Below are 115,343 nucleotides of genomic sequence, written 5' to 3'. Positions count from 1 at the left end.
AAAAGACACATAGAAGAACAGAACTTTGCTAGCTACGGAAAATCATATAAACATATTGACGAGTTTAATAAACTTACTGACGATGAGTATAACGATATAAATAACCATGTAACTAAAGGCTTTATAGATCATATACGCAACTATATGGATACTAAACATTTGGAAACTATCGGAAAGAGATATTTTAATAGTGAATTAGAGCATGTTGTTAAAATAAACTCTGATAAGATGAGGGCTAATCTAGATGAATTTATAACATCATTAAAAGATAACTCTAATGCAGAAGAAATGCTTTTAAATAACTTTAAAGGTTTTGATGATAGAGTAGATGGTTTTGATTCAAAAGATATTGAAAGTGCGGTAGGTTCATTTAGAGATTCGCAAAGATTGGATTTATTTAAGCATTTAAAACAAGAGTTAGGTTCATTATATGATAGTTCTTTTGATAGTTTAAAATATGAAGACATTTTAAATAAAAATATATTTAGAAGATTATTTTCTAGTAATGACAGCTTTGATTTTATGCTTCAAGCTAGAGATATAGCAATATCAAGAAGCTATGATAAGTTACTTAATGAGTTTAAAGATTCTGTTAAACGTGGCAGAAAACCAAAGTTATCTATACATAAAATTACATTTAAAGATAATGATAATTTCACTGATTTCATTAGCGACTGGTCCGTTAGTAAATCGCCAGTAGAAAATTATATTAAGTCAGCTAAGTCTTTTATTTCTCATAATGTTATACGTGATACTATGGGATATGTTCCTACTATGAGATTTTTGCCTAATGAGGTATTTCAAGATGGATTCACAAGAGAGCATGCTGATTCTTATATTGATTTATTTTTAGGTTCATATTTAACAAGTACAGAGAAACAAATGGCTGTTGTTAGGGGATTAAAAAGATATAAATCATTATTAATAGCTTCTAGGGCTGTAATATTGCCGATGTGGTCAATGGTTGATAGCTTTAGTTCAAAAGCTTTAGAGATAGCTAAAAATAATCAATTAGATTTTTTCAGAGACACTTCTAATACATTTGGTAGGGTGGTTAAAGGTTTTTTAGATTCGACAATAACGAGTGCTAAAATGTCAAAAGAAGCTACAACTTCAATGCTACTAGGTTCCGCAAAAAGACAGATGACTAAAATATCTGAACTTATGGGAGAAATTGCAGACTATGAAAGTTTACATGATACCGTGGAAATGCAAGACAAAGGTATTTGGAGAGGTATTGAAGTTATTAATAGACGTTTCATGTATGAACCTCAAATAAGAATGGATAATGCACACAGATACGCTACTTGGATGTCTAATGTTAAAACCTTGTCTAATTTAGATTTTAATAATCCATGTGGGTTTTTAGAAAGGATGGAGTCTTTAGGTTTATCTCATGATGAACTTAAAGAAATGAAGCAATCCGTTATCGATTCTCAAGGAGTTATTGAGGATGTCAAAGACAAAAAGGTTAGAGATAATTTATATTTATTAAAATATAATTCTGATATGTCAGCAGTACCATTAGATATTACGCCAACACCGCTACTTAAGATACAAGAGCCTATTACTAAAGCATTTCTTAATTTCTTTGTTAATTATCATATCAAGACTACCCAACAACTTTTAAGTGTATTAAAGAATGCTAACACTAAATCTCAAATGGTAAGCACTGCTTTAACTTATTCATTAATGGGATTACCTGCCAATATGAGCTTAAATTATTTAATGAATGTCATTTATACAGGGCAAATATATAATCCATTTGATAGTTTCAAGCATGGAATGGCTTTTATAGGAGAATCTGCTTTAGGACAAGTTAGTCGACCAGGGATGATATTAATGTCTCTTATGACTGGTGATAAATCAGGCTCTAACCCATTAATTAATCCTATGTTTAGCGAAATTAGTAATATATATCATGGACTACATTCTAAATATACTGACTCAATACTTTCTAACTCTTATTACTCAACTAAAGATCAAGATTCAGATATTAATAAAGTAGTTAAAGCTATTGCTGGGGTTACCCCTTTTGGTCAGTTGGGTCAATCATCTTATAAATTTTATCAAAATAATTCAAATTAAATTTGTCACAACACAATTTATTTTATATCTTAAAAGTAAAGGATACCTTTATTACATATTAAAGCCTTATTTTATAAGATACCTTTAATATCAAAAGCCCTCATTCAATATAAGAACGATACCTTGATAAAAGCCGTTTTTATTCTAAAAAAAATCAAATTCAAATAATAAAATAATTGTATCTGTATGTTTTAAATACAGGGTTATATTTAACAATAAAAAAAGAGGTAATAATTATGGCTGTAAATCCAAATATGGTAGACACCACAACAGCGTCACAAATGTTTTTAGATGTCGCAAGGCAAGAATATCAAAATAGACAATACTTAATGGGTATAGGTCAAGATTATGATATGGTCGGTACTTCTCTTGATATTCCTGTAATAGGAACTACTAAAATGATAGATAGAGGTTTTACATCAGGTGATCTTCCATCTACAAATATCGGTACTAGATCAGTTAAAATAACACCTTATGACAGGTCTTTAAAATCATCTGTTGGAGACAGTAACGCTACTTTATTTTCTTATGATAAAGTACAAGGTTTTTTCAGATCACATGTTCATGCAGCAGCTAGAGAAGTAGACTCAATAAAACTATTATCAGTAACAGGTGGCACATATAGTGCTGCTAAAAAGAATTTAATAGCTAAAAATTCAGCTACTGGAACTACTACAGGTTTATCTATAGGGCAGTTAATTGATGGACAAACACAGCTTGAAACTAACGGCTATGATATTCGTTCTAAAATATATTTGGTAGGAAATGCTAAAGCTATTAAAAATATATTTAATGATGATAGATTTACAAATTGGGATTACAGAAGAGCGCAACCATTAAGTTTAAACCCTGACGAGCAATTTGATAGTCTTTTAGGTATGAGTATTAGAAAACTTGGTGGTGAGGGTTCTAATGTTATCAGTATTACTGGTGCTGCAGGGTCTACAGCAGTATATATGATTTCTGAGGACGCAATAGTTAATGGTTATAACAAGCGTTTAAGATCAAATATAGTTAATGACCCAAATAATGATAGAACAAATATTGTAACTACTCTAACTATGGGTTCCGGCATTGTATATCCTACGGGTATTATCAAAATAGAATGCGATCAAATACCACAAACTAACTAATAGTGAGGAATAATGATTATGACTACATTAATAGCATTCCCTACGGTTGTAGGACAGCTAGGCAAAAAAACTAATAATTTATTTGTTTGCGATACTGATATTGCACAAGCAGACATTGTAAATTTAACACAAGAAATTTTAGAGGGTCAAGAAATTAAAGTAGGTGATATTTTAATGCTTACATTTAATGATGGTAGTGATCTATATAAAGTAGATACAGGGTTTACACTTAAACTATACTCTCATGCTACATAAATAAATTTTAAAGGAGTGTTATGTTATGTCTGAATTTATTTTTTCTCCTGCTGTTCAGGGTAATTTACCAATAGGTACAGGTAATTTTTATGTAGTAAAGTATACTGGTACATTTGCTGAACTTTTATCTTCTTCTTATTTATCAGATAATTTTAATGATAAAGATATGTTGCATATTAGTTCCTCTGATGTTGTAGGTGCATACTTATTTAATTCTACAAGTTCTCAATTAGATATAGTTATTTCAGGTAGTATTAATTGGGGTCAGATTTTAGGAACATTGTCAGATCAAACTGACTTAAATGACTCTTTAAATGACAAAATAAATGTATCTGATATAGCTACTGGAAGTGATATAGAAGCACAAACGGTAGGTAAAGTTATAGATGCTACAGCAATAGTAGATGATATAACATTAGCTAGTAATTCTAAGCAAAAGATACCTAGTGAGTTCTCAGTTAAAGGTTATGTTGATGAAAAAGTATCAGGTGTGTATAAGCCTGCCGGTACTTGGGATGCTTCAAGTGGTTCATTTCCTAGTGGAGCTAAAGAGGGTGATACATATTATGTTGATGTTGCAGGTACTGTTGATAGTATAGATTTTACTGTAGGCGATAAGTTATCGGCAAGAATTGATCACCCTAGTAAAAATACATATGCTAATAACTGGACTAAGTTTGATAATAATGATGATGTTACAACAGTTCATGGTCGTACTGGTGTAGTTACTGCTAATAATGGAGACTATAATGCCTCACAAGTTACTAATACTCCTAGCGGAGACATAACATCAACAACAGTACAAAATGCTATTGATGAACTTGATGCTAGATTACCTATTAGCTATGCAATATATAAATTAAGTTCTAACGTATCAACTAATATGAGTAATGGTGATCATTGTCCTTTTAATACAACTAGAATAAATATAGACCCTAATTCTCTACAGACTTTAGGAACATCTGCTTATGCAACGTCAACTGGGGTTAATTGTATAGGAAGAGTTAATTTAAAGGCAGGATATTATTATAAAGTCACTGGATTCATTACTTCCACAGGAACTGCATCTTATTTTGGTTTTTCTATTTGGGATGTTACATCTACGGCTACTCAAATAGGAACATACGGCAATAGCTTTGCTATGCCTAACTCTGATACTAATGTAGATAGTGTCCCAAGTTTTGCTATTGTACAAGCTACTGCAGATACGATTATTGAATTAAGAAAAACTGGCGGAACAATCGTGCAATGGTATGCAGGGAATAATAATTTATCTGAGTGTTTTATGATGGTAGAGGTACTAGGTAAGATATAGATGAGACACGCTAAATATCTAATAATTTGTCTATACTTACTACTATGTTCTTGTGGTACTGTAGGTAAGCTATTACCTAGTTTTGGTTATAGTAAAGGTAATCAAAGTAATTCAAGTCATTCTGCTAATAGTGGTAATGGTGCAGGTAGAGATATTAAAGCAAAGGTTAATTTAATTGCTGGAGCTAATAAAGCAAGGAATTATGACAATTCAAACATTAAATCTAAAGACTTAAATTATGATTCAAAGATAGATCAAGGAACTAGCTCAACTAATTTTGGTGGAACTCATACAGATAATAGTAATAAGTCTATAACATCCACAACTAATAAAGATAATAAAGAAAATAAGTATATAGCACAAGCTCAAAAAGTTTTTAATCGGATACCTATTTCAAACCAATTATTTTTAGTTTTACAAAGTTGGATAGGCATTTTTTTGGGAGTATTTATATCAGTTATATTCTATAAGTTAGGTAAATTACTCGGATATAGAAAACATAAGAAGGAAACTAAACATGAAAAATAAATATATACTTTTATGGTTTATATTCCTATGTTTTTTTTGGATTGGTACTTCGTTATGGGATATTGATAGCTATCCACTTCATATATTTATAATGAATCTAATAACTTCCCCTATAGGTATTGCAATTTGTACATATGCAATTAGAAATAAGCATAACTTCTATAAAGTCAAAAAACTTTTGTTTTGGTATTTTTTAGTTTATGGTTTGGTGTATTTAATCTATGATTTATATTTAATATTAAACTATTATAGTTCATATAAAGACTTTGGATTAATATCTGATGTATCAATAATCTATTGCTCTCTTATAATTAGGTTTAAGAGGCTATGAATAATAGATATATTAAATTTAAAAACAAAAAATATGTTTTTATTGATATTGGTTTATGGATATTAATATTAGCAAAAATATTTAAAATAGTAACTGTGGTAAAAACAATTAAAAATAATAATTTAAGAAATATTTTAATAACAATATGTTCGAGTTTAAGTTCAATGTGGTTTTTGTATTTTGTACAACACCCTAAAGCATATACAATATCTTCAGCACTTGAAGCAATAATAACAGTTATACTCATGGCTGGTGTAGGTATTTACGCCGTATATAGAAACAATATAAGAAAACTACCAAAATTAAATATTATTTATGCTTTTATATTATTATTAGTAGGTATCATTGATATGTCTATGGACATGAGCTTTATAGGAGCTTCTGACTTTAGTAATTTTATTTTAATTTCTTCAATATTTTGTGAAGCATTGTACATATTTTCAGGAGCTTATATACTATTATTTAGCTTATAATATTAAGAAACACCAAAACCTCTAGATTGTGCTACATCACTAAGATTAAATTGTGTAGGCTCTAAAGCTTGAGGCTGATCTGTTGGCGATGATTTTTGTTGTTGTGCCATTTGCTGCATAGTCGCATTCATTTGCTGTTTCTGTTGATCAGAACTATTTAATGACTTAGGTATTAATAGTTTATCTTTAACGTAGTTATCAATAGCATTAGGGTCATTAAACATGACTGCTGCCTGAGGGTCTACTACCTGATTCATGACTTGTCTATATGTAACTAAATTATTTAATTGTTCTTGATAGTCAGATAGTATTAAAGGATTTTTGAAAGAAATATCTTTACCTTTAGGGACAATACCCCATTCTTGTAACATTTGCATACATGTTTTAAATAGTCCGTCTAAATCATACACTAATCTAGATATATCTGTTGTAGATTGTCTTTGATAATTAGACTCTCTAGCGTTTATTTCAGTTGCCGTTTTAGCGGGTGGTTGATTTACATTACCGTAAGGACTAACATTAAAAGCCTCTTGTATTTTCTCCTCCATTGATTGTTCTTGCATTTTGATAGATTGTATATCCATATCCCATTGCATTGGTTGCATAAGTGGTATACCATCTTGAGCTAATGTGCTTGGTAAGATTGCACCACTCATATTGCTAAAATCTAAGCCACCAATTTTAGGATTAGATAGTATTGGAGGATTAGCTTTAAATTTAATTGCTCTTTTCAAATCTTTGCTTAATTGGTTGAGATAGATAATATCATTAAGCATTTTAAGAGCTATACCTCTACCCCTAGATTCACCAGCCCTTATAGTGTCATTAATAACATGTAACTGCTTAAATCTTCTAGATTCTAACTGTAAAGGTTCGTTCCAATTATCATTAACGATAGTTATATATAGCCATTTTTTATTTTCATGTCCTTTTACATTATATATAGGTTTGTTATTCTTATCTCTATTTAAAATAAAACCACAAGTAATATAATTTTTATCATCATCAGGATTTTTACAACCGTATTTTTCAGCTTGTAATTTAGATATAACTCTTCTAAACCAGACATTATCTTGCTTACTGTCATCAGTATATTCAGGCATTATGGCAACACCAGTTATATTTTTAAATACTAAAGGCTCATCTTTTGAGTAGCTATCAATCCATACGCCAGCACATCCAATAGTTAAATCAAGAAACATTGAATGGGCTACGGATGATATATTAGATTTTTGTAGTATTTCATATACTTTATTTGAAGTTTCATCATCATAATTGCCATCATTGTAAATTTCTATCCATTTTGTCCCTGCTGGAAGCAATAAAGAGTGAAATTGTGACGCTCTTTGATCTGCTGCAATTTGAGTACTATTGTTATGTATTTCATAATATTGATATTTACCGTTATCATCGTACTGATATAAGACATTTAAACCATCTGCACTTGGAACTGCATATCTTGTAGCCTCTACTAACTCATCTAAAAAATTAGTAGTATGTTCAAAAGCATTATCAAACCTGTCTTTTAAATCTTTTAGAATATCATCGTTTTTAAGCATACTATTAACCTCTAAGCTTATTTGATATTTCCTTATATCTATTTAAGTGAAATTCAAATCCTACCATGTCACCTATTTTGCGAGCATTTTCAGCATTCATGTAAGCTGTATGCGCATCTTCGTTGGATAATTTACCACTATACCCATTTGAACCAATATCTGTATTTGTAGATATTGATTTTTCCCTATACTGTAAAAGCTTATCAATACTCTCATTATCAAATTTATCTATAACTGATTCATCTAACCCCAACTCTTCATGAATAAATGAAGATAATAGCTCTATTTTTTCTCCATATTTTTCATTTCTTGATTTAGCAGATTCTTTTATTTTATTCTGTTTTTCTAAGTTTGAAGCTAAAAGATTCTCATATTGCGATTGAGTATATCCTCTTTTTTGAGCTTTATCTTTTGATGGCTCAATAATTTTACTATCAATCAAAGAAAAGTTATCAGGTGTTTTATATTCGCTAGGTACAGTAAAAGTATTCTTATTTTGAGAAATATTATCATAACTATTTTTAAGCTCTTTGAATGCATATATTAGATCATCTTGCGACTTATATTTACCCATAATAAGCTCTTGTGGTTGGTTAGTAGTATTATTTTCTGAATTGTTAGCGTTTTGATTTGTTTCATTACTCATGATTATTTTCCTCAATTTTTATGATTTTAATTAAGTCTCTAATTATTTGTCGTTTACCGTCAACAAAAATAAAGTCGTTAGTATTTGCAATATCTCTTGGCGTCTCATGGAATAAAGATTTTTGAAGTTCTTCTAGTAATTTAATTCCATCACTGTTTCCTAAAATTTTATAAACTAATTTATTAATTCTCATAATAAAGTTATATCCAAAGTTTATATTTTATACATGTTAAAAGAGCGATATTATATGGTCTTGTTTCATTACCTACTGAAGTAGTTACATCTGTATCACTATCTTGTGCTTTAATAACTGGCTGACTTCCAGAACCTGCTAAAAACCAATTCTCACCGTATTTAGCTCTATTATATTTATGGTTATGCCTTAGGATATCATCAGCTTGTAAACTACCTAATTGTCTTTTTTTATCTCTTCCAGTTTCACTAGTATTTAATGTCCTAATAAAATTACCTCTTAAATCAGGAAGCCAAAAATCATTAGCATCTTCTTGTACATTATCTAAACCTTTAACAGTATTATAAAGCTCTGCATAAGTAGTTTTGCTCCAATGAGACCCATCTAAAATTAAATAATTATTTGGAACAGATGAGGCATAGAAATAATTCACTTGTCCTATAGGCTCTAAAATTTTTGATAATATATATTTTAATTTTTTTGGGGTAATATAGTCTTGATCATCATTACCATTTTCTACAAATTTAGTAGTAGCTATTTTAGATACTCCTTTTGAAGATTCTGTAGCTAATGATGCATTGCTCATATTCTTATCACATAAAATAGAGTCATTAGTAATAATAGCATTTATACTATCCCTACTCATCATACCACCTTCTCCCTGACCCTCAGATCTAGTAACTATGATAATATCACTAGATATTAGAGAATAAGTTAGTGTTATATAACTAGGGTTTTCTAGTGTTGGTTCACCTATAATAGTTGTTGAATAATCTATATTTTCAGATAATCTTAAACCATTTTTATATACACTAAATCCATTTAAAAAAACATTTTGCCATGGTTCATTATATTCAATTAAGTCTACTTTTTTACCTGTAATATTTGTAACTCTAATTTCTTTAATAATTCCACCTTGAATAGCTGCATATTGTTCTGCTCTAACAGCCCAAAGATATGCACTATAACCTTTATTGCCATATGGATCTGTTATTTCTCCATCAGCAGTTGCCCATTTATTTGACCAATATGCCCCATTATATGAGCTATATCCTTTTCTTCCTGTATGATCTGTATATATTATATTAATATCAGCATTTGCCCAGTTATAAGAATCATTTGTATATCTTATTAAGTCTTTGGCTAACTCATTCTCTAATTCATCTTTTAATTCTTCATAACTAGATGAAATAATAGTATCCCCACTTCTACGCCAAAAACCGCCATCTGTCAAAGGAGTTAGTAGTGTATTATATGAGTTTATTTGATCTTGTTTAACATTAATAGCATATCTGACTGATCTGTCGTCATACAAACTAAAACTATAGTTAATTGGTGTAGTGTGTCTAGCTAATGCTAAGTTAAGGTTATCTGCTGATAGTTCATTTTGAGATGTGAAATCAATATCTGTGTTGCCATTAGATAAAGGCGTAATAGTAATATAATCACCAATAGCAGGGGCTACATTAAAAACTATTTTACCATCTGTAAAATCAGATTCTGTATCAGTATATATTAAATTATAGACTGTATTTGGCAATAAGTCATCAATCTCATTAGGTGTGTTTCCTGAAAGAGTTTTATATACGTTAACTAATGCACCTTTAGGAATCTGAAAAGAAAATGAAAATTCTAATGTAACTCCGTCGCCTATTTCTTGTTTGATAAACATTTTTCACCCCATTATGTAAGAATTAATATTAACCCCATAAGATAGAATTTCTATGTTATAGGGATATTCACTAGTTATCTTTATATGTTTTCTTTGATTGTTTTTGTTAGAAGATCGTATAATTTCTGATTGAGTTTTTAAACTAGCTTGCGTAGATGATAATTCATTTATATCTTTTCTAGCTACAATATTGCCATTAACTTTAAATCTTGAACTGTTATAATAGGCAATGTAATAACTAGATATTTTATTAAAAAAATACTCTCCTTGATTATTACCATACATAGGTACAGACTTAACATAGACATCATTTTTAAAACCAAACTTTGTATATCCAGTAGGTATAGTTGGTGATGTGTTTTTTTCTATAAATAAATAATCGTTAGTAGTTTCATTATATAAATACCCATCACAAGATAGAGGAAAGGTAACACTTTCAGAATAAATAATAGATGTTAAGCCTGATATATTGGATATTAATTCATAGATTCCGCTTTCATTGGCGTTGGTTTCTTGTATGTTAGCAATATAACCATTTTTATTAATAGCGATATTGCCAATAATATATGGTGATATTTTAACTTTAAATAATCCATGATATTGACCAGTACTAATAATAAGATTTAAGAAATAATCATTTTCATAGATGAATGTTAGAGCCTTCTGATTCATAAGACTACTATCTAACACATCTAATTGTTTAATATTATCCTTAATATACATTCCCTCTGTAACGTTAATTATTGTTCCATCAGGAGCAAAAGAAATAATTCTTTTACCTGTTTTATCTACAGTGTATACATTATTATTATATACTTTAGGTTTTACATTTGATGATCCAAAGTCAGATAACTTTGTTGATATAAAGTTTTGTGGTGTAATACCTTCATCTACTGCTTGTAATACTAAATGTTCATGACTATCTGAAAATATAAATAATCCTTTAAGACCTGTTATATGCATTATTTCAGAGCTACTACTTTCTTTGAGAACATAAACTATAGCCTCTGCTGGTAATCCTTTACCTACATTGAAATTATTAATAACATTTATTTTAGATCCACATATTAACATTGGTAAATCTCTAGTATTAGCAAAATATAGTCGTCCACCAAAAAAGCTTACTTTTTTAGGGTATTGAGTATCATTGTAAAAAATTACTTGTTGTAATGATACTCTATTACCATTAGTAGTAACTAAGTCGAAACTATGAATCACGGATAAAATTAAAGTTACGGTATCACCAATAACTGATATACTCTGAATTATTCCATATCCTAAATAATCGCTTGTATTTGTTCCTAATGAATATATAGCTCCGCCAATCCATAAGTTTTGTTTGTTAAATAAAGCACCCGAACCACCACCTGTAACTGTACATTTTACTGATGAATTTTCATCAGTATTATCTAATTTCTCAAAAAAGAAATTGAAATAAGAATAGTTAAATTTGCCAAAATCCATAGTAGGTTGGTGAGAAAATATAAAGTCTGATGCAGATGTTATTCCTGCGCTACTAAAAGAATAATAAGCTGGTTTTTGATTAATATGAGTGAAGATAATCTTATTTTCAAAGACTACATAATCCAATACCTTAGACTTGGTTGCATTAGAATAACCACTTAAAAGTACATAATCACCGTCATTATTCCTCGATAATACTTGTACACTAATACCCGTTTTATTAGTTTTATTATAATAGTCAACTACAAAGAAATAGTTACTTCCCAAATATTCCGCTGAAAATGTAAGATATGATGATAAATCTGTACTATCAGCTCTGCGTGTGCTTAACATCCTTTTAAGTGTTTGTGATTTGGTTAAATACATATTTTCTATAGCTAATGCAGAAGAATAATATAATCTATTATTTGATGCTGATATAAGATCAGGGTTTATCTCTCCACTTATCCAACTATTCTGCTTTATAATTCCCATTTATCTATACCTTTCTATATAGTTAAATTTTCTTAGTTTGCCATTATTAGTAGCATCAATACTAATAGCATTACTAATCTCTATACTAGCTCTTTGTGTATAGTGTTGTAATAAAGTAGGGTTATTCATCAATGAAGCGCTAACTTCTGAAAGAATTTTATAAGCTAAAGCTAATTTAAATGATTGTGGTGTAGTATCTATATTATAATTGCCTATTATATATTCGATAGTTATGTATTCTTTATTACTATATAGAGAATTGCCTTTTATTTGATAATCATTTTCATAAGTATCATAATTATGATATCCAGAGTTAGCATAATAAACTCTAACTATTCTTAGAAAGTTATTTGGTATTTCATAGGCATACTTGTACTTAGGGTTATTATTTGTAGATAATCTATTGAGTGTCCTATATTCGACTGCCCAAGACCAATTATGATCTTCTAATAGATAGCTATACATGCTTGGAACTATAGCATTAATAACTTTAGCCCAATCATCATCTTGGATAGAGTTTACTTTTTCAGCTCCCATTAAAGGCAAGCATAAATTAACTATATTAAGTGACATAACCATATAAGAAAATATATTAATATATATAATTATATAAAATATATTGTGTCGTGAAAAATTAACTAATGATATTAGGCAGAGAGGTTTAGGTATTTAGTTGTAAAATAAGTAAGTATATTACCTATTTGTTACCTATTAAAAATATAAGTTAAATATAAATATCTCTAAAAGTATTGTATTTAAAGGTTTGCAGAGATATTTATTTTATACACTATGGCACACCCAAAGGGATTCGAACCCCTAACCGCTCGGTTCGTAGCCGAGTACTCTATCCAGTTGAGCTATGGGTGCAAAAGATGAGAGGTATTATAAATACTTATTTTTAGTTAGTCAAGTTGGTTATGTCATTAATCACATCAATTAATGAATTTTCTAACTCTTCGTCACTTAGTGTTGTATTATCTATTACAAAATCAGCTATTTTTTCTCTTTCTTTATCGGATATTTGTAAGTTTATAAAAGCTACGGCTTGCTGTCTATCTTTACCATCGCGTTCCATAAGTCTTCTAATTTTAGTTTCTAGATCAGCCTTTAGAACAATTACTTTTTTTAAGTAATCATAATGACGGAAGTTATATGGGCCAAGTAGAGGGATGTCAACTATAGTCATTGCAGTGTCTGACTCTCTAACCTGTTTCTTTATCTCTCTGTTTATAACCGGATGAAGGTAATCTTCAAGCCATTTTTTAGCTTCTTTAGATTCAGTAATAATAGCTCTAAGCATCGCTCTATTTATTTGCTTGTTTATAACTATTTCACTACCAAATTTCTCAGCAATTTTTTTGATAACAGAGGGCTTTTTGGTAATCTCCCTACTAATTGTATCAGCACAAACTATATTAAGATCAAGTTTTTCTTTTAATATTTTTGTTGCTGTAGATTTACCGCTAGCAATGCCACCTGTAATACCTATTGGATATGTGTTTATAACGCTCATTTATTTATAACTAATAATAATCCTTTGAGATAAGATTCTAATGTTTTTTTTTAGTAATGTCATATAATTTTTGCTTAAAATCAGCACTCAGTCTAAAATATGTCTAATTTTTATCATATTAAAGCTCTATATGACTCTAAAAAATATCTTAATAGACAAAATCAAGTCTAATAAAAATGATTTCTCTTTCCGAGAGTTTATGCAAGCTGCATTATATTTTCCAGAGCTTGGTTATTATTCATCTAGTAAAGAAAAAATTTCTTCTAAAGGTGATTTTATAACTACAACATCGCAAACTTCTTTGTTTGCGTGCACTTTTGCAAGACAGTTTATGTTGGTACTTTCTAAGCTTGGATGTGATACAAGTGTTGTTGAATTTGGTGCAGGTAACGGTAAGTTTGCTAGTGATTGTATGGGCGAGCTTGATAGATTAGGAACATTACCAGAAAAGTATATAATCATTGAATTAAGTGCTGATTTAAAACTTAGACAGCAGGAGTATATTAAGAAGAATATCCCTCATTTATATGATAAATTTAACTGGTTGAATTGTCTGCCTAAAGAAAAAATCAAAGCCGTGGTTTTTGCTAATGAAGTGTTGGATGCTATGCCAGTAGATATTTTTAAAGTTAAAAATAATCAACTAATTCAGCAAGGTGTTGATATGGTCGATGGTATATTTAAACTCTCTGATTTATTAAAGAATGATCAACGCTTTAATGATGAGGTAAGCCGGATTATTCAAGATGATATAACTTTTGAGGAAGGTTATACTAGCGAGTTAAATACTTGGGTAGGGCCATGGATTGCAGCCTTAAAAGATTCTTTATCTCAAGGGATGGTTTTTTTGTGTGATTATGGGTATCACCGAGATTTATATTATTCTAAAGATAGAAAAATGGGAACATTAGCATGTTATTATAAGCACGAAGTGAATTTTGATCCATTTATTAATATTGGTGAGCAAGATATTACTGCGCATGTTGATTTTACTGCAGTTGCAGAAGCAATAGTTGCTAATGGCTTTCAGCTAGATGGTTATATAGCGCAAGCAAATTTTTTGAAAAGGGCTAATATATCAGAGGTTTTTTTAGACTTATCAAAGAAGTTAAGCCCTGTGGAGCAGTTAAGGTATAATAATGATATGAAAGATCTTGTCTTAAATGATAAGCTTGCGGAAGTTTTTAAGGTTTTTGGTTTTTCTATAAATCTTGATTTAGTTTTAGATGCTTTTGATAACGCGGATAATATCGATTATTTGTTATAATAAGTATTTATTTGAATGGCATTTTTTAAAAAATAGCTATTTTGCACATCAGAGAGTTTTGTTAGCTCTTTAAAAAAAGTGATTGATTAATATTGGGAGTTAACCAGTCTGTTACTGGTTGATGTTGTTTATATATTAACTTATAATCGCACTAATAAAATTTTGTTTTCATAGATATTCGATTACTTCGGAGGATAAAGGATGTCGGATTTTACTAAAGATATAGATGTTTTAGAGACTCAAGAATGGCTTGAGGCTTTTGAAGATGTCGTAAAAAGAGAGGGTGCTGATAGAGCAAAGTTTTTGTTTGAGCAGCTTTTGACTAAAGGTAGTGAGCTTGGCGTTGAGAGTTCTTATTCTACAGCTAAAGTTAAAAAATATATCAATTCAATTGATGTGAGTAATCAGCCTAGCTATCCAGGTGATATGGATATTGAGAAGAAGATTGAAGCTGTCAATAGATGGAACTCAACTGTGATAGTAGCTTACGCTAATAAAAAAGATGGTTCGATAGGCGGTCATATTGGTACAGGCGCTGGTGCGATGACTTTATATGAAGTAGGTTTTAATCATTTTTGGAAAGCTCCTAATGAAAACCATGCTGGTGATCTGATTTTTTATCAAGGTCATTTATCACCTATTGTATATGCTAGATCATTCCTTGAGGGTCGTATCTCATCACAGCAGTTAGATAATTTTAGGAAGCAAGCATTTAATGGTGAGAATGCTGTTTCATCGTATCCACATCCGTATTTGCAGCCTACTTATTGGCAGTTCCCTACAGTTTCTATGGGTCTTGGACCATTGCAGGCTATTTATCAAGCTAGGTTTATGAAATATCTAGAAGCTAGAGGTTTAGCAGAGACTTCTGATCGTAGAGTATGGGCGTTTTGTGGTGATGGTGAAATGGATGAGCCAGAGTCAATCGGTTCTATTACTAGAGCAGGACGAGAAGGCCTAGATAATCTTATATTTGTCGTTAACTGTAACTTACAGAGACTAGATGGTCTTGTAAATGGTAATGGTAATATTGTAGAAGAACTGGCAGATGTGTTTAAGGGTGCTGGCTGGAATGTTATAAAAGTATTATGGAGTAGCGATTGGGATAGGCTTCTTGCAGATCAGAAAGCTGGTAAGAAACTTGCTGATAGATTAAGTTCATTGAATGATGGCCAATTTCATACTATCAAAGCCCATGGTGCTGAAGAATGCCGTAAAGTTGTATTTAGTGGTGATGAAGATTTAGAAGCTTTAGCTAAAGATATGTCGGATGATGATATTGCGGCATTGCGTCGAGGTGGTCACGATCCTCTTAAAGTATATGCAGCATATAAAAAGGCTACAGAAGAAGCTAATGGTAAGCCAACTCTTATTTTACCAATGACTGTGAAAGGTTATGGTTTAGGTGAGTATGGCGAGTCTAAAAATATTGCTCATAATGTTAAAAAGTTAGATACAGATGCTCTTGAGTATATTAAAGAAAGATTTGATGTGCCTGCAACTAAAGAAGATGTTGATAATTATAAGCTTATAAAGCTTGATGAAGATTCTGAAGAGATGAAGTATCTTCACTCTAAAAGAAAAAGTCTTGGAGGATATATTCCAGCAAGACGTGAAAATAATAAAGCGTTAGATATTCCAAATTATCAAGATTTTGCTGGTAAGTTATTAGAAGATAGTGGTGAGAGAGAGTTTTCAACTACTACAGCATTTGTGAGAATGCTGACTCATTTAGCAAAAGATAAGAAACTTGGTAAGCACTTAGTCCCAATTACAGTTGATGAATCTCGTACTTTTGGTATGGAAGGTTTATTCAGACAGTTAGGTATTTATAATCCTAAGGGTCAGCAATATGTTCCAGAAGATAAAAAACAAGTGATGTTTTATAAAGAAGCTGTGGATGGTCAAATTTTACAAGAAGGTATCAACGAGCAGGGTGGTTTTTGTTCATGGATAGCTGCTGCTACTTCATACAGTGTGCATAATGTACCAATGATTCCATTTATGATTTACTATTCTATGTTTGGTTTCCAAAGATTTGGTGATCTAGCATGGGCTGCTGGTGATTCTATGGCAAAAGGTTTTGTGATTGGTGGTACAGCAGGACGTACGACACTAAATGGTGAAGGATTACAGCATGAAGATGGCCATAGCCATATTCAGGCAGGGCTTATTCCAAATTGTGTGTCTTATGATCCTACTTATGCTTATGAACTAGCTGTAATTTTAGATTCTGGTATGAAGAGAATGTATGTTAATGGTGATAAGGTTTATTATTATATTACAGTGATGAATGAGAATTATACTCATAGAGCTATGCCAAAAGGTAGCGAAGAGGGTATTATTAAGGGTTTATATAAGCTTGAAGATAATAAGCCGGCTGAGAAGCATGTACAACTTATGGGTTCTGGAACAATCCTGAAAGAGGTTGAAGCAGCTGCAGTAATGCTAAAAGATGAGTATGGTATAACTTCTAACATATGGAGCATGACTAGTTCAAATGAACTTTATCGTGAAGCTAAAAATATTGCTAGAGAAAATATGTTACACCCTATAGCTAAGCCTCAAGAAAGCTATGTAACTAAGTGCTTTAAAGGTGAGCAAGGCCCTGTAATAGCCTCTACAGACTATATTAAGCTTTATACTGATCAGCTTAGAGAGTTTATTCCAAATACATTTGTAAATTTAGGTACAGATGGTTTTGGAAGATCTGATACACGTGATGCCTTAAGGAGTTTCTTTGAGGTTGATAGATATCATGTGGTGGTGGCAGCATTATTTGGCCTGGCTAAAGAAGGTAAAATAAAAGAAACTGAAGTTAAAAAAGCTATCGAGAAGTATAATATAGATCCAGAGCGTGTAGCGCCACTATATAGCTAATTGAGGAGATATTGATGTCTATAGAAATAGTTAAAGTACCAGATATTGGTGATTATGATGCTGCTGAAATTATTGAAGTGAATGTTGCAGTTGGTGATATGATTTCAGAAGAAGATGCATTGATTACGTTAGAAACTGATAAGGCTAGTATGGAAGTACCATCACCTATTGCGGGTAAGGTAACAAAAATCATGGTGAAAGTTGGTGATAAAATTGGTGAGGGCGATGCGATAGTAGAAGTGGAGCTTGAGGGTGGTAATATGACCAAAGAAACTAAACCTGTTGAGCAAAAACAAAAAGATTTATCATCTGGATCGGCCAAAATTGTTGAAGTTGCTGTACCAGATATTGGTGATTATGATGCCGCTGAAATTATTGAAATGGCTGTGAAAGTTGGGGATGTGATTTCAGAGGAAGATTCATTAATTACTTTAGAAACTGATAAAGCAAGTATGGACGTTCCATCGCCTGTATCAGGTAAAGTTACAGAAATTCTTGTGAAAATAGGTGATAAGGTTGGCGAAGGTGACCAAATTCTTAAAGTAGAGTCAGGATCAAGTAGTTCAGAGGGTTCTAATGATTCTAATTCAAGTGATGATTTTAAAAATAACTCTACTGAGCAATCATCGGTTGGTAAAGTGGTCGATGTTGAAGTGCCAGATATTGGTGACTATGATGCTGCTGAAATTATTGAAATTGCTGTAAAGATTGGTGATAAAATTAAAGAAGAAGATGCTTTAATTACACTAGAGACTGACAAAGCTAGTATGGACGTGCCATCTCCAGTGACTGGTGAAGTTACTGAAGTTTTGGTGGGCGTTGGTGATAAGGTTGGCGAAGGTAAACTTATTTTAAAGGTGAAAACAGAAGATTCTATGGCTGAGCCAAGTAAATCTGCTAAGCCAGAAGCACCTAAAAAACAGGAGTTACAGTCTGCTCAATCATTAGCTAAAAATAGTGTCAATGAGTATGAGGTTAATAACTCTAATGCTCATGCATCACCGGCAGTTAGAAAGCTTGCTAGAATTTTAAATGTAGATCTAAGCAAAGTAAAAGCTACTGGTCGTAAAGGTAGAGTGTCAAAAGAAGATTGTTATAATTATATTAAAAATGCAGTAACTCAAGTTCAAACTGGTAAAGTTGCAGCAAGTGGTTCAGGTCTTGATTTATTGGCTGATCCCGTTGTTGATTTTTCTAAATTTGGTGAGATTGAAACTAAACCTTTAACTCGCATCAACAAAATTAGTGCAAAAAATCTACATAGAAACTGGGTTAAGATTCCACATGTAACCTTTTATGATGATGCTGATATTTCTGATCTTGAAGAGTTTAGGAAGTCTAAGAAAGCATTTGCAGAGAAGATGGGAGTGAAAATCACACCATTATCATTCTTAGTAAAAGCTGCTGCAGTAGCATTGCAAGAATTCCCTAGAATGAATAGTTCGCTTTCAAATGATGGTGAAAATTTGATTCTTAAAAAATACTATAACATAGGTTTTGCTGCAGATACTCCTGCGGGACTTATGGTCCCTGTTATTAAGGATGCTGATAAAAAAGGTATCATCGAAATATCAAAAGATATTATGGAATTAGCAGGTAAAGCTCGTGATGGTAAGCTTGGTAGCAAAGATATGTCAGGGGCTACATTTACTATTTCAAGTATAGGGGTGTTAGGAACTACAGCATTTACACCAATTATAAATATGCCAGAAGTTGCTATTATGGGTGTCTCAAAAGCTGCTGTTAAGCCAGTTTGGAATGGTAAAGAGTTTGTGCCAAAAACTATGCTTCCATTATCTATGTCAGCAGATCATAGAGTTATTGATGGAGCATTAGCTGCTAAATTCTTAACTAGATATAGTCAGATATTATCTGATTTACGTGAAATCATAATGTAACACGGAGTTTAATAAAAAATGAGTGATATTAAAACACAAGTAGTAGTGCTAGGTAGTGGTCCTGGTGGTTATAGTGCGGCTTTTAGAGCAGCAGATTTAGGGTTAAAAGTAACTTTAGTTGAGAAGTATGCAGAGATTGGTGGCGTATGTTTGAATGTGGGTTGTATCCCATCAAAAGCAATGTTGCATATTGCCAAAGTAATCAATGAAACTCGTCATCTTGAGTCTTTAGGTATCGTAGAAGTTGGCGATATGAAAATCAATAAAGATAAAGTTGTGAAATACAAAGAAGGCGTTGTAGGAAAACTTACAGCAGGTCTTAAAGGTATGGCGAAAGCTCGTAAAGTTGATATTGTGCAAGGTTTTGGTAAGTTTACATCAGATAAGGAAATTGCTGTAGAGACTGCCGATGGTGTTAAAACTATAGCTTTTGATAACTGTATTATTGCGGTTGGTTCGAGTGTGATTAATCTACCATTCGTACCAGAAGATGATCGCATTATCGATTCAACAGGTGCCTTAGAGATGAAAGAGATTCCTGAAACAATGCTTGTTGTTGGTGGTGGTATTATTGGTCTTGAGATGGCTCAGGTTTATAGTGAACTAGGTACTAAAATTACAGTTGTAGAGTTTAGTGATCAGCTTATGAATGGGGTTGATAAAGATATCGTTAAAGCTTATCAAAAAATGAATGCTCGTTACGAAATTCGCCTAAAAACAGGTGTAACTGCGATGGAAGCTAAAAAAGATGGTATTTATGTAACTATGGAGGGTGATCATGGTGCTAAAGATGAACGCTATGATCGCGTACTTATGGCTATTGGACGTAAACCAAACGGTAAGCTGATCGATGCTGAAAAAGCAGGTGTAAAGGTTGATGAAAGAGGTTTTATAGCAACAGATAAGCAAATGCGTACAAATATATCAAATATATTCGCAATTGGAGATGTTGTTGGTCAACCTATGCTTGCTCATAAAGCTGTGCCTGAAGGTAGAATAGCTGCTGAAGTTATCTCTGGCTTGAATCATAGTTTTGATCCACTGGTGATTCCATCTGTTGCATATACAGACCCTGAGGTTGCCTGGGTTGGTGAAACAGAAGCCTCTGCAAAAGCTAAGGGTATCAAGTATGAGAAAGGAGTGTTTCCGTGGGCTGCTAGTGGTAGATCATTAAGTATTGATAGGTCAGAAGGTATGACTAAAGTATTATTTGATGAAAATCATAAAATTATTGGTACGTCAATTGTTGGTACTAATGCAGGTGAACTTATCGCAGAATCTACGCTTGCAATAGAAATGGGTTGTGATGCTGAAGATATAGCTCTTACAGTTCATCCACATCCTACGCTTTCTGAAAGTTTGATGATGGCTACAGAAGTTTTCGAGGGTACTGCGACAGATCTTCCTCCTCAGAGAAAAAGGAAGTAATTTCTATTTAAATAAATGCTATACTTTGGCATCCTAATCTTTATTTTTGTTCTATGAATTGGCCAGATATTATTTTTATAGAAAAACAAAAGGAATATTTTAAGCAATTACTTATTTCTTTAGATGCTGAGCAAGCTAATGGTAAAACTATATTTCCTGCTAAAGCAGATATTTTTAATGCTTTTGATTATACTGATTTTGATGGATTAAAAGTTGTGATATTAGGTCAGGACCCATATCATAATTATAACCAAGCACATGGTTTAGCGTTTTCAGTGCAGAAAGAAGTTCAAATTCCACCATCATTACGAAATATATATAAAGAGCTTAATAATAGTATTGAAGATTTTGAGACCCCAAATCATGGTTGCCTTACTAAGTGGGCAAAACAAGGGGTGTTTCTTTTGAATACTACTCTAACTGTAGAGGCTCATAAGGCGAATTCTCATAAGAATATCGGTTGGGAAGTATTTACGGATACTGTCATTCGCAAGATATCTGATTATAAACAAAACGTTGTCTTTATGCTTTGGGGATCTCATGCACGCAAGAAAAAAACTTTGATTGATAGTTCAAAACATTTAATTTTAGAATCATCACACCCATCACCACTTTCTGCCTACCGTGGTTTTTTAGGGTGTAGACATTTTAAATTATGTAATGATCATTTAAGAATTAATCAACTTGATACTATAGATTGGGGTGGCTTGTAATTATTGATTTATAATTTTCCAAGGTTGTCCTTGATCGTGATTATTTATTGGGTTATCGCCTTTGCTCCACCATTGAGCCTGGTATGTTACGTTGTTTATTGTGACAGTATCACCTACATCATATGCTTTGTTTGGTTCCCATGTTCCTATTTGTTTGGGAGGGTTGAGGTTTTTCCAAGCAGAGTTAGAATATGCTCCTGTAGGACTATAGGTTGGCTGGTTACACCATGCCGCTACTAAACATTGATATTCACTACCTCCTGCTTTAACAACAGTTCCAGTTTGGTAGTGACCAATACCATTGGGGTATGTGAATTGTGGCTTTGGTGCTGGCCCTGGTTGTTTGTCAAATGTTTTACTGAAATCGATATTTTGCTGTTGAGAAAGGTTTGTTATGGCGTTTTCAAGGATGTCGTAAATAATCTGGCGCTGATGGTCTTGAGTGTTTGGATTGTTTGAAAAATCAAGATCATTAGGGATTTTACCATAAGTCTTTGTCGCCTGCTGAATTGCTTGTTCAAATGCTTGGTTTGCAGCACCAGTAGTAATAAATTGTAGCTTACTATTGCTATCTCGGTAAGATAATTTGTGCATAATTAAGGCGAAGGTGTTTTTTAAGTCAGCAATAGCAACAATTACTTGATTATCAACACTAACTCCCGTATTTGCTAATTTACTATCATTATTGTTGATAATTTGATTTATGTAAAATGATACTTGGCGTGGATAACGATAATAAGTTGCTGGCCCAGAGCTTGGGTTATCAACACCTATGGCTTCTTGATAAGCTGTAGTGTCAAGTGTCCAGCTATTGATTTTATCATAGGTTTGTTGATTGGGATTGGAGCAAATATCTAGATATGCTTTTAAAACAGGACTATAGCTGCCAGCATTGTAAACTACATTTATTGCAAATGGGAAGGCAAGGTTTTTGGTTGTGTTTTTAGGGTCTTGAGAGGCGTTTAAGCATTCTTGCCATTGTTGGTGGTAAACATACCAATTTTGCTTAGCATTAATATTCATGCGATTAATATCATTAAAGTGATAGAATGCTGTGATCATAGGCCCTGAATAAATGTTCTCAAGGGCCACAGGCCCTCTTAGCTTTGTTTGGCTACCGTCATCTTGAGCTGTGATGGAATACCCTAATATTTTAGCAATAGCATTGTAGTTTACTAACCCTAATGATCCTTCAGTACCGACATTTGGAAGCCTTTTTGAATAATCATTAATTTGATATGGTCCTCCCTGGCCGGCACTTAGTAGTGTGTTTGAATAGATGGAGTTGTCAATTAATTGCTCAGGATCATTTATCTTGAAGCTATCGTTTATTTGTGAACTCATGTCAGATTCTTGCATTAATTGCCCAATCAAGGAATTGTATAAATAATCTTTATTAAAACTCATTTTTGGATATTTTTGTTTTATTAGCTCTCCATACATTACGCCAGCTATTAGATTTGACATTATTACAGTATTAGCATATTCTGTATCGGTTTTAAAAATATCATGTGATGATGAGTCGGTTAGTGGAAAGGTGTTGTGATAAAGTACTTCACCACTTTTTAATTGAATATTTGTTTGTGCAGATCCAATGGTAGGAAGTGTTGCTATAGCTAGGCATGATAGTAAAAATTTGTGTTTCATTTTTGTGTTCCAATTTTTCTTAATAAGTTTAAAAGTTTAGTTTGTGAATGTTTCATAGTCTAGTCTTATTTACGGCAATTGCCTAAAATTATAGTTAATCTGATAATATTATGCTAAAGACGTGAGTAATAGCATCAGATAAATTATCAAAAGAATTATTTACTTTTCTTAAAATTCTTTTAAAATTGGCCCAAATTTTTTCTATAGGATTTAAATCAGGAGAATAAGCAGGAAGGTATAGTATCTGTATATCAAACTTCTCTGCTATTTTAGCCAATTTAGGAGACTTATGAAAACTAGCATTATCCATAACAACAGTAGTCTTTGGAATTAACTCAGGACATAAATGCTCTTCAAACCACTGATTAAAAATTTGAGTATCTGTATATCCAGTATACTCTAGCGGTGCTATAATCTTCTTTTCTAAATAGTTATAACCAGCAACTATACTTTTTCTCTGAGTTTGATAAGCAATAACTTCACCATAGCTAGGTTTACCAACAAGAGACCATCCTCTTAGTACAGACTGTTTATTATCCATACCCATTTCATCTAAATATACAAGTTTGTTAGGTTCAATAGTCTCAACAACCTCTATAAAACTTTGCCTATCTTGTTCTTTTCTTTGCTTATATTTAGGTGTCTTTTTTTAAAACTAAAACCAAGTCTGTTAAGACAATCATAAAATGTGCTTCTAGGTATTTCAGGAGCTAATGCTTCTCTAATATCTAAAGCCATTGCATCTGGATATGTTCTTAAGTAGCTTTCTATCGCTTCCTTATCTGTAAAGGTTGCTACTCTACCGCAACCCAAGCCTTGCTTAGATTTATAATCACCAGTTGTCTCGTATAAGTTTATCCAAGATCTAGTAGTACGGATATCTATATTAAAAAAATTACTTAGCTCTTTGTCTGTTAGGCCTTCTTTATATTTAGTTATTACGATATCTCTGAAATCTTGGCTATATGATGACATTTTTTCTAAATATTATAACATTATTGTCAAATAACTATCGGATTAACTATAATATGGGACTTGTAGGTTGCTAGATTAGGCTACAAATATTAATATAAGTGATTTGTTAATATATATTTTTTTACTACTCAGTGTGGTAGAATAACGACTATATGTTTTACCCTTATTAAAAGCAGTAAATAATGTCTATAGTCACTAAAGAATCGCCTTCTATTAATATAGAAAAAGAATTGAAACAATCCTATCTTGATTATGCAATGAGTGTGATCGTTGGTAGAGCGCTGCCAGATGTGAGAGATGGACTCAAGCCTGTGCATCGACGCGTACTTTTTGCAATGAATGAACTGTCAAATTATTACAATAGGCCATATAAAAAATCAGCTAGAGTAGTTGGTGATGTGATAGGTAAGTATCATCCGCATGGAGATACCGCTGTTTACGATACAATTGTAAGGTTGGCGCAGCCATTTTCTTTACGCTATACATTAGTTGATGGTCAAGGTAACTTTGGTTCTATTGACGGTGATTCACCTGCTGCGATGCGTTATACTGAGATTAGAATGCAAAAGCTTGCACATGAGCTTTTGATCGACATAGACAAAGAGACAATAGATTTTTCACCTAACTATGACAATACAGAGCTAGTTCCAGATGTGTTGCCAACTAGAGTTCCGAATCTTTTGGTTAATGGCTCATCAGGTATTGCTGTGGGTATGGCAACAAATATACCACCTCACAATATGACAGAGGTTGTTAATGGTACTATTGCGCTTATTAATAACTCAGAGCTTACTATCGAGGATCTTGTTGGATATATACCTGCTCCAGATTTTCCTACAGGATCATACATAAATGGCACAGAGGGTATTTTGGAAGCGTATAAGACTGGCCGTGGCCGTGTTATTATGCGCGCTAAGGCGGATATTCACGAAGATGATGCGTCTGGTAGATCACAAATAATTGTTACAGAAATTCCTTACCAGGTTAATAAAGCAAGACTTGTTGAAAAAATTGCGGAGCTTGTAAAAGATAAAAAAGTGACGGGAATTTCTGAGCTTAGAGATGAATCTGATAAAGATGGTATTCGAGTGGTGATTGATCTTAAGAGAGATGAGTTTCCAGAAGTCGTTTTAAATACATTGTATGCCCAGACTCAGCTTCAGTGTAGTTTTGGTATAAATATGGTTGCTCTTAGTGATAATAGACCTAAGCTTCTAAATTTGAAGGAAATTATAGAACAGTTTATAAAACATAGAAAAGAAGTAGTAACTAGAAGAACAATTTTTGAATTAAGAAAATCTAAAGAGCGAGCTCATATATTAGAAGGATTATTATTATCACTAGCCAATATTGATCAGATGATAGAACTTATTAAAGCATCACCATCTCCAATGGATGCTAAAGAGTCATTGCTTGGTAGGTCTTGGAATGGTTCTTTAGTAAAGAGCATGCTTGAAGGTGTTGATGTTAAAATGTATCGAATCGAGACGCTTGCAACTCATTATGGCATCCAGACTGATGCTTCGTATAACCTTACAGAAGCCCAAACAGATGCAATATTAGCATTAAGATTGCATAGACTAACAGGTCTAGAGCAAGATAAAATTACAAATGAATTCAAAGAGTTGGTTGACAGGATTAAATATTTAATAGGTATTTTGAGTGATGCAGCAGAATTGATTAGAGTTGTTAAAGAAGAGCTTGTTGAGATTAGAGATAATTATGGGGATGAGAGAAAATCAGAAATTATCACATCAAGATTAGATTTGACAAGAGAGGACTTAATAGCTGAAGAAGATATGGTTGTAACTCTTTCGTTTGATGGGTATGTTAAAACTCAGCCTTTGAGTATGTATAATGCTCAAAAACGTGGTGGTGTGGGTAAATCTGCTACAAAAACTAAAGAAGAAGATAGTGTTTTTAAATTGATGTTGGCATCCACGCACGATACTATGCTTTGTTTTTCAAGTCTAGGTAGGGTATATTGGTCAAAAGTTTATGATTTTCCAGTTGCAAGCAGGATTTCTAAAGGTAGGCCAATTAATAATATTTTACCATTAGAAAAGAATGAGAGAATAACAGCTATGATGCCTATTTCACAATTTGAAGAAGGTTGGTATGTATTTATGTCTACTAAGCTTGGTAGAGTTAAGAAAGTCGATTTGTCTGAATTTGCAAAACCGCGCTCAACAGGTAAAATAGCAATTGGTCTAAATGAAGGTGATGAGCTATCATATGTTGCTTTAACAGATGGATCAAAGCAGGTAATGATGTTTTCAGATGCTGGTAAAGCGATAAGGTTTGATGAATCAGATGTTAGAGCTATGGGACGTTCTGCTGCTGGTGTGACAGGGATGCGTTTACAAAATAAACAAAAAATAGTGTCGATGATTGTGACAGATCCGGATAAGGGAATAATCTTAGCAGCAACAGAAAATGGTTATGGTAAGAGGACTGCAGTATCTGAATACAGAAAAACTAAGAGAGCAAGTCAAGGAGTAATAGCTATATCTACATCAGAGCGTAATGGTAAGGTTGTAGTAGCTGTATTGGTTGATGAATCTGAAGATATAGTCTTGATTACTAACAATGGTACTTTAGTGAGAACACATTCGGATCAGGTTAGAGAATGTGGACGTTCTGCTCAGGGTGTTAGACTTATTAATTTAAGAAATAATGAGAAACTTATTAGCTTAAAAGTTGTTAAGCAAGAAGATGAAGAGCTTACTGATATTGATGTCGAAGCAGAGTTAAAAACAATCGATAATTCTACAGAAAATGAATAAATCTCCTGTCGATAAAAGTAAGCTCACTATACTAGGGGCTACTGGTTCTATTGGTGATAGTACCCTTGCTGTGGTTAGAGATAGTGATAAGTTTGAAGTTTTTGCACTAACAGCCTTTAGTAATATTAATAAATTGGCAGCCCTATGTCATGAATTTCAGCCTAAATATGTTGTAGTTGCTGATGAAACTAAGAGGCAACAGTTAGAGTCGATAGTTACGAATGTAAGAGTTCTAGTCGGTGAGGTAGGGCTAGAAAAAGTCTCTTCATTACCAGAGGTTGATATAGTAATGTCAGCAATAGTTGGCGTGGCTGGTTTAAGATCAACATTTGCAGCTGCTAAGGCTGGTAAGAAAATACTTCTTGCCAACAAAGAATCTTTGGTTGCAGCTGGACACTTACTTACTGAAGAGGTTAAAAAAAATAATGCTCAGCTAATTCCTGTAGATAGTGAGCATAATGCTATTTTTCAGTGCTTAGATGATCAGACTAAAAAAGATAGAGATGAAATCGCTGAGATTGTTCTTACAGCTTCAGGTGGACCTTTTAGAAATAAAGAATTAAATGAGTTAGAAGATATTACCCCAGAAGAAGCCTGCGCCCATCCTAATTGGAAAATGGGAAGAAAAATTTCTGTTGATTCATCAACTATGGTAAATAAAGCATTAGAAGTGGTGGAAGCATATTGGCTTTTTGATGTTGTTGTTGATAAAATAAGCGTCTTGATTCATCCTCAGAGTGTTATTCATTCTATGGTGAAGTATATTGATGGAAGTTATCTAGCTCAGTTAGGGGTGCAAGATATGAAAACCCCAATTGCAAATGCTTTATACTATCCTGCTAGAGGCTATACTAATATTGCTACATTGGATTTTACTAAACAAGAGCTTACTTTTAAAAAAGCTTGTTTTGATAGATTTGAAGCATTAAGAATAGTTTTTGATAATTTAAGGAATAAAAATTATGCTGCCAATATAGTATTTAATGCAGCAAATGAACAATTAGTGACAGCGTTTTTGGATAAGAAAATTAAATATTTAGAGATTGTTGAGTTAAATAAGCAAATAATAAAAAAAATGAATTTTGCGAATCCACAGAGTATAGAAGAAGTTTTTGAAATAGATAGAAAAACTCGTGAGTATGTGGATTCTGTTTTGGGGTAGGTTGAGTGTTTTTTTTTAGAAAGAAGTTTGTATTAGCCTCTCTTCTTATAGGTGTTGCATTAAACGGCTGGTCAGATAATAGCAGTTTCATATTAGATAATGTATCTATAGATGGGTTAGAAGGCTTGCAAAGTAATGTAGTTAAAAGCCGTATAGGTTATAAGAAAGGTAGTTATATTACACCAGAAGATACAAATCAAATTATAAATAACCTTTATGGTACAGGATTCTTCAATAGTGTTGATTTGTACCGTAAAGGCAGTAATCTTTTTATTAATGTTAAAGAGAGACCAATTATTTCAGGATTTAAGTTTAGTGGTAATAAAAAGCTTAGTAAAGATGATTTAGAGAAGGTTTTTACAGATGCTGGGATATATGTGGGTAATGTATATAATCCTAATACAATGTTTTTACTTAAACAATCGTTGCTTAATCAATATTCGATGATGGGATTGTATGGCGCAAAAGTTGAGGAAAATATTAGAAAGCTTCCAAATAATAGAATTGATATTAATATAACTTTTGAAGAAGGTAAGCCTGCAACGATTGATGCTATTAATTTTGTTGGCAATAAAACCTTTGATGCTAGTGACTTAGACAGTAGTGTAGCTTTTGAGGTACCATCAATATGGAATTTATGGGGTTTTTTGTCGCAATTTGATAGCTATTCTCCAAATGGAATGGGTCAATCTATCCAGGGGGTAACTAATTATTATTTAGATAGGGGTTATTTAGATTTCAAAGTAACTTCAAAACAAGCATCAATGTCAAAAGATCGTGAGCATTCTTACATTACCTTTGATGTTGCTGAAGGTAAGATTTATAAGGTTGGTAGTATTTCTTTAAGTGGTAAATTTATACTACCAAAATCAGAGCTACAATCTCTAATTCAACTAAAACAAGGTGAAGTATTTTCTAAAAGGAAGTTGGTAGATAGTGTTGAAGCAATAAAAACACTTTTAGGTAGCAAAGGTTATGCATTTGCTACAGTTAATCCAATTCCTAACGTAGATAAAGATAAGCGAATTGTTTCTTTTAAGTTTGTGGTAGATGCGGGCAAGAAAGTTTATGTGAATAGGGTTAATTTTTTTGGCAATAATGTAACAAATGATTATGTGTTTCGTAGGCAGTTGCAATATTATGAACAAAGTCAATATAACAAAGAAGAGATAGATAAATCACAAAGAAGACTGGATCAGCTACCATATGTTAGTTCAGCAGATATGGAGTTGGAACCTGTGGAGGGTTCAGATGATTTAGTTAATGTTAATTATAACATTAAAGAGAAAAATGCTAATTCAGTAAGTGGTAGTTTAGGTTTCTCAGATTTATATGGTTTTATGATAGGCGGCAGGCTAAATATGCCTAATGTTTTTGGCACAGGTAATACATTTAATCTTAATGCTCAGCTTTCAATACCATTTCAACAGTTAGATATAAGTTATATAGATCCTTTTTTTACAACTTCTGGTGTAAGTCAAAGTGTTTCAGCATATGTGAATCGTTCGAATTATGCTAAAACTAATGCTGTTGCTGCATATCAGCTAGATACTTTTGGTGCTAGATTGATGTATGGGTTGCCTATATCAACTTTTAGTAATGTCTCCGCTGGATTAACTTATGCAAATAATAAGGTCAAGCAGTCAAGTGGATATCAATCATCAATTGTACAGTGGTTTTTGCAAGAGCAAGGCCGTAGTGATTTTAATGAGCCAGCTTTTACAGCAGGCTGGAATTATGATAATTCAAATAAATATATGTTTGCGACTGATGGTGGATCGTTCAATTTAAATGGTTCAATTAACATTCCTGGCATTAGTAATATAAATGCTTATAAAATAGAAGTTGGTGGAAAATATAATATAGCAATACCAAATACGGATATGTCAGCTTTATCAATACGTGGAGGAGTTCAGTATGGTGGTGGATATGGTAAGACAAAAGAACTTCCTTTTTATGAAAATTTCTACGGTGGTGGTTGGGGCAGTGTCCGAGGCTTCTTACAGGGGTCATTAGGTCCGCGTGATATTAATTTGATTGATGGCTCGACAGGCAACTCAATTGGTGGTAATCTTAATATTTACAATAACTATGATTTATTATTTCCAGTGCCTTTTATTAAAGATAGTTCTAAAATGAGAATCGGTGCTTTTTTAGATATAGGCAATACCTATACTACCTATGATTTAAGTGGTGTAGTAGCAAACGCTCCTAAGCAGGAGACAACACCATCTTTTTCTAACCTGAAATATTCTGTGGGTATTCAATTTAGATGGGCATCCCCTATGGGGCCTTTGGATGTTTCATTTGCCCAGCCGTTTAATGTTCAAGTGGGTGATGTGACACAAGTGTTTCAGTTTTCACTTGGACAAAATTTTTAAAATTTATAATAAGGAGAATCAAAATGAAGAAAATAATCTTATCACTAATAGTGCTGACAGCTGCTTTTACTGGGGTTTATGCAGAGACTAAGGTTGCAATTGTTAATCCGATGGAAATATTTAATGATTCGGATTTAGGATCTGTAAGTGTTAAAAAACTTGAGAATGATATTAAACCTCAGGCGGCTAAATTGAAGCAGCAGCAAAATGAAATTATGCAGGAAATGAAAGCTTTGCAAGATAATTCTGCTACTATGACAAAAAATGAGCTAACTAAAAAACAACAGCAAATCCAGCAAGAACAGCAGATATTTACTGAAAAAGCAAAAGTATTGCAACAGCAAGAATATACTGCAAAGGATAAGCTATCAAAAAAATTCCAAGCTTCTTTTGATAAAGCAGTGCAGACAGTGGCTAAGCAGAAAGGATATAATGTAGTGCTTACAACACAGGCATTAGCTTATGTAAACGGGGTTAGCGACATCTCTAACGAGGTTGTTGAAATAATGAATAAAGATTCTGAATAATTTAAAGAGGGTCTATTAACTGTGATGTATACTTTAGGTTTTTTGGCATCAAATCTAGATGGTGTTGTTAAAGGTGATAGTAATGTTGAGATAAAGAAAATAGCTACATTATCTCAAGCTTGTGAGGAAGATATATCTTTTTGTACTAATCCTAAGTATCTAAAAGATTTGTCTCAAACGGCAGCAGCAGCTGTACTAATTACTGAAGAGGCTTTGGATTATTGCAATACAAATGCAATTGTATTGTCAAATCCTTATATAGCTTTAGCAAAGGTAATGGAATTGTTTGATAAGTCTCCACAACCAGATGGAAAAATTCATAGCAAAGCAGTTATAGCTTCAAGTGCTATTATTGGAGAAAATGTAACTATTGGAGCTAATACTGTGATTGGTGAAGATGTTATTGTTGGAGATAATGTAACTATTGGAGCGTGTGCTACTATTAGCAATGGTACTAAAATTGGTAGCGATACAGTGATTAAAAGTAATGTATCCATTGCTTATGATGTGCAGATTGGGGCTGGATGTATAGTTCATCAAAATGCAGTGATTGGTTGTGATGGTTTTGGTAATGCACGTGATGAAGATGGTAGCTGGGTAAAAATACCACAGTTGGGTAGAGTTATAATTGAGGACGATGTTGAAATTGGCTCAGGTACTACTGTTGATAGAGGTGCGATTGATGATACAATTATTAAAAAAGGGGCTCGTATTGATAATTTAGTGCAGATAGCTCATAATGTAACCATTGGCAGAAACACTGCATTAGCTGGAGTTACAGCTGTGGCTGGAAGTACTAAGATAGGTGATAATTGTCTTATTGGTGGTCAATCAGCTATAACTGGACATATAAGTATATGTGATAATACTGTAGTTGGTGGTGCATCGAATATTGGTAAATCAATTACTAAACCAGGAATGTATTATGCAGCTTTTGAGGCTAAACCTAGGATTCAGTGGGGTAGGTTTGTCGCAAAGCTTTCTAAGATAGATAAGCTAATAGCAAAAGTAAAAGAACTAGAAGAAAAAATAAAATAAGTAAGGATTGTTTAATGAGCCATTTTGATGAAGATAATAAGCAAATAGATGTTATGGGTATAAGGAAAATTTTGCCTCATAGATATCCTTTTGCTCTTTTGGATAAAATCGTTGATTGGAGTATTGAAGAAAAATCGATCATTGCACATAAGAATGTAACGATAAATGAAGATTTTTTTAATGGTCATTTTCCTGATTTTCCAGTAATGCCGGGTGTATTGATTGTTGAAGCAATGGCGCAAGCAACGGCAATTTTGGGTGAATTAATGGCAGAAACTTTATTCGCTCATGTGGTAAAAAAAGCAGGCGGTGGAAGAAGAACTTTCATGCTAGCAGGTATTGATAAAGTTAGGGTTAAAAAGCCTGTTGTGCCAGGAGATGTTTTAGTAATTGAATCAAGAATGGTTAAACAAAAAAATATAATCTGTACAGCAGAGTCTGTAGCAAAGGTGGATGGTCAGATAGTTTGTTCTGCTCAATTAATGGCAGCATATAAGGATTATTAATAGTGATACATAGTTTGGCGGTAGTACATGAAAGTGCCAAAATAGCAGATAGCGCTATAATAGGGCCATTCTGTGTAGTTGGAGAAAATGTTGTTATTGGTGAAGCTACAGAGCTTAAAAGCCATGTGACTATAGGTGATAATACTATTATTGGTAAAAATAATCGTATTTTTCAATATGCATCAATAGGAGATGATCCTATCGATTATACTTATAAGAGGGGTGATTTTTCACAGGTTATTATAGGTGATAATAATATTATAAGGGAGTGTGCAACTATACATAGTGGAACTTCAAAAGAAGTTGGTATAACTACTGTTGGTAGTAATAATATTATTATGTGTTATGTGCATATTGGCCATGATTGTAAAGTTGGTAGTAATATTAATTTGGTTAATGGTGTTGGGCTAGCTGGTCATGTCCATATAGATGATTATGCTATTCTTAGTTCTAATGTTGGAGTGCATCAATTTTGTAGGGTTGGTGAGCATGCATTTATAGCTCATGCCGCCTTGGTGGGTAAGGATGTACCTCCATATTTGATGGTAACGGCTGTAACAGCTGGAGCTACACCATGTGGTATTAATACTGAAGGACTTAAGCGTAGAGGATATTCTCCTGAAGATATAAAACAAATCAAGGAAGTATATAAGGTTCTTTATCGCAGAGGACTTATGATAAAAGAAGCTTTCGAAGTAATTAAAGATATGGCAAAAAAGTCAGAGGTACTTGAGCCTTTTGTTGATCTTATTAGTAACTCTAGAAGGGGATTGCTAAGATAATGAGAATTGGTATTGTAGCTGGTGAGTTATCTGGAGATCAGCTAGGTGGAACTTTGGTAAAGGCTCTTAAGCAAAAATACCCTAATGCTACAATAGAAGGTATCGGCGGTCCAAAAATGGAAACTGAGGGGTTTGTGAGTTTATACCCAATGGATGCTCTTTCATTAATTGGTTTTTTAGAAATCATTTCGAAAGGTTTAAGTATACTCAAGATACGTAAACAGATTATTAATTATTTTAAACAGAATAAGCCGGATATTTTTATAGGTATAGATGCCCCAGATTTTAATCTTTCTGTTGAGAAAAGTTTGAGATCTTCAGGTATTAAAACAATTCATTATGTAAGCCCTAAAATCTGGGTTTGGCGAGAGTATCGTATTAAAAAAATTAGAAAAGCTACTGAAAAAATATTAGCAATCTTACCATTTGAAGTAGAGTACTATAGAAATAGGCATAATTTTGAAGCTACGTATGTAGGTCATCCTTTAGCTAAAAATATTGCTATAGATATTGATAGATTTAAATATAGAGAAAAGCTAGGATTAAGCAGTGTAGAATTACCTATACTTTCAGTTTTGCCTGGCAGTAGAACAACTGAAGTCACTAGGCTTTTACCTTTGTTTTTAGAAGCTTTGCAAAAGTTGGTTGACGCAGGTTATGAATTTCAAGCAATTATGCCTTTGGCTAAGCCATCATTGAAACAGGTGTTTGACCAATATGAGCAACAAATAGAGAATTTAAATATTAAAGTATTTGAGGGCGATTCTCATAATGTGTTAAAAGCGTCAGATTTTAGTTTATTATCATCAGGAACTGCTACATTAGAGGCAATGCTATGTAAGTTGCCAATGGTGGTTGGGTATAAATTATCTCGGTTGTCAGCTTTCCTTGGGCGATTATTTGTTGGTAGTCATAGTTATTGGGCTTTTCCAAATATTTTACATAAAAGCGAAATAATACAAGAACTTATCCAAGAAAATTGTACATCAGATAACTTATTTATAGAGCTGAAAAGATTATTTGATGATAAGCAAAGAAATGAATATATAATTCAAGAGTTTAAAAAAATTCATAAAGATATGGTGATTGATACAGATCAAAAAATTCTTGAGGTATTAGACACTATGATAGAAAAGTCTTAATTTTTATAATCTTTATATATATAATACACGTGTAGAAAATTTAAATTTAGGTGTTCAGATAGATGATGTTGATATTAGCTTTAATAGTGGTTTTGGTTATTTTAGTAATAATTGATCTATACCGTAAAAGCCTTCGCATAAGGCAAAAAGAAGCATTAGAATATATTGAACAAAAAGACAGTGAAGAGCTTGTAAATAAGGTTAAAAATTTTTCTGATTACACACATGTTGAGGATGTTCAGCGTGAATATCCATTATTAAGAGATGGTTTTTTATTGTTTTATTTTGATGGTATTGGACCAATTAAAGTAAAAGAATTAGCAACTTTTTTGAAGTATTATGGCGTGAAGTTTACAGAAGAGAAGGCTTTTCAAAAGGTAAATTATAAAGATGTGATATTTAGTATCCTACCGGATAGTACAAAGAGAGAGTTTGAAAGCTCAAAAGAAGGTTCTGTTGAAGGTATAATAGTTGTGATGAATTATAGAAAGTTAGCTAATATGGAATATGATGTTAAGACTTGTTATGAGCTTATGATGGATGTGTTGGAAGCTTTAAATAAATCTTTTCATGGGACACTAATGAATGAGCATAAAATTAGGCTTACTAAAAAAGATAAGCAAAACTATCTTGAAGCAATTTTATAATTTTGCTTTAACAATAAAAATCTAAGAAAGCTTTTATTTTGGGTATTTGATAGTTTACTGTTTGGTAAAAGGTGAATATTTCATACTCTTTAAACTCTATTTTAGTAAGTATTTGTATTAAATCTCCATTTTTGAGATCTTCTTTAACTAGCTTGTCACCAGTTAAAAAGAGTCCAATTCCAGCTTTACAGGCTTGATTGAGAGCATCAAAATCATCTATAAATAATATAGGAGATGGGCATTCTATATAGTTTCCATCTTTTAGAGGTAATTTAGTAGCAGGTTTTCTCAAACTATGTGAAATAAATGGATATTTTTTTAAATCTTTGATTGTTTTAGGTATGCCATATTTTTTAATTAAACTAGGTGATGCACATAAAATATTTGTTATCGGTTGCATCCTTTTATATTTATAGCTATCGGTTATTGGAGGGATCTGAGGAAAGCCGACCATTATATCTATGTCAAGTCTTGATAAATCATGATCTTGTTCAGAAAATATTAACTCACATTCAATTAATGGATATTTTTCAATAAAGTTAGCTAGCTGGTCAAGGATAAATTTTTTAGCAAGGATTTTTGATACAAGAATTTTAAGTTGACCCTGTGGCACCTCTTGTCTAGATTCTATAAAAGCCTCAAGTTGGTTAGTCTCTCGTATTATTTTTTGGCATTTATCTAACATTATTGTTCCAAATGATGTTATTTGTACACTTCTAGTGTTACGGATAAATAGCTTTTCATTTAACTGATCCTCTAAGTTTTTGATTTGTTTACTTATAGCTGTTGTTGAGATGAAAAGCTCATCAGCAGCTTGTTTGTAACTCAGATATTCAGCAACTTTTATAAAATATTTTATTTGTAAATAGTTAATCATTTTAGATATTCCTTATGGTAGCTATTTAAATTATAAACCTACGGTTCATAATTAGTGAATATAATTCAATTATGACTATTCATTATTTGGTTTATAATATGGGTATTTAAATAAAAAGTATGGAAAAAGTTATGCAGTATCAATATCACCATGTAGGAATTCCTGTTTGTGAACCTCGAGAGGGGGAACGTTATAGTCCTACTATGGATATGTATACTTCAGGAGGAGAATTGCCAGGAAGGGTGCAATATCATCGCTTTGGGCCTAAAAGCCCTCTTAATGAGTTGATTAAAACAGTACCGCATGTTGCTTATAAAGTTACTGATTTGGATCTTGCTATTAACGGTAAGAATATTTTATTAGAACCTTACTTTCCTATGAGGGGTTTTAAAGTTGCTATAATAGAGGATAACGGCGCTATTATCGAATTTATCCAAACAGAGTTGACTGAAGAAGAAATATGGAATAATTCTAAACATAAAGAGTCTGTTCTTTATCCAGGCTGTTAAAGGTAAGATTATAGCAATGTTCTTAATTTAATTGGCTGTTTACTGGTAAATCTGAGTAGAGTTGTTTTGGAGTGGTGGGCCCAGTAGGACTCGAACCTACGACCTACGGATTATGAGTCCGGCGCTCTAACCAACTGAGCTATAGGCCCAAAACATAACGAGAATTATATTTAAAACGAGGCGGTTAGTCAATAGATATTTTAGCTTAAATAGCTTATTTATATATTTTCGAGGATGTACCAAGAATAAGAGGGTCAGGAGCGGTCGCCACTTCAGAATTCTTGTTATCATAATCTACACTATTTAGGATATATCTTATGGCATTTAGTCGAGCTCTTTTTTTATCATCAGACTTAACTATGACCCAAGGAGCGTAAGGTTTGTCTGTGTATATAAACATTCTTTCTTTAGCTTCTGTGTAATCATCCCATTTATTTAAAGAAGCCTTATCAATAGGACTAAGCTTCCATTGTTTGAGCGGGTGAGATTCTCTAGCAGTAAATCTATCTTTCTGTTCCTGTTGACTTACTGAGAACCAAAATTTAATTATCATAGTGCCACTATTAACTAACATTTTTTCAAGTTGTGGGGCTTGTTCAAGAAATGAGAAATACTCTCGTTCTGTACAAAAACCCATTACTCTTTCAACACCGGCGCGGTTGTACCAAGATCTATCAAACAGAACTATTTCCCCACCAGAAGGTAAGTGTTCAATATATCTTTGAAAGTACCACTGATTTCTTTCTCTCTCAGAAGGTTTCTCTAGAGCTATAACCTTAGCCCCACGAGGGTTTAGGTGCTCCATTACTCTTTTTATTGTTCCACCTTTTCCAGCAGCATCTCTACCTTCAAAAATAATCAAAACTTTTTTATTATTTTCTTTTATCCATCTTTGAAATTTTAATAATTCAATTTGTAAGTTATGTTTTTGGTTTTCATAAACTTTACGTGGAATTTTGTGTTTATAAGGAAATATATTTTCTAAAAAAAGCTTTTGTCGCTCCTCTTGGCTTAAGACTTTCATAAAAAAATAATAAAAAATTAGCGTAGATAATATATTAGCATATGAGGAGAATTAATGGGTAAACAGATTAGCGTTTTGCTGGTTTAAAATTAAGTTTAAGGCTAAATCCTACGTAAAATACTATGAATGCAAGAATTATACCAATAAAAGGAGTTGGGGTTTTTATCGGATAAATAATTACAGCTAAAAATGTTGAGATTGATGCTAGCATCGTGAATGCGAATGTGAAAGTTTTGACTGCTTTGCTTTTACTAATATGTTCTGTTCTAGAAAGGTAGATGTATTTTATTGGTATGAAAGAAAATATTGTCAGGACTATGATAATAATCTCATTAATCCATTGAGGAGATTGAAAACAAATCATAAACATGGCAATTACATTCCAATAGCTAGGAAATCCTACAAAAAAATGATCATCAGTCTTAGCATTCATTTGACAAAATTGGTATGAGGAAGATATTGTAATCATAATAATTATAGGAATTAGCCAGTCTTGGCTAACAATTCCTGAAACATATATCCAAATACATGGAACAATAGAGTATGTTGTAAAATCAATAATATTATCTAGGAGAGCACCATCTAGAGGGGCCAATTTTTTTATATCCACAAGCCTTGCCAGACTTCCATCAATAGAATCAATAAATACAGACATAATAATACTGTATAAAGATAATTTAATATTAAAGTGATAAGAATTTATATCACCAATAGTATTTGCTTTTGCAGCTTCGATTGAGAAAATAATAGCTAATATACCAAATACCGCTCCTAATGAAGTGAATAAATGCACAAGCCAAGCATAGATTTTTTGGATATTTTGCATGTTTTACTTTAATTTTTTGAATAAAATTTAATGAATTGTAGCAAAATTAGTTAATAGTTTCTATTAATAACTAAATCTATAAGTTTTTCAAAACAAGGTGGAAGGATATCGTGGTCTATCAATTTGTTAGTTATAAGGTCAATTTGGCCTTTTTTTGTCATAAGATATAGCTCTGCTTCTTCTAATCCCATTAACGATACATATGTGGATTTATTAGCATCAATATCTTTTGAACTTGTTTTCCCTAGTTCTTTGGTAGATTTTGTTACATCAAGGATGTCATCTTTAATTTGGAAACATAGTCCGATTAGATTTGATAACTCTATAAGTAGGCTCTCTACTTTTGAATTAGGATTTTCTGAAATAATATATGGTATGATTATGCTAGCAGTAAACATTTTTGCTGTTTTATTTACATGTATTTTTTCTAGTTCTGTTAAGTTAAGCTTTTTGTTCTCACCCTCAATGTCAAGCTGTTGCCCACCAATCATACCGCTCATACCGCAACATTGTGAAAGAATTTTATTTATTTTTTTTAGCCTAGAAGTGTCGGAAACATTAATGTCTTGAATTATTTCAAATGCTAAAGCTTGTAAGGCATCACCAGCTAAGATAGCTGTAGCCTCATTGAATTTTATGTGACAAGTAGGTTTGCCTCTGCGAATGGTATCATTATCCATAGCAGGTAGGTCATCATGTATTAATGAGTATGTATGTATAGCTTCTATAGCAAAGGCAATTCTGTTGCAGTCTAGTTTGCAGATGTTTAATGCTTTACCGATAGAGTATATGAACTGAGAACGAATCCTTTTTCCACCACTGAAAAAACTATATTCAATAGCATTGAGTAACGTTTTAGAAGGAGAATTGATATTATCAAATACGCTTGAAGCAAAGTTATTAAAACTTTCTATTTCTTTTTCAAAATTCATAAAAATTTTACTATATTGTTATATTGCTTTTCTAGAACGTCACTGTGGGCTTTGAAAGTTTCTAAAGAGCCAGCAGACATTTGTTCAAAAAGTTCTTTATTTTCAATTAGCTTAGTAATATTTTCAGCTAATTCTTGATGATTTTTGACACGTATTAAGGCTCTGTTTCGAATAAGCTCTTTAGATATTTTACTAAAGTTAAATAGGCTTGTACCACTTATTATTGGCTTAGATAATGCTGCAGGCTCGAGTAGGTTGTGGCCACCGTTTTCTATTAGGCTGCCACCTACAAAAGCTATGTCTGAAATATGATACAAATGGAGTAGTTCTCCCATTGTATCTCCTAAGTATATCTGAGTTTGTTTGAGAATGTCATCTTTGCATGAGCTTCTTTTTTGATAAGTAAATGATTCTCTAATAATGAGATTTTCAATTTTTGCAAATCTTTCTTTGTGCCTAGGTACAAGGATTAGTAAACATTCGGGATATGTTTTTAATATTTCTTTATGAGCCTTTAGGATTATTTCCTCTTCTCCTTGGTGAGTGCTTCCGGCGATCCATACATGCCTGTTTTTGATGCTGTTTTTTAGTTTATGCATATTTGTTTCTAAGTTGTCAGGAGTGATAAGATTATATTTTAAGTTTCCAGTCACCGAAATTCTATTTTTCTCAACACCAAGAGAACAAAATCGCTTTGCATCTTTCTCAGTTTGGGCATTTATAAGAGAGATGTTATTAAACAAGAATTTATTTCCAAATGGTATTTTTATGTAATTTCGCATTGACCTTTTTGAAAGTCTAGCATTTGTTACTATAACAGGGATATTTTCAGCAAAGCATTTATTTAGAATATTAGGCCAAATTTCCGTCTCTATTATTATTAGTATTTTTGGATTTATTTTAGCAAAGAAGCTATTGATAAATGGCATGATATCGTAGGGAATGTACATATGGTTAACATTCTTGTAATTGTTATATAGGCGCTCAACTACATCACTTCCAGTAGGAGTCGTTGTAGTTATTATAAAGTTTTTGTTAGGATATGTTTTTAAGAGTTCTTTAACTAATGGTTCAGCTGATAAAGTTTCACCTACAGATACAGAATGTATCCAAATGGAGTCTTTTAAACGAAGTTTAGTTTGGGCAAATCTTTCTGGCCATCTTCGTCTGTAGCTAACATTCTTAAAACTTTTCTTAAATTTTGTTAGATATATGATTGGTATATAAATAATAAAAAGGCTCGAATATATGTGAGCTAGAAAAATATAGAAGAATTTTTTTATATGTTCCACATTTTGACCCGAAATTAGTTATTGTATCTGATAATTATTAATATATTGTAACATATAAGCTAAAAATTAAATAATCTAGGGATAAAAAATCTAAATAGTATTTGGTATTAGTTTTAAAATTTCATTTAGAGCTTGTGCTCTATGACTAATTTGATTTTTATGTTCAGGTGTGACTTCCGCCAATGTTATTTTGGATTTAGGCAAAATAAATACAGGATCATAGCCAAAACCACCATTACCTTTGCAGCTAGTAGCTATCTCACCTTCTAAAAAACCTTGCGACAGAACTGGTGTTGGATCTAGATGGTGTTTCATATACGCTAGAGAGCATACAAACCGAGCCTTTCTACAGTTACTACTGCTCATATTAGTCAATAATTTTTCAATATTAGCTGTATCGTTGCCATGTTGATTAGAGTATCTTGCTGAATAGATGCCTGGTTGACCATTTAAAGAAAAAACCTCAAGCCCTGAGTCATCAGCAATGGCTGCTAGACCAGTATGTTTAGAACAGTGTCGAGCTTTTAATATAGCATTTTCAATAAAACTAAGTCCAGTTTCAATAGCATCTGGAATATTAAATTCAGTTTGAGGAATGATTTTTATACCTTTATTTTTAAATATTTCGGTAAATTCTTTAATTTTGCCTTTATTACTTGATGCTAAAACTATCTCTTTCATCTATTTAGAAAAGTGTATTTTATTGCTAATAATATATATTAGCAATATTTGTTGTAAATGTTATCATTTTGACATTAAAACTAAGGAGAATGTTTATGAAAATATGTTTTATTGGTGGTGGGAATATGGCAGAAGCTATGGTGGCTGGGATGACTAGTCATGGATATGAGCCAAAAGACATTCTAGTTTTTGATAGGAATGAGGGTAAGTGTAATAATTTAGTTAAAAAATATAACATTGAGATATCTAACAATTTGGATGAGATGGTAAAACAAGCCAATATCCTTATTTTAGCTATTAAGCCTCAAGGTATGGTTGATCTAATTAAAAATATCCGTGGAGTGGTTTCGAGTAATCAAATTATCATTACTGTCGCGGCAGGTATTGAGACTCAGGCATATGAAGAGTTATTTAATAAAAGAATTTCTTTTGTTAGAGCAATTCCTAATACGCCAAGCAGTCTTGGTTTTGGAGCTACTGGGATTTTTTTTAATAAAAATGTGACTGAAGCTAAAAAAAAGTTAATTATAGATATTATGGAGACGATGGGTGAAGTAGCTATTGTTACCAATGAAAAAGAAATTGATGTGATTGCTGCGATAGCTAGCTCTGGTCCAGCATATTACTTCCAATTCATGGAGCATATGATTGATGCTGCTGTTGAGAATGGCTTAGATAGATCTCAAGCAGAAAAAATGGTTGTCCAAACATGTCTTGGTGCTGCTCAAATGGCTTTACATAGTGATAATATTTCTTTTTTAAGAAAAAATATCACTTCTAAAAATGGAATAACACATGAAGCCCTTAGGAGTTTTCAAAAATCAGATCTTAAGAATGTTGTAAGTAAGGCAATTAAAGCTAATATATGTAGAGCTAAGGAGCTGGCTCAAGAATTTACGGATGCTATATAGATATTGACTTTGAAGGCTTTTTTATAATTTAAAATAAACGTTTGTTTTATCTACCTTATACTGTATACTGACCATGAAATATGTATTTTAAATGAAATTAAATTTTAAGAAATAGGTGTAGGTGAAGACATATGAGATTACTATTAGCAGAGGATGATCTTAATTTAGGTGAAGGTTTATTGGAAGTACTTCAGAAAGAAGGTTTTAATGTCAACTTGGTTTCTGATGGTGAGGCCGCACAGACTTTTATTGAATCAGGTCTGTATGATATAATAATATTAGATATTGGTTTGCCAATTAAAACTGGACTCGAAGTACTTAGAAATGTAAGAAATAGAGGAATTAAGATTCCAATACTTCTATTGACAGCTAGAGATGGCCTAGAAGATAGAATCAAAGGTCTTGATCTTGGTGCAGATGATTATTTGACTAAGCCTTTTGAACTTAAAGAGTTAGTTGCTAGAATTAAGGCGATTTCTCGTAGAATAGATACTAGATCTGGTAAGAGTGTTAATGAAGAAATTAGATTTGGTGATTATAGCTTTAATCCAAGCTCAGAAACAGTTACTAAAGAGGGTGTTATTATTCCAGTTTCTAAAAAAGAGCTAGCATTATTGGCAATATTAGTACAAAATGCAGGCAGAGTAGTTCCTAAATCGCAACTTTTGGAAGAAGTATATTCTACAGATAAAGAGATGGATACTAATACTTTAGAAGTGCACATGCATAACTTAAGAAAGAAGATTAACGTGACTAATTTTATTCAAACTATTAGAGGCGTTGGTTATTTTGTACAAAAGGACAAGGTGATTAAGTAATAATTCATGAATGTTGTAAGCTATCTTATGAGTTTAGGTTTTACCTTCTGGCTTTTATTTTTAACTATAGCTAGTGGTGTGATATACATTGTAGACTTTTTGTTTTTTCAAAAAACAAGATTAGAACCATATGCAGAAAGTTTGAAAGGGCTTAATAAGAAACAAAAGCGTCAATTTTATAAGGATAATGGTTTAAAGGCTCCATTGATTGCAGATCAAGCAAGGTCTTTATTTAGCGTTTTCCTTATTGTCTTTTTTTTAAGAACTTTTTTTGTTGGTAATTTTTTAATACCCACTGCATCAATGACTCCGACATTACCTGTTGGAGATTTTATTTTTGTCAATAAAACAGCATATGGAATAAGATCTCCATTTAGTAATCAGACAGTTATAAAAGTTGGTGAGCCTAAGCGTGGTGATATAGTAGTATTTCATTATCCTGTTAACCCTGATGTTGATTTTGTTAAAAGAATTGTTGGATTGCCAGGGGATGTAATAAGTTATAAAAACAAGATGCTATCTATAAATGGTAAACCACTTGAATATACAGATTGCAATAGAGATGCTATGAATTATTATAATCAGGCTTTAGCTAATGGCGGCGGCGATACTGTTTGTACAGAAAATCTAGATGGTGTCAAGCATCAAATAGACTGGATAGAAGCTATACATGGTAATGATTTTGAGAACCTCAAAGTTCCACCAGGGCATTATTTTGTAATGGGTGATAATCGTGATAATAGTGAAGATAGTCGTTATTGGGGTTTTGTTCCAGAAAAAAACTTAGTAGGTAAGGCAAAAATTGTTTGGCTAAGTTGGGATAAGATAGCTATGAGAGTTCGTTGGAGTGAAATAGGGAAGGTTTTTTAGTAAATGATTCCTGAATATTCTAAATTTTATAAAATTATTAATTATAGTTTTAAAGATCAAACATTTTTGCTTAGAGCTTTAACTCATCGTAGTAAAACTAAAAAGAACTACGAAAGATTAGAGTTTTTGGGTGATTCAATACTTGGTTTTGTTATCGCAGAATTGCTATATATTAAGTTTCCAGATCTAGCAGAGGGTAAGCTTTCACAAATTAGATCAAAACTTGTTAAAGGTGCAACTCTGGCTAAATTAGCTCTAAACCTAAAGCTTGATGAATATATAATTCTTGGGGCTAGTGAAAAAGGTGGGGGTCATAAGCGAGAGAAAGTGCTTGAGGATGTTTTTGAGGCTATTATTGGAGCTATTTATTTGGATAGTGATTTTGCAACAGTTAAGAAAGTTATTTTAAGTTGGTATGAGTCAGCAATAGCAAATATCAGTTTAGATAATATAAAAATTAAAGATAATAAATCAAAACTTCAAGAAATTTTATTACAAAATACTTTAAGCTTACCTGAGTATAGTATCGAGAAAGTGTTAGGCAAAGATCATGAGCAAATATTTACGATAGTTGTTGTATCAAGAGATCTTAATTTACAGGTTAGAGCTCAAGGAGCATCACGGAGAAAGGCAGAACAAAAAGCTGCTGGAGAAATGATAGAAATATTATCAACACAAGGGTTACATGAAAAAAAATAGACTGAATTTAAATGGTATAGTAGTCATTAATAAAGTAAAAGGTCTTAGTTCAAACAAAGTTTTACAACAATTAAAATATTTATTTAATGCTCAAAAAGCAGGACACACAGGTACTTTAGATCCTATGGCAACTGGTGTACTTCCTATCTGCTTTGGTAGGGCAACTAAGATAGCTCAATATTTGCTTGATTCTGATAAGGAATATATAGCTACAATTAAGCTAGGGATTGAAACTGATAGTGGTGATGCAGAAGGTAATGTTATATCAGAGAATAACAATATTCCTGTATTATCAAAAATATTAATTGAAAATGTTTTAGCGCAATTTCGTGGTGAGATATCTCAAATTCCACCAATGTATTCGGCACTTAAATATAAAGGTCAACCTTTATATAAACTTGCTCGAGAAGGTAAAACTGTTGAAATAAAATCGCGTAATATCAAAGTATATGAATTAGAGTATTTGGATAATTCAAAAGATACTTTACAAATTAAAGTTAAGTGTTCAAAAGGTACTTATATCCGTAGTTTAGCTATTGATATAGGTAAGGAATTAGAGTGTGGTGCGCACTTGATAGAATTGCAGAGAACACAAAGCGGTCCATTTAAGCTTGAACAAGCTTATAGCTTAGAAGAGTTAAAAGATTTAAGTTTTGAAGAAAAAGTTGCTAGTATAGCTAATATAGAGAGTGTATTTATTGATAAACCAATATACTCTCTTGAAGAAAATGAAAAAGACGATTTATACAAAAGAGGGCTCTTAGCAAATAAACCACATCTAGATAAGACAGTTAGACTTTATGATAATAATGAATTTGTTGCTATAGCAGAGTTTGATAAAGGTAAATTAATTAATAAAAAATTTTTTGATCAGGATATATTGATAAGTGAGTAAATACAACATACAAAACGATCCAAATAAGGATCTAGAAGCACAAAAATATGAAAACCCTATACCTAGCAGGGAAGTAATACTAAAATATATAAAAGATACAAAACTACCTGTAAGTATTGAGAATATTGCAACAGCTTTAGAAATTTTTAAAAAAAGTCTTTTTGAAGGGTTAATTAATCGTTTAGGAGCAATGGTAAGAGATGGGCAGCTAGATAAAGATAAATCATATTTTAGCTTACCTAATATGAATCCCATATATATAACCTCTAAAGTTACTTCAGATAGAGATTCTAGGTTAGAGTTATTTAGTCATACATTAAATATTAAAGTAGGAATTTTACCTTTTCAATCAAGAATGGTTATGATAGGTGATGAAGTTACTGCTAAAGTACTCGGCATAAATAAGAAAGGTCGAATCGAAGCCGAAGTTAAATCTATAGTTTCAAGGGCTCAGAAGATTGTAACAGGATATTATTATAAGAGCTTTGATTGTCATTTTATAAGGCCTATAAGCAAAAATCTGTCAAATGATATTGTATTATTGCCTCCAAAACAAAAGATAGAACATGACTCTTTAGTAGAAGTTGAGCTAGTTATACCTCCAAGTATAAGTAGCTCTGCTGTTGCTAGATTTAAGCAAGAGGTTGAAGCTGTTTCTCCAGTTAAAGAAGCTATGATGATGGCTTCTAAAAAATATGATTTAGTAGAACAGTGGAGTAAGAAAGCTCTTAAATATGTAGAAAATATTTCTGAAGATGTAACTGTTGGTAGTAGGGTTGATTTACGACATATGCCTTTTGTTACTATCGATGGTGAAGATGCAAAAGATTTTGATGATGCCGTATTTGGACAAAAGACTAAAAGCGGTGGTTGGAAACTATATGTTGCAATAGCAGATGTTTCAAATTATGTTGAGAAAGATTCAGCTTTAGATTTAGATGCGAAGCGTCGATCAACTTCAGTTTATTTTCCAGGTTATGTGATACCAATGTTACCAGAGAAGTTATCAAATGGTTTATGTTCACTTAGACCAGAAGAAGATAGATATTCACTTGTCTGTGAGATGAATATTAGTAAAACTGGAAAACTTTCAAGATATAAGTTTTATTCAGCGGTTATTAATTCGAAGGCTAGGCTTACATATACAGAGGTTGCTAAGCTTTTGGAGAAAAAGCAAAATATAATAACAGAAAAAACTCCAGTATTAATACCAAATATCTTTGATTTATATGATCTATATAAGGTATTACATCAAGCCAGATTAGAAAGGGGTGCTATAGATTTTGATACTATTGAAACTCAAATTATTTTGGATGAACATAATCATATCAACTCTATTGTGCCTAGACATCGAAATGATGCCCATAGACTTATAGAAGAATGTATGCTTGTAGCTAATGTCGCGGCAGCTAAGTTCATGATTAAGAATAAAAAAATCTCACCATTTAGAGTTCATAGTGAACCTAAAGAAGATCGAATAGAGACATTGAAAAAATATTTATCAAGACATGGTATACACATATCATATGGTAAAGATGGTAAGGTTACACCGAAAGCTTTAGCTGAAATGCTTCAAAGCATAAAAGATCGTACTGATTATGAAGATGTTCAGATGATGACTCTTCGTAGTATGAATCAAGCAATCTATAGTATAAATAATGATGGCCATTTTGGTTTAGCATATAAAGAATATACGCATTTTACTTCTCCTATTCGTAGGTATCCTGATTTAATAGTTCATAGACTTATAAAATCAATAATAGGGGAATATAAGCATGGAGGGGTAGACTATAAACCATCAGAATTAGCTAATATTTGTGATAATGCTTCAGAACTAGAACGTAATGCCGATGGCGCATCTAAACAGGTTGAGAGCTGGTTGAAATGTTACTTTATGCAAGATTATATTGGTCATGTTTTAGAGGCTCAAATCAAACATGTAAATGGAATAGGACTGTTTGCAGAGCTTAAAGATATGTATATAGAGGGCCTAATCCATGTATCAGCTATACCAGGAGATTATTATATATATGATGAAACTAAAGATATATTGATAGGTAAAAGAACTAATAAAGTATATAAAATAGGTCAAGATATCACAGTTAGGGTAGTTCGAGCTGATATGGATAATATCCATATAGATTTTGAATTATATGACCCAAATAAGCCTTTGAATGAAAATACTCTAGATAAAGAATCAAAAAAACCTAGAAAAAATAAAAAACCTAAAAATAAAAGATTTAGAAATAGAAAAAAAGCTAAAGATAGTTCTAAAGAAATTTAGATGAATAAGTTAGATTTAAATACGCCTAGGCAATTTTACATTTGCTAATGTATTAATTTAGTTTTTTATAATTTATTGAGATTAGTTTATGAAAATGTATCTAAAACCAGTTTATTCTATAATTTGCCCCTTAATGCTTGAAAAATTAACTTAGTAAGGCTTAACTTATACTATATTTTTTATACTTGTATACAAGCTTGAATATAAGGGGATAGTGTGAAGAGAGTTTTATTAATAATGTTAGGTGTAACAATAATTACAAATGTATATGCTGAGAATTTTACAATGTATGTTAAGCCTGATACTAAATCAAATAAACTAGGCCAAGTTGATAATCAAAATCCTCAGTATCAAACAATCTTCCTAAAAGATGATTGGGTAGAAATAGTAAATAGGGAGGATGGTAAGGTTGGTTGGGTTAAACAAAATTCTATAGAAAAAAATAGTTTAGTTATTCAAAAAGGTCCTATTGAACAAGGGATGATTTTTTTTCAAAAAAAACAAAAATTAATTAATACACATTTTGACCAAATGCTATTAAAAATAGATCAAAATGTTGACCAATTACAAACCAAATTAGACCCATCCATAGGTGAAAATCTTATATAGGTGTAGGTTTATCATAGGATTAGATGAGAATGCACAAGTAGAAAAACTGAAATTTATAATCAAGGTGTACATCATAAACTATTTCAAAATGCTTATATTTAGGTTAGTATTTAATTGAATAAACCGATAAACAAAGGGGTAAGTTATGTATGAAGAAGAATTTTTGTCAGAGAAGTTACAGCATTTTTCACTATTAGATATAGCTTTGGTTAAAGTAGTTTATTTTCTAGTAGGGTTATTGATAGCTACTAACTATTTTGTTTTAACCACAGTGAGTTGGATATTTTATTTAGTGATGCTTTTGATAGCAATATTTCCAATAGTTATACATTTGTTTTCATTTGAGGGAACATATACAGAGAAAGCTCGTAAGTATTTAGAAACGAATAAACCCTCTTACCAAGTACTCTTGTTTTTTAGTATGTTCTTTTTTGCATGTATGATTGTAGTATTAATACCGGTGTTTATTTTAGTACCTTGGTATGTTTACGCCATATTAATAGTTATTTTTGCTATTAAGCCAATGCGTTCTAATATGTTTTGGTAGATTTCTAAGTTATCTATTAGTTTCTAGATAAATTTTGCTATTTTTTTTATAAATTGCATTCTAGTATTGTTCTCATAAGACTGAAAAAATCTAATAACATTTTTTGGAGTCTTAACCTCTGTTGCAAAACTTTGCATTGATAATGTCGAGCAAAACAAGGCTGTAGATATTAGTATTTTATTAAATTTCGCATATTATATTACTTATAATAGTAACAAAAAATATACGTGTAGGATTATAAAACATAAAATTATTCATATTTGCTTCAAATATTTTATTTAACTGTAGAATGCTTATCTAATAAATCAAATGCAGAATAATAAGTTAAGCCTGAATGATAACTGAGACCTATCTCACAAGTTCTACTATTAGAAATACCACATATGCAATCTTTAACCTCTTCTTTTAGTCCTGATAATGCTGAAGCATTTAGTTCAGGAAGCGTAAAACCTTTATCTCCAGCAAATCCACAACATGTAACACTTTCTGGGAGTATTACATCATTAGATAATGCCTTAGCTATTGCTAACATATATTCTTGATTTCCAGCTTTTTTATATATAGTTAATCTGATAATATTGTGCTAAAGACGTGAGTAATAGCATCAGATAAATTATCAAAAGAATTATTTACTTTTCTTAAAATTCTTTTAAAATTGGCCCAAATTTTTTCTATAGGATTTAAATCAGGAGAATAAGCAGGAAGGTATAGTATCTGTATATCCAGTATACTCTAGCGGTGCTATAATCTTCTTTTCTAAATAGTTATAACCAGCAACTATACTTTTTCTCTGAGTTTGATAAGCAATAACTTCACCATAGCTAGGTTTACCAACAAGAGACCATCCTCTTAGTACAGACTGTTTATTATCCATACCCATTTCATCTAAATATACAAGTTTGTTAGGTTCAATAGTCTCAACAACCTCTATAAAACTTTGCCTATCTTGTTCTTTTCTTTGCTTATATTTAGGTGTCTTTTTTTAAAACTAAAACCAAGTCTGGTAAGACAATCATAAAATGTGCTTCTAGGTATTTCAGGAGCTAATGCTTCTCTAATATCTAAAGCCATTGCATCTGGATATGTTCTTAAGTAGCTTTCTATCGCTTCCTTATCTGTAAAGGTTGCTACTCTACCGCAACCCAAGCCTTGCTTAGATTTATAATCACCAGTTGTCTCGTATAAGTTTATCCAAGATCTAGTAGTACGGATATCTATATTAAAAAAATTACTTAGCTCTTTGTCTGTTAGGCCTTCTTTATATTTGGTTATTACGATATCTCTGAAATCTTGGCTATATGATGACATTTTTTCTAAATATTATAACATTATTGTCAAATAACTATCGGATTAACTATATATGCAAAACACAGAAATTCATCGATAATTATTTGTTTATTATCTAGTTTTATTCTTAGTTCATCAAGAAAAGTGTTAATATTATAATCCATATCTAAATAATCCCTTTTTATAAAAAAATGCATAAATAGATTAAGTTTTTAAGTTTATTTATTATAAATTTAAATACTTATCAAAAAAAATTTTTATTTCTTTACGTAATTCTCTTCCTTCAGGGATATCAGGGCTAGCTAAATACTGGCAATGAGACATTGCCTCAAAGACATGTAATTGTGCATCAACGCCATTTTGCCTAAGTTTTCTATGTGTTTTTATAGTTGCACTTAAAAGCATATCTCTAGTTCCAGTTGCTAAAATGGTTGGTGGGAAATCTTTTAAAGAACCATAATAAGGTGATATTCCTTTGTCTTTTATATCAATGCCATTTGCATACATTTTGGCAACCTTACCCATATATTCATCATAAGAAACTAAAACATTATCAACCCATTCATTAACATTAACTGAATCTGTATCTCTAGATAAATCAGCAGCAGGACTTCCTAAAAATAAAGCACTTGGCTTGGCTATTTTTTGAGCATTTATTTTTTCAATGAAGGCCATAATCATTCCTGCTCCCGAAGAGCTTCCTGCCATGGCTATATTTTTATGGTTTTTTTGTTTTATAACCTCGTGCCAAACTGTTATTAAATCATTAAGCCCATAAGGATATGGATATTTTGGAAGCTGTTTATAATCAATACATAAAATTTCATAATCAAAAATAGTTGCTAATAATACTGATTCTAGAGTAGATGCTATACCTGTGTAATTTATATAACCTCCACCGTGAACCCCTATAATTAGCTTATCGTTGCTTTTTAAATTTTTGGGTAAAATTTTATAACAATTAACTCCGCCAATGGTTATGTTTTTTATAGTTATATTATTATGTTTTGCAATATTTAAAGACAGTTCCGCCATAGCATCATCATGAGAGGTGATATAGTTAATCCGATAGTTATTTGACAATAATGTTATAATATTTAGAAAAAATGTCATCATATAGCCAAGATTTCAGAGATATCGTAATAACTAAATATAAAGAAGGCCTAACAGACAAAGAGCTAAGTAATTTTTTTAATATAGATATCCGTACTACTAGATCTTGGATAAACTTATACGAGACAACTGGTGATTATAAATCTAAGCAAGGCTTGGGTTGCGGTAGAGTAGCAACCTTTACAGATAAGGAAGCGATAGAAAGCTACTTAAGAACATATCCAGATGCAATGGCTTTAGATATTAGAGAAGCATTAGCTCCTGAAATACCTAGAAGCACATTTTATGATTGTCTTAACAGACTTGGTTTTAGTTTTAAAAAAAGACACCTAAATATAAGCAAAGAAAAGAACAAGATAGGCAAAGTTTTATAGAGGTTGTTGAGACTATTGAACCTAACAAACTTGTATATTTAGATGAAATGGGTATGGATAATAAACAGTCTGTACTAAGAGGATGGTCTCTTGTTGGTAAACCTAGCTATGGTGAAGTTATTGCTTATCAAACTCAGAGAAAAAGTATAGTTGCTGGTTATAACTATTTAGAAAAGAAGATTATAGCACCGCTAGAGTATACTGGATATACAGATACTCAAATTTTTAATCAGTGGTTTGAAGAGCATTTATGTCCTGAGTTAATTCCAAAGACTACTGTTGTTATGGATAATGCTAGTTTTCATAAGTCTCCTAAATTGGCTAAAATAGCAGAGAAGTTTGATATACAGATACTATACCTTCCTGCTTATTCTCCTGATTTAAATCCTATAGAAAAAATTTGGGCCAATTTTAAAAGAATTTTAAGAAAAGTAAATAATTCTTTTGATAATTTATCTGATGCTATTACTCACGTCTTTAGCACAATATTATCAGATTAACTATATTGTTTCTTGGAAGAGCTTCTATTGTTTTTTTAAGCTCTTGACTTATATCGGTTGGCGTTTTTAGAAATTTTTCAGGGATGTGCTTTAACTTAATTTCTTTATCTTTAACTATAGTATCTTCCATATATTTTCCCTTTTTTAAATATAGTTTCATACATAATCATCTTGCATAAAATAAATATATAAATCAATGCTATTTAAACTTTAAGATTGAGGCATTTCCTATCTAATTTTAGTAGTTGTATATACTTTATAATTTTTTATAAAAAATTATAATAAGTAAATTATGGGTGAGTCACCTAAGTAATTTACAACGTATTATCAATAACATTTTTAATTATTTTTGTTATAATCGCTATTATGACTAGTTTTTAAGTTTTTTCATGAAAAAAAGAATTTTATTTGCGACTATATCGGTAGGTGTGTTATTAACCCTTAATTCATGTAGCAAAACAACTGTTGCATATGAGGATGCTAATGGTGTTGATACAACATCTATAAACTTTAGTTCTACAGATTTGCAAGCTATTACTAATAAAATGGCTGATGACATGCTTAATTCACGTGCAGTTAAAAAAATTACAGCGATGGATACACCAACATTATTTTTTAGTAATATTCGTAATGAGACTAGTGAACATATTAATACAACTATGCTTTCAAATACTGTGCAAACTCAAATTATAAAATCTGGATTATTTCAAGTAACAGATATGTCACAGATTAAAAATATTCGTGAGCAACTTGGATATCAAGCAAATAGTGGAATGGTAGATCAAAGTACAGCAACTAAGATTGGTCAGCAGATTGGGGCTAGATATATGGTTTATGGTTCTATTCAAGATATTGATAATACAAATGTAGATAAAGATAAAAGGTCTAAGTTCTTCTTAGCAACATTAAAAATGATGGATTTGAAAACAGGCTTAGTAATATGGCAAGATGATAAGCAAATTCGAAAGTCTCAAACTAAGTCAACTTTTGGTTGGTAGTCTGGCAATTTATATTATAAATATAGGAGATATCTATATGAGAAAGAAAATTTTAACTTCATTAATTGCTTCATCATTTTTGATGAGTTCAGCATTCGCAGTAGTAGAAGATGCAGCAGATAATGTAACCACAAATAAAGAACAATCAAAAATTGACATGGGAACGGATGTTACTAGTTTAAATAATGCGATCTCATCTGAATCTAAAGTAGTTCAACAGACAGCAGCAGATAAAAGGTCAGCAGAAGAGATACTTAATGATGTTATCGAAGGCTATATTAATGAAAATGATCTTAGGGATAAGTATGACTATGTTGGCTCATCAATTGCAACAGCGTCATTTAATCAGACTAATTCAAATTATGTAGATAGTGCTCAGCTTGCTTTTGAGAAAACTTTGATAAAAGCTCAAGCTGAATATATATCGTTTATTTCAGCTAATACTAAAGTTGAAAAGAGCTTAAGTGTTGACAGTACACAAGGCACTAAAGCAAATGAGATTAATACTGATGCTGATAAACCTAAAGAGGGTTCACAAGCGGCTATTGATGCTAAGGAAAAAGCGTTAGAAGAGTCAAAACTTAATGAAAAATTAAAAGATCAAGGCTTAAATCCTAACGACTATGTAACTCCAGAAGAAAAGAAAAAAGCATTATTAAGTCAGCAAATGACTATAAAAAGTTTAACTACTGGTTTTGGTAATTTATCAGGGTTACTCCCTATTAAAACATTTGTGGTTGAAAAAAACGGTAATGCAGCAATTGGGGTTGTGGTAATTTATTCTGATAAGATTAAAGGCATGTTTGAAGATATTAAACATGGTAATGAACCAGTAATTATTGGTAAAGGTGGTAAGTCCACATCTGATTTATATAAAGATAAATCAGGAGAAGATATGATGGGAGATTATGGTATTCGTGTTGGATTTGGGGAGGATAATAAGCCATATATTTTATCTTACGGTCAAGGCTCATATAATGGACCAAATATCCAAGGAGTTTCATCTGGAGATTATGGTTATAAGCAAGCAGCTATTATGGCACGAGCAAACCTTGTTACATTGATTGCAGGTCAAATGTCTACAAAAGAAGCTTTGACAATGTCAGAAAATATTTCAAGTACATTAGCTAAGAATACTAAAACAGAGCAAACTCGAAGGATTGATTCAACAGACATTGAAAAAACATTATCTAATTATTATCAAACAAAGGCTAATCTGGATATAGTCGGGTTGAAGACAGTTAAGAGATGGCGTTATAAGTTACCTAGTACTGAAAATACTGTTTATGGGGTAGTCCTTAAATGGGATCCTAAGCAAGTTGCAACTGCAAACAAAATTAAGAATTTTAATTATGACGAGTACCGTAAGCAACATACTAAAAAACAAGTGGCTGGTGAAAGTTCATTAGATGGAAAAACCATTATCAGACAAAGTAATGATAATGAATATTTAAATCAATTCTAGGGTTTTGTATGCAAAGAACCATAATATTTTTAGTGTTGCTGCTTATGTCTTTAGATATAGTAGTAGCCCAAGAAAATAAATTAGTTAAGTACAATATAAGCTCAGGTAGTAGTACTAAATATAAAAGTGTTGATGAGCGTAATAAACTAGATATGTTTAAAGTAGTAATTTTACCTTTTAATGTGGCAGAAGCTACAGTTGATAAGAATATTGATTCTGTACAATTCCAGCGGGGGTTGAATCAAGGTATAATGGCACAGTTTACTCAATCACGAAAATTCAGAGTTTCTAATCGTGATATTAATGACCAAATAGCTTATGATAAAGAAGTTAAACGAATTATAAACTCAGATAGTGATAATGAAAAAAATAAATTAAATAAGAAAATAGGTGCGGATTTTATCTTAACTGGCGATATTTTGAGCTTAACAATAAATAAAAAGAAAACTTCATATTATGGTGAAAATTTTACTAGTTGGAATGTTTCAGCAAGTGTTGCATATCGGATACTTGAACTAGCAACTATGGAAGTTAAATGGTCTAATGTTGTTACATTTAAAGTACCAACAAATATAGCTAATGAGTATCTTGACTCAGATAACGCCAATTATTTACTAATTATGAATTATCTTGAGCAACAAATAGCTAAAACTGTTTCAAATCAGGTGATTGGGGCAATCTATCCATTACAGGTATTAAAAATTGATGATGGAGATATCTATTTTAATCAAGGGGGAAATAGAGTCTCCATAGGTAGTATTTATGAAGTCCGTAAAAAAGGAGGCATAACAGTTGATGAAACTACAGGTCAGCATCTGGTATTAGACTCTGAAGTTTTAGCAAAGGTTAGGATTACTGATGTTATGCCTAAATATTCTGTGGGAATCGTTATAGATGGTAGTTTGAGTAAGATTCAGAAAAATTCACGCGCCTATCTAACTAAATAAAATAAGTAATATGAAAAATTTTAGAACTATATATATATGTTTAATATGTACTATTATAACTAGCTGTGCAACTTTTAGTGGTAGCCATCCTAGCAAAGTTGATAATGCTAAACAAGCTATCGAAACATCAGATCCCAAACCTGTTGAAGCACAATTTTTGAAAACTTTTGACGAAGATGGTGTTAATTCATCGATAGGATATTTGGAAACGGGACGTTTTGAACAGTTAATAGGTAATACCAAACTATCTTTGCAAAAATATACTAAGGCTACTGACTATGTGTCTAAATCAAAAGCAGAAGCAAAAATTAGGGTCAGAAATATATTAAAAAATACGCAAGCAACTCTTTTAAGTGATAAAGAACGCTATTATTATATATCAGATTATGAAATAACTTTTTTATATGCCTATCAAGCTCTCAATTATTTAAAACTTTGTGATTTGGAAAATGCAGCCGTAAGTATACGTAATCTTTCATATGCACAATATGCGACTTTCCAAGCAAAAGATTTAGCTATTCAAGCCCGTAATAATGAATATGATCAATTAAACCATGTTAATCATAATCAAATAGAATCTACTATAAGTAATTCAAAGCATTATAGGCAGTTAACAACTATAGCGGATAGTGTAAAAAATTCTTATGAAAATGCTTTTGGTTACTATCTTGAAGCAATTATATATCAGTCTTATGATACTGATTTAAATAATGCTAATTTATCTATGAATAACGCTCTAAGAGTTGTACCAAATAATTCTTATGTCAAGCGAGATTATCGACAAATTAAAGATGCCTTTGATAGGGGGGGACATGTTTATGGCCCTGGTCAAGGAAAACTTGTCTTAATCTATGAAAATAGTTGGGTTGAGCCAATTAGTAAATTTGATATTCCAATAGTTATTTTTCTTCAGCAGGCGGGTGTGCAAAAAATTTCATTACCTTATTATAAGCCATATAAATTAGGAAGCAGAGCTGAGGTTAAGGTTTTAAAAGATAAGAAGTTAATTGATAAAGCTAGGACAGCTTTATTGGTAGATACAACCGCAATGGCTGCTAAATCCTTATCAGATCGATACTCAGCAATTGTAACTAGAGAAGTTTTACGTTTAGTCACAAAAACTGCCATTTCAGTGGCTGCAATCCGATCATCTGGAGATTATGCAGCATTAACTGCAATTGGAACTTCAGTTTATAGTTTAATAACTACGCAAGCAGATCAAAGAAGTTGGAATCTTTTACCGCAAAATATTGATTTGTATTCTAAAACTCTCGATCAAGGTCGTTACACATTAAAAATTAATAATCATTTAGAAACTATAAATATTGAGCCACAGCAAGTAACATTAGTTTGGATAACTAAAGAAAAAAGTAATGAAAAAACTTTATTAAACGAAGTATTGTGGTAAACCATGTAATTTAACTTTAAAAATCAGAACATATATTGGAAATATAGCACTCTGATGTATATAGTCTACTATTATTAAAATTTTAAAAATTATCTTTATGAAAAGTAATCATATCATTGCAAATACTGTGGTTATGGTAGAGCCTAAGTATTTTTGCTTCAACCAAGAAACCTCTGTTAATAATGCTTTTCAATATAAATTAGATATCGTAGATACTGAGCTCCAAACAAAAGTTATGAGTGAGTTTAACATAATGGTAAAAAAGCTAAAATCAAATGATATAGGAGTTATAGTTTTAAACTCAAATCCAGATACTCCAGATGCTGTTTTTCCAAACAATTGGTTTTCTACGCATATAATAAATAATCAGCATTATGTTTTTTTGTATCCGATGTACACAAAAAATCGTCGTAAAGAAGTTCAGCTCAATAATTTGATTGAGAATTTACAAAAAATCACTGGAAAGGATTATAAGGTTTTAGATTTTCGTAGAGACTACTCAGAAGCACTCGAAGGAACAGGGGTTTTTATATTTGATCATGAATATAAAATTGCTTATATGTCATTATCACCAAGAGCAAATATGGATTTAGCTAAAGAAGTATGTAATAAGCTAGGATATAAATTAGTAGCTTTTACAGGGTATGATAAAAAAGGACCTATTTATCATACGAATGTAATGTTAAGTATAGGTGAGCATTTAGCAATAATTTGCCTTGAGTCTATAAAATCAGCAGCAGAACGAGAGTTAGTGGTAAATAACTTACAGCAGTCAAATAAAGAAATAGTTGATATATCATTAGAGCAACTATATCAAATGTGTGGCAATGTTTTAGAAGTTAAAAATAAAAATAATAAAAGTTTTTTGATTTTATCAGAGTCAGCCTTTAGAGGTTTTTCTCAAGATCAGTTGCAATTAATTAATAAAAATGTAACGTGTTTACCTTGCGATATTAAGACTATAGAGACAGTTGGAGGTGGTAGCACTAGATGCATGTTAGCAGAAATTTTTTATTAACTAGTTAATAACTACATTAAATTTAGCTATTTAGCTAGAAAGTGTTTTATGGGATTATTTTTCTTATATTTGCAGTGTTTATGATTTATATTTTGTATAATTGCTTGGATAGTATTTACGTTATAAATATTTGGAAGATATTGCACATTTAAACTAAAATAATAAAAACTAATAAAAAAATTTATGGAGGTAAATATGAGAATTTTATCCGTTCAAGATATTGCAAAGATAGTTAAAGAACACAGTTTTGATAGTTTTATTAAAGATCTTGTTGAATATACAAAAGAAGACTTTATTAGATGGAATAAGTTTGATAAGTCACCACGTTATGCGGCACATGTTCCTGGTGGAGTGCTAGAGCTAATGCCAACTGCTGATGATAAGTTTTTTACATATAAGTGTGTAAATGGACATCCAGCTAATCCTTTTGATGGTAAACAAACAGTAGTTGCAACTGGACAGCTAAATGAAATCAAGCATGGTTATCCAATGCTGATTTCTGAGATGACTGTATTAACAGCATTAAGAACAGCTGCAGCAACTGTATTAGCAGGAGATTATTTAGCGCGAAAAAATAGTAAAACTATAGCATTAATTGGAACTGGTGCACAAAGTGAATTTCAAACTTTGGCACATAGATTGATACGACCTATTGAGACAGTTAAATATTTTGATATAGATTCTGCAGCGATGAAAAAGTATGCTAATAATATGAAGGATGTTGATCTTAACTTTATCGCTTGTGAAAGTGCTAAGGATGCATGTAAAGGAGCTGATATTATAATTGTATGTACAGCTTGTAAGCTTCATGCAACCGTTATCGAAAATGACTGGGTAAAAGAAGGTGTTCACATAAGTGGCTTAGGAGGAGATTGCCCTGGTAAGACTGAGCTAGATATGAATATCTTATTTAGAGGTAAGGTGGTTGTTGAGTATAAAGAACAATCTATGATTGAAGGTGAGATTCAAAATCTATCACCACAAGAGGTTGATCAAGTACTCCATGCGGAAGTTTGGGAGATTTTATCAGGTAAGAAAAAGGGTCGTGAGAATGACCAAGAAATTACTATCTATGATTCGGTAGGTTTTGCTATAGAAGATTTTTCTGTGTTACGTTTAACATTAGATCTAGCTGAAAAATATAATATTGGTAATCAAATAGATATGATTCCAGCAATTAAAGATCCTAAAAATTTATTTTCTGCTATTTAAGGTTTTTATATTCCTATTTATAAGTTAGGATATTGAGATTGAATTGTTTTAATAGTTAATTATGAATCTTATAATAAATTTTCTAGGAACTGGTGATGAAGCAATTTTTAATTTAAATGAAGAAAGAGAGTATTGGAGTACTTCTAGTGCAGAGAGGTGTGTGGGCTGTGATAAAGCTGTATGGGTAGGCTCACGGCATCATTGTAGAATTTGTGGAGAAGGACATTTTTGTGATAGTTGTGCTCCGAAAAATCCTGCTTTAGGTGCAAGGGTATGTATAAGTTGTGAAAAAGTAGAGGAAGACAGTTCAGAAGGCTACCTTGATGAAAATAATCTTGCAGCTAACACAATTTTATTAACAATTAACGGTTGCCATAAAAGTGATTCGGGAGGTTACATTGGAGAAATTTCTCCTGATTTAGATTTAGTTTGTAATAAATTGATTCGTTTATTTGGCGGTATTGTTAAAAGACAGTTTTGTACGAATATAAGTAAAATTAGAAAAATTCTTGGTAATGCATATGGTGGATGTATAATAGCTCGACAAGATATAGAAGAGAATGTAGTTGAATCTTATTCTTTTAAAGATATTGACAATATTGTTTTAACTGGATTTAGTCGTGGCGCAGTAAGCTGCTTTGCATTTGCAAAGCAATTATACCTTCATCAGTTTCAATTTCCAGTTTATATATTTGCAAACCAACCAGTTCCTGGTAATTCAATGAGTACATTTCGCTCTGTAGTTAGTCACTATAGTGATTTAGGTAGATTTAGAAATATTAAATATTGCTATATTGCTATAGGAGCTTATGATAAAAAGGCTAATAACTGGTTTCATAACACTTTTTTTAAACAAATGATTCCCAAGTTTCATCATGAAACTGAAGTGGTAATAGAAAAATTTCCTTTTAAAGATCATTTTATAAGTATAAATAATATTAATAGTAAAATTGAGAAATATTTTTATTATCTGCTAATAACAGAATTTAATATAGAGGTAATTAATTATGATATCTCTGAGTATAGAAATGCTCTGACAAGTATCTCTAATTATTTTGGTAAGAAATATTATTTCACGAATCATGAGCTAGATTTATTTATAGCTCCAGGCGCAAGAGATTACGAAATTATTCAGAGGGATGATTTATTGGAGATCGATGGAAGAGATCAGTTTGTAGATATTATGAGAAATCTTAAATATGACAAAAAAGATTGGTTTACTCAGGATGATAGAGAGATATGTGCATCTAATCATTGTTCATATAAGGTTAGTCGAGGACATAGGCATCATTGTAGAGTTTGTGGTGGTGGTTACTTTTGTGATTATTGTGCACCCCAAAGACGTTACTTTAATAATCAGCGAATTTGCCGTGATTGCTATAATTGAGCTTTATAAAAATACTACAGCTTTTAAACAAAAACTCGTTTATAATTTCTCTTATTTGATAAATAATTTTTGATATGCATTCTAATAATTTACTTCTAATGACTGATAGCTATAAGCATTCACATCCTTTTCAATACCCAAATGATACAAGCTATCTTCATTTTTATCTTGAGAGTCGAGGGAGTACAGATATAAACTTAGGAGCATATACTAAATTTTTTGGCTTACAATATTATGTCAAAAAATATCTTTCTCAGCCTATATCACAGCAGATGGTAGATGAAGCTGAAGCTGTACTTAAATCCCATGGATTAACATTTTATCGAAAAGGCTTTGAGAAAATTCTTAAAAAATATGATGGTTATTTGCCTGTTAGGGTAAGAGCAGTAAAAGAAGGTAGTTTAATACCGCTGCATAATGTTTTAATGACAATCGAAAGTACGGATGAGGAATTATTTTGGTTACCTGGATTATTAGAGACTTTACTTCTAAAGGTATGGTACCCAACAACAGTTGCAACTATCAGTTATAATATTAAAAAGGTTATAAAAGAATATCTTGTAGAGACAGCAGATACCCTTGATAAACTTGATTTTATGTTACATGATTTTGGTTATAGAGGGGTTTCTTCTGAGGAAACAGCAGGTATTGGTGGAGCTGCACACTTAACTAATTTTTTAGGGACAGATACGTTAGCTGCCCTTGAAGTTTGTAAGAAATTCTATAATGAAGAAATGGCGGGATTTTCAATACCAGCTAGTGAGCATTCTACTATTACTAGCTGGGGAATAGGGTCACAAAGTGAGCGTGAAGCCTTTGAAAATATGATTGAAACATTTGGGAATAGTAGTGATTTATATGCTTGTGTTTCTGATAGTTGGGATTTTAAAAAAGCTATACAAACGTGGATTGATTTAAAAGATAAGGTCACAGCTAAAAAAGCAAACTTAATAATTAGACCTGATTCTGGAGATGCAGTTGAGAATATAATTTATGCTCTTGAAAAACTTGATAAAGGTTATGGGAGTCGATTAAATTCAAAAGGGTATAAAGTTTTAGATAGGGTTGCTCTAATTCAAGGCGATGGTGTTAGTATAAATCTAGCTAAGAAAGTTTTAATAGCTATGAAAGATAAAGGTTTTTCTGCTGAGAATATTGCTTTTGGTATGGGAGGAGCATTACTACAAGGCAATCATGAATCATCTATTAATAGAGATAGTTTTAAATTTGCTATTAAGTGTTCAGCAATTAAACGTGATGGTGTAATCAAAGGGGTGAAAAAAGAGCCAATTACAGACCTTTCTAAAAAATCAAAGCAAGGCCGTCTTGATTTAGTAAGAGATAAGAATGGAAATTATCAAACAATAACTCTTGATGATAGTTATAATTTAGGAGAATATCATTCAGATAGCCAACTTGAGACATATTATGAAAATGGTAAGGTATTATTTGAACAAAGTTTATCGCAGTTAAGAAAGCATACTAAGTAAGATATCTGCTATTTAGTTAAACTTTGGTTTTAGAAACCAAAGTACCTATATCATAGCTAGCAATATTTTTTTTCTTAGCATGTGATTCTTCTAGAAGTGCAAAATCAGCATCAGCATAAGCACATAGCTCACCATTTTCATTATAGATATCGACTTTTATCCAGACGGTGGTGTGCCCTTTACGAATAATTGTGGTTTTGAAGATGTGAGATATGTTACTATAAGTTGGTTTGAGATATTTAATATTTAAATTTCGAGTCATACAAAATGATTTTGTAGCATTAAGAACATGCTTACCTAGTATATCATCGCATATAAGGGCTATTATTCCACCATGAATTACTTTTTCCCAACCAACATGATTTGGTAAACATTTGAATTTTGTATAGAAATGTTCTTTTATCTCATAAAGTGGTAGTTTAATACCAATTGGATTTTTACTAGCCTCACTGAAGCAAGTATAATCCCATGGAAATTCTATCGGTTTGTAGTTATCTAAATTTATCATTATAAAATTACTCTAAAGTTTAACAGGCTTCAATTATACCAGCAGCGCCCATACCTGAGCCAATGCACATTGTAATCATGGCATATTTTTTGCCAGTGCGGCGTAGCCCATGTAGAGCTTTAACTGTCAGAATAGTTCCAGTTGCACCTAGGGGGTGACCAAGAGCAATAGCTCCTCCACATGGGTTTACTTTGTCTTGATCTAATTTTAGATCATTAATAACTGCTAATGATTGTGCAGCAAAAGCTTCGTTGAGTTCAATCCAGTCAATCTCATTTATATCTAGGTGAGTTTGTTTGAGTACTTTAGGTATAGCTTCTATAGGTCCTATACCCATTATACGTGGATCAACGCCAGCAACCGCAAAACCTAAGAATTTACCTAGAGGCTTTAGATTGTGCTTTTTTAGATAAGATTCACTTACAAGTATTACAGCACCTGCACCATCAGATATTTGCGAGCTATTACCAGCAGTTACGGAACCTTTTGTAGCAAAAGTAGGTTTTAATCTAGATAATGCTTCTAATGAAGTATCTTCTCTTGCTCCTTCATCTTTTGAGATGGTTTCTTTATGATTTATAATTTTATTTAATTTTTCATTGGGAAGATGATGATCGACATCGATAGCTAGTATTTCATTGTTGAAATAACCATTTTTAATGGCAAATACTGCTTTTTGATGACTTTTAAGTGCGAAGGAATCTTGCTCTTCTCTAGAGATATTCCAATCATTTGCAACGTTCTCAGCTGTAATTCCCATGCCATATGCAATAGCAACATTCTCATCTTTAGTAAAAACTTCTTTAGAGAAGGAAATATTGTTGCCGCCCATAGGAATCATACTCATACTCTCAATACCAGCCCCGATAGCAACATTCATATTACCTTGAGAAATTTCATTTGCTGCAATAGCAATAGATTGTAGGCCAGAACTACAGTAACGATTAATAGTAAAAGCAGGAATTTTATTTGGTAAACCAGCAAGTAAAGTTGATATTCTTGCAATATTTAGACCTTGCTCAGCTTCAGGCATAGCACATCCAACGACGATATCATCTATATCCTCTGGTTTAATATTTGATTCGGCAACGGTCTGTTTGAGAACATCTGCAAGCAATTCATCTGGACGTTTTTTTGCAAAACCACCTTTTTTAGCTTTTGTAACAGCAGAGCGTTTTGCAGCTACAATATAAACATTTTCACTCATATTATGCTCCTTATTAATTTCTTAGTGGTTTGCCAGTTTCCAGCATATGTTTCATTCGAGCTTCTGTTTTTTTAGAAGATGCTAGTTCAATAAAATTAGCTAGTTCTTTCTCTAATAACCAGTCTTCAGATACTTTTGTATCTTTTTCAATTTCTCCACCACACATGACATCTGCTAGATTTGTCGCAATTTTATAGTCATGCTCAGATATTTGATTACCGTCACGCATATTTACAAGTAGTGCTTTGATTGTGGCTATACCCGTTTCACCAAACACTTTAATCTTTTGTTTAAGTGGTGGGCGATATTGACAAAATGCAAGCAGTTGAGCTTTCTTAAGAGCCACGGAGAGCACTTCTTTACTATTCATTACAACTATGTCTGTATCTCGTAGAAAGCCCATTTCTTTTGCCTCATAACCACTTTTAGCAACTTGTGCTAAAGCAAGGTTTTTGTAGCGTTTTTCAAGATCTTTCCAACGGTTTTGTGCATTATTTGCACGCTGAGCCATTTCTTTAGAACCTCCCCATCCTGGGATGATTCCAACTCCTGCTTCCACTAAGCCAATATAGCTTTCATGTGCTACAACAGCTCCATCGCAATGTAGTATGGTTTCACATCCACCACCAAAAGCAAAACCTTTAACAGCAGCAATTATAGGTATTCTGCTATAACGTAATTTTTTGGAAATTATGTGATGGCCTTTACGAATAACTTCTTCTATAGCAGTCTTACCATTCATGGTAAATTTGATACCAAACTCCTCAAGGTTTGCTCCTACTGAGAAAATATCCTGTTGTTGCCAAATTACAATTGCTTCAAGGTTTTCTTCAGCATAATCTATAGCATTAGATATACCGTCTAATACATCATCACCTATTGAGCACATCTTGCTCTTAAATGATAAAATACCCACATTTTCGTAGCTAGTGATTAACCATAATTTAACTCCATCATTTTCATAAAGTATTTTAGTCTCTATCCTTGGAGTATGTTCAATCACAGAATCTGGAAATAATTGGCGTTTGTAAACATCTAAATTATTGCGAGCAATAAGCTCATTGTCATTGTAATTAAACTCTTTATTATCTGAATATACGCCCATAGTTAAATTATCAATCCAGCTAGGTAAAGAGGTTCTAGATATGGTTTTACCTGTGGAAATATCTTTTTTTAACCAGTTGGATACTTTTTGCCAACCAGCTAACTGCCAGATTTCAAAAATACCTTGCTTCCAACCAAATCCCCAGCGAATGGCTAAGTCCATATCTTTAGGGTAGTTTGAAATATCTCCAACTAAATTAGCGGCATATATGAACATTTCTCTAAATATGCTCCATAGGAAGTATGCTTGTTGGTTATCACTATTACGTAAAGCCTCTAGTTTCTTTGCCCAGTCCTTCTCGTTTAGTATTTCTAAGACTTCATTATCAGCTTTTTTGTTTGATGGTCGATATTCTTTAGTATCTAAGTCTAAAACCTTAATTCCATCAATTTGTTTTATATAAATCCCTTTTTTGGTTTTTTGACCTAGTGAACCTTCATCGATTAAAAATTGAATCCAATTGGGTGTTTGGTAGAGCTTTTCCCAACCATCTGTAAGGTTATTTTTCATTGTTTCAACAACATGTGACAATATATCAAGGCCAACAAGGTCAGCAGTACGATATGTAGCGCTTTTAGCTCGTCCAAGTTTTTTGCCTGTGAGTTCATCAACAATTTCAAGCGGTATATTCATTTGCTGAGTATAGTAGCAAGTTACCAACATCGAAAATACACCTAAGCGATTAGCGATAAAATTTGGAGTATCCTTTGCTCTAATTATGCTTTTACCAAGTTTTTCAACTAAGAAAGTTTCTAATTTATCTAGATTTTCTTCTTTTGTATTAGAGTGTGGAATTAGTTCGACTAAAGGCATATAACGGGGTGGATTAAAAAAATGTATACCACAGAAATTAATTTTTAGGTCTTCCGGTAAAAAATCAGCTAGTTTAGTAATACTAAGCCCAGATGTGTTAGATGCTAATATAGCATTTGGTTCAATATACCTAGCTATTTTATTATATAAATCTTCCTTAATATCTAGCCGCTCAACCACAGCTTCAATTATCAAATCACAATCTTTTAAATAATCTAAATTATCTTCATAGTTTGCAGCAGTGATATATTCAATAGATTCTTGTGAGCTAAATGGAGCAGGATTCATTTTAGTAAGATTTTCTAATGATTTTTTGATGATACTATTTGGATTGTTTTCATTTGTTTTTAAATCAAATAAGATTACGGGAAATCGAGCGTTAGCAAAATGTGCAGCAATTTGTGCTCCCATTGTTCCTGCGCCTAGTACTGCTATTTTATCAATATTTTGGCGCTGAGATTGACGTTTTATAGGTTCTATGTTTTTGATGATACTTGTGTTGAAAGGTGTATCATCTTCAGGTAGATACTCATCACCAAATACTTTTAAATAACCGCGCATAGCATCTTCTTTTGATATACCTTTAATAGCATCCCATGCTATCCATTTTGCTCGTTCAACCATTTTTATTGCTGATGGCTTCTTAGAGATGTTGTCACCTTCTTTAGCTTGCTTATAAAAAGCATATAGCTTAAGTTTTTGGCTGTTATCTGGTTTAAAATTAATAGTAGCATCACGAACTGCTATAAGCATTTCTTCAAATTTTTGTTCTAGTTTAGACATTTTTCCTCCTAACTAAGATTTTGATTTATCTTGTTGCCATTCTGGATGTGCATTTTTAGGTCCAAGAGCATAGTCATCAAATTCATCTGTTTGTATCACAGCACTCACTTTTTCTGCCATTTCTTCAAGCTTTTTATTTTCAGTAGCTGTGATTATGTTTTTATCTAAAGCTTCTTTGGTTAAAGTTGACCAGTGTGCTTTCGGCAAATCACCATTTTTTATAGCTTGAGAGATTTTGGCTTTAATTGAGCTAGCATCAAGTACTGCTTGGAATGCATTTTCAACTCTACCAATTGGATCATTGTTATTATTTGGGATGTAGCATTTATCTTTCATCCACTGACGAGTTTTGTTATTAGCTATTAATTCTTCGCATAGTCTAGCATCTAGTTTATCTGATGGCTTTCTAAATTTTCTACCATATGGAAAAACAAATAATTTCATTTTTATACCAAATACTCTATTTGGAAAATTTCTAAATAAATTAAGCATAGTTTGTTGTGCTTGATATAAGCAATATTTTAAACTCCACTCAACGAATACTTCATCATCAGCTTTTTCACCAGTATCTTTATAATACTTTAATACTGCGCATGCCATATATAAGTAGCTCATAATATCACCAAGTCTTGCGGAAAGTCTTTCTTTGCGCTTTAATCCAGCACCAAGTAAAGTAAGAGATACATCATTTACATAAGCATATGCTGTACTCATGTGGGAAATATTTTTGTAGTATCTGTTAAATTTACCATTAAAACCTGGGGCTGTGAAGCCACCACTTAACCCATACCAAAGAGTACGTGTACCATTGCTACACATATAAAAAATATGTTTTTTAAGGTTTGTTGTAAATGTTTTTTCATCAGAGTTCATCAGCGCCTCTATTTCATTACGTATATATGGGTGACAACGCATAGCACCTTGACCAAAAATCATTAGGTTTCTTGTCATAATATTTGCACCTTCAACAGTTATTCCAATAGGAGTCGCCATATATGGTATAGCCAAGTAGTTATTTTTGCCCATGATAATCGCACGACCACCGTGTATATCTAAGGAGTTATTTAATGTAATACGTCCCATTTCCGTTAAGTGATATTTTGCGATAGCAGATGATACGGATGGTCTTAGACCAGCATCAACAGCAGCTGCAGTAAATTCACGTGTTGCATTTGAGAGGTATGCTAGTCCCGCTATCTCAGCAAGTTTTTCCTGTACTCCCTCAAATTGTGCTATTGGTACTTTAAATTGTTCACGGATACTACCATAAGCTGAGGTAATTACAGCTGACATAATGGTATTTGCTGTTCCACATGCTGGAAGTGAGACAGCTCTGCCAATAGACAAGCATTCAACTAACATTTTCCATCCCTCTCCAGCCATTTGTTGACCTCCAATGATCCATTCTATAGGAATAAAACAATTTTCAGCTTTTATGTAACCATTCATAAAAGCTTGATTTAATGGAAAGCCACGCTTACCAATTTTTAGGCCTTTATGATCATGAGGTAAAAGTGCGCAAGTTATACCTTGTTCCCCTCTTCCTTTAAGTAAACTATCAGGGTCTTCTAGTTGAAATGCTAATCCAACAAGAGTTGCTATAGGGGCTAAGGTGATATAACGCTTGTTAATATTTGTTAGTTTAATGCCTAAGGTCTTTTTACCATTAAATTCTTTATAACAGACAATACCTTTATCCGGTAAAGATGTTGCATCTGAGCCTGCTGTGGGCCCAGTAAGGGCAAAGCAAGGAATCTCATCACCAGCAGCTAGGCGTGGTAGATAGTGATTTTTTTGTTTATCCGTACCATAATGATGTAAAAGCTCTCCTGGTCCAAGAGAGTTTGGCACCATTACCGAAATTGCTGCTGTGACACTCTTTGTGGCTAATTTCATTACTACTTCAGAGTGAGCTGCAGCTGAGAAACCTTTGCCGCCATATTTTTTGTCAATTACTAAACCAAGAAAACCCTTGTTGCGAATGAAGTTCCAAGCTTCTACTGTTAAATCTTTATCAATATAATTAATTTTCCAATCATCAAGCATTGAACAAAGTTCAGTTGTTTCATTATTAAGAAAATCTCGTTCTTCATTTGAAAGTTCAAATTTTTGCAAGTTATGTAGTTTATTGAAGTTAGGCTTACCTTGAAAAATTTCTCGTTCAAACCAGTCATTACCAGCATTTAAAGCAGTTTGCTCAGTTTTCGAAATTGAAGGCATTGATTTTTTTGCCATCTTATAAATTTTGTTGAACATTTTGACTCCTTAAACAAAAATGCTTAATTATTTATATTTTTCTGCATATTCTTTTTGTAATGCTTTTATATCTATTTTCCCAACAGTATTTTTTGGTAGTTCAGTTACAAAAATAATTTTTCTAGGCAACTTGTAGTGAGCAAGTTTAGATTCACAGTAAGTTAAGAGTTTTTTCTTTGTAAGTTTTTTATCAGTTTTTATGATAACAAATGCTACCGGCATTTCCCCCGTCTCAGCGCAAGGAACACCAATTATAGCAGCATCCTCTACACTAGGATGGTCAATTAGTACAAGTTCTATTTCTTTTGGAAATACATTAAATCCAGATACTATAATCATATGTTTGATTCTGCCAGAAATCACTAAACGACCAAATTTATCTATATAGCCCATATCACCAGTTTTAAGCCAGCCATCATCAGTGAAATGTTCGGTGTTAATTTTAGGTAAATTCCAGAATCCGGCAGTTTTTTGTGGCCCTGTAACCCATATCTCACCAATTTTTCCTTGGTTTAAATTATTATCATGTTTATCGCGGATAGATATTTGAGTATTTGGTAGGGGGTAGCCGACACTCCCGTTGAATGGTTCATCTTCAAGAGAATTAACGGTTACTACTGGGGACATCTCTGATAAACCATATCCTTCTTTTATATTTACTCCTGTAATTTTTTTCCATTCATTAGCTACAGCTTTGGTGGTTGTCATACCGCCACTTATTGAAAGTTTAAAATTAGGGAATTTAGTTTTTCTAAATTTTTTATTATTAAGTAGAGCTATGTATAAAGTATTTACCCCAAAGATGGCTGAAAAACTATATTTATTCATTTCATTAACAAGAGAGTTTATATTTCTAGGGTTAGGTATTAAGATTTGTAGAGCGCCTGAAAAATAGAAAACAAACAGATTAGCAGTCAAACTAAATATATGATAGATAGGTAAAGCGTTTATAATGATTTGTTCATTTGTTTTTATACCAAAACCTTTAGTCCAAGCTTGTATCTGGTATATATTTGCAACTATATTCTGATGCAATAGAATAGTTCCTTTGGGAGTGCCAGTTGTACCGCTTGAATATTGTAAAGCTGCAATGTCATTATTATTTATTGTTATATTTGAATAGTTAGCTTTTATGTTTGTGTTTATGGCATCATAAAAATTATCGAATTTGTCTTTTGAATATTTTTCTTTCATGCCTTTTAGGTATTTAACAATTAATGAGATGATTTGTTTTTTGGGGCTAGAGTATAGGTCGGCTATGTGGGTGACCATTTTATGTTTTAAATCAGGGCATTCATCAGCTATTTGTTCAACATTATGGGCTATGAATGAGAGTACAATAATTCCTGTAGCTTTAGAATCTTGGAGGATAGCTTTAATTTCTTTGCTAGTATATAAGGGGTTTATATTTATAAATACACAACCTAGTTTTATAAGCGCAAAGATGGTTATTGGAAATTGTAATATATTTGGTAGCATAATAGCGATATGCTGACCTTTTATAACTCCCCACTTAGTTTGTAAGTATCCAGCTAGTAAGTCTGAATAGTTATCAACTTGACTATATGTAAGCTTTTGGCCTTGGCAGATTAGGGCTGTTTTGTCAGGAAAGTCTTTTAAGACTGAGTTAAGTAGATCTTTTAATGTGGTCTGGGGAATATCAATATTACGAGCAATTTGATTTGGATAGTTTTGAATATTCTTTAGTTGATCCATAAGTATATTCCTTAATAAGCAGTACTTTTTTAAAAAAAAACTATAGCTAATAATTTCATTATATTGAATCATAAATTCTTTATCCATTAATTTTAGTTAATAAGTAAATAGTTTTGAGGATAAGGTTAATTTTGCTAGTAATTTTTTTGCAATAAAATGCTATACAACTTGTAATATAATTTATAATTAGAGTATTAAATATCGACGTAAATTATATGAGATGAAAATTTATCACAACCCTAAATGCTCAAAATCACGCCAAGCTAAGCAAGCCTTAGAGTTAGCTAATATAGATTATGATATACATTTGTATCTTAGTAATCCATTGAGTGAGAAAAATTTAGAAGATTTGCTACAAAAGCTTAACCTTAATATAAAAAATATTATTAGAGTAAAAGAGGATATGTGGAAAAATGATTTCAAAGGTAATGAATATTCAGATGCTGAGCTTATTAGAATAGTTTCTGAAAACCCTAGGTTATTGGAACGTCCAATTATAGAACATAATGGGTTTGCTGTAATAGCAAGGTCAGAAGACAAAATTAGAGAAATATTAAATACTTACTAGAATTATGGTAGTATTTGAGAGTTGAATTTATCTATCGGGAGAAATGTTTGTATGAATAAAATTATTTACACGATTACAGATGAGGCGCCAGCATTAGCTACAGGCTCATTTTTGCCAATTATTGAGAAAATAACTGGTTCGGCTGATATCGCTATTGAAACAAAAGATATATCTTTAGCTGCGCGAGTCTTAGCAATTTTCAGTGAATATTTAACTGAAGAACAAAGTTGCTCTGATGATTTAGCTGTCCTTGGTGAGTTGGCAAAGACTCCAGAGGCTAATATTATTAAATTACCTAACATCAGTGCTTCAATTCCACAGTTAGTAGCTGCTATAGAAGAGTTGCAGGCTAAAGGTTATAAGATACCGAGTTACCCAGCAGAGCCAAGAAATGACGAAGAAAAGGAGCTCAAAGCGCGTTTTGGTAAGGTGTTAGGTAGTGCAGTAAATCCAGTTTTAAGAGAGGGTAACTCTGATCGTAGAGTTGCTAAAGCTGTAAAAGAATATGCTGAGAAACATCCGCACGCTATGGGTGAATGGTCAAAAGATTCAAATTCTCATGTAGCTAGTATGAGTGATAATGATTTTTATGCCAATGAAAAATCTTACATTACACCTAAAGCAACAACTGTAAAAATAGTTCATATTGATGTTAAAGGTAAAAAAACTATTTTAAAAGAGAATCTAAAGTTAGAAGAAAAAGAGATAATAGATGCTACTAAAATTTCTATAAAAGCACTAAGAGAATTTTATAAATCTGAAATTGCTAAGGCTAAAAAAGAGGGAACTTTACTTTCTCTTCACTTGAAAGCTACAATGATGAAAATTTCAGACCCTATACTGTTTGGTCATGCCGTAGAGATATTCTTTGCTGATGTATTTAAGAAATATGCTAAAGAATTTAAAGAACTTGGTGTAAATTCTCGTAATGGTTGGGGTGATGCTATAGAAAAAATCAAAAAACTTCCAGAAGATATTCAAAATAAGATTAATTCGGATGTTGAGAAAGTATTTGCAAAGCAGCCGGATATTGCAATGGTGAATTCTGATAAAGGAATTACAAACCTTAATGTTCCAAGTGATGTGATTATTGATGCTTCAATGCCGGCGGCAATCCGCTCATCAGGTCAGATGTGGAATAAAGAAGGTAATCTTCAAGATATGAAGGCGATGATTCCTGATAGATGTTATGCTGGCGTATATGCTGCAACTATTGATTTTTGTAAAAAAAATGGCGCGTTTGATGTTGCCACAATGGGTGATGTTTCTAATGTAGGGTTAATGGCAAAGAAAGCTGAAGAATATGGATCGCACGATAAAACTTTTGAGATTCAGGCAGATGGAAAAGTAGATATTATTGATGTGAATGATGAAGTTATTTTGACTCATAATGTCGAAAAAGGAGATGTTTGGAGAGCGTGTCAAACTAAAGATATTGCGATAAGAGACTGGGTTAAATTGGCTGTAAATAGAGCTAGGGTCACTCAGAATCCTGCTGTATTTTGGTTGGATACAAATCGTGCTCATGATAGAAATCTTATATCTAAGGTGCAAGAGTATTTAGCAAAGCATGATACTACCGGTTTGGATATCCAAATTTTGGCACCTATTGAGGCTACAAAATATTCTTTAAAGCGTGTTAAAGAAGGCAAAAACACTATCTCTGTAACAGGTAATGTTTTAAGAGATTACTTAACAGACCTTTTCCCAATTTTAGAACTTGGAACAAGTGCTAAAATGTTGTCAATAGTACCTTTGTTGGCTGGAGGAGGGTTGTTTGAGACAGGTGCTGGAGGTTCTGCCCCTAAACATGTTGAACAGCTTCTTCAAGAAAACCATTTAAGATGGGATTCTTTAGGAGAGTTTTTAGCATTAGGTGCATCTTTGGAGGACTTGGCTATTAAAACTCGTGATGCAAAAGTTAAAGTTTTGGCAGAGACTCTAGATCAAGCAAATAAAGCTTTCCTTGAAAAGGATAAATCTCCTCGCCGTAAGGTAGGCGATCTTGATACACGTGGAAGCCATTTTTACTTAGCATTTTATTGGATTGGGGCATTAGCTAATCAGACTAGTAATACTGAATTAAAAGCAAAATTTGAGCCAATTTATAATGAGTTGATAGTTAATGAAGATAAAATTGTTAAAGAATTGACTAATGTACAAGGTAAGAAAGTTGATATTGGTGGGTATTACTATCCTAACATGTCTAAACTTTATAACATTATGCGACCAAGTAAAACTTTAAATACTATTTTAGCTAAATTATAGCTAGTTTTTGAGTAAATTATTTAATCTCTAGTTATGTTATACTTCTCATTAAGTATAATAATCTATTTATTTAGCTATGAAAGCGAAAACCTTATTCTCACTTATGGAGCTTTTTTGGAATATTTTAAAGGATATTTTTGTTCTATTTATTCTATTATTATTTGTGTTATTTAGTAAGATTTTAATGTTAGTTATGAGGATGATTAATAAAATCTTGAAGATAACTGGTATTAAAAAACGTTTGATGCAATAACTATACGCTATGAATTACAGTAAAAATCTATGTACGCAATATTTAAATCAAATCCCTACTAAACTTCGTGGTAAATATATATCTCTTTTAAAGAATGGTAATGTATCTAATAAAGTTGTATTCAAAGAAATCGAAGCTCTTATAGACCAAGTCAAAGCAAATAATTTGCCTAAAATAGCTTACCCTGATTTACCGGTTGCTGACAAAGTTGCTGATATTAAAGGTCTTATTAGAGAAAATCAAGTGGTCGTTGTTGCCGGTGAAACTGGCTCTGGCAAATCTACACAGTTACCTAAAATATGCCTAGACCTTGGTTTAGGTAGGCGGGGGTTGATTGGTCATACTCAACCACGGCGACTTGCTGCTAGATCTATAGCAAGTAGAGTGGCAAGTGAAATAGGTGACCAGTCGAGAGTCTCTTATAAAATTCGTTTTTCAGATCAAACTAGTGAAAGCACTTTAGTTAAAGTTATGACGGATGGTGTACTACTGTCTGAGATAAAAAATGATAGGTTTTTATCTAAGTATGAAGCAATTATTATTGATGAAGCACATGAGAGAAGTTTAAATATAGATTTTCTTTTAGGTTGTATAAAGAAAATTTTACCATTTAGGCCGGATTTAAAGATTATTATCACATCGGCAACAATTGATCATCAGAAGTTTATTAAATATTTTGATACTGCGAAAGATATTACGGTAAGTGGTAGAACTTATCCTGTAAAGATTAGTTATCAAAATGATGAGGATTTTAGTGATTTTTCTTTGCAAGAAAGGATTTTATATGCGATCGATGATCTAGGTCGAGGAGATATATTAGTTTTTTTACCAACTGAGAGGGATATTCATGAAACTTTGGCTTATTTAAATAAGCAGGATCTTAGGTTCACAGAGGTTTTACCTTTGTTCTCACGTCTATCCAATAAAGATCAAAATAAAATCTTTAATCCAGAGGGTTCAGTACGTAGGATTATTTTAGCAACGAATGTTGCTGAGACATCTTTGACAGTTCCACGAATAAAGTATGTAATAGATTCTGGTTTGGCTAGAGTTAGTAGATATAGTTATCGCACTAAAGTGCAACGCTTACCGATAGAAAAGATTTCTCAAGCTAGTGCAAATCAAAGAGCAGGTAGATGTGGTAGATTATCTGCTGGAGTATGTGTGCGTTTGTATAGTGAAGAAGATTTTTCATCGCGTAAAAAGTTTACGGACCCTGAAATATTACGAACTAATTTGGCATCTGTTATTTTACAAATGCTATTTTTAAAATTAGGCAACATTCAAGATTTTCCTTTTATTGATCCTCCTGATGTGAGGTTTGTTAAAGATGGCTATAAGCTTCTTTTTGAACTACAAGCTATTTCAGAATTAAATTATTCCAAGCCAAATATTACTGCAGATGGTTTGAAAATGGCTATGATGCCATTAGACCCTAAACTCGCAAAGATAGTTATAGAGGGGTATAGGCAAGGATGTTTGAAAGAAGTGGTCTCAATAGTTAGTTTTTTAAGTGTACAAGATCCTCGTGAGCGGCCCTTAAGCTTTCAACAAAAAGCAGATGAAAAGCATTCAGTAGATAAAGATAAAGCTTCTGATTTCATTGCTATATTAAATTTAGCAACTAGGCTTAGTGTTGATTTGAAAAACTTATCAAATCGAGAGAAAAAAGAATATTTTAAGAAAAATTTTATATCAGCCATTAGGTTTAATGAGTGGAATGATGTTTATAGACAAGTTATAGAAGTTGTACATGGGCTTAAATGGAAGCTTTCATCAAGTATAGAACTTAATTACGAGGGCTTACATAAGGCTATAGCGAGTGGTTTTTTAAGCAATATTGGTCAGCTTAATGATAATGCTGAGTATATGGGTGCAAGAGCACTTAAATTTTTCATATTTCCCGGATCATCGCAGTTTAAGAAAAAACCAAAATGGTTATTAGCTTCTGAAATTGTTGAAACGACCAAAACATATGCCCGTAATGTTGCTAAGATAGAACCGGAATGGTTGGAGAATTTAGCTAAACATTTAATTAAAAAGAAGTATGATGAACCTATTTGGAGTAAGAAACGTAGCTCAGTGGTAGCTAATCAAAGAATTACGCTTTATGGTTTAGAGATTGTTGCAAAGAGATCTATACAGTACTCAAATGTTGATATTGAATGCGCACGGGAGATATTTATTCGAGAAGCTCTAGTCAATGGTGAATTTGAAACAGAAGCATATTTTTATAAGCAAAATCTGAAACTTATTGATAAGGTTGAGGAATTAGAGCATAAGTCACGTAGAAGAGATATTTTAGTTGATGAGCAGGTGATGTTTGAGCATTATGATAGTTTTATACCTAGAGATGTTTGTTGTGGAGTGAGTTTTGACAAATGGCTTAGGAAAATTTCAAAAGAAGAGCAGCAAAAGTTTGTTTATGATCCTGATAAGTTGATGCAACATGATGCTAAAAATATCACTCAACAAAAATATCCTGATATTTTATCTGTTGGTAATATGAACTTGCCATTAGAATATCATTTTGACCCTTTGGATGAGAAAGATGGTGCCACAGTTACGTTGCCATTAGCTTTTTTAAATGATATTACTCCAGCTATTATCGAGTGGGGGGTATATGGTTTTCTTCATGATAAAATAGTTGCTTTATTAAGAGCCTTGCCAAAAAATATACGTAAAAACTGTGTTCCAGTGCCAACATATGCTCAAGCAATATTTGAATCTTTGGAATTTGAAAAAGACCGTAATAATCCATTAAAAGTAGTTATTGCCAAGCATATAACCAGATTGATTGGTTTTATTGTTGATGAAACTGTATGGCAAAATATTGAGCTTGAAAATTATTTAATTCTTAATATAAAGGTTATAGATAAGAAAGGAAAAGTATTAGCCGTTAGTAAAGATATTGAAGAATTGAAGCAAAAATTAAATAATCTGATACAGAAGCCATCAAAAGTAGTAGAATCAAAAATTTTTTATGATTGGGATTTTGCTGATATTAAAAGAATAAGTCAAATAAAAGAATATGGAATAAGTGTAAAAGTATATAACTGTATTGAGCTATATAAGGAAGGTGTGAAAATATCATATAAAGCGACACAACAGGAAGCTCAATCGACAATGAAAAGAGCCTTGTTGAGGCTAGTTGAGCTAAGATTGCAAGGTAAGTTAAAGCAAAATTTTAACAAAAATGATTTAGCAAGTCTGTCTACCTCTCTAAAGATGAGCCAGTCAAAAGATATGCTAATAGCTAGAGCTATAGAGCTAAGTTTTTTTAGAGATGTGGAGTTGCCATATACTAAAGATGAGTTTGAAAAGTTTTATAATATAGGTATTACTTCTTTTGAAGCTACTAAGCAAGAGCTTGAATCATTGCTGGTTGATGTATATAAGTATAAAACTCAACTTGAGAATAAGCTTAATATAAAGAAAATACCACTTAATTATATTCAGCTGTTTAGTGATGTTAGGAAAGAGCTAAGCGAACTATTTCCCTCAGACTTTTTAAGTTTTCCTATTGTTTATTTACAAAGGTATAAATATTATATTCAAGCTTTAGAAAATCGGCTTGAAAAAGCAAAAGTAAATATTAATAGAGATAAAGGATATCAAATTGAGGCTGATGAATTGAAGTCGAAATTAGAGAAGAAAATAGCCGCAAATCATCTTGAAAAAAAATCTGAAAATTTTACGGATGTATATTTTTTGATAAAGGAGTTGTGGATATCATGGTATTTACAAAATGTTAAAACTATACAATCTGTTTCACAAAAGAAAATTATGGCTAATATTAATCAAATATAGTTAAGGACATTATATTTTGATATAATTTTGCTATTATTACGACTTTGATTATATCTGATGATATCTTTTTATGATAAGAGAGTGCTTAACTTCTTTATAATTATTTTTTTAACAATTGTTACTGTTAATTGGACTTTCTATATTTTTAAAGAGTCGGTGGATTTATACTTCTTATTTCTAGTTATCTTTTTAAGAAGCTTAAGCTCTTTTCTATTACTTAGAGATTATATGGCAAGTTGGAGGAAATCTACGCAAAAAACCTTTTTAAGAAAGGTATTTATCAATATCCCTATTTTTTTAATTGTCGCACCGTTGTTTTATGGTCGTATAAGATTTCCTCTGATTTTTTCGGAATTTTTATTTTATGTATTTTTGATTAATTTGAGTGTGTATCTCTATTGGTATATTACTAATAGAAGCTTAACAGATAAAACTAAGATGGCTATTATCTATGGGGCAGGAGTAGCTGGTGCTAAGATAGCTCAAGAGCTTCAGGGAACAGGGTATAGAATAAAATGTTTTGTTGATGATGACAGATCTCTTCAAAAAAGAAGTATTGATGGTAAAAAAGTTTTATCTAAACTTGAACTGAAAAAAATGCTTCTATCCTCTAAATTTGATCTTTTAGTAATTGCTTTGCCACGAGCAGCTAATCAGAAGATTAAAAAAATTTATAAAAACCTAGAGAAAGACTTTAAACAAATAAAAATAATGCCTCCTCTTGAAGATGTTTTACAAGATGAGAGTTTTATGTCTCAACTTAAACCAGTTTCTGTTTATGATTTGTTATCTCGTGATTCTAAAAGCCTAGATAAGCAAACTATTTCTGATTTCATTAAGGATAAGATTGTATTAGTAACTGGCGCAGGAGGAAGTATTGGGTCGGAGATTGTAAGGCAATGTATTAAATATGAGGCTAAGCAAATAATTTTGGTTGATCATAGTGAGTTTAATTTGTATAAAATATCAGAAGAGTGTTCTTACTATAATATAAATAGCATTTTATGTTCGGTTTGTGATAGATCCGCTTTTCGAAAAATTTTTGAAAAATATACGCCTAATGTAGTTTTTCATGCAGCAGCATATAAGCATGTACCATTGGTTGAAGAAAATATTTCACGAGCAATTAAAAATAATATTTCAGGGACTAAAAATTCTATTGATTTGGCGATAGCATCTAAAGTTGAGTCGTTTATTTTAGTTTCAACTGATAAAGCTGTACGTCCAACTAATGTAATGGGAGCTACTAAACGCATATGTGAATTATATTTGCAGAATGTTGATTCTAAAGGCACAAAGCTTGCCGCTGTAAGGTTTGGTAATGTCTTGGGTAGTAGTGGTAGTGTTATTCCTAAGTTTGAGGAGCAAGTTAGAAGTGGCGGTCCCTTAACTGTGACTCATCCAGAAATAACAAGGTATTTCATGCTTATCCCTGAGGCTTGTGAGCTTGTACTTCAGGCTGGAGCTATTGCAGAAAATTCTGAGGTTTTTGTTTTAGATATGGGTAAGCCTGTAAAAATTATTGATTTAGCCAAACAGTTTATAAAACTCTCTGGTAGAGAGGATGTTGGTATTGAAATAATTGGGTTAAGGCCTGGTGAAAAGCTTTATGAAGAACTTCAAGTTGATGAAAATGATGTTCGTACTGAATATAAAGATATTGTCATTGGTCGTAAAACTTTTTATGACATAGAATTGTTAAATAATGAATTAAAAGAACTATTTGCTGTAGATGCGGATATTCAGGTTAAAATTTTAAAAAAAATAGTCCCAGAGTTCAATCATAAATTAAATAGGTAAAATAAATGTTTTATAAATTATTTAAGAGGCTGCTAGATATATTTCTTTCACTACTTGGAGTTATTATTTTAAGCCCTATTTTTTTGTTGCTGTTTTTTTTGATAAAAAGAGATTCTAAAGGTCCTGTTTTATTTAAACAAAAAAGATTCGGTCAGAATAAGAAGTTTTTTTATATTTATAAATTTAGAACTATGTATGTTGATACTCCAAAAGATATGCCAACGCATATGTTGCAAGATCCCAGTAAGTGTATTACAAAGGTAGGTGTTTTTTTGCGTAAAACATCCTTGGATGAGTTACCACAGATATTTAATATTTTGAAAGGTGATATGAGTATGGTCGGTCCGCGACCTGCGCTATGGAATCAGGATGATTTGATCTCTAAAAGAGATGAATATGGAGCTAATGCTATACCTGTGGGTCTTACTGGTTGGGCACAGATTAACGGACGGGATGAACTCTCAATAGATGTTAAGGCTAAACTTGACGGTTATTATGCAGAGCATAAGAACCTTTGGTTGGATATTAAATGCATCTTTTTAACTGTGTTTTCTGTTTTTGCAAAGAAAGGTGTCATTGAAGGTGGAACTGGATCAATTGATAAGGGAAAAGAAGATCGGTGAAAAAAATTTTGATAACAGGTCTTAATAGCTATATAGGCAATTCTTTTGCGATAAAATATCAAGCGTGTTTTGATATAAAAACAATATCTTTGAAAGGTGGCCAAGCTTGGAAGAAGTTAGATTTTTCTATCTATGATTGTGTACTACATGTTGCAGGTATTGCACATACATCAAAAAATCCTTCACTTGAAGGTAGCTACTATAAAATAAATACTGATTTAACTTTTGAAGTTGCTCAAAAAGCAAAAAAAGAAGGTGTGGGACAGTTTATATTTATGAGTAGTATTATTATATATGGTGATAGTGCGCCTATTGGTATGAGTAAGGTTCTTGATAAGAATACTGTGCCTAAGCCAGATGATTTTTATGGCAATAGTAAATTGCAAGCAGAAAAAAAGCTTGCTATATTAAGCTCGAATAAGTTTAAAGTAGCTATAATTAGACCTCCAATGATATATGGGGAAAATTCAAAAGGGAATTATCCTAAATTAATTAAGTTAGCAAAATTTGCTATTGTATTCCCAAAGATAGAAAACCAAAGAAGTGTACTGCATATCAATAATTTAATTGATGAAATTAGTAATATAGTGATTAGTGGAACACAAGGTATTTTTATGCCGCAAGATGATGAATATTTCTGTACATCAAAATTTATAAAAGATTATAGAAAAACTCTCGGTAAAAAAACATATTTAATATCTATATTTAATCCATTTATAAAGGCTCTGTCTAAGAAAGTAGGGATTATAAATAAATTGTTTGGTAATTTAACTTACAAAAAATAGATTCAATCATCTGTTATCGTAACTGATAAATCAAGTAGAGAAATCTATAAAAAAGTATTATAATTCTAGGTATGTTTTTTAAAAAAATAGCTAATTCTAACGTGATAAATGTAATTCTATGCGGTGGCAGTGGCACCAGGCTCTGGCCGATTAGTAGAAAGCTCTTGCCTAAGCAGTTTGTAAAAATGTTTGATGGTCAATCTTTATTTCAGCACACAATAGAGCGAAATTCAAATTTATGTAGTTCAAGTCTTGTGGTGTCTAATTCGGAACAATTGTTTTTGGCTAAAGACCAACTTAGTGATCTAAGGATGTCAGAGACTAGTTCTTTTATTGTTGAACCAGTTGGTAGGAATACAGCTCCAGCTGTAGCGCTGGCTTGTATGAGTGTTAATGAGGAAGATATTGTTTTTATCACGCCAGCTGATCATATGATTAATAATGATGATAGCTATAAGCAAGTTTTATTACAGGCTAAAGGTATGGCGGAGAAAGGATTTCTCGTCACATTTGGTATAACTCCAGATCATGCAAATACTGGTTTTGGTTATATAGAAGCAACGCCTGAGGGAGATGTTGAGAATTTCCATGAAAAACCTAGTTTAGAAAAAGCAGAGAAATATCTTAAACAAGGTAATTATTACTGGAATTCAGGAATGTTTATGTTTAAGGCTGGGATTCTTTTAAAAGAGCTTAAAAAATATTCTCCAGAGATTTACGCAGCTTCAAAAACAGCATTGGAAAATGCCAAAAAGAATGGTGGTTGTGTCAATTTAGAAGATATGTCGAAAATTCCTGAAGATTCTATTGATTATGCGGTCATGGAAAGGTCAGATAAAATTAAAATGGTAGCTGCAGATATCTGTTGGAGTGATGTTGGTAGCTTTGATTCTTTGTTTGAGCATATGGAAAAAGATGAACAAGGTAATGCTGTTAATAGTGAGCATATATGTATAGATAGTAAAAATAATCTTATTTATGGGACTGAGAAGAAAATAGCTACGGTAGGAATCGATGATCTTATTATTGTAGATACTGGCGATGCACTTTTGATTTCTAAAAAAGGAAGTTCTCAACGAGTCAAAGAAGTTGTGGCAATGCTTGATGAAAACCTTAAGAATATTCATCTGACTGCACATAGGCCATGGGGTACTTATACTGTACTTGAAGATAGCCCAGGTTATAAAATAAAAAAAATACAAGTCTCTCCAGGTAAGAGATTATCTTTACAGAAACATTATCATAGAAGTGAGCATTGGATAGTTGTTTCTGGAACAGCAATTGTAACTATAGGTGAAAAAGAATCTATTGTTAGACCTAACGAATCTGTCTATATAAAAATGGGTGAAATTCATAGGTTAGAGAATAAAGGTAAATTACCGGTAGTCCTTATAGAGGCTCAAGTAGGAGAGTATACTGGTGAAGATGATATTGTTCGTTTAAAAGATGAATATAATAGAAATTAAATTAAATTAAATAAGAATAAGGGTTAATATGAAAAAAGTAGCGTTAATAACTGGTATTACAGGTCAAGATGGGTCTTACTTAGCAGAGTTTCTTTTAAAAAAAGGGTATGAAGTGCATGGTGTTAAAAGAAGAAGTTCGCTTTTTAATACTGATAGGATAGATCATTTATATCAAGATCCACATGTTGAAAATGCTAATTTTATTTTACACTTTGGTGATATGACAGATTCTATGAATTTGACAAAAATTATTGCAGATACTCAGCCAGATGAGATTTATAATTTAGCAGCTATGAGTCATGTACATGTTAGTTTTGATATTCCTGAGTATGTTTGTAATGCAGATGGTGCAGGTACTTTGAGAATATTGGAGGCAGTTAGACTCTTAGGTTTAGAGAAGAAAACTAGAATATATCAAGCAAGCACATCGGAACTTTATGGTAAAGTGCAAGAAGTTCCTCAAACTGAAACTACTCCATTTTATCCAAGATCACCATATGCTGTAGCTAAAATGTATGCATATTGGATAACTGTTAACTATAGAGAAGCATATGGTATGTATGCTTGTAATGGTATTTTATTTAATCATGAATCGCCTGTTAGAGGTGAGACTTTTGTGACTAGAAAAATTACACGTGCAGCATCTAAGATAGCTCTTAATCTTCAAGAGAAATTATATCTTGGTAATTTAGATGCAAAAAGAGACTGGGGGCATGCTAAAGACTATGTCAGAATGATGTGGATGATACTACAGGCTGAGCAACCAGAAGATTGGGTGATTGCTACTGGTCAAACTACAACTGTTAGAGATTTTGTGAAATTGGCGTTTAGTTATGCTGGGATTGAGCTGAAATTTGATGGAGAGGGTGTTGATGAGATGGGTATAGTTGCATCTGTAGATGTTCAAAGAGCCGCTGAGTTGAATCTAGATCTTTCACATTTACAGGTTGGTCAAACTGTAGTTTTGGTAGATCCTAGATACTTTAGGCCAACAGAAGTTGATCTTTTGATTGGCGATCCAGCAAAAGCTGAAACAAAGCTTGGTTGGAATAGAGAATATAATCTGAAAGATTTGGTTGATGATATGATGCAATCAGATCTAAAAATGATGACTAAAGATTTATATCTACAAAAAGGTGGCTACAAGACTATGAGCTATTTTGAATAGAGGCATTGTGATGAATAAAAATAGTAAAATTTATGTTGCTGGCCATAGAGGTTTGGTTGGCTCAGCTATTATAAAAAACTTACAAGCTAGAGGTTATGATAATCTGGTTTTTAGAACTCATGCTGAGCTTGATCTAGCAGACCAAGCTGCAGTTAGAGATTTTTTTGAGATTGAGAAGCCAGAATATGTTATTTTAGCAGCAGCAAAGGTCGGTGGGATCGTCGCAAATAACACTTATAGAGCTGAGTTTATATATGAAAATATTCAAATCCAGAATAATGTTATACATCAAAGCTATTTGAATGGTGTTAAGAAACTTCTATTTTTAGGTAGTACGTGTATATACCCTAAAGAAGCGCCCCAGCCAATGCCTGAAAATTGTTTATTAACAAGTCCATTAGAATATACAAATGAACCATACGCAATAGCTAAGATCGCAGGAATAAAAATGTGTGAAAGTTATAATCTACAGTATGGTACTAATTTTATTTCGGTCATGCCTACAAATTTATATGGACCAAACGATAATTTCGATCTTGAGAAATCACATGTTTTACCGGCCCTTATTAGGAAAATTCATCTGGCAAAACTTTTGAATGAAGGTCAAAATGATAAAGTTTTGGAAAACTTGTCAATCGACTCTCTTGATGAAGCTAAAAAGTATTTAGCAAATTTTGGAGTATCCAAAGATTCTGTAGAAATATGGGGCACTGGCAAACCTAGGCGAGAATTTCTGTATTCTGAAGATATGGCAGATGCGTGTGTTTTTTTACTTGAAAATAGGAATTTTAAAGATACTTATTCTAAAGGTGGTCAGGAAATTAGAAATACCCATATTAATATTGGTACTGGTATCGATATCTCTATTAAAGAGTTGGCGGAACTTATCAAAGAGGTGGTTGGGTTTGATGGTAAATTGGAGTTTAATTCTAGCAAGCCTGATGGCACTATGGTTAAACTTACTGACCCATCTAAGTTGCATGGTCTTGGTTGGAAGCATAAGATTGAGCTTGAAGATGGTGTGAGGAAAATTTATGAATGGTATTTGAGTTTAGCTAACGGTAGCTTAATTTAGATGAAAGCTTTAGCAAAATCCTTAAGATAATTGATGCTTTAGGGTTTAACATCATTTTTATAATATAAAAACTTAAACGGTAATATTTAGTCGATATTTGAGATCTTATAACAAATTTATTATAAGGTTATTGTTACCTTTAGTATAAATAGGTTTCATATGTGGAAAGAGAAAGAATTTAAAAGTTTGTATGTTTATTATTGTTTTCATCATATAATATATTAGGCTACATTTTCTCACTTGATACTTTTCACAATATTTATATTAATTTTTTTCAGTTGTTATTTTCTTTAACTATAGTTTGTGGACTTATATTATTATCTTTTCTTAGATATTTAAGATTCTTCAGTTTTATTTTTTATAAGGTTTCATTACATGCAAAGTATAGCTATAGTCTTTATTTAATACATTTTCCTTTTTTAGTTATTATCGCAGTTATAGTTAATCTGATAATATTGTGCTAAAGACGTGAGTAATAGCATCAGATAAATTATCAAAAGAATTATTTACTTTTCTTAAAATTCTTTTAAAATTGGCCCAAATTTTTTCTATAGGATTTAAATCAGGAGAATAAGCAGGAAGGTATAGTATCTGTATATCAAACTTCTCTGCTATTTTAGCCAATTTAGGAGACTTATGAAAACTAGCATTATCCATAACAACAGTAGTCTTTGGAATTAACTCAGGACATAAATGCTCTTCAAACCACTGATTAAAAATTTGAGTATCTGTATATCCAGTATACTCTAGCGGTGCTATAATCTTCTTTTCTAAATAGTTATAACCAGCAACTATACTTTTTCTCTGAGTTTGATAAGCAATAACTTCACCATAGCTAGGTTTACCAACAAGAGACCATCCTCTTAGTACAGACTGTTTATTATCCATACCCATTTCATCTAAATATACAAGTTTGTTAGGTTCAATAGTCTCAACAACCTCTATAAAACTTTGCCTATCTTGTTCTTTTCTTTGCTTATATTTAGGTGTCTTTTTTTAAAACTAAAACCAAGTCTGTTAAGACAATCATAAAATGTGCTTCTAGGTATTTCAGGAGCTAATGCTTCTCTAATATTTAAAGCCATTGCATCTGGATATGTTCTTAAGTAGCTTTCTATCGCTTCCTTATCTGTAAAGGTTGCTACTCTACCGCAACCCAAGCCTTGCTTAGATTTATAATCACCAGTTGTCTCGTATAAGTTTATCCAAGATCTAGTAGTACGGATATCTATATTAAAAAAATTACTTAGCTCTTTGTCTGTTAGGCCTTCTTTATATTTAGTTATTACGATACCTCTGAAATCTTGGCTATATGATGACATTTTTTCTAAATATTATAACATTATTGTCAAATAACTATCGGATTAACTATATTTTTGACAAATTTAGTTGGCTTGATAATACTAAGCGAGCTTAAGTGATGATCCCAATAATAATGCTTATTTGTGGGGTTGCTTATATTTTCTCTTTGTTTTTTGAGAAAAAACGATATTTTTATAGTTTATTTTTTAAGAATTCTTCCTAGCTTTGCTTTTTTGTTTATAAATCGTATTGTATTGAGAATGCACATGGATTGCCTACTATAGGAGAATGTGGTAGCATTTGTGATTTAAGTAATTTAAAGCAAGAGGCTTGTCTTTATGAAAGAAATATTGGAACTAATAGGAAGAGTAAAGCCTTTATTTTCTGAAGATATGAAAATAAATGAAATTCCATTATATGAAAAAGTTTCCGAATCTTCCTTTTTAGTGCTTGGAGGAGCTGGATCTATTGGTCAGGCTGTTGTAAAAGAAATTTTTAAAAGGAACCCTAGGAAATTACATGTTGTAGATATCTCGGAAAATAACATGGTTGAGTTGGTTAGGGATATTAGGAGCTCTTTTGGCTATATTGATGGGGATTTTAAAACTTTTGCTTTAGATATAGGCTCTATTGAATATGATGCCTTTATCAGGGCTGATGGAGAATATGATTATGTTTTAAACCTATCTGCACTTAAGCATGTGAGAAGTGAGAAAGACCCATTTACTTTGATGCGTATGATAGAAACTAATATTTTTAATACAAAGAAAACATTACAACAATCTATTGATGGTGGAGTTAAGAAATATTTTTGTGTTAGTACTGATAAAGCTGCTAACCCAGTGAATATGATGGGTGCTAGTAAAAGGATTATGGAAATGTTTGTGCATAGGAAGTCAGGTGAAATTGATATATCTATGGCAAGATTTGCTAACGTTGCATTTAGTGATGGTTCTTTACTTCATGGTTTTAATCAACGTGTTCAAAAGGAACAGCCTATAGTTGCCCCAAATGATATAAAAAGATATTTTGTAACTCCTCAGGAGAGTGGAGAGTTATGTTTGATGAGCTGTATGTTTGGTAACAACAGAGATATATTTTTTCCAAAATTGAGTGAAAATTTACATCTTATTTCTTTTTCAGAAATAGCAGTGAAATATTTGAAAGACATTGGTTATGAGACATATTTATGCGAAAGTGAGAACGAAGCCAGAAGTTTAATAGGAACTTTGCTAGAAGATGGTCAGTGGCCATGTTTATTCACTTCTAGTGATACGACTGGAGAAAAAGATTTTGAAGAATTCTTTACAGATAAAGAAGTTTTGGATATGAGCAGGTTTAAAAATCTTGGTGTTATTAAAAATGAAGTGTTATATGAAGATAGTAAACTTAATCAGTTTGAGAATGCAATTAAAGCTCTCAAATTAAAATTATCATGGACAAAAGATGATATTGTTAAAGAATTTCATCGTATTATAACTGATTTTGGCCATAAAGAAACTGGTAAATATTTAGATGGAAAAATGTAGCATGCAAGATGTAGTTAGGTTTATAAAACAAGTTTTTGATACTGAGGATTTTATACCTTTGCATGAACCAAGATTTGCAGGTAATGAAAAAAAATATTTAAATGATTGTGTAGATTCAACCTTTGTCTCTAGTGTTGGTAAATATGTTGATAGATTTGAGCATAATTTTGCAAAAAGCGTTGGTAGCAAATTTGCTATAGCTACGGTAAATGGTACTGCGGCATTACATGTGGCACTTATTTTAGCAGGAGTACAGAATGATGATGAAGTGATTACCCAAGCATTAACTTTCGTAGCTACATGCAATGCGATATCTTATATTAGAGCTAAGCCAATATTTGTAGATGTGGATTTAGATACGATGGGACTATCTCCACGCTCGTTAGAGAATTTTTTAGAGGTGAATTGTGAATTTGTAAGTAATAAGTGTATAAATAAAGTAACAGGGAAAACAATAAAAGCATGTGTACCTATGCATACATTTGGGCATCCATGTAGAATAGATGAGATAAGAGAAATATGTGATAAGTGGGGGATTGTGCTTGTTGAAGATGCAGCAGAGTCTTTAGGTAGTTACTATAAAGGTAAGCATACAGGCACTTTTGGTAGGCTTGGGGCTTTTAGTTTTAATGGTAATAAACTTATTACGTCTGGTGGGGGTGGAGTTGTTGTTACAGATGATAAGTATTTAGCTAAAAGAGCCAAACATATAACTACTACAGCTAAAATTTCTCATACATATGAGTATGTACATGACCAAGTTGCTTATAATTATCGTTTACCCAACATAAATGCAGCCTTATTGGTTGCTCAGTTAGAGCAATTAGATAAATTCTTAGAATCAAAAAGAATTTTGACTAGAAGATATAAAGAGTTTTTTACTAATAGTGATATAAAATTTATATCAGAGCCTATGAATTCTAAATCTAACTACTGGCTGCAAGCCATTTTACTTGATAGTATTAATGATAGAGATGATTTTCTAGATTATACAAATAGAAATGGTGTTATGACTAGACCAGTATGGAAATTAATGAGTGAATTATCAATGTTTAAAGATTGTCAAAAAACAAGTTTAGAAAACTCTGAATATTTAGAGAAGCATTTAGTTAATTTGCCAAGTAGTGTGATTTTACGATGAGAGAAAATATAATTCTTGTTGGTGGAGGTGGGCATTGCCATAGTGTTATAGATGTTGTTGAGCAAGAAAATAAATATACTATAGTTGGAATAATTGATAACGTTGAATTTGTTGGACTAGAGGTTTTAGGTTATCCAGTAATTGGTTGTGATGCTGATTTGCAAAGAATATTCTCTAAGTGTAAAAATGCTATAATTACAGTTGGGCATGTTCAATCAAATTCAATAAGATTGGGTCTTTATAATAAACTTAAAAAAATAGGTTATTTTCTGCCTATTATTGTTTCTCCTATTGCTTATATATCAAAACATTCTTTGGTAGGGGAAGGAACTGTAATTATGCATCATGCGATTATTAATGCTAATGCAAAAATTGGTAAGAATTGTATTATCAATACGAAATCATTGATTGAACATGACGCAGTAATTTATGATAATTGTCATATATCAACTGGAAGTATTGTAAATGGAAAAGTTTTAGTTCGAGAAAATACATTTTATGGAAGCAATGCTACTTCTAAACAAGGAATAGAATGTCAAGGATTCATTAAAGCAGGGAGTGTTGTTAAATGAGTAAAGTGTTTATAATAGCAGAAGCTGGAGTTAATCATAATGGCTCTGTTGAACTTGCAAAAAAATTAATTGATGTAGCAGCAAAATCAGGAGCTGATGCTGTAAAGTTCCAAACTTTTAAGGCAGAAAAATTAGTAGCTAAAAATACTCTTAAGGCTGAATATCAAAAACTAAATATGGTTGGGAAAGATAATTCTCAGTTTAATATGCTCAAGAAGTTGGAACTTGATCTTGATGTTCATAAGGAACTGATAGCCTATTGTAAATTGAAAAATATAATGTTTTTATCGACACCTTTTGATCATGATAGTATTGATCTACTCAATGAATTAAACCTTAATTTATTTAAGATACCTAGTGGTGAGATTACAAATCTGCCATATCTTAGACATATAGGAGGTTTAAATAAGAAAGTAATACTTTCTACTGGTATGGCAAATATTGGAGAGATAGAGGCTGCTTTAGATATCTTGATAGAGTCTGGGACTAAAAAGGAAAATATAACTGTTTTACATGCAAATACAGAATATCCAACTCCAATGAGAGATGTTAATTTGCGAGCCATGGTTACTATAGGTAAGACTTTTGATGTGGATTATGGATATAGCGATCATACCTTAGGTATTGAGGTAGATATTGCAGCAGTAGCAATGGGGGCTGTATGCATAGAAAAACACTTTACTTTAGATAAAGCAATGCCAGGCCCTGATCATAAAGCTTCACTTGAGCCTAAAGAGCTGAAATCCATGATAGAAGCTATACGAAATATAGAGGTTGCTCTTGGAAGTTGTACAAAAAAACCATCATGTAGTGAATTAAAAAATAGGCCTGTAGTTAGGAAAAGTATTGTTGCAAAAAAAAACATAAAAAAAGGTGATCTTTTAACAGAAAAAAATATAACGATAAAAAGGCCTGGCGATGGTATTTCTCCTATGAAATGGGATGAAATGCTTGGTGGCTTTGCATTAAAAGACTATAAAGAAGATGAATTAATATGAAAAAAATATGTGTAGTAACAGGTACTAGAGCTGAATATGGATTATTATGTTGGCTTATGAAAGAAATAGATTCAGATAATAAGTTAGAACTTCAAATTATAGTTACAGGTATGCACCTAAGCCCTGAGTTTGGGCTTACATATAAAGAGATAGAGAAAAATTTCAAAATAGATAAGAAAATAGAAATGCTCCTATCTTCTGATACAGCAGTAGGTATTTCAAAATCCATGGGCTTAGCTCAAATATCTTTTGCAGAAGCTTATGAAGATTTAAAACCAGATATATTGATTGTACTTGGTGATAGATATGAAATATTTTCTGCTGTTAGCGCAGCAATGATTGCACAAATTCCAATTGCTCATTTACATGGTGGAGAAGCTACTGAAGGATTAATAGATGAACCTATAAGGCACTCTATAACAAAAATGAGTCATCTTCATTTTACTGCAACAGATGAGTATGAAAATAGAGTTATTCAATTAGGTGAGCACCCAAGTAGAGTTTTTAATGTTGGTGGTATGGGGGTTGAAAATATTAAAAGGTTAAAACTTTTTAGTAAAGAAGAGTTTGAAGAATCTATTGATTTTAAACTAAATAAAAAAAATATATTAGTTACTTTTCATCCTGTGACCTTAGAAAACAGCACTGCAAAAGATCAATTTCAAGAACTTCTAAATGCCATAGATGAATTACAAGAAACTAATATAATTTTTACCAAAGCAAATAGTGATACAGATGGAAGGGTTATAAATCAGATGATAGATGAGTATGTAGCAAAGAATGCTCATAAATCTACTGGCTTTACTTCTTTAGGGCAACTACGATATTTAAGTGCTTTACTGTTTGTAGATGCAATGGTGGGGAATAGTTCAAGTGGACTTGCTGAAACTCCCAGCTTTAAAATAGGTACTGTAAATATAGGTGATAGACAAAGGGGGAGAATAAAGGCTGGTAGTGTAATAGATTGTATGCCAACTAAAGTAAGTATAATGGAAGCATTTAAGAGACTTTATTCAGATGAGTTCCAAAAAAGGTTAAAAAATGTACAAAATCCATATGGTGATGGATGCGCAAGTAAAAAGATAGTAAAGGTTTTGAAAACTTTTGAACTTGGCAATATATTGAAAAAATCTTTTTTTGATGTGAGATTTAAGTTATGAGAATAGTTTTTATTGGAACTGTAGAGTTTTCTAAAAAAGTTTTACAAAAGCTTATAGACATAGATGCCCAAGTAGTTGGAGTATGTACCAAAGAGAAGTCAACTTTTAATAGTGACTATGCTGACTTAACCTCGATATGCAATGAAAATAGTATACCTTATAAGTTTGTAACAGATATAAATTCAGACGAGAGTGTTAAATGGATTCAGTCATTAAGGCCTGAAATTATATTTTGTTTTGGTTGGTCAAATTTAATTAAAAAAGAATTATTATATTTAACACCGATGGGTGTAATAGGATATCATCCTGCAAAACTGCCTCAAAATAGAGGTAGACATCCACTCATTTGGGCACTAGCATTGGGTCTAAAAAAGAGTGCATCTACTTTTTTCTTTATGCAAGAAGGTACTGATGATGGAGATATATTGTCTCAGAAAGATTTTAATATATTATATTCAGATGACGCTCAAACTCTTTATAATAAGTTAATTGATATAGCACTCTTACAAATAGAAGAATTTATCCCGCAGCTTGAAAATAAAACTTTTAAAAAAATAGAGCAAAATCATGATGAGGCTAATATTTGGAGAAAACGAGGAAAGAATGATGGAAAGATTGATTTTCGTATGAATAGTGAAGCTATTTACAATCTTGTAAGAGCATTAACTAAACCCTATGTTGGATCTCATGTAGAATATAAAGGTAAAAATATAAGTATTTGGAAAGTAAAGGTAATTCAAAATACCCAATCTAACTTAGAAAGTGGAAAAGTTATAGATTCTAAAGATGAATCTATTTTAGTGAAAACATATGATGGGGCTATAGAAATTGTAGAGCATGAGTTTGAAGAACTTCCATCCATTGGAGAATATTTGTGAAAAATAAAGCTTTAATAGTAGCCGTTCACCCAGATGATGAGACCCTAGGATGTGGTGGCACACTTTTGAAACACAAAGAAAATGGCGATGAAATACATTGGCTTAATTGCACAGCTATTGATAAGAGCCATAGTTACTACGCAACTAGAGAAAAAGAGATAAAAAAGGTGTCTAGTATGTATAATTTTGATAGTGTTAATAATTTAAAACTCAAAAGTATGGAAGTAGATGAGTATAGTATGAGTGAATTGATTAGCAAAATATCTAAAGTTATAAATGATGTTAGCCCAAATATTATTTACCTTCCTTTCAAAGGTGATGTTCATAGTGATCATAGGAAAATATTTGAAGCTGCTTATAGTTGTACAAAATCATTTAGATATCCGTTCATTAAAAAAATATATATGATAGAAACTCTCAGTGAAACAGAATTCGCTCCAAGTACTAAGGAAGATAGCTTTATACCAAATGTATTCGTAGATATAAGCGAATTTATGGATAAGAAAATTGAAATAATGAAAGTATTTGAGAGTGAAATTGAAGAACATCCTTTTCCAAGAAGTGAAAGAAATATGAGAGCGTTAGGGACTTTGAGGGGAGCTACTTCTGGATGTGAATATGCTGAGAGTTTTGTGCTTTTGAAGGAAATATTATGAAGAGCATACAAAATATCAAGTTACATATAGACTCAACCATAAAACAAGCTCTTAATATTATTGATAATGGAGCTATGCAAATAGCATTAGTTGTAGATGAAAATAATGTTCTTTTAGGAACTTTAACTGATGGTGATATAAGGCGAGGGCTGCTTAAAGGTTTTGATTTAGATAGCTCTATAGAGACTATAGTTTTTAAAACTCCGACAGTTGCAAAAATTAGTGATACTAAAGAAGATATCTTAAAAATAGCATTATCTAAGAAAATACATCAAATACCAATAATAGATGATACTGATAAGATTTTAGGTATTCAAGAAATTGATGAACTTATAAAACCGAAAAAAAAGACAAATAAAATTATTTTAATGGTTGGTGGGCGAGGTAAAAGGCTTAGACCTTTGACGGATAATACACCCAAACCAATGCTAAAAGTTGGTAATAAACCAATACTTCAAATTATAGTAGAGAAGTTTGTAGAATATGGATATACCAATATAGTTATGTGCGTTAATTATAAATCACACATAATACAAGACTATTTTGGCGATGGTAAGGAATTCGGAGTAAATATAGAGTATATTTTAGAAGAACAAAGAATGGGCACCGCTGGGGCCTTAAGTCTTTTAAAAGAAAACCCAAAAGAACCATTTTTTGTAATGAATGGCGATCTTTTGACAAATGTAAATTTTGAGTATTTACATGATTACCATATATCAAGTAATTCATTAGGAACTATGTGTGTTAGAGAGTATGATTTCCAAGTTCCTTATGGAGTAGTAAATATGAGTTGCAATGAAATATTGTCAATAGAAGAAAAACCTGTGCATAAGTTTTTTGTCAGTGCTGGTATTTATATGCTATCACCAAACATATTGAAATATATACCAGAAGATGAGTTTTATGATATGCCAACTCTTTTTGAGAAATTAATTGAGAAACAAGAAAAAGTCGTTTCTTTTCCATTACGAGAGTATTGGTTAGATATTGGCAAGGTTGAAGAGTATAATAGAGCAAATAAAGAGTATGGTGAGGAGTTTTGATGTATAAGAATAAAACATTTTTGGCTATTATCCCTGCTCGCGGTGGCAGTAAGCGATTGCCTCGCAAAAATGTGCTTGATTTATATGGTAAACCATTAATAGCTTGGACAATAGAGGCCGCTTTAAAAAGTAGCTATATTGATAGAGTTATTGTTAGTAGTGATAATAAAGAAATACTAGAGATATCAGAGAGGTATGGAGCAGAAACTATAGAAAGGCCTGATAACTTAGCTAGTGATACAGCCACTACCTTTGATACAGTAAATCACGTTATAAAGTATAATACTAAAAAATATGATTATATAGTTTTATTACAACCTACAAGTCCACTTAGGATGGCTGAGCATATTGATGAAGCTATAGTGAGTCTAGAACATAAAAATGCTGATGCAATAATAAGTGTATGTGAAATGGATCATAGTCCTCTATGGTCTAATACTTTGCCTAAGAATTTAAGTATGAATAGCTTTTTAAGAGATGATGTTATTAATAAAAGAAGTCAAGATCTTGAGAAATATTATAGAATAAATGGAGCTATCTATGTATGTGATACTAGTAAGCTTAAAAAGAATCAGGGCTTCTTTTTAAAAGATAATATTTATGCTTATGAAATGGATAAAGAGAGCTCTATAGACATTGATGAGTATTTGGATTTCTGTTTAGCAGAACAAATTCTCATTAAAAAATAATACTGAAGTACTTTTCAAGATTATATTACATATTTAATATTAATGTGACAAATGATTCTTATTTATAGTAGTTTTTAAGCTTTTTCAAAGAACTTATAATTAGATCACAAAAGTCATAAAATATAATTGGTTACTTTTTAGTATGAAGCGTAAGGGTTGTTATGATAATGCAGCTTGTGAGAGCTTTTTTGGAACTTTAAAAGTAGAGTTAGTTCATTATGAAGAGTATCAAACTAGAGATGAAGCTAAATCTTCAATATTTGAATATATTGAGGCGTATTATAATACAAAAAGGAAACATTCTACTATTAATTACATGACACCAATTCATTATGAAGATAGAATGAAGTGCAAAACTGTCTCAAATTGACTGGGTAGATCAAGTGTCATATTGATAATCTATATATTGGTGAATATACTATAAGGTATTGGCTGTTGTTGCTTATTAAAAATGGAAAAAGTAAATATTTTAATAGACTGTAAGTGGATTGGTGTCAATCTAAAGGATTTTATAGGTCAGGTTCGTTTAAATAAAAATATTGGCAAAATATATTTAGTATCTACCCAAGAAAATAATGTTTTACAATATCAAGATGAGTTTGATGATTGTGAATTAATTGTCTATCAAATACCGTTTGTGCTTGAAAATCTAGGTATAGGCGGTTTAACGACATTAAAAAATAATATACATGGTATTAAGACGACTATAAAAAATATTGATTATAAATATCAGTTTGATTTTAAAATGTTAGATAATATGGATACAGGTATAGCATTTTCTTCAAATAATAGATTTACTCGTAGGTTTAACTATAGTTTATACTCTGTTGAATATGGTATGGATGTTTATAGCTTTTTTATAAATCTTTTTAGAGATAAGAATATAACCTTTGTTTATAGCATAACACAAAGTCATTATTCTTCTGATTATATGTTAAATAAAGCAGCTATGGACTCTCAAATTGTAAAAAATGTTGTGCATAAAAGATGTATGGGATTTGCTAATGAAGGGATGCATAGATTTTGTTTGATAGATACAAAGAGCAAAGAAATTTATAAAGTGCTACCTGATTTTCATAATGGTTCTGTTAAAGAAAGTCGAATGTATAAGGATGCTGGTTTTGAAGATCGAGAAAAAACTAAGTTAAAATATGTTAGTAGTCTACTGTTTGATACTACTCGAGTATTTAATAAATTAACTTTTACACAGTCACTTAGAGTGTTAAGAAAGAAAATCTACGATAACCTTTATTTTTATCCATTTTATTTATCTAAACTAGCTGAGTACTATGAATCTGTGTGTATTTCTCCAGATTTTGATGAGAAGTATATTTTAGTTTCTTTACATTTTGAGCCTGAAAGTACTATATCACCTACAGATGGGATAAACTCACTGCAACTGTATAATTTAAAGATTCTAAGGTCAATATTGCCCTCAGGATGGAAAATATATGTTAAAGAGCATCCAACACAGTTTAAAAAAGTGGCATATCAGGCATTAGACTCTTTCATAAGATCTCTTCCTCAATATAAAAATAAAAGGTTTTATGAATATATAAGTCAGATACCAGATGTAAAAGTTATTAGTATAAAAGAGAATCAAAAGAAGTTGATTGAGTCAGCACAAATTGTTGTATCTAATGCAGGCAGTGTTTTTGTTGAAGCATCTTCAAATGATAAGCCATGTTTGTGTTTTGGTAACCTAGCTTTTGCAGCTATGTTTAATAATGTTTGGCATGTCTCAGATATCGAAAATTGTAGACTAGCTTTAAAAGAAATACTTAACAAGAAGCAAATAAAGTCAGATTATAAAGAAGTTTTAGAAAATTACTCGATGCAGATGAAAGTTAATGAGAGTTGGCTTTCTCCTACAGTATCTTTATTAAACCAGCTCTATCCATATTAAATATGGTTGTATCAAATTAACCAATATACAAAGTATTGATTGGCAAGTTGGTTTACGAAGATTTCTTAAATATTATATGGTAAATTCTTCTTGTTAAGGCGTAGGTTCCTGTTATTTTAGTGAGAAAAATTATGAGCTTTATAATAAAACCAATAATTTTAGGTATAATAATGTTCTTGAATGTTTTATAAGTTGATATCAATAATAAAATCAGGATGTCTTTAATAATATCTATTAAAGATAGCGTTAATAAGACAGTTGTTTTAAGCTTCACTTTTTGATGTATAAATTAACCTATATGTATTATATTGGAAGTATACCATATAATAAGTGTATAACTATGTTATTAAGTTTTTTAAGTTAAAGATTTACCAATATTGTTTATCAAATTTGACAAATTTATAATTCTCTAAATATTACTGAAAAAGATGATTTAATAAGATAAATAATTAATAATACTTGCTTAATTTGAGCAAAGAGATATTATTTTTTAAATAAGTGAATATTATAAGGATCATAAAAGGGTGCATTTAAGTAGTAAAGAGATTACTGTAATTATAGTTGCTGATAATGACCAAAGTAATATTAATAGTACTTTACAAAGCATAGCTAATCAATCTGTTTTTAATAAAATAGAATCCATTGTTGTAGCTCTTAGTTCGACAGATCAAAATCTTAGGATATTAGATAAGTATAAGGTGGATGTATTAATCGAAAATAACTATATTTCTAATAAATATAAAGCTATTAATGAAGCAATAAAACGTGCTAGTGGTCAGTGGCTAACTTTTTTATTACCTGGAAATGTTTATAAAGATCATAAAGTGGTTGAAAAGGTTTTAGACAAAATAGATGAGACTAAAGATATTTTTTATGGATCAGTTTTGCCTAAAAGAGAATTATTAAATGAAGAAAATCGCCTAGCTATAGATACTGAAATTTATAATTGTAAACCTTTTGAAATGCAGACAGCTTTTTTTAAAAAAAAGTTATTTGAAAAATATTCTTTTGATTGCTCTTATTTGCTTGAGGCAGACTATGATTTAATTGTTAGGTGTTATAAAGCAGGACTCAAATTTGAATATTTAGATATAGATATTTTGACAGTGAAAAAGGAAAAAACATTTAGGTCGTATATAGAGCAATTACACATTTTATCAAAGCACTTTGGAGAAATTGTGGCATATAATAGTAAGATCTTTAAACCTATATACAATGATGGAGTTGTTACACAAAATATAACTATAAAGTCTCAACAAGAATTATTATTTAGCAGAGATCAGGAGCTTCAAGATATTTATATAACAAATGTATATAGATTAGGACGTATATTTAAATATATATCTAGTTTTTTTATAAGGGCTTAGGAAATTCAATGCAAAAAGATATAAGTATAATAACAGTTGTATATAATGCAGAAAATTTTATAGAAAGAACTATTAAGAGTGTGATCAAACAGTCATATTCTAGCATTGAATATTTGGTAATTGACGGTGGGTCATCAGATAAGACTCTTGAGATAATTAATCAATATAAAGATAAGATCGATGTAATTATATCTGAAGCGGATAATGGCATATATGATGCAATGAATAAGGGAGTCTCTCAGGCCTCAGGAAGGTGGATTAATTTTATGAATGCGGGTGATACTTTTATTGATAATAATACAGTTGATTTGATTATGAAGAGTATTAATCAAGAGGATGATATTTTTTATGGTTCTCGTTATATTGTTGATGAAGAGACAAGTGAGACTAAGCTTGAGATTGCTGAAAGTGTTGAATATATTTCAAAAAAAATGCCATTTGGTCATCAAGCAGCTTTTGCTAAAACTGAATTGCTGAAGAAATATAAATTTAATATGGCATATCGTCTATCTGCAGATTATGATTTTTTTTTAAAATGTTATCTAAATAACCATACTTTTAAAAACATAGATATACCTGTATGTTACTTCTATGAAGGTGGTTTATCAATGCTTAAACCTATATCATCTTTTGTTGAAACATTGAAGGTATTATTTGATTATTTTGATGAGAGTACCGTAAAACAGAATATTGCATATATTGATTTATTAAGGTTGGGTAATATTAAAAATCGAAATACAATAAAAAATCAGCAGTATTTAATACACTGCAAAGATAAGCAAATAACATCTTTTTATAATGATTTTTCATATAAATTAGCTAGATTTATAACGTATCCGATAAATAAGCTCAAACTAATGAAATCGAAAAGACAGCTTTAGCTCTTTTAACTAGTGTTTATTTTTCCATTTTGCTAAAATAAGCATGTGCTTAATAATTATAAATGGACGTGCCGTAAACTATGAGATATTTTAAAGAGTTTTATAGGTTTATAAAACATTTAATAAACAATCGTAAGTTGATATTTGTTTTAGCATATAATCAGTTTAGAGAAGAGTACTTAGGTTCTTATTTTGGTGTTGTTTGGGCAGTTATAAGACCAATGGTTTTTATTTTTGTTATTTGGCTAGTTTTTACAGTTGGAATTCGTCCACAATCTGGAGACAGTTCATCTTTAGTTTTATTTCTTTTAACAGGAATGATTCCATGGTTCTTTTTTGCCGAATCTTTAACCAAATCTACAATGTCAGTGGTATCTAATGAGTTTTTAGTTAAGAAGGTGTCTTTTAGTGTTAATATATTACCTTTAGTGAGCATACTATCGTGTATTATTATTCATTTGGTTCTGTTAAGTTTTTTAGTGCTAATTTTTATTCTAAACGGTATTTATCCCAATATTTACTGGTTACAAATTCCATATTATATATTGTGCAATATTATTCTTTTACTAGGCCTAGGATGGTTTGCTGCGGCAACTAGGGTCTTCGTTAAGGATGTCTCAGAGGTTATAGGTCTTATAGTACAGTTTGGTTTTTGGTTTACTCCTGTATTTTGGTCACCAAATAATGTTCCAGAAAGGTATAGGTTTATACTAGATTTTAATCCGATGAGTTATATTATTCAGGGTTACCGTGATATCTTTATAAATAAGATATGGTTTTGGCAGCAGCCTATGGCAACAGTTATATTTTTGATTATGGTTTCGTTTATTTTATTATTTGGGGCAGTAGTATTTAAAAGATTAACACCGCATTTTGGAGATGTTGTTTAATGAAAAAAAATATTGCGATAAAAGTTGAAAATGTCTCAAAGTATTACAAAATTTATAATAGAGCTAGAGATCGTGTAAAAGAAGCTTTTAGTTTAACTAGAAAGAAATATTACAAAAAATTTTGTGCTATTGAAAATGTTAACTTAGAGATTAAAAAGGGAGAAGTTTTAGGGATATTTGGGCTTAATGGCGCTGGTAAATCAACTTTGTTAAAGATGATTGCAGGGGTTGTAACACCATCTAAAGGTAGAATACACGTCAATGGTCATATTAATGCGATGTTAGAATTAACTGGTAGTTTGAACCCTGAACTAACAGGGAGACAGAATATTAAATTTAGCCTTGAACTTAATAATATAGCAGATGAAGATAAAGAAAAAATAACGAAAGAGATTATTGATTTTGCAGAAATTGGTCCACATATTGATCAGCCGGTTAAAAACTATAGTAGTGGAATGGGAGCAAGGTTGGGTTTTGGTATGGCAACAGCTATAAAACCTGAGATCTTGATCGTTGATGAGGTTTTAGCTGTAGGAGATTCTATTTTTCAAAATAAATGTTTTATAAGAATTAGAGAATTACTTAAAGGTGGTACAACTGTAATATTTGTTTCACATAATATTGCTTTAATGATTGAGTTTTGTAGTCGCGCTATATTATTATATGACAGAAATATAATTCTAGACGGTCCAGTAAGAGAAATAGCTCATTTTTATCAAAGGTTATTATTTAGTGATAATAAATCTAATGTGATTTCACAAGCTAGTAAAATCAACTCTAATAATGACTCAGATAAAAATATTGAAGATACAGATAATTCTAATGATATTGTGCGATGGGATAATGAGAATATAAAGTTAATTGATTTAACTATATATGATCAACAAGGGCATGAAACAAGCTTTTTAGAAACAGGTTGTGATTATATATTAGAGTTTAAAATCTTATTTAAGAATGCTTTTGATAAGATTGAGCTTGTTTTCGATGCCTCAAATATAACAGGTAAAAAAATTACCTTATTAGATTCTTCTTCAGAAAAAAATATTATAGAGGGTATAACAAAAAACGAGACTTATCATATAAAAAATATATTTAAATGTACTGTATATGATGGCCAGTATTATATTAAAATGGGTGTAAATGATATTAGTGACAAACGCTATACTAGTGCTCTAGAAAGTTCTAATATTGAAATTAAATTTGAAGCAGGTGTAATTCGTAAAGAAAATATTTTATCAATTACTAAAGCTTAATCGATGAGTTTAAATAGTATTTATAATTTAAATATTTAAAGGTAAGAAAGCAAAGTGAAATTTTCTATAGTTACAGTATCGTATAATTCTGAAAAATATATTGAAGAAACGATTCTTAGTGTGATTACTCAAAGGGGTGATTTTGACATTGAGTATATACTTGTCGATGGTCAATCAAAAGATCGTACATGTGAAATTATACAAAAATATGTTGATAGGTATAATAAATGTGAGCTTGATATTTATTGTAATAATCTAGATATTAAATTTATATCTGAACCTGATGACGGTATGTATGATGCCCTAGCAAAAGGCTTATCTATAGTTACAGGTCAGATAGTTGCTTATATTAACTCCGATGATTTTTATCTACCTAATGCTTTTAAAGCAATTGCTGCAGAGATGAAAAAGTATGGCGATAAAGCTCAGTGGATAAACGCTAAAAATACTTGGTATAATAAGGAAGGAATTATAGAAAATTCGATGTTGCCACTAATTCCTTCGAGGAAAAGAATCCTAAAAGGTATTTATGGGACTAGTTTGCCATCGATACAGCAAGAATCGACTTTTTGGACGAAAGCGTTGCAAGATAAAATGGATATGCAAAAGTTTGCTCAATATAAGCTTGCTGGAGATTTCTTTATGTGGCATCAGTTTGCAAAGCATGCTGATTTACATATATGTAATAGTAATATTGCTGGTTTTAGGCATCATGAGAATAACAAAAGCCATGATCTAAGTGGCTATATGAATGAGTTTTATGATATTATTGGAGGTAAGCTAAAGAAAAACATCTTTGATCTAATGCATATTTTTATGTATAAATTTTATGTTAAATATACTTCTGATAATATGATAAGAAGACGTAATGAGTATGTAAAAATTTTTAGATATATTGGTACTAAATTAAAAGCAAAATTTACTAAGAAGTAAAAAGTTTTACATTATTCAAGTTCAGGAGTGTATATTTTGTTTGATTCAGATTCTGCATATCAGAAAAAATCTAAAAGTAGTCATCCTCTAATAACAATAATTACAGTTGTTTATAATGCCCAAAAAAATATTGAAGACACAATTTTAAGCGTAATTAATCAAAGTTATAAAAACTATGAATATATTATAGTTGATGGTGGCTCTAATGATGGTACGCTTGATATTATTAAAAAATATGAAAGATATATAGATAAGTGGGTTAGTGAGGCAGATTGTGGTATATATGATGCGATGAATAAAGGCTTAGATCTAGCAAAGGGTGGATGGTTGAATTTCATGAATGCTGGCGATAGCTTTTACTCTAATGATGTTCTAGAAAGCATATTTACAAAAAAAATTAATGATAATGTTGATATTATTTATGGTAATACAGATATTGGTCATAAAATTTTAAAATATAAACAAAAATTAAATCTAAAGGCCATGGCACAAGGTATGATGCTTTGCCACCAGTCAACTTTTTATAGGTTAGACAAGTTAATTAGGTATAATTTAGAGTATAAAATTTGTGGTGATCAGGATTTTACGATGCAATATTTTGCTAAAAATAAAAAATCTCAATATATGGATATAACTATTTCCAAGTATGATCTTGATGGTATTTCATCGCAAAATTTAAATAAAATAATGACAGAGAAATTTCTGATAAATAAGTCTTATAGTTTATCTTATATTCCTGTAATAAAGAGTTATATTGTTTCTATTTTGGTAAAAATCCGTAAATTTCTTAGAGGGTATTAGATGATTGTGTGGTTATTTAAATTCAAAGGAATATAGAATGGTATGTACGATTATATAATAGTTACTCATATACCAGCTTTCTATAAAATTAATTTATATAATGAATTAGCAAAAAAAATAAATATTTTTGTAGTGTTTATAGCATCAAATACTAGCGAGAGAAGGGCTGATGATTTTGTTGCTATAGAACGTGCTCAATTTAACTATAAGGTGTTGTATAGTGGCAGCTTTCAAGATAGGAAAGTTTTTACTAATCTTAAAAGTTTGAGGAAGGTTTTAAAAAATCTTTGTTATAAGAAACTATTGCTCTGTGGTTGGGATTTACCAGAATTTTGGTATTTGGTTTTTACTAATAGTAAATATAAGAACTGTTTGGCGTTGGAATCAACAATTAATGAAAGTAAAGCGACAGGTAGGCAAGCTCTTATCAAAAAAATATTTTTATCACGAATAAGTAAAGTCTTTGTATCTGGTAGTTTACATGAGGAGTTATTAGTAAAGCTAGGTTATAAAGGTGAGTTAATAATAACTAAGGGTGTTGGTATAATCAATAAACCTAATTTTAGCAATAACCATAAAAAATATACTAAAAAATTTTTATATGTAGGTAGACTATCAGCAATAAAAAATTTGGAATCATTGATTATGATTTTTAATAGTTTATCTGATTATAGTTTAACTATAATTGGTGAGGGAGACCAAAAGCAATATTTAAAAGGTTTAGCTAAAAAAAACATTATCTTTAAAGATTCCATAAAAAATACAAAATTAAAAGAAGAGTTTATGGCACATGATATTTTTATCTTGCCAAGTAATGTAGAACCATGGGGACTAGTTGCAGAAGAAGCATTGTACTTCGGTCTTCCTGTGGTTATTAGTAAAAATTGTGGCGCTAGAGATATTATAAGCAATGGCTTAAATGGTTATTGGGTAAACTCTGAAAATCATGATGAAATTAAAAGGGTAATATTAGATATTGATGCTGAGAAATATACTCAGTTAATTAAGGGTGTTAAGGAATTTTCTATAGATTCTAAAGATAAACAACAGGTTGATGCTTATATATGAAACTTTTGATTGTCCATAATCGCTATCAATCAAATAACGTTGGTGGTGAAGATATTGTATATGAAAATGAGTTTAAATCTTTGCAAAGTAAACTTGGTGCTGATAATGTTTTATCATATGATGTTTCAAATGATGATATAAGTAGATTTAAGTTATTATTTGGAATATGGTTTTCTAGAAAACATTATAAAAATATTCAGAAGATTGTGCGGGAGCATAGTATTGATATTGTCCATGTACATAATTTTTTTCCTCTATTAACTCCTAGTGTATTTAAAGCGGCAAAAAGAGCTGGTGCAAAAACAATCCATACTTTACATAATTATAGGCTATGGTGTATATCTGGTATACTTTATCGTGATAACTATGGTATCTGCGAATTGTGTGTGAAAAGTAAAATACCATTCTTCGGAATTAAGAATAAATGCTATAGGAAATCAGCTCTGCAGAGTGTGGTTGCACAATTAGCATTTGGATTTTATAAATTTTTAAAGATGTTTAAGCATATTGATTATTTTTTTGTACTGACTAACTTTCAAAAAGAAAAAGTAAAGACTCTGGGTATACCTGAAGCTAAAATTATACTTAAACCAAATAGTATTAGTAATAATTCTCAATTTATTCCAGCTTCTTTAGCTGAGAAAAAAGGTTATATTTACGTAGGAAGGTTAGAGGAGTCAAAAGGAATATATGAACTTTTGAAAGCTTGGAAGTCCTTAGATAAAGAATATATATTAACGATAGTTGGTGATGGAGAAATTACAGCTGATTTGATTAAAGAATATGCCGTAGATAATATTATTTTTAAAGGTAAATGCTCTAGAAATGAAACATTAGGGCTTATATCATCTTCTAAATATTTAATTCAACCTTCGATTTTATATGAAACATTTGGGTTGACTATAATTGAGGCTATGAGTTTTGGAGTTCCTGTTATAGGGTTTGATATCGGTACACGAAAAGATCTTATTCAAGATCAAATTAATGGTTTTTTGGCAAATAAAGATGATTTACTTCAAACGTTAAAATTATCATATAATTATGGTTCTTATCAACAAATGAGCCAAAATGCGCAGAATACAGCTAGATTCTATCAAAATGAATATATAATAGATAAGCAGTTAGGATTATATAAAAGGTTTTTAGAAGGTTAAAGAGTGAAAGTATCAATAATTACAGTAAGCTATAATTCAGCACAAACGATAGAGAGTACAATCAAATCCGTATTATCACAAGATTATACTAATATTGAGTACATAGTGGTTGATGGCGGAAGTAATGATGGCACTAAAGAAATACTTAGTAATTATTCTTCTAAGTTAGCAAAAGTAGTTAGCGAACCAGATAAAGGCATATATGATGCTATGAATAAAGGTATTGCATTGGCAACGGGCGATATCATTGGTATTTTGAATAGTGATGATTGCTATATTGATGTCGATGTTATCACTAAAATTGTTGAGAATATGAAAAAGAATAATACTGCTATGATTTTCGCAGACCTACTTTTTGTTAACAGATCCAATAAAATTATGCGATATTATTCTGCTAAAAGGTTTACACCACAAAAATTGAAATTTGGCATAATGCCACCACACCCAACTCTTTTTGTTAAAAAATCGATATATCAAAAATACGGAAACTATCGTCTTGATTTTCAAATTGCTGCGGATTATGAGATATTTGTAAGATTTTTATTAGTCCATAAGCTTACTTATTCCTATATGAATGAATGCATAATAAAGATGCTTGAAGGTGGTGTAAGTACAGATAGCTTTAAGAGTAAAAGAATTATCAATCAAGAAACTATGAAAGCTTTTAAAGTTAATGGAATAAAAGCTAATTATTTATGTATCTTGACTAAGTATCCAGTCAAGGTTTTTGAAATATGTAAAGGACGTTTTCTCAACCTTAGAAATAGAAATTTTTAATTCAGGAGATTTAAATGGAAGAAGTTATAATCAAAGATGTAATTAAATCTAGTGGAGTTAAGTTTGGTACTAGCGGAGTCAGAGGACTTGTAAGTGCTATGACAGATAAGATATGCTGGTTATATACCAAAGCTTTTATTCAGTTTTTGGAAGATAAATATAACCTTACAAGAGGTGTAAAAGTTGCTGTAGCTTATGATCTACGTGATAGTAGTCCAAGGATAGCTAAAGCTGTGATGAAGGCGATTGATGATAGTGGCTATGAAGTTATAAATTGTGGTGAAATACCTTCCCCAGCAGTTGTACTGTATGGGATGTCGCAACAGATTCCATCAGTTATGGTTACAGGTAGCCATATTCCAGAAGATAGAAATGGTATTAAATTTAATACACCATATGGTGAAGTTCTTAAAGCTGATGAGCAGATGATTATTAACCAAATAGTTGCTGTCAAAGAAGAAATTTTTGATCAAAACGCGATGTTATCATGTCAGTATGAAGTACCAAAAAGCTGTGACATAGCACATTCTCAATATGTAAATAGGTATGTAGATTTTTTACCAAAAAACTGTTTGCATGGCAAAACGATAGGGCTTTATGAACACTCATCTGTTGGAAGAGTGATCTTAAAAGAAATTTTAGAGAAACTAGGCGCAGTAGTTATATTATTAGGATATTCTGAAAGGTTTGTCTCAGTTGATACCGAAGCTATACGTGCAGAAGATATAAAACTTGCTAAGCAGTGGGCTAATGAAAATAAGTTAGACTGTATAGTGTCGACTGATGGTGATGCTGATAGGCCATTAGTTAGTGATGAATATGGTAATTGGCTGAAAGGTGATGTACTAGGTGTTTTAACAGCTAGGTATTTACAGGCTGACTCAATAGCAACTCCTGTAAGTAGCAACACTATAGTTGAGAAAGCAGGTTATTTTAAAAATATTATTAGAACTAAAATAGGTTCACCATATGTGATTTCAGCAATGAATTCACTGCTATCACAACAACAAACAGGGGTGGTTGGCTATGAGGCTAATGGAGGGTTTCTATTAGCTGGAGATATTTTTATGGGAGCTAGGGTGTTAAAAGCTTTGCCTACTAGAGATGCAGTAATACCAATGCTTGCAGTACTTATGCTCTCTATTGAAGCAGATAAGACTATATCTGAGATTTTATTTGATTTACCGTCAAGATATACAGCTAGCAGTAAGATTGATGATTTTGCAACAGAAAAAAGCCAAGAAATATTAGATGCTATCCTAAAAGGAAAATCAGATCTTTTAGAAAAGATTGTATTAGAGTATTTTGAGGGAAATAATGCTATTAAGAATATAGATACTACTGACGGTGTTCGTGTTACTTTTGAAAATGCGGATATAGTTCATCTTAGGCCGTCAGGTAATGCTCCAGAATTAAGGTGTTATACTGAGGCTTCTACAGAAAAAGATTCTAAAAAACTAAATGATTGCTGTATTACTTTGATAGAATCATTTTGATTTTGATGATATTTTGTTTATTAAGATTAATTATTTGATTTGCTAATTGTGTAAATAGCGGGAAAGTATGCTAGATGTTATAGAATGTTTTTGTGAACAAAACTTTTCTAGACTTGGTAGAGATGAGTTTGTAGAGACTCTAGCTATTAAATTAAGAAAAATATTGCACTTAGCAACGGTGGATGAAAAAAATTACACACGTACACCTATTTTTAAAAATGATCAGTTTGAGGTTTTGCTTTTAAGGTGGCCTGTAGGATCTTTTTCTAAAATCCATGATCATAACAATCAAACCTGTAGTGTTTATTTACTTAAAGGAGAATTGAGCAGTTTTTCTTATCACTTTAATCAAGCAGAGTTTATTCGATCTGAAAGACAAGAAATTTCTGGTGGCAAGGTTTATACTGCGGTAGAGCAGAATATCCATAGTATTCATAATTTCTCGGAAAGGGTTGCATATACACTACATGTATATAGTAATCCAATTAAAAGCTGTAGAGTTTTTGATAGTAATGGTAATTTTAGAAAAAAAGATTTAGCATCATAATAAGATGGTTTTTGAAACGGGTGTTAAATAGCGCCTCTTTTCATAGTTTCAAAAAATTGTTCATTTGTTAGAGATCCTTTCATTTTTTCAGTTAAGAACTCCATTGCTTGAACATCTTCCATACCACCTAGAATCTTACGAAGTACCCAAAGCTTTTGTAATTCTTCAGGACTGGTAAGAAGCTCTTCTCTACGAGTACCAGATCTATCAAAGCTAATAGCTGGGAATACACGGCGTTCAGCAATCTTACGATCAAGATGGAGCTCCATATTACCAGTACCTTTAAACTCTTCAAAGATAACTTCATCCATTTTTGAACCTGTCTCAACTAGAGCAGTTGCAATGATAGTCAAGCTACCGCCTTCAGCTGTATTACGTGCTGCACCAAAGAATCTTTTAGGTTTTTGTAGGGCATTTGCTTCAACACCACCTGATAGTACTCTACCTGAAGCTGGAGAGACTGTATTATATGCACGAGCAAGTCTTGTAATTGAGTCTAATAAGATTACAACATCCTGCTTATGTTCCACTAGTCTTTTAGCTTTTTCTATTACAATTTCAGCTAGTTGGACATGACGAGCAGCAGGCTCATCGAATGTACTAGCAACAACCTCTCCACGTACTGAGCGTTGCATTTCAGTAACTTCCTCAGGACGTTCATCAATTAGAAGCATAATTAGATTGCACTCTGGATGGTTCTTAGCAATTGAAGTTGCAATATTTTGCATCATAATTGTTTTACCAGTTTTTGGTGGTGCTACTATCAAACCACGTTGACCTTTACCAAATGGAGCAGCTAAATCAATAACTCTTGCTGTAATGTCTTCATTAGAGCCATTACCAATTTCCATAGTTAACCTTTCTTTTGCATATTCAGGAGTTAAGTTTTCAAAGAGAATTTTTTTTCTAGCAAGTTCGGGAGAATCAAAGTTGACACTATCAATATGCTTAACAGCAAAATATTTTTCGCTATCACGAGGAGGACGAATTTTACCAACAATGCTATCGCCAGTACGTAGGTTTAGCTTTCTAATAAATGCTGGAGATACGTAGATATCGTCAGGGGAGGCAAAATATGAGCTATCTGATGATCTTAGGAAGCCGTAACCATCTTGCAAAACTTCTAAAATACCTTCACCATAAATATCTTCGCCTTTATCAGCATGAAATTTTAGAATTGAAAAAATAAGTTCTTGTTTTCTTGCGCGAAGTGATTCAAGATCTAGGCTCTGAGCCATATCCATTAGCTCATTAACAGATTTATATTTTAGTTCATTTAAATTCATTTGATTCTCTATTTGTAAAAGATGTGGTCTTATAGCTAAATTATAGGTATTTATCTATGATTGAGATTAGTTGACTTTTTTGTACTACACCAACTTTAGTTTCTTTGTTTTCACCATCTTTGAAAACCATAAGTGTGGGCACGCCGCGAACACCAAATTTTTGCGCTGTCTCTTCATTATCATCGATATTGATTTTGCAGATTTTAATTTTGTCACCATAATGGTCTGCAATTTGTTCAAGTATCGGAGAAATCATTTTGCAAGGACCACACCAAGGTGCCCAAAAATCTAATAATACAGGGTTGTCGCTATTAACAACTTCACTTTCAAATTGACTATCTGATATATCGATACATTTTGACATGCTTTGATTTTCCTTTATTTTTTTTTGATTTTAAACTGATTGGGCAGACTAACTGCTATGTGTATGATAATTTCATAAGAAGTTAAACTAATTGTTAATTATTATAAACAAAAAAACTTCTTAGACAAATTTTTTTAGCTATTTTACATATATTTTTTTATAATGAGAGATATATGGAAATATAAATTTTTATATTATATGTCAAAGATAGTCGCCACAGTAGATTTAGGTTCAAATAGTTTTCATATGCTTATTAGTGAAATTAAGCCTAATGGAGAGGTTATTATATTATCTAAACAAAAGCGGAAAGTTCAATTAAGGGCGGGGCTTAATAATAATTTGACTATTAATAAAGATATTCAAGAAAAAGCGGTTGAGTGCTTAGAATTATTTGCAAAAGAAATTAAACTTTATAATGTTGAGCATATTCGTGCGGTTGGGACCTACACTCTCAGAAAGGCTAAAAATAATATAAAAGGTTTTAAAAAAAGGCTGGACAAGGCCCTTGGAACTAAAATTAAGATAATTTCTGGACCTGAGGAGGCTAGGCTTGTTTATATTGGTGCTAGAGATAATTATGATATTAAGCAAAAAACTCTAGTGGTAGATATTGGTGGAGGTTCGACTGAATTAGTTATTGGTAGGGGAAATAAAATACTTATAGCACGTAGTTTAGATCTGGGTTGTGTTGGTATACAGAAAGATTATTTTTCTAATGAAAAGTTGGATTTTTCAAATTTTTATGCAGCGGCAATGCGTGCAAAACAAGCGCTAGAACCTATCTTAACTAAATATAAAAAAGTTGGTTGGAATAATGTTTTAGGATCTTCAGGGACAATAATAGCAGTGACTAATATGTGTAAGAAGTTTACAAATAGCTCAATCGTTACAAAAGATTTTTTAAATAAACTTATAACTATGATGATCGATAAAAGAGAAGTTGAAAATATACATTTTGATGGCCTAAGAGAAGATCGAGAGAGCATATTAGCAGGGGGTGTTATTATTTTATACGTAATATTTGATTGTTTAGGGATTTCACAAATGGAATTATCAAATGGTGCGGTCCGTGAAGGTGTATTATATGAACTTGTGAAAAACAAATATAGAATAACGATTCAATGAAATATATCCCACTAGCAGCTAGATTAAGGCCTCAAAAAGTCAATGATGTAATAGGTCAGGAGCATTTATTATCAGATAATGGAATGCTAAAGAAAATGCTTATTGGAAATGGTATTTGTTCTTTGATCTTATCTGGTACGCCTGGGGTAGGTAAGACAACATTAGCTAGAATTATAGCTAGATCTAAAAAGTTGGAGTTTTTTGAGTTATCAGCAGTTGATTCTGGTGTCAAAGAAGTAAGGAAAATAATTACAGATAATCAACATTTAGACAGTTTTGTATTATTTTTAGATGAAATCCATCGTTTTAATAAGTCTCAGCAAGACTTGCTTTTACCATATGTTGAATCAGGAAAAATTATATTAATTGGAGCAACTACCGAAAATCCAACCTATTACCTGAATGATGCATTGGTCTCTAGGCTTTTTGTTTTACGTCTTAAGAGACTGGAATTATTGGGGGTGAAAAAATTAGTTCAAAGAGCATTATCGCAAGATGAAATTTTATCAAAATATTGTTTTGATGTGGAAGAGTGTATATATGAAGCTATATATAATTATAGTGCAGGAGATTGTCGTAAAGTTTTAAATCTTGTTGAGAGGATGTTTCTTATTAGTGATCAAGAAGATAATATTTTTTTAAATAAAAAAATATTTGACCAGGCTGTAGGTGAAGCATCACGAGATTTTCATAGAGAAGGTAAGGAATTTTATGAACAATTATCTGCTTTTCATAAGTCAATTAGAGGTACAGACCCAGATGCAGCAGTTTTTTGGTTAAGCATTATGATTGATAATGGTGTTGATCCCTTAGTTATTGCTAGAAGAATGCTTTGTATAGCATCTGAAGATATAGGTAATGCGGACCCTCAAGCTTTGAGAATGGCTATAGATGCATGGAATGCTTATGAGAAGCTTGGTTTGCCAGAAGGTAGGTTAGCACTATCGCAAGTAGCTATATATCTGGCGATTGCTCCAAAGAGTAATGCTTGCTATAAAGCTTATAATGATGCTCTTAGCGTATCAAAATCATTCAGGAATATAAACGTGCCCCAACATCTCAAAAATCATAAAGATAGCGGGTACTTGTATCCACATGATTATCCAAATTCATATGTTAATCAACAATATTTACCCCAAAATATGGGACAGAACTTTTATAAACCTTCAGGAATTGGGTTTGAAAGTAAGATTAAAATCAAGCTTGATAGTATTGCTAAGATAAGAAGTAAGAATTAATCTATTAAAATTTAGGATTTATATGTTATAATCTTTGGAATTAAATTATATCTAATAAAATATACTAGGTTTTGAAATAGCTATGGCACTAGAAAATTTACTACATCCTACTAATATAAAAATTGATGACTATGCTAAAAATGCTACGAAGTTTTCTTTTGAGGCGTTAGAAAGAGGTGTTGGCTATACTCTCGGATTTGCATTGAAGCAGACTATGCTTTATTCTGTGAATGGATCATGTGTTACTAGTATAAAAATTAATGATGGTAAGATATCTTCTCTAGAAGATGCTATCCCATGTGAAGAAACTGTTGCTGATATTATCTTGAATGTTAAAGCTCTTCCGGTATCTCTGGCAGATGGTATTGATTCAGGAACTATTACTTTTGAAATCTCAGGAGAAGAGGAAGAGATTTTTTCTGAAGAAGCTAAGCTTACTGAAGGTTTAGAAATAACTGAGGAAACTTTTATTTGTAGCTATAATGGCGGCAAAAAACTTAAAATAGAAGCTAAAGTTGAAAAAGGTGTTGGTTATAGATATACAGATGAGAATTTCAAAGATGGAGAATTTTTGCTAGATGCTACTTTTTCACCTGTGATTTTTTGTGAATTTGAAATAAAAGATGCTCGTGTAGGCAGACGTACAGACCTTGATAAACTTGAGCTTAATATTAAAACTAACGGAAACTTAACGTGTGAAGAAGCGTTAAGAGTCGCTGCAACAAAAATTCAGAATCAGCTTAAAAATATTGTTGATGTAGAAGAGATAAACAAAGGGATTTTTGTAGAAGATCCTACTAAAGATATTGATCCTGTTTTGTTGAAACATGTAGAAGAACTTAATTTAACAGCAAGATCATCAAATTGTTTAAAAGCAGTAAATATTAGATTTATCGGTGAATTAGTTCAAAAAACTGAAAATGAGCTTTTAAAAGCACCAAATTTTGGTAAAAAATCATTAACAGAAATTAAAGATAAATTATCTGAGCTTGGATTATCATTAGGAACTATGATTGATAATTGGCCAGAAGATCTTTAAACACTCTTTGCCGGAGTGGTGAAATTGGTAGACGCGCCGGATTCAAAATCCGGTTTTGGAAACAAAGTGCCGGTTCGAGTCCGGCCTCCGGCACCATTTAACTTTTTTCAAGTATTCCCATACACCCATAAACCCTTTTTAAATCAATACTTTTATATACTTTTCTTATCCCAGCTAGTGCTATTAAAAACCATTGCAACCCTTGTTAAAGTGTATCCTGAACTATAAAAATGCTAAATTTGAAAATATGAGGATACACTTAAATGGCTGAAAAGCTTACAGTTACTAAGATACAGGGCTTAAAATCTACAGGAAAAGACCACCGCATAGCAGATGGTAATGGTTTATACATTAAATCTTAAAATAGATAAAAATGATAATAAATATTTTTTCTAGCTATATGCTTTGAATGGCAAAAGAACTACTATAGGTATTGGCATTATCCTACTACAAGTTTAAAGCAAGCCAGAGATAAAGTTTTTGAGTATAACCAGATGTTGGCTTGTGGTAAAGATCTTAAATTAGAAAAAGAAAAAGCTAAACATAAAGATGATGGTATATTTACTAATGTTGCTACAGAGGCTTTAGATATAGTTAATCCGATAGTTATTTGACAATAATGTTATAATATTTAGAAAAAATGTCATCATATAGCCAAGATTTCAGAGATATCGTAATAACTAAATATAAAGAAGGCCTAACAGACAAAGAGCTAAGTAATTTTTTTAATATAGATATCCGTACTACTAGATCTTGGATAAACTTATACGAGACAACTGGTGATTATAAATCTAAGCAAGGCTTGGGTTGCGGTAGAGTAGCAACCTTTACAGATAAGGAAGCGATAGAAAGCTACTTAAGAACATATCCAGATGCAATGGCTTTAGATATTAGAGAAGCATTAGCTCCTGAAATACCTAGAAGCACATTTTATGATTGTCTTACCAGACTTGGTTTTAGTTTTAAAAAAAGACACCTAAATATAAGCAAAGAAAAGAACAAGATAGGCAAAGTTTTATAGAGGTTGTTGAGACTATTGAACCTAACAAACTTGTATATTTAGATGAAATGGGTATGGATAATAAACAGTCTGTACTAAGAGGATGGTCTCTTGTTGGTAAACCTAGCTATGGTGAAGTTATTGCTTATCAAACTCAGAGAAAAAGTATAGTTGCTGGTTATAACTATTTAGAAAAGAAGATTATAGCACCGCTAGAGTATACTGGATATACAGATACTCAAATTTTTAATCAGTGGTTTGAAGAGCATTTATATCCTGAGTTAATTCCAAAGACTACTGTTGTTATGGATAATGCTAGTTTTCATAAGTCTCCTAAATTGGCTAAAATAGCAGAGAAGTTTGATATACAGATACTATACCTTCCTGCTTATTCTCCTGATTTAAATCCTATAGAAAAAATTTGGGCCAATTTTAAAAGAATTTTAAGAAAAGTAAATAATTCTTTTGATAATTTATCTGATGCTATTACTCACGTCTTTAGCACAATATTATCAGATTAACTATAAATGGCTAAATCATATAACAAACCAAATCCAAGATGAGATAAACAGGGTAACAACGAGCCTAGCAAATAGAATCAAAACCCTAGAAGAGCGATATAGCGAGCCACTAAAAACTATCGAAGCTGATGTAACTAAACTAAGTAACAGCGTAGAAGAACATCTAAAAACTATGGGGTTATCATGGTAAAAGCTGGTTATAAACAAACTGATATAGGTATGATCCCTGAAGATTGGAAAGTCGAACAATTTAAAGATATATCTTTGATAAATCAAGGTCTTCAAATTCCAATTAGTCAAAGATTAAAGTTTCCAACAATAGATTCAAAATTTTATATAACGATACAAGCTTTAAATAATGGTAAAGATGCAGAGTATATCGAAAACTATACTAATAATGTTGTTTGTGATTTAAATGATATTCTTATGACGAGAACTGGTAATACAGGTGTTGTAGTTACAAATATTGAAGGAGTTTTTCATAATAATTTTTTCAAGATAAACTTCAATAGGAAGATACTTGATAAAAAGTTTTTAGTCTATTTTTTATCATCGAAACAAACTCAAAGACTAATACTTGAAAAAGCTGGAACGAGTACTATTCCAGATTTAAATCATAATGATTTTTATTCTATATATTTGCCAATCCCACCAAAACAAGAACAACAAGCCATAGCAAAAGCTCTAAGCGACACAGATGAACTTATAATCTCATTTGAAAAACTAATAGCAAAAAAACAAGCCATCAAACAAGGCACTATGCAACAGCTTCTCACAGGTAAAAAGCGATTAAGTAGTTTTTGTGGCGAGTGGGAAGAGAAAAAGTTAGGGGATGTTTCAAGCATCTCAAGAGGAGCATCTCCTAGACCCATTGAAGATCCTAAATGGTTTGACAATAATTCAGAAATTGGTTGGGTTAGAATTTCAGATATTTCAAAAACTACAAAGTTTTTAAATCAAACGGTCCAAAAGTTATCACTAGATGGAGTGTCTCAAAGTAGGTTTGTAAAAAAAGGCAGTTTGATAATGAGTATATGTGCAACGCTTGGAAAACCTATTTTGACAAATTTAGATAGCTGTATACATGATGGGTTTGTAGTTTTTAATAATCTTCAAATAGATATAGAGT

The 115,343-nt window shown here is 31.7% G+C and carries 100 protein-coding genes, 3 tRNA genes and 2 pseudogenes (2 of these 105 only partly in view); 76 read left to right on the top strand and 29 right to left on the bottom strand.

Going from position 1 to position 115,343, the window contains the following annotated elements; genetic code table 11:
• The 6 genes from ACR0PV_RS08285 to ACR0PV_RS08260 all read left to right on the top strand — a co-directional run.
• Positions 1 to 2,088, top strand: partial view of a hypothetical protein gene (locus ACR0PV_RS08285; protein WP_488172636.1) — the 3' portion only. The gene continues 363 nt to the left of window position 1, outside the view; only the last 2,088 of its 2,451 coding nucleotides appear in the window; the start codon falls outside the window, past its left edge; its stop codon occupies positions 2,086 to 2,088.
• Positions 2,089 to 2,324: 236 nt separating this feature from the next.
• Positions 2,325 to 3,221, top strand: a complete 897-nt coding sequence (locus tag ACR0PV_RS08280) for a phage capsid protein (protein WP_488172635.1) — start codon at positions 2,325 to 2,327, stop codon at positions 3,219 to 3,221.
• Between the two features lie 18 nt (positions 3,222 to 3,239).
• Entirely contained in the window at positions 3,240 to 3,476 is a 237-nt protein-coding gene (locus ACR0PV_RS08275; protein ID WP_488172634.1) for a hypothetical protein, read from the top strand.
• A gap of 25 nt (positions 3,477 to 3,501) precedes the next feature.
• The gene (locus ACR0PV_RS08270) at positions 3,502 to 4,791 is read left to right on the top strand and encodes a hypothetical protein (RefSeq protein WP_488172633.1); all 1,290 of its coding nucleotides are present in this window, start codon (positions 3,502 to 3,504) and stop codon (positions 4,789 to 4,791) included.
• On the top strand, positions 4,792 to 5,319 hold the full coding sequence (locus ACR0PV_RS08265) for a hypothetical protein (RefSeq protein WP_488172632.1): 528 nt from the start codon (positions 4,792 to 4,794) through the stop codon (positions 5,317 to 5,319).
• A gap of 327 nt (positions 5,320 to 5,646) precedes the next feature.
• Positions 5,647 to 6,123, top strand: coding sequence for a hypothetical protein (locus ACR0PV_RS08260; protein WP_488172631.1), 477 nt, complete (start codon positions 5,647 to 5,649; stop codon positions 6,121 to 6,123).
• Between the two features lie 2 nt (positions 6,124 to 6,125).
• Here ACR0PV_RS08260 and ACR0PV_RS08255 read toward each other — a convergent pair whose 3' ends face one another.
• From ACR0PV_RS08255 to coaE, 8 genes are all read right to left on the bottom strand, one after another.
• The gene (locus ACR0PV_RS08255) at positions 6,126 to 7,682 is read right to left on the bottom strand and encodes a portal protein (protein ID WP_488172630.1); all 1,557 of its coding nucleotides are present in this window, start codon (positions 7,680 to 7,682) and stop codon (positions 6,126 to 6,128) included.
• A 4-nt stretch (positions 7,683 to 7,686) separates the two neighbouring features.
• Complete coding sequence (locus ACR0PV_RS08250) at positions 7,687 to 8,328, bottom strand: hypothetical protein (RefSeq protein ID WP_488172629.1); 642 nt, start codon at positions 8,326 to 8,328, stop codon at positions 7,687 to 7,689.
• Entirely contained in the window at positions 8,321 to 8,521 is a 201-nt protein-coding gene (locus ACR0PV_RS08245; RefSeq protein WP_488172628.1) for a hypothetical protein, read from the bottom strand. Before ACR0PV_RS08245 ends, ACR0PV_RS08250 begins: the two co-directional genes overlap by 8 nt.
• Before the next feature lie 7 nt (positions 8,522 to 8,528).
• Positions 8,529 to 10,193, bottom strand: a complete 1,665-nt coding sequence (locus ACR0PV_RS08240) for a phage tail protein (RefSeq protein WP_488172627.1) — start codon at positions 10,191 to 10,193, stop codon at positions 8,529 to 8,531.
• A 3-nt stretch (positions 10,194 to 10,196) separates the two neighbouring features.
• A complete protein-coding gene (locus tag ACR0PV_RS08235) occupies positions 10,197 to 12,131 on the bottom strand; it encodes a hypothetical protein (protein ID WP_488172626.1) in 1,935 nt (644 codons plus the stop codon).
• Complete coding sequence (locus ACR0PV_RS08230) at positions 12,132 to 12,710, bottom strand: phage connector family protein (protein WP_488172625.1); 579 nt, start codon at positions 12,708 to 12,710, stop codon at positions 12,132 to 12,134.
• Between the two features lie 211 nt (positions 12,711 to 12,921).
• A tRNA-Arg gene (locus tag ACR0PV_RS08225) sits at positions 12,922 to 12,998 on the bottom strand.
• Positions 12,999 to 13,029: 31 nt separating this feature from the next.
• A complete protein-coding gene (gene coaE / locus ACR0PV_RS08220; protein WP_488172624.1) occupies positions 13,030 to 13,644 on the bottom strand; it encodes a dephospho-CoA kinase in 615 nt (204 codons plus the stop codon).
• A gap of 130 nt (positions 13,645 to 13,774) precedes the next feature.
• On the opposite strand from coaE, the gene ACR0PV_RS08215 reads away from it, so the two are divergent.
• The 5 genes from ACR0PV_RS08215 to ung all read left to right on the top strand — a co-directional run bounded on the left by ACR0PV_RS08215 (position 13,775) and on the right by ung (position 21,830).
• Positions 13,775 to 14,911: a class I SAM-dependent methyltransferase gene (locus ACR0PV_RS08215; protein WP_488172623.1), complete on the top strand. Its 1,137-nt coding sequence runs from the start codon at positions 13,775 to 13,777 to the stop codon at positions 14,909 to 14,911.
• A gap of 201 nt (positions 14,912 to 15,112) precedes the next feature.
• Positions 15,113 to 17,791 carry a pyruvate dehydrogenase (acetyl-transferring), homodimeric type gene (gene aceE / locus ACR0PV_RS08210; RefSeq protein ID WP_488172622.1) on the top strand — a complete coding sequence of 893 codons (2,679 nt, stop codon included), beginning with the start codon at positions 15,113 to 15,115 and terminating at the stop codon, positions 17,789 to 17,791.
• A gap of 14 nt (positions 17,792 to 17,805) precedes the next feature.
• Positions 17,806 to 19,689: a pyruvate dehydrogenase complex dihydrolipoyllysine-residue acetyltransferase gene (gene aceF, locus ACR0PV_RS08205; protein WP_488172621.1), complete on the top strand. Its 1,884-nt coding sequence runs from the start codon at positions 17,806 to 17,808 to the stop codon at positions 19,687 to 19,689.
• Between the two features lie 18 nt (positions 19,690 to 19,707).
• Positions 19,708 to 21,117: a dihydrolipoyl dehydrogenase gene (lpdA, locus tag ACR0PV_RS08200; RefSeq protein ID WP_488172620.1), complete on the top strand. Its 1,410-nt coding sequence runs from the start codon at positions 19,708 to 19,710 to the stop codon at positions 21,115 to 21,117.
• A 53-nt stretch (positions 21,118 to 21,170) separates the two neighbouring features.
• Complete coding sequence (gene ung, locus ACR0PV_RS08195; protein WP_488172619.1) at positions 21,171 to 21,830, top strand: uracil-DNA glycosylase; 660 nt, start codon at positions 21,171 to 21,173, stop codon at positions 21,828 to 21,830.
• Here the strand turns inward: ung and ACR0PV_RS08190 are convergent, their stop codons facing one another.
• Positions 21,831 to 23,477, bottom strand: a complete 1,647-nt coding sequence (locus ACR0PV_RS08190; RefSeq protein ID WP_488172618.1) for a carbohydrate-binding protein — start codon at positions 23,475 to 23,477, stop codon at positions 21,831 to 21,833.
• 94 nt (positions 23,478 to 23,571) lie between these two features.
• Positions 23,572 to 24,452 (bottom strand): IS630 family transposase gene (locus ACR0PV_RS08185; RefSeq protein ID WP_488172617.1). Its coding sequence is split into 2 segments (ribosomal slippage): positions 23,572 to 24,128 and positions 24,128 to 24,452, totalling 882 coding nucleotides; the frame shifts between segments, so codons are not numbered across the junction.
• A gap of 182 nt (positions 24,453 to 24,634) precedes the next feature.
• Between ACR0PV_RS08185 and gyrA the strand changes: the two genes are divergently transcribed.
• The 9 genes from gyrA to ACR0PV_RS08140 all read left to right on the top strand — a co-directional run bounded on the left by gyrA (position 24,635) and on the right by ACR0PV_RS08140 (position 35,423).
• Positions 24,635 to 27,238 (top strand): DNA gyrase subunit A, encoded by a 2,604-nt coding sequence (gyrA, locus tag ACR0PV_RS08180; protein ID WP_488172616.1) that lies wholly within the window; start codon positions 24,635 to 24,637, stop codon positions 27,236 to 27,238.
• Positions 27,231 to 28,400 (top strand): 1-deoxy-D-xylulose-5-phosphate reductoisomerase, encoded by a 1,170-nt coding sequence (dxr, locus tag ACR0PV_RS08175; protein WP_488172615.1) that lies wholly within the window; start codon positions 27,231 to 27,233, stop codon positions 28,398 to 28,400. Before gyrA ends, dxr begins: the two co-directional genes overlap by 8 nt.
• A 5-nt stretch (positions 28,401 to 28,405) precedes the next feature.
• On the top strand, positions 28,406 to 30,781 hold the full coding sequence (gene bamA / locus ACR0PV_RS08170; RefSeq protein WP_488172614.1) for an outer membrane protein assembly factor BamA: 2,376 nt from the start codon (positions 28,406 to 28,408) through the stop codon (positions 30,779 to 30,781).
• A 23-nt stretch (positions 30,782 to 30,804) separates the two neighbouring features.
• Positions 30,805 to 31,308, top strand: coding sequence for an OmpH/Skp family outer membrane protein (locus ACR0PV_RS08165; RefSeq protein ID WP_488172613.1), 504 nt, complete (start codon positions 30,805 to 30,807; stop codon positions 31,306 to 31,308).
• A gap of 24 nt (positions 31,309 to 31,332) precedes the next feature.
• Positions 31,333 to 32,346, top strand: coding sequence for a UDP-3-O-(3-hydroxymyristoyl)glucosamine N-acyltransferase (lpxD, locus tag ACR0PV_RS08160; RefSeq protein WP_488173988.1), 1,014 nt, complete (start codon positions 31,333 to 31,335; stop codon positions 32,344 to 32,346).
• 14 nt (positions 32,347 to 32,360) lie between these two features.
• Positions 32,361 to 32,852 carry a 3-hydroxyacyl-ACP dehydratase FabZ gene (gene fabZ, locus ACR0PV_RS08155; protein ID WP_488172612.1) on the top strand — a complete coding sequence of 164 codons (492 nt, stop codon included), beginning with the start codon at positions 32,361 to 32,363 and terminating at the stop codon, positions 32,850 to 32,852.
• Positions 32,853 to 32,854: 2 nt separating this feature from the next.
• Entirely contained in the window at positions 32,855 to 33,634 is a 780-nt protein-coding gene (gene lpxA, locus ACR0PV_RS08150; protein WP_488172611.1) for an acyl-ACP--UDP-N-acetylglucosamine O-acyltransferase, read from the top strand.
• Positions 33,634 to 34,776 carry a lipid-A-disaccharide synthase gene (gene lpxB / locus ACR0PV_RS08145; RefSeq protein ID WP_488172610.1) on the top strand — a complete coding sequence of 381 codons (1,143 nt, stop codon included), beginning with the start codon at positions 33,634 to 33,636 and terminating at the stop codon, positions 34,774 to 34,776. Before lpxA ends, lpxB begins: the two co-directional genes overlap by 1 nt.
• 62 nt (positions 34,777 to 34,838) lie before the next feature.
• A complete protein-coding gene (locus tag ACR0PV_RS08140) occupies positions 34,839 to 35,423 on the top strand; it encodes a cell division protein ZipA C-terminal FtsZ-binding domain-containing protein (RefSeq protein ID WP_488172609.1) in 585 nt (194 codons plus the stop codon).
• Positions 35,424 to 35,430: 7 nt separating this feature from the next.
• Here the strand turns inward: ACR0PV_RS08140 and ACR0PV_RS08135 are convergent, their stop codons facing one another.
• On the bottom strand, positions 35,431 to 36,300 hold the full coding sequence (locus tag ACR0PV_RS08135; RefSeq protein ID WP_488172608.1) for a LysR family transcriptional regulator: 870 nt from the start codon (positions 36,298 to 36,300) through the stop codon (positions 35,431 to 35,433).
• Between the two features lie 119 nt (positions 36,301 to 36,419).
• Between ACR0PV_RS08135 and ACR0PV_RS08130 the strand changes: the two genes are divergently transcribed.
• Entirely contained in the window at positions 36,420 to 36,809 is a 390-nt protein-coding gene (locus ACR0PV_RS08130) for a helicase (protein ID WP_488172607.1), read from the top strand.
• Between the two features lie 72 nt (positions 36,810 to 36,881).
• Here ACR0PV_RS08130 and ACR0PV_RS08125 read toward each other — a convergent pair.
• From ACR0PV_RS08125 to rdgB, 6 genes are all read right to left on the bottom strand, one after another.
• Positions 36,882 to 36,958: transfer RNA gene (locus ACR0PV_RS08125), tRNA-Ile, on the bottom strand.
• A gap of 65 nt (positions 36,959 to 37,023) precedes the next feature.
• Positions 37,024 to 37,833 carry a polyphosphate kinase 2 gene (gene ppk2, locus ACR0PV_RS08120; RefSeq protein WP_488172606.1) on the bottom strand — a complete coding sequence of 270 codons (810 nt, stop codon included), beginning with the start codon at positions 37,831 to 37,833 and terminating at the stop codon, positions 37,024 to 37,026.
• 67 nt (positions 37,834 to 37,900) lie between these two features.
• A complete protein-coding gene (locus ACR0PV_RS08115; RefSeq protein ID WP_488172605.1) occupies positions 37,901 to 38,659 on the bottom strand; it encodes a CDP-alcohol phosphatidyltransferase family protein in 759 nt (252 codons plus the stop codon).
• A gap of 50 nt (positions 38,660 to 38,709) precedes the next feature.
• The gene (locus ACR0PV_RS08110) at positions 38,710 to 39,591 is read right to left on the bottom strand and encodes a polyprenyl synthetase family protein (protein ID WP_488172604.1); all 882 of its coding nucleotides are present in this window, start codon (positions 39,589 to 39,591) and stop codon (positions 38,710 to 38,712) included.
• A complete protein-coding gene (waaA, locus tag ACR0PV_RS08105) occupies positions 39,588 to 40,883 on the bottom strand; it encodes a lipid IV(A) 3-deoxy-D-manno-octulosonic acid transferase (RefSeq protein WP_488172603.1) in 1,296 nt (431 codons plus the stop codon). The genes ACR0PV_RS08110 and waaA overlap by 4 nt, the downstream gene beginning before the upstream one ends.
• Before the next feature lie 90 nt (positions 40,884 to 40,973).
• Entirely contained in the window at positions 40,974 to 41,564 is a 591-nt protein-coding gene (rdgB, locus tag ACR0PV_RS08100; RefSeq protein WP_488172602.1) for an RdgB/HAM1 family non-canonical purine NTP pyrophosphatase, read from the bottom strand.
• 95 nt (positions 41,565 to 41,659) lie between these two features.
• Between rdgB and proC the strand changes: the two genes are divergently transcribed.
• From proC to ACR0PV_RS08060, 8 genes are all read left to right on the top strand, one after another.
• On the top strand, positions 41,660 to 42,475 hold the full coding sequence (gene proC, locus ACR0PV_RS08095; protein WP_488172601.1) for a pyrroline-5-carboxylate reductase: 816 nt from the start codon (positions 41,660 to 41,662) through the stop codon (positions 42,473 to 42,475).
• Between the two features lie 131 nt (positions 42,476 to 42,606).
• A complete protein-coding gene (locus ACR0PV_RS08090; protein ID WP_488172600.1) occupies positions 42,607 to 43,293 on the top strand; it encodes a response regulator transcription factor in 687 nt (228 codons plus the stop codon).
• A gap of 6 nt (positions 43,294 to 43,299) precedes the next feature.
• Positions 43,300 to 44,163, top strand: a complete 864-nt coding sequence (gene lepB, locus ACR0PV_RS08085; RefSeq protein ID WP_488172599.1) for a signal peptidase I — start codon at positions 43,300 to 43,302, stop codon at positions 44,161 to 44,163.
• Between the two features lie 3 nt (positions 44,164 to 44,166).
• Positions 44,167 to 44,862, top strand: a complete 696-nt coding sequence (gene rnc / locus ACR0PV_RS08080) for a ribonuclease III (protein ID WP_488172598.1) — start codon at positions 44,167 to 44,169, stop codon at positions 44,860 to 44,862.
• The gene (truB, locus tag ACR0PV_RS08075) at positions 44,849 to 45,757 is read left to right on the top strand and encodes a tRNA pseudouridine(55) synthase TruB (RefSeq protein WP_488172597.1); all 909 of its coding nucleotides are present in this window, start codon (positions 44,849 to 44,851) and stop codon (positions 45,755 to 45,757) included. The genes rnc and truB overlap by 14 nt, the downstream gene beginning before the upstream one ends.
• The gene (rnr, locus tag ACR0PV_RS08070) at positions 45,750 to 48,041 is read left to right on the top strand and encodes a ribonuclease R (protein WP_488172596.1); all 2,292 of its coding nucleotides are present in this window, start codon (positions 45,750 to 45,752) and stop codon (positions 48,039 to 48,041) included. Before truB ends, rnr begins: the two co-directional genes overlap by 8 nt.
• A gap of 216 nt (positions 48,042 to 48,257) precedes the next feature.
• Positions 48,258 to 48,650 carry a hypothetical protein gene (locus ACR0PV_RS08065; protein ID WP_488172595.1) on the top strand — a complete coding sequence of 131 codons (393 nt, stop codon included), beginning with the start codon at positions 48,258 to 48,260 and terminating at the stop codon, positions 48,648 to 48,650.
• A gap of 145 nt (positions 48,651 to 48,795) precedes the next feature.
• Complete coding sequence (locus ACR0PV_RS08060; RefSeq protein WP_488172594.1) at positions 48,796 to 49,197, top strand: hypothetical protein; 402 nt, start codon at positions 48,796 to 48,798, stop codon at positions 49,195 to 49,197.
• Positions 49,198 to 49,471: 274 nt separating this feature from the next.
• Here ACR0PV_RS08060 and ACR0PV_RS08055 read toward each other — a convergent pair whose 3' ends face one another.
• The 3 genes and pseudogenes from ACR0PV_RS08055 to ACR0PV_RS08045 form a co-directional block, all read right to left on the bottom strand.
• Entirely contained in the window at positions 49,472 to 49,729 is a 258-nt protein-coding gene (locus ACR0PV_RS08055) for a hypothetical protein (protein WP_488172593.1), read from the bottom strand.
• Between the two features lie 32 nt (positions 49,730 to 49,761).
• Positions 49,762 to 50,505, bottom strand: a pseudogene (locus tag ACR0PV_RS08050) (transposase).
• Between the two features lie 204 nt (positions 50,506 to 50,709).
• Complete coding sequence (locus tag ACR0PV_RS08045) at positions 50,710 to 51,600, bottom strand: alpha/beta hydrolase fold domain-containing protein (protein WP_488172592.1); 891 nt, start codon at positions 51,598 to 51,600, stop codon at positions 50,710 to 50,712.
• Between ACR0PV_RS08045 and ACR0PV_RS08040 the strand changes: the two genes are divergently transcribed.
• Positions 51,591 to 52,471 (top strand): IS630 family transposase gene (locus ACR0PV_RS08040; protein WP_488172591.1). Its coding sequence is split into 2 segments (ribosomal slippage): positions 51,591 to 51,915 and positions 51,915 to 52,471, totalling 882 coding nucleotides; the frame shifts between segments, so codons are not numbered across the junction. The genes ACR0PV_RS08045 and ACR0PV_RS08040 overlap by 10 nt on opposite strands.
• Here the strand turns inward: ACR0PV_RS08040 and ACR0PV_RS08035 are convergent.
• A complete protein-coding gene (locus ACR0PV_RS08035; RefSeq protein WP_488172590.1) occupies positions 52,449 to 52,601 on the bottom strand; it encodes a hypothetical protein in 153 nt (50 codons plus the stop codon). The genes ACR0PV_RS08040 and ACR0PV_RS08035 overlap by 23 nt on opposite strands.
• 259 nt (positions 52,602 to 52,860) lie before the next feature.
• Here ACR0PV_RS08035 and lpoB point away from each other — a divergent pair, with 259 nt between their 5' ends.
• The 8 genes from lpoB to ACR0PV_RS07995 all read left to right on the top strand — a co-directional run bounded on the left by lpoB (position 52,861) and on the right by ACR0PV_RS07995 (position 62,396).
• Positions 52,861 to 53,469 carry a penicillin-binding protein activator LpoB gene (gene lpoB / locus ACR0PV_RS08030; protein WP_488172589.1) on the top strand — a complete coding sequence of 203 codons (609 nt, stop codon included), beginning with the start codon at positions 52,861 to 52,863 and terminating at the stop codon, positions 53,467 to 53,469.
• A 37-nt stretch (positions 53,470 to 53,506) separates the two neighbouring features.
• The gene (locus ACR0PV_RS08025) at positions 53,507 to 54,934 is read left to right on the top strand and encodes a DUF6844 domain-containing protein (protein WP_488172588.1); all 1,428 of its coding nucleotides are present in this window, start codon (positions 53,507 to 53,509) and stop codon (positions 54,932 to 54,934) included.
• Between the two features lie 8 nt (positions 54,935 to 54,942).
• The gene (locus ACR0PV_RS08020) at positions 54,943 to 55,881 is read left to right on the top strand and encodes a penicillin-binding protein activator LpoB (RefSeq protein ID WP_488172587.1); all 939 of its coding nucleotides are present in this window, start codon (positions 54,943 to 54,945) and stop codon (positions 55,879 to 55,881) included.
• Between the two features lie 10 nt (positions 55,882 to 55,891).
• Entirely contained in the window at positions 55,892 to 57,289 is a 1,398-nt protein-coding gene (locus tag ACR0PV_RS08015; RefSeq protein ID WP_488172586.1) for a COG3014 family protein, read from the top strand.
• Positions 57,290 to 57,386: 97 nt separating this feature from the next.
• A complete protein-coding gene (locus ACR0PV_RS08010) occupies positions 57,387 to 58,307 on the top strand; it encodes an arginine deiminase-related protein (protein WP_488172585.1) in 921 nt (306 codons plus the stop codon).
• Between the two features lie 195 nt (positions 58,308 to 58,502).
• Positions 58,503 to 59,519, top strand: a complete 1,017-nt coding sequence (locus ACR0PV_RS08005) for an ornithine cyclodeaminase (RefSeq protein ID WP_488172584.1) — start codon at positions 58,503 to 58,505, stop codon at positions 59,517 to 59,519.
• 61 nt (positions 59,520 to 59,580) lie between these two features.
• The gene (locus ACR0PV_RS08000) at positions 59,581 to 60,906 is read left to right on the top strand and encodes a PHD finger domain-containing protein (protein ID WP_488172583.1); all 1,326 of its coding nucleotides are present in this window, start codon (positions 59,581 to 59,583) and stop codon (positions 60,904 to 60,906) included.
• 74 nt (positions 60,907 to 60,980) lie between these two features.
• Positions 60,981 to 62,396 carry a nicotinate phosphoribosyltransferase gene (locus ACR0PV_RS07995; protein ID WP_488172582.1) on the top strand — a complete coding sequence of 472 codons (1,416 nt, stop codon included), beginning with the start codon at positions 60,981 to 60,983 and terminating at the stop codon, positions 62,394 to 62,396.
• Positions 62,397 to 62,412: 16 nt separating this feature from the next.
• Here ACR0PV_RS07995 and ACR0PV_RS07990 read toward each other — a convergent pair whose 3' ends face one another.
• From ACR0PV_RS07990 to ACR0PV_RS07970, 5 genes are read right to left on the bottom strand one after another with little or no spacing between them, the layout of a single operon-like run.
• Positions 62,413 to 62,904, bottom strand: coding sequence for a PaaI family thioesterase (locus ACR0PV_RS07990; RefSeq protein ID WP_488172581.1), 492 nt, complete (start codon positions 62,902 to 62,904; stop codon positions 62,413 to 62,415).
• Between the two features lie 19 nt (positions 62,905 to 62,923).
• A complete protein-coding gene (locus tag ACR0PV_RS07985) occupies positions 62,924 to 64,111 on the bottom strand; it encodes an acetyl-CoA C-acyltransferase (RefSeq protein WP_488172580.1) in 1,188 nt (395 codons plus the stop codon).
• 13 nt (positions 64,112 to 64,124) lie between these two features.
• Positions 64,125 to 66,812 carry an acyl-CoA-binding protein gene (locus ACR0PV_RS07980; protein WP_488172579.1) on the bottom strand — a complete coding sequence of 896 codons (2,688 nt, stop codon included), beginning with the start codon at positions 66,810 to 66,812 and terminating at the stop codon, positions 64,125 to 64,127.
• Positions 66,813 to 66,824: 12 nt separating this feature from the next.
• Entirely contained in the window at positions 66,825 to 69,068 is a 2,244-nt protein-coding gene (locus ACR0PV_RS07975; protein ID WP_488172578.1) for an acyl-CoA dehydrogenase, read from the bottom strand.
• 27 nt (positions 69,069 to 69,095) lie between these two features.
• Positions 69,096 to 70,784 (bottom strand): long-chain-fatty-acid--CoA ligase, encoded by a 1,689-nt coding sequence (locus tag ACR0PV_RS07970; protein ID WP_488172577.1) that lies wholly within the window; start codon positions 70,782 to 70,784, stop codon positions 69,096 to 69,098.
• Positions 70,785 to 71,004: 220 nt separating this feature from the next.
• Between ACR0PV_RS07970 and ACR0PV_RS07965 the strand changes: the two genes are divergently transcribed.
• The 9 genes from ACR0PV_RS07965 (at position 71,005) to ACR0PV_RS07925 (ending at position 84,600) form a co-directional block, all read left to right on the top strand.
• Positions 71,005 to 71,352 (top strand): ArsC/Spx/MgsR family protein, encoded by a 348-nt coding sequence (locus ACR0PV_RS07965; protein ID WP_488172576.1) that lies wholly within the window; start codon positions 71,005 to 71,007, stop codon positions 71,350 to 71,352.
• Positions 71,353 to 71,403: 51 nt separating this feature from the next.
• Positions 71,404 to 73,620 carry an NADP-dependent isocitrate dehydrogenase gene (locus ACR0PV_RS07960; protein WP_488172575.1) on the top strand — a complete coding sequence of 739 codons (2,217 nt, stop codon included), beginning with the start codon at positions 71,404 to 71,406 and terminating at the stop codon, positions 73,618 to 73,620.
• Between the two features lie 262 nt (positions 73,621 to 73,882).
• A complete protein-coding gene (gene hrpA / locus ACR0PV_RS07955; protein WP_488172574.1) occupies positions 73,883 to 77,683 on the top strand; it encodes an ATP-dependent RNA helicase HrpA in 3,801 nt (1,266 codons plus the stop codon).
• Between the two features lie 60 nt (positions 77,684 to 77,743).
• Positions 77,744 to 79,483, top strand: a complete 1,740-nt coding sequence (locus ACR0PV_RS07950; RefSeq protein WP_488173987.1) for a polysaccharide biosynthesis protein — start codon at positions 77,744 to 77,746, stop codon at positions 79,481 to 79,483.
• A gap of 5 nt (positions 79,484 to 79,488) precedes the next feature.
• Positions 79,489 to 80,106 carry a sugar transferase gene (locus ACR0PV_RS07945; RefSeq protein WP_488172573.1) on the top strand — a complete coding sequence of 206 codons (618 nt, stop codon included), beginning with the start codon at positions 79,489 to 79,491 and terminating at the stop codon, positions 80,104 to 80,106.
• Positions 80,103 to 80,891: an NAD-dependent epimerase/dehydratase family protein gene (locus tag ACR0PV_RS07940; RefSeq protein ID WP_488172572.1), complete on the top strand. Its 789-nt coding sequence runs from the start codon at positions 80,103 to 80,105 to the stop codon at positions 80,889 to 80,891. Before ACR0PV_RS07945 ends, ACR0PV_RS07940 begins: the two co-directional genes overlap by 4 nt.
• A 101-nt stretch (positions 80,892 to 80,992) precedes the next feature.
• Positions 80,993 to 82,357: a mannose-1-phosphate guanylyltransferase/mannose-6-phosphate isomerase gene (locus ACR0PV_RS07935; protein WP_488173986.1), complete on the top strand. Its 1,365-nt coding sequence runs from the start codon at positions 80,993 to 80,995 to the stop codon at positions 82,355 to 82,357.
• Between the two features lie 28 nt (positions 82,358 to 82,385).
• Complete coding sequence (gene gmd / locus ACR0PV_RS07930) at positions 82,386 to 83,525, top strand: GDP-mannose 4,6-dehydratase (protein WP_488172571.1); 1,140 nt, start codon at positions 82,386 to 82,388, stop codon at positions 83,523 to 83,525.
• Between the two features lie 10 nt (positions 83,526 to 83,535).
• On the top strand, positions 83,536 to 84,600 hold the full coding sequence (locus tag ACR0PV_RS07925) for a GDP-L-fucose synthase family protein (RefSeq protein ID WP_488172570.1): 1,065 nt from the start codon (positions 83,536 to 83,538) through the stop codon (positions 84,598 to 84,600).
• Between the two features lie 441 nt (positions 84,601 to 85,041).
• Here the strand turns inward: ACR0PV_RS07925 and ACR0PV_RS07920 are convergent.
• Positions 85,042 to 85,922 (bottom strand): IS630 family transposase gene (locus tag ACR0PV_RS07920; RefSeq protein ID WP_488172569.1). Its coding sequence is split into 2 segments (ribosomal slippage): positions 85,042 to 85,598 and positions 85,598 to 85,922, totalling 882 coding nucleotides; the frame shifts between segments, so codons are not numbered across the junction.
• Positions 85,923 to 86,240: 318 nt separating this feature from the next.
• On the opposite strand from ACR0PV_RS07920, the gene ACR0PV_RS07915 reads away from it, so the two are divergent.
• The 22 genes and pseudogenes from ACR0PV_RS07915 (at position 86,241) to ACR0PV_RS07810 (ending at position 107,641) form a co-directional block, all read left to right on the top strand.
• Positions 86,241 to 87,431, top strand: a complete 1,191-nt coding sequence (locus ACR0PV_RS07915) for a UDP-N-acetylglucosamine 4,6-dehydratase (protein WP_488172568.1) — start codon at positions 86,241 to 86,243, stop codon at positions 87,429 to 87,431.
• Complete coding sequence (locus tag ACR0PV_RS07910) at positions 87,418 to 88,572, top strand: LegC family aminotransferase (RefSeq protein ID WP_488172567.1); 1,155 nt, start codon at positions 87,418 to 87,420, stop codon at positions 88,570 to 88,572. Before ACR0PV_RS07915 ends, ACR0PV_RS07910 begins: the two co-directional genes overlap by 14 nt.
• Positions 88,569 to 89,144: a PglD-related sugar-binding protein gene (locus tag ACR0PV_RS07905; protein WP_488172566.1), complete on the top strand. Its 576-nt coding sequence runs from the start codon at positions 88,569 to 88,571 to the stop codon at positions 89,142 to 89,144. The genes ACR0PV_RS07910 and ACR0PV_RS07905 overlap by 4 nt, the downstream gene beginning before the upstream one ends.
• The gene (gene neuB, locus ACR0PV_RS07900) at positions 89,141 to 90,142 is read left to right on the top strand and encodes an N-acetylneuraminate synthase (RefSeq protein ID WP_488172565.1); all 1,002 of its coding nucleotides are present in this window, start codon (positions 89,141 to 89,143) and stop codon (positions 90,140 to 90,142) included. The genes ACR0PV_RS07905 and neuB overlap by 4 nt, the downstream gene beginning before the upstream one ends.
• Complete coding sequence (neuC, locus tag ACR0PV_RS07895; protein WP_488172564.1) at positions 90,139 to 91,302, top strand: UDP-N-acetylglucosamine 2-epimerase; 1,164 nt, start codon at positions 90,139 to 90,141, stop codon at positions 91,300 to 91,302. The genes neuB and neuC overlap by 4 nt, the downstream gene beginning before the upstream one ends.
• On the top strand, positions 91,299 to 92,180 hold the full coding sequence (locus ACR0PV_RS07890) for a formyltransferase family protein (RefSeq protein WP_488172563.1): 882 nt from the start codon (positions 91,299 to 91,301) through the stop codon (positions 92,178 to 92,180). Before neuC ends, ACR0PV_RS07890 begins: the two co-directional genes overlap by 4 nt.
• Complete coding sequence (locus tag ACR0PV_RS07885; protein WP_488172562.1) at positions 92,177 to 92,836, top strand: PIG-L deacetylase family protein; 660 nt, start codon at positions 92,177 to 92,179, stop codon at positions 92,834 to 92,836. Before ACR0PV_RS07890 ends, ACR0PV_RS07885 begins: the two co-directional genes overlap by 4 nt.
• Positions 92,833 to 93,879, top strand: coding sequence for a nucleotidyltransferase family protein (locus ACR0PV_RS07880; protein WP_488172561.1), 1,047 nt, complete (start codon positions 92,833 to 92,835; stop codon positions 93,877 to 93,879). The genes ACR0PV_RS07885 and ACR0PV_RS07880 overlap by 4 nt, the downstream gene beginning before the upstream one ends.
• Complete coding sequence (locus ACR0PV_RS07875; RefSeq protein WP_488172560.1) at positions 93,879 to 94,568, top strand: acylneuraminate cytidylyltransferase family protein; 690 nt, start codon at positions 93,879 to 93,881, stop codon at positions 94,566 to 94,568. The genes ACR0PV_RS07880 and ACR0PV_RS07875 overlap by 1 nt, the downstream gene beginning before the upstream one ends.
• A gap of 139 nt (positions 94,569 to 94,707) precedes the next feature.
• Positions 94,708 to 94,938, top strand: a pseudogene (locus tag ACR0PV_RS07870) (IS3 family transposase); the annotation flags it as partial.
• An 81-nt stretch (positions 94,939 to 95,019) separates the two neighbouring features.
• Positions 95,020 to 96,474 (top strand): hypothetical protein, encoded by a 1,455-nt coding sequence (locus ACR0PV_RS07865; RefSeq protein ID WP_488172559.1) that lies wholly within the window; start codon positions 95,020 to 95,022, stop codon positions 96,472 to 96,474.
• Between the two features lie 524 nt (positions 96,475 to 96,998).
• Complete coding sequence (locus ACR0PV_RS07860) at positions 96,999 to 97,841, top strand: glycosyltransferase (RefSeq protein WP_488172558.1); 843 nt, start codon at positions 96,999 to 97,001, stop codon at positions 97,839 to 97,841.
• 8 nt (positions 97,842 to 97,849) lie between these two features.
• Positions 97,850 to 98,722, top strand: coding sequence for a glycosyltransferase family 2 protein (locus ACR0PV_RS07855; RefSeq protein WP_488172557.1), 873 nt, complete (start codon positions 97,850 to 97,852; stop codon positions 98,720 to 98,722).
• A gap of 80 nt (positions 98,723 to 98,802) precedes the next feature.
• A complete protein-coding gene (locus ACR0PV_RS07850; protein WP_488172556.1) occupies positions 98,803 to 99,612 on the top strand; it encodes an ABC transporter permease in 810 nt (269 codons plus the stop codon).
• Positions 99,612 to 100,865, top strand: coding sequence for an ABC transporter ATP-binding protein (locus ACR0PV_RS07845; RefSeq protein ID WP_488172555.1), 1,254 nt, complete (start codon positions 99,612 to 99,614; stop codon positions 100,863 to 100,865). Before ACR0PV_RS07850 ends, ACR0PV_RS07845 begins: the two co-directional genes overlap by 1 nt.
• A 54-nt stretch (positions 100,866 to 100,919) precedes the next feature.
• The gene (locus ACR0PV_RS07840; protein ID WP_488172554.1) at positions 100,920 to 101,798 is read left to right on the top strand and encodes a glycosyltransferase; all 879 of its coding nucleotides are present in this window, start codon (positions 100,920 to 100,922) and stop codon (positions 101,796 to 101,798) included.
• A gap of 36 nt (positions 101,799 to 101,834) precedes the next feature.
• Entirely contained in the window at positions 101,835 to 102,599 is a 765-nt protein-coding gene (locus tag ACR0PV_RS07835; protein ID WP_488172553.1) for a glycosyltransferase family 2 protein, read from the top strand.
• 42 nt (positions 102,600 to 102,641) lie between these two features.
• Positions 102,642 to 103,667 (top strand): glycosyltransferase, encoded by a 1,026-nt coding sequence (locus ACR0PV_RS07830; protein WP_488172552.1) that lies wholly within the window; start codon positions 102,642 to 102,644, stop codon positions 103,665 to 103,667.
• Positions 103,664 to 104,821 (top strand): glycosyltransferase family 4 protein, encoded by a 1,158-nt coding sequence (locus tag ACR0PV_RS07825; protein ID WP_488172551.1) that lies wholly within the window; start codon positions 103,664 to 103,666, stop codon positions 104,819 to 104,821. Before ACR0PV_RS07830 ends, ACR0PV_RS07825 begins: the two co-directional genes overlap by 4 nt.
• A 3-nt stretch (positions 104,822 to 104,824) precedes the next feature.
• Positions 104,825 to 105,598, top strand: coding sequence for a glycosyltransferase family 2 protein (locus ACR0PV_RS07820; protein WP_488172550.1), 774 nt, complete (start codon positions 104,825 to 104,827; stop codon positions 105,596 to 105,598).
• Positions 105,599 to 105,612: 14 nt separating this feature from the next.
• A complete protein-coding gene (locus ACR0PV_RS07815; RefSeq protein ID WP_488172549.1) occupies positions 105,613 to 107,094 on the top strand; it encodes a phosphomannomutase in 1,482 nt (493 codons plus the stop codon).
• A gap of 67 nt (positions 107,095 to 107,161) precedes the next feature.
• The gene (locus tag ACR0PV_RS07810) at positions 107,162 to 107,641 is read left to right on the top strand and encodes a cysteine dioxygenase (RefSeq protein ID WP_488172548.1); all 480 of its coding nucleotides are present in this window, start codon (positions 107,162 to 107,164) and stop codon (positions 107,639 to 107,641) included.
• Positions 107,642 to 107,664: 23 nt separating this feature from the next.
• Here ACR0PV_RS07810 and rho read toward each other — a convergent pair whose 3' ends face one another.
• Both rho and trxA read right to left on the bottom strand, forming a co-directional pair.
• Positions 107,665 to 108,927 carry a transcription termination factor Rho gene (rho, locus tag ACR0PV_RS07805; RefSeq protein WP_488172547.1) on the bottom strand — a complete coding sequence of 421 codons (1,263 nt, stop codon included), beginning with the start codon at positions 108,925 to 108,927 and terminating at the stop codon, positions 107,665 to 107,667.
• A gap of 40 nt (positions 108,928 to 108,967) precedes the next feature.
• Positions 108,968 to 109,291 (bottom strand): thioredoxin, encoded by a 324-nt coding sequence (gene trxA / locus ACR0PV_RS07800; RefSeq protein WP_488172546.1) that lies wholly within the window; start codon positions 109,289 to 109,291, stop codon positions 108,968 to 108,970.
• 198 nt (positions 109,292 to 109,489) lie between these two features.
• Here trxA and ACR0PV_RS07795 point away from each other — a divergent pair, with 198 nt between their 5' ends.
• The 7 genes from ACR0PV_RS07795 to ACR0PV_RS07765 all read left to right on the top strand — a co-directional run.
• Positions 109,490 to 110,416: a Ppx/GppA phosphatase family protein gene (locus tag ACR0PV_RS07795; RefSeq protein WP_488172545.1), complete on the top strand. Its 927-nt coding sequence runs from the start codon at positions 109,490 to 109,492 to the stop codon at positions 110,414 to 110,416.
• Entirely contained in the window at positions 110,413 to 111,654 is a 1,242-nt protein-coding gene (locus ACR0PV_RS07790; RefSeq protein ID WP_488172544.1) for a replication-associated recombination protein A, read from the top strand. The genes ACR0PV_RS07795 and ACR0PV_RS07790 overlap by 4 nt, the downstream gene beginning before the upstream one ends.
• A gap of 82 nt (positions 111,655 to 111,736) precedes the next feature.
• Positions 111,737 to 112,693 carry a DNA-directed RNA polymerase subunit alpha gene (locus ACR0PV_RS07785; protein ID WP_488172543.1) on the top strand — a complete coding sequence of 319 codons (957 nt, stop codon included), beginning with the start codon at positions 111,737 to 111,739 and terminating at the stop codon, positions 112,691 to 112,693.
• 9 nt (positions 112,694 to 112,702) lie between these two features.
• Positions 112,703 to 112,789, top strand: a tRNA-Leu gene (locus tag ACR0PV_RS07780).
• A gap of 544 nt (positions 112,790 to 113,333) precedes the next feature.
• Positions 113,334 to 114,214, top strand: a protein-coding gene (locus tag ACR0PV_RS07775) for an IS630 family transposase (protein WP_488172542.1) whose coding sequence is annotated in 2 segments (ribosomal slippage) — positions 113,334 to 113,658 and positions 113,658 to 114,214 — 882 coding nt in all. Because the reading frame shifts where the segments join, the coding sequence is not laid out codon by codon here.
• Positions 114,174 to 114,404 (top strand): hypothetical protein, encoded by a 231-nt coding sequence (locus ACR0PV_RS07770; RefSeq protein WP_488172541.1) that lies wholly within the window; start codon positions 114,174 to 114,176, stop codon positions 114,402 to 114,404. Before ACR0PV_RS07775 ends, ACR0PV_RS07770 begins: the two co-directional genes overlap by 41 nt.
• Positions 114,398 to 115,343, top strand: partial view of a restriction endonuclease subunit S gene (locus ACR0PV_RS07765; RefSeq protein ID WP_488172540.1) — the 5' portion only. The gene runs 275 nt beyond the window's last position; 946 of the gene's 1,221 nt are visible here — the first part of the coding sequence; it begins with the start codon at positions 114,398 to 114,400; its stop codon lies off the right edge, out of view. The genes ACR0PV_RS07770 and ACR0PV_RS07765 overlap by 7 nt, the downstream gene beginning before the upstream one ends.

Source organism: Francisella sp. AG1 (genome assembly GCF_057683165.1).
Note: the sequence above shows the minus strand (reverse complement) of the source record. Positions and strands in the feature narration are given on the sequence as shown.

What these genes read in the sequence shown, in the direction of transcription:
- ACR0PV_RS08280 (WP_488172635.1), top strand. Translation starts at nt 2,325, where the DNA reads ATGGCTGTAAATCCAAATATGGTAGACACCACAACAGCGTCACAAATG.
- ACR0PV_RS08275 (WP_488172634.1), top strand. Translation starts at nt 3,240, where the DNA reads ATGACTACATTAATAGCATTCCCTACGGTTGTAGGACAGCTAGGCAAA.
- ACR0PV_RS08270 (WP_488172633.1), top strand. Translation starts at nt 3,502, where the DNA reads ATGTCTGAATTTATTTTTTCTCCTGCTGTTCAGGGTAATTTACCAATA.
- ACR0PV_RS08265 (WP_488172632.1), top strand. Translation starts at nt 4,792, where the DNA reads ATGAGACACGCTAAATATCTAATAATTTGTCTATACTTACTACTATGT.
- ACR0PV_RS08260 (WP_488172631.1), top strand. Translation starts at nt 5,647, where the DNA reads ATGAATAATAGATATATTAAATTTAAAAACAAAAAATATGTTTTTATT.
- ACR0PV_RS08255 (WP_488172630.1), bottom strand. Translation starts at nt 7,682, where the DNA reads ATGCTTAAAAACGATGATATTCTAAAAGATTTAAAAGACAGGTTTGAT.
- ACR0PV_RS08250 (WP_488172629.1), bottom strand. Translation starts at nt 8,328, where the DNA reads ATGAGTAATGAAACAAATCAAAACGCTAACAATTCAGAAAATAATACT.
- ACR0PV_RS08245 (WP_488172628.1), bottom strand. Translation starts at nt 8,521, where the DNA reads ATGAGAATTAATAAATTAGTTTATAAAATTTTAGGAAACAGTGATGGA.
- ACR0PV_RS08240 (WP_488172627.1), bottom strand. Translation starts at nt 10,193, where the DNA reads ATGTTTATCAAACAAGAAATAGGCGACGGAGTTACATTAGAATTTTCA.
- ACR0PV_RS08235 (WP_488172626.1), bottom strand. Translation starts at nt 12,131, where the DNA reads ATGGGAATTATAAAGCAGAATAGTTGGATAAGTGGAGAGATAAACCCT.
- ACR0PV_RS08230 (WP_488172625.1), bottom strand. Translation starts at nt 12,710, where the DNA reads ATGGTTATGTCACTTAATATAGTTAATTTATGCTTGCCTTTAATGGGA.
- coaE (WP_488172624.1), bottom strand. Translation starts at nt 13,644, where the DNA reads ATGAGCGTTATAAACACATATCCAATAGGTATTACAGGTGGCATTGCT.
- ACR0PV_RS08215 (WP_488172623.1), top strand. Translation starts at nt 13,775, where the DNA reads ATGACTCTAAAAAATATCTTAATAGACAAAATCAAGTCTAATAAAAAT.
- aceE (WP_488172622.1), top strand. Translation starts at nt 15,113, where the DNA reads ATGTCGGATTTTACTAAAGATATAGATGTTTTAGAGACTCAAGAATGG.
- aceF (WP_488172621.1), top strand. Translation starts at nt 17,806, where the DNA reads ATGTCTATAGAAATAGTTAAAGTACCAGATATTGGTGATTATGATGCT.
- lpdA (WP_488172620.1), top strand. Translation starts at nt 19,708, where the DNA reads ATGAGTGATATTAAAACACAAGTAGTAGTGCTAGGTAGTGGTCCTGGT.
- ung (WP_488172619.1), top strand. Translation starts at nt 21,171, where the DNA reads ATGAATTGGCCAGATATTATTTTTATAGAAAAACAAAAGGAATATTTT.
- ACR0PV_RS08190 (WP_488172618.1), bottom strand. Translation starts at nt 23,477, where the DNA reads ATGAAACACAAATTTTTACTATCATGCCTAGCTATAGCAACACTTCCT.
- gyrA (WP_488172616.1), top strand. Translation starts at nt 24,635, where the DNA reads ATGTCTATAGTCACTAAAGAATCGCCTTCTATTAATATAGAAAAAGAA.
- dxr (WP_488172615.1), top strand. Translation starts at nt 27,231, where the DNA reads ATGAATAAATCTCCTGTCGATAAAAGTAAGCTCACTATACTAGGGGCT.
- ACR0PV_RS08165 (WP_488172613.1), top strand. Translation starts at nt 30,805, where the DNA reads ATGAAGAAAATAATCTTATCACTAATAGTGCTGACAGCTGCTTTTACT.
- lpxD (WP_488173988.1), top strand. Translation starts at nt 31,333, where the DNA reads ATGTATACTTTAGGTTTTTTGGCATCAAATCTAGATGGTGTTGTTAAA.
- fabZ (WP_488172612.1), top strand. Translation starts at nt 32,361, where the DNA reads ATGAGCCATTTTGATGAAGATAATAAGCAAATAGATGTTATGGGTATA.
- lpxB (WP_488172610.1), top strand. Translation starts at nt 33,634, where the DNA reads ATGAGAATTGGTATTGTAGCTGGTGAGTTATCTGGAGATCAGCTAGGT.
- ACR0PV_RS08140 (WP_488172609.1), top strand. Translation starts at nt 34,839, where the DNA reads ATGATGTTGATATTAGCTTTAATAGTGGTTTTGGTTATTTTAGTAATA.
- ACR0PV_RS08135 (WP_488172608.1), bottom strand. Translation starts at nt 36,300, where the DNA reads ATGATTAACTATTTACAAATAAAATATTTTATAAAAGTTGCTGAATAT.
- ACR0PV_RS08130 (WP_488172607.1), top strand. Translation starts at nt 36,420, where the DNA reads ATGGAAAAAGTTATGCAGTATCAATATCACCATGTAGGAATTCCTGTT.
- ppk2 (WP_488172606.1), bottom strand. Translation starts at nt 37,833, where the DNA reads ATGAAAGTCTTAAGCCAAGAGGAGCGACAAAAGCTTTTTTTAGAAAAT.
- ACR0PV_RS08115 (WP_488172605.1), bottom strand. Translation starts at nt 38,659, where the DNA reads ATGCAAAATATCCAAAAAATCTATGCTTGGCTTGTGCATTTATTCACT.
- ACR0PV_RS08110 (WP_488172604.1), bottom strand. Translation starts at nt 39,591, where the DNA reads ATGAATTTTGAAAAAGAAATAGAAAGTTTTAATAACTTTGCTTCAAGC.
- rdgB (WP_488172602.1), bottom strand. Translation starts at nt 41,564, where the DNA reads ATGAAAGAGATAGTTTTAGCATCAAGTAATAAAGGCAAAATTAAAGAA.
- proC (WP_488172601.1), top strand. Translation starts at nt 41,660, where the DNA reads ATGAAAATATGTTTTATTGGTGGTGGGAATATGGCAGAAGCTATGGTG.
- ACR0PV_RS08090 (WP_488172600.1), top strand. Translation starts at nt 42,607, where the DNA reads ATGAGATTACTATTAGCAGAGGATGATCTTAATTTAGGTGAAGGTTTA.
- lepB (WP_488172599.1), top strand. Translation starts at nt 43,300, where the DNA reads ATGAATGTTGTAAGCTATCTTATGAGTTTAGGTTTTACCTTCTGGCTT.
- rnc (WP_488172598.1), top strand. Translation starts at nt 44,167, where the DNA reads ATGATTCCTGAATATTCTAAATTTTATAAAATTATTAATTATAGTTTT.
- truB (WP_488172597.1), top strand. Translation starts at nt 44,849, where the DNA reads ATGAAAAAAAATAGACTGAATTTAAATGGTATAGTAGTCATTAATAAA.
- ACR0PV_RS08060 (WP_488172594.1), top strand. Translation starts at nt 48,796, where the DNA reads ATGTATGAAGAAGAATTTTTGTCAGAGAAGTTACAGCATTTTTCACTA.
- ACR0PV_RS08055 (WP_488172593.1), bottom strand. Translation starts at nt 49,729, where the DNA reads ATGTTAGCAATAGCTAAGGCATTATCTAATGATGTAATACTCCCAGAA.
- ACR0PV_RS08045 (WP_488172592.1), bottom strand. Translation starts at nt 51,600, where the DNA reads ATGATGACATTTTTTCTAAATATTATAACATTATTGTCAAATAACTAT.
- ACR0PV_RS08035 (WP_488172590.1), bottom strand. Translation starts at nt 52,601, where the DNA reads ATGGAAGATACTATAGTTAAAGATAAAGAAATTAAGTTAAAGCACATC.
- lpoB (WP_488172589.1), top strand. Translation starts at nt 52,861, where the DNA reads ATGAAAAAAAGAATTTTATTTGCGACTATATCGGTAGGTGTGTTATTA.
- ACR0PV_RS08025 (WP_488172588.1), top strand. Translation starts at nt 53,507, where the DNA reads ATGAGAAAGAAAATTTTAACTTCATTAATTGCTTCATCATTTTTGATG.
- ACR0PV_RS08020 (WP_488172587.1), top strand. Translation starts at nt 54,943, where the DNA reads ATGCAAAGAACCATAATATTTTTAGTGTTGCTGCTTATGTCTTTAGAT.
- ACR0PV_RS08015 (WP_488172586.1), top strand. Translation starts at nt 55,892, where the DNA reads ATGAAAAATTTTAGAACTATATATATATGTTTAATATGTACTATTATA.
- ACR0PV_RS08010 (WP_488172585.1), top strand. Translation starts at nt 57,387, where the DNA reads ATGAAAAGTAATCATATCATTGCAAATACTGTGGTTATGGTAGAGCCT.
- ACR0PV_RS08005 (WP_488172584.1), top strand. Translation starts at nt 58,503, where the DNA reads ATGAGAATTTTATCCGTTCAAGATATTGCAAAGATAGTTAAAGAACAC.
- ACR0PV_RS08000 (WP_488172583.1), top strand. Translation starts at nt 59,581, where the DNA reads ATGAATCTTATAATAAATTTTCTAGGAACTGGTGATGAAGCAATTTTT.
- ACR0PV_RS07995 (WP_488172582.1), top strand. Translation starts at nt 60,981, where the DNA reads ATGCATTCTAATAATTTACTTCTAATGACTGATAGCTATAAGCATTCA.
- ACR0PV_RS07990 (WP_488172581.1), bottom strand. Translation starts at nt 62,904, where the DNA reads ATGATAAATTTAGATAACTACAAACCGATAGAATTTCCATGGGATTAT.
- ACR0PV_RS07985 (WP_488172580.1), bottom strand. Translation starts at nt 64,111, where the DNA reads ATGAGTGAAAATGTTTATATTGTAGCTGCAAAACGCTCTGCTGTTACA.
- ACR0PV_RS07980 (WP_488172579.1), bottom strand. Translation starts at nt 66,812, where the DNA reads ATGTCTAAACTAGAACAAAAATTTGAAGAAATGCTTATAGCAGTTCGT.
- ACR0PV_RS07975 (WP_488172578.1), bottom strand. Translation starts at nt 69,068, where the DNA reads ATGTTCAACAAAATTTATAAGATGGCAAAAAAATCAATGCCTTCAATT.
- ACR0PV_RS07970 (WP_488172577.1), bottom strand. Translation starts at nt 70,784, where the DNA reads ATGGATCAACTAAAGAATATTCAAAACTATCCAAATCAAATTGCTCGT.
- ACR0PV_RS07965 (WP_488172576.1), top strand. Translation starts at nt 71,005, where the DNA reads ATGAAAATTTATCACAACCCTAAATGCTCAAAATCACGCCAAGCTAAG.
- ACR0PV_RS07960 (WP_488172575.1), top strand. Translation starts at nt 71,404, where the DNA reads ATGAATAAAATTATTTACACGATTACAGATGAGGCGCCAGCATTAGCT.
- hrpA (WP_488172574.1), top strand. Translation starts at nt 73,883, where the DNA reads ATGAATTACAGTAAAAATCTATGTACGCAATATTTAAATCAAATCCCT.
- ACR0PV_RS07945 (WP_488172573.1), top strand. Translation starts at nt 79,489, where the DNA reads ATGTTTTATAAATTATTTAAGAGGCTGCTAGATATATTTCTTTCACTA.
- gmd (WP_488172571.1), top strand. Translation starts at nt 82,386, where the DNA reads ATGAAAAAAGTAGCGTTAATAACTGGTATTACAGGTCAAGATGGGTCT.
- ACR0PV_RS07925 (WP_488172570.1), top strand. Translation starts at nt 83,536, where the DNA reads ATGAATAAAAATAGTAAAATTTATGTTGCTGGCCATAGAGGTTTGGTT.
- ACR0PV_RS07915 (WP_488172568.1), top strand. Translation starts at nt 86,241, where the DNA reads ATGAAAGAAATATTGGAACTAATAGGAAGAGTAAAGCCTTTATTTTCT.
- ACR0PV_RS07910 (WP_488172567.1), top strand. Translation starts at nt 87,418, where the DNA reads ATGGAAAAATGTAGCATGCAAGATGTAGTTAGGTTTATAAAACAAGTT.
- ACR0PV_RS07905 (WP_488172566.1), top strand. Translation starts at nt 88,569, where the DNA reads ATGAGAGAAAATATAATTCTTGTTGGTGGAGGTGGGCATTGCCATAGT.
- neuB (WP_488172565.1), top strand. Translation starts at nt 89,141, where the DNA reads ATGAGTAAAGTGTTTATAATAGCAGAAGCTGGAGTTAATCATAATGGC.
- neuC (WP_488172564.1), top strand. Translation starts at nt 90,139, where the DNA reads ATGAAAAAAATATGTGTAGTAACAGGTACTAGAGCTGAATATGGATTA.
- ACR0PV_RS07890 (WP_488172563.1), top strand. Translation starts at nt 91,299, where the DNA reads ATGAGAATAGTTTTTATTGGAACTGTAGAGTTTTCTAAAAAAGTTTTA.
- ACR0PV_RS07880 (WP_488172561.1), top strand. Translation starts at nt 92,833, where the DNA reads ATGAAGAGCATACAAAATATCAAGTTACATATAGACTCAACCATAAAA.
- ACR0PV_RS07875 (WP_488172560.1), top strand. Translation starts at nt 93,879, where the DNA reads ATGTATAAGAATAAAACATTTTTGGCTATTATCCCTGCTCGCGGTGGC.
- ACR0PV_RS07865 (WP_488172559.1), top strand. Translation starts at nt 95,020, where the DNA reads ATGGAAAAAGTAAATATTTTAATAGACTGTAAGTGGATTGGTGTCAAT.
- ACR0PV_RS07855 (WP_488172557.1), top strand. Translation starts at nt 97,850, where the DNA reads ATGCAAAAAGATATAAGTATAATAACAGTTGTATATAATGCAGAAAAT.
- ACR0PV_RS07850 (WP_488172556.1), top strand. Translation starts at nt 98,803, where the DNA reads ATGAGATATTTTAAAGAGTTTTATAGGTTTATAAAACATTTAATAAAC.
- ACR0PV_RS07845 (WP_488172555.1), top strand. Translation starts at nt 99,612, where the DNA reads ATGAAAAAAAATATTGCGATAAAAGTTGAAAATGTCTCAAAGTATTAC.
- ACR0PV_RS07830 (WP_488172552.1), top strand. Translation starts at nt 102,642, where the DNA reads ATGTACGATTATATAATAGTTACTCATATACCAGCTTTCTATAAAATT.
- ACR0PV_RS07825 (WP_488172551.1), top strand. Translation starts at nt 103,664, where the DNA reads ATGAAACTTTTGATTGTCCATAATCGCTATCAATCAAATAACGTTGGT.
- ACR0PV_RS07815 (WP_488172549.1), top strand. Translation starts at nt 105,613, where the DNA reads ATGGAAGAAGTTATAATCAAAGATGTAATTAAATCTAGTGGAGTTAAG.
- ACR0PV_RS07810 (WP_488172548.1), top strand. Translation starts at nt 107,162, where the DNA reads ATGCTAGATGTTATAGAATGTTTTTGTGAACAAAACTTTTCTAGACTT.
- rho (WP_488172547.1), bottom strand. Translation starts at nt 108,927, where the DNA reads ATGAATTTAAATGAACTAAAATATAAATCTGTTAATGAGCTAATGGAT.
- trxA (WP_488172546.1), bottom strand. Translation starts at nt 109,291, where the DNA reads ATGTCAAAATGTATCGATATATCAGATAGTCAATTTGAAAGTGAAGTT.
- ACR0PV_RS07795 (WP_488172545.1), top strand. Translation starts at nt 109,490, where the DNA reads ATGTCAAAGATAGTCGCCACAGTAGATTTAGGTTCAAATAGTTTTCAT.
- ACR0PV_RS07790 (WP_488172544.1), top strand. Translation starts at nt 110,413, where the DNA reads ATGAAATATATCCCACTAGCAGCTAGATTAAGGCCTCAAAAAGTCAAT.
- ACR0PV_RS07785 (WP_488172543.1), top strand. Translation starts at nt 111,737, where the DNA reads ATGGCACTAGAAAATTTACTACATCCTACTAATATAAAAATTGATGAC.
- ACR0PV_RS07770 (WP_488172541.1), top strand. Translation starts at nt 114,174, where the DNA reads ATGCTATTACTCACGTCTTTAGCACAATATTATCAGATTAACTATAAA.